Here is a 114,422-nt window from a genome sequence, read left to right as displayed (position 1 = left end):
AACTCGGTCCGGCGCCCAGCGAGCCCGGTCGCCCCGGCGCCACCACCCCGACCATCGCGGTGTCGTTCGCGCCGTTGCGGGGAACGATGATCGAAGCGCCGCTCGGCCATCCCGCCCTCAGTGTCAAGATCGACAACCACGTGGATGCGCGGCCGCAGATCGCCCTGAATCGCAGCGACATCGCCTTCGAGGAGCTCGTCGAGGGCGGCATCACGCGATATCTCGTCGTGTGGCACACGGATGTGCCCGACGAGGTCGGACCGGTGCGCTCGATCCGCCCGATGGACCCCGACATCGCCACTCCGTTCGGCGGCATCATCGCCTACTCCGGAGGGCAGGAGCACTTCGTCAACATGATGAGGTCGACGCCGCTCGTCAACGTCGTGTTCGACTACGACGACACCGGCCTGTTCCACCGCGCAGATGATCGGCCCGGGCCCCACGACGTGATCCTCGCCGGCCGTGAGGTCGTGGCGCGCAACTCGGAGCTCGCGCCGCCGCCCGTGCAGTTCGCCTACGGTTCGGCCGATCCGCTCGCCGCGCCGTCGCTCGCGGCGGGCCCCACCTCGCGCATCGACCTCGTGTTCTCCGAGGCGCGGTTCCCCGGGTGGGAGTGGGATGCCGCGGCATCCGTCTGGCTGCGCCTGCAGGAGGGCGAGCCCGACGTCGAGGCGTCGGGTGAGCGTGTGCGGACGACGAATGTGGTGACCCTGCGCGTCGGAATCGACTGGACCTTCGGCGAGGTGCCGCGCACGATCATGATCGGCTCGGGCGAGGTGTGGGTCTCGGTCGGCGGTCGCACTGCACACGGCACGTGGTCGAAGGATGCCGCGGCCTCGCCGATCGTGCTCACCGCCGACGACGGCAGCCGGCTGCGGCTCGCACCCGGAAACACGTGGGTCGAGCTCGTTCCGAACGAGGGATCGGTGACGTTCGCCCCGTAGGGCGTCCAGCTGCGTCGTTCGCGACCTTCGTGCGACGGCGTGTCTGACGGGCGCTGCCGAGGCGGCTCGAGCTCGCTTGCACTCGCGGCGGTCGAGTGCCAGAATCTTCTTAGCACTCACTCGTTTTGAGTGCTAACCCAACGAATCTTTGAAGACGTCCGGGAAAGGACGAGAAACACACATGGCAAAGATCATTGCTTTCAACGAGGAGGCCCGTCGCGGCCTCGAGCGTGGCCTCAACCAGCTCGCCGACGCGGTGAAGGTGACCCTCGGCCCGCGTGGCCGCAACGTCGTGCTCGAGAAGAAGTGGGGCGCGCCCACCATCACGAACGACGGTGTGTCGATCGCCAAGGAGATCGAGCTCGACGACCCGTACGAGAAGATCGGCGCCGAGCTCGTCAAGGAGGTCGCGAAGAAGACCGATGACGTCGCCGGCGACGGCACCACCACGTCGGTCGTCCTCGCCCAGGCACTCGTACGCGAGGGCCTTCGCAACGTCGCCGCAGGCGCCGACCCGATCTCGCTGAAGCGCGGCATCGAGAAGGCCGTCGCGGCCGTCACCGCCGAGCTGCTCTCCGCGGCCAAGGAGATCGAGACCAAGGAAGAGATCGCGGCCACCGCATCGATCTCCGCCGCCGACCCCGAGATCGGCGCGATCATCGCCGAGGCGATCGACAAGGTCGGCAAGGAGGGTGTCGTCACCGTCGAGGAGTCGAACACCTTCGGCACCGAGCTCGAGCTCACCGAGGGCATGCGCTTCGACAAGGGCTACCTCTCGGCCTACTTCGTCACCGACCCCGAGCGCCAGGAAGCGGTCTTCGAAGACCCGTACATCCTGATCGTCAACAGCAAGGTCTCGAACATCAAGGACCTGCTGCCGATCGTCGACAAGGTCATCCAGACCGGCAAGCAGCTCCTCATCATCGCTGAGGACGTCGACGGCGAAGCGCTCGCGACCCTCGTCGTGAACAAGATCCGCGGCATCTTCAAGTCGGTCGCCGTCAAGGCTCCCGGCTTCGGCGACCGTCGCAAGGCGCAGCTCCAGGACATCGCGATCCTCACCGGCGGCCAGGTCATCTCCGAAGAGGTCGGCCTCAAGCTCGAGAACGCAACCCTCGACCTGCTCGGCCAGGCCCGCAAGGTCGTCATCACCAAGGACGAGACCACGATCGTCGAGGGCGCGGGCGACCACGAGGCCATCGCCGGCCGCGTGGCGCAGATCCGTGCCGAGATCGAGAACACCGACTCGGACTACGATCGTGAGAAGCTCCAGGAGCGTCTCGCGAAGCTCGCCGGCGGCGTCGCCGTCATCAAGGCGGGCGCTGCGACCGAGGTCGAGCTCAAGGAGCGCAAGCACCGCATCGAAGACGCCGTCCGCAATGCGAAGGCCGCCGTCGAAGAGGGCATCGTCGCCGGTGGTGGCGTCGCCCTGATCCAGGCCGGTGCACGTGCGTTCGCGACGCTCGAGCTCACGGGCGACGAGGCGACCGGTGCGAACATCGTGCGCGTCGCGATCGAGGCTCCGCTCAAGCAGATCGCCCTGAACGCAGGCCTCGAGCCGGGCGTCGTCGCGAACCGGGTCGCGGGCCTGCCCGCGGGTCACGGCCTCAACGCCGCGACCGGCGAGTACGGCGACCTCATCGCGCAGGGCATCATCGACCCCGCCAAGGTGACCCGTTCGGCGCTGCAGAACGCCGCGTCGATCGCCGGCCTCTTCCTCACGACCGAGGCCGTCGTCGCCGAGAAGCCCGAGCGGAACCCGGTTCCGGCCGGCGACCCCACGGGTGGCATGGACTTCTAGTCCGAACCGATCTCCGGCCCTCGGGCCCCGATCGACACGAAGGGCGTCTTCCTCCGGGAGGCGCCCTTCGGCGTGTTCGGGGCGAGCTCACCGATGAGGGCGCAAGGCGTAGTGAAACCGTTATCCGCAGAGACCTCTCGAATGCGTGAGGGATCGTTACCGTCAGCACATGATCCTTCACCGCTTCGCGGCCCACCTCACCGTCGGCCTCGTCGCGCTCTCGCTCGCCGGATGCGTCGCGTCAGAGCCGAAACCGACGCCCACCGGGGCGGCGACGCCCGCCCCGACGCCGACGTCTGATCCGGTGGCGGCAGGGCCGACTCCTCGCATCGACGCCACGTGCGGGGACCTCCTCGACGCGAGCGCGCTGCAGGCCTTCGTCGGGGTGAGCGGGCAACCGCTCTCGGCCGTCACCGCAGCCGACCGGTTGACGCCGGATGCCGCAGCGGTCGAACAGCTCGGCGCGCTCACGTGTCGATGGACCAACGGGCTCGAGGGCGACCCCTTCACGGCGCCGGAACTCAGCATCCAGGAGATCGAGCTGAGCATCCTTCCCGAAGGACTCGACGCGGCGATCGAGTACGTCGACCTCTACCAGATCGCGGATCCCACCTACGGAGAACACGTGCAGGGACCTCGATGCGTCGACCCCGTCGGCAGTGCGACGTTCGGGAACTGCGAGCTCTTCGGGGTGATCGGGCAGACGTGGATCGAGTTCCACGTGAGCGGAATCGTCGCCGCCGAGGGACCGGGCGAGGACGAGCTCGTCGCCGGCTTCAGGGGCATCGTCGACCCGATGGTCGCGGCGGTCGCTGCGATGACGCCGCGTGAGCGCTGGGTGCCGGAGACGAGCAGCATGATCGGCGACTCCGAGTGCGACGCCCTCGCGCCGACCGATGAGATCATCGGCATCACGGCGATCCCGAACCTCCGTGTGGGATTGCAGTGGGACGGACCGCATGTCGGGCAGTACTGGTACGGCACGCAACAGGTCGGCGCGATGCGCTGCTCACTCGGGCTGTCCGACAGTGACGCGGCGGTCGGGCAGATCGGCATCCTGCCGAGCGGAATCTGGGGGTTCGACCGCTACCGCGATGCATGGATCGATGCGGGCGGCACGCCCGTCGAGCTCACAGGGGTCGAGGCCGGGCACGCGATCGCCCGCTGCGCCGACCCGGCACGTGCGTGTCTTCTCGACTTCACCGTCGCCGGAGACTGGGTGCGCGTGCTGGTCTACCCGGCGCCGAGTTCCGGGAGCGATGGTGGGCCACCGGCGGGCTACTTCGTGTCGGCGCGGGCAGCGGTCAGCGAGATCGCGTCCCTCGTCGCGGGCCGGATCGCCTCGCACTGACTCGGCGACACCATCGGGCATCGAGCACGTCGGACTCGCGGTCGACCCTCGTCGAGGGCTTACTCCTCGCGCGGCCGGCCCAGGTGGCCGAGCACCGCCACGACGATCGTGATGGCCGCCGAGAGTGCGATGCCGAAGGCGATGTGCACGTTGAGCACGAGCGCGCCGACCGCGGCTCCGGCGCCGATGAGGGCGATAGCGCCGGCGCGTCGCCGCCACGGGTGCTTGTCGACGCGGGAGCCGAAGACCGAGTCGGCAGCGAGGCCGGTGATGGTCGAGGTGACGACGACCGTCGTGACATCCTTCACCGCGATGTGGCGTGCCGCGCCCGCCTGCGCTCCCATGGCGAGGCCGAGCGCGGTCGTGACGCCGAGCAGCACCGGTTCGGCGGGATCTTCGAGCACGATCATCGTGACGCCCGCCGCGACGAGCACGAGTGCGACCAGGGAGAACACCACGGTCGTGCTCCTGCTCCACCCGGCGACGAGGTCGCGGAGCAGGCGGCCGGCGACTGCGGCACCGACCATGAAGCCCGCGAGGGCGAGCACCGGGCCGATGATCGGCAGGTCGTCGGCGCCGGTGAGGGCCATGCCCAGGATGACGATGTTGCCCGTCATGTTGCCCGTGAACACGCGGTCGAGGCCGAGGTAGCCGACGGCGTCGATGACGCCGGTCGAGAAGGTGAGGGCGAGCATGAGGCCGAGGTGTGTTCCGGCGGGATGGCGACGCATGGTCGAGATCACGGGGTCTCCTTGCAGGTCGGCCCCGTGTCGACGCCGTCGGCGAGCACCGGGCGGGCGGGACGGTACTCTCGACCAAGGATGCCACACGGCAGTCGTGGCGACACACGGATGGGATGCTGAATGGGCGGGTTTCACGGAGTGCTGCAGGCCGGATCCGGCGTCGAAGGGGGAACCTACCTCCCGGCCGAACCGGGTGCACTCGGGTGGGGCCGCCTGCCGGCGCGCGGCGACTCGCCCGTGCTCACCGTCGACGCCGGCGACGAGGTCGTCATCGACACGGTGAGCCATGAGGGCATCCTCGAAGACCAGGGCCGCGATCCCGCTGCGTTCTTCGGGGCGCACGGTGTCGAGCGCGAGCAGGTGCTCGACGAGGCCGTGGCGCTCGCGGCATCCGATCATCCGCGTGACCCCGCGACCGACGGCCCGCACGTCGTCACCGGCCCGATCGGGGTGCGCGGCGCGCGGCCCGGCGACCTGCTGAAGCTCACCGTCGTCGACACGACCCCGCGCGTGCCCTACGGCGTGATCTCGAATCGCCACGGCCGCGGCGCGCTGCCGGGGGAGTACCCGCAGGGGCAGGGCAACGTCAGCGTCTTCACCCCCATCGAGCGCGACGAGCACGGCGCCTGGTTCGGCGCCCTGCCGCTCGTCGAGGGCGGGGAGCGGAGCATCCGGTTCCCGCTCGCGCCGTTCCTCGGCATCATGGGCGTCGCGGTCGATGCCGACGAGCGGCCGCACTCCGTGCCGCCCGGCGCGCACGGCGGCAACCTCGACATCAATCTCCTCACCGAGGGCGCCTCGCTCTACCTGCCCGTGCAGGTCGACGGGGCGCTCGCCTACGTCGGCGACCCGCACTTCGCGCAAGGCGGCGGCGAGGTCGCGCTGACCGCGCTCGAGGCGTCGCTGCGCGCCACGATCCGGTTCGAGGTCGTGCCGGCCGAGACGGCGGTGCGCGACTTCGGCGAGATAGCCGGGCCGCTCGCCGAGACGAGCGACTACCTCGTGCCGACGGGCCTCGACGCCGACCTCGACCTCGCCATGCAGAACTGCGTGCGCCAGGCGATCGGTCTCCTCGGCGCGCGCTACGGCATGGCGCCCCACCTCGCCTACGCGTACCTCAGCGCGGCGACCGACTTCGACATCTCGCAGGTCGTCGATCTCGTGAAGGGCGTGCACGCTCGCATTCGCACCTCCGACTTCCGGGCGGTGAAGCGTGGCTGAGCGGACGCCGCAGCACGGCGCCGACGGCGCGCCCGTGCACGACGGCGTGCCCGTGCACCTCCCCGACGGCGCCCAAGCGCCCGACGGTCTCGTCGAGGCGGCGCTCGGGTACGAGGCCGCGCTCATGTCCGATGACCTCACGAGGCTCGAGGGGTACTTCGCGCCGGGCGCCGCGACCATCCGCGGCGACGACGGCGGGCTCCTCGTCGGCCGCGACACGATCACCCGGTTCCGCGGCCGCCGCGGGGGAGCGCCGAAGCGCGTGATCGAGGCGCTGCACGTGCGGCCCATCGATGCCGACCACGCGTGGCTCGCCGCGGTCACCGCGCCGCTCGCGGGTGGTCGAGGGCTCGTCACCCAGCTCTGGGAGCGGCAGGACGGCGCGTGGCGCATCGCGGCGGCGCACGTGTCGGCTCCGCCCCGGGCACTCGATCCGCGCGTCTGGCGCGTGGTCGGCGAGCCCCTCCTCCCGGCGTTGGCACAGGGCCCGCTCGACGGGGTCACGGTCGCCGTCAAGGACGTGTTCGCGGTCGAGGGGTTCCCGCTCGGGGCCGGAGTGCCCGTATACCTCGAGGGTGCCGGGCCCGAGCCGCGCTCGGCGGCGAGCCTGCGCGCGCTGCAGGCGGCAGGGGCATCCGTTCGCGGCATCGCACAGACCGACCAGTTCGCCTACAGCATCGCCGGACGGAACGCGGCCTACGGCACCCCGCCGAACCCGGCCGTGCCCGGCGCGATCTCGGGCGGCTCGTCGAGTGGCCCGGCGGCGGCGGTCGCGATGGGGCACGCGACGATCGGCCTCGCGACCGACACGGCCGGCTCGATCCGCATCCCGGCCTCGTACCAGGGGCTGTGGGGACTGCGCACGACGCATGGTGCGGTGAGCACCGAGGGCGTGCTGCCCCTCGCGCCGAGCTTCGACACGGTCGGCTGGATCACGCGCAACGGGGAGACCCTTGCAGCGGCGGCGCGGGCGAGCCTCGATCCGGCGGCGCAGCGGGGCGTCGGTACCGGATTCGTGACGGCGGCCGCGCTCGCCGAGTCGGCGACGCCCGAGGTCGCGCGCTCATTCGCGAGAGCCGTCGAGGCGTTCGCCACGGGCGGCTCGGATGTCTCTGAACTCGACGACCCGGCGATCGGCGGCGACGCCCTCGACGCGCTGTACGCCGCATTCCGAACGGTGCAGGCGTCGGAGGCCTGGGCGGCGCACGGCGCGTGGATCCAGGCGCATCCGGGAGCGCTGGGCGCGGATGTCGCGGCCCGATTCGAATGGGCGGCGGCGATCACGCCCGAAGCAGCGTCCGATGCCCGCGCTCGGCTCGAGGCCGCTCGCCGGGCACTCGATGCCGCGCTCGGCGACGCCGTGCTCGTGCTGCCGTCGGCGGCATCCGCGGCTCCCGCCGTCGACGCCGACGGCGCAGAGATCGAGGCGATCCGGGCGGCGACGCTCAGGATGACCGCCGTCGCCGGTGCCACAGGCCGGCCGGCCGTGTCGGTGCCGGGCGTCACCGCGGATGGCGCACCGATCGGCATCTGCTTCGTGGGGCCCCGAGGCAGCGATCTCGCGCTCGTCGAGGCGGCGATCGGCTGGTCGCAGCACCTGAAACACGTCTGAAACGGGCGTTGCGTAGAATGGTGGCCTGAAACACGAGATTCAGGGAGTCATCATCGCCGTCGCACCGATCAACCCGCCCCCTCGCCTGCTCATGGGTCCCGGCCCCGTGAACGCCGACCCGCGCGTGCTCCGCGCGATGTCGGCCCAGCTCATCGGCCAGTACGACCCGGCGATGACGTCGTACATGAACGAGACGATGGAGCTCTATCGCGGGGTGTTCCGCACCGGCAACGCGGCGACGCTCCTCGTCGACGGCACCTCGCGAGCGGGCATCGAGGCCGCGATCGTCTCCCTCGTCGCTCCCGGCGACCGTGTGCTCGTGCTGATCTTCGGCCGCTTCGGCCACCTCCTCGCCGAGATCGCGAGCCGCGCCGGCGCCGAGGTGCACACTCGTGAGGTCGAGTGGGGCGGCGTCTTCACGTCGGCGGCGATCGAGCAGGCGATCGTCGAGGTGAAGCCCGCGCTCCTCGCGGTCGTGCACGGCGACACGTCGACGACCGTGGCGCAGCCGCTCGATGAGCTCGGCGAGATCTGCGAACGCCACGGCGTGATCTTCTACACGGATGTCACCGCCTCGCTCGGCGGCAACGCCTTCGAGATGGACGCCTGGGGCCTCGACGCCGCGACGGCCGGCCTGCAGAAGTGCCTCGGCGGCCCCTCGGGAAGCTCGCCGATCAGCCTCTCCCCGAAGGCCGTCGCGCGCATCGAGGCGCGCAAGAGCGTCGAGGCCGGCATCCGTGCCGAGGGCGACGCCGTGCGCGACGACCCGATCCGCTCGAACTACTTCGACCTCGCGATGATCCTCGACTATTGGGGCGAGAAGCGGCTCAACCACCACACCGAGGCGACCTCGATGCTCTACGGCGCGCGGGAGTGCGCGCGACTTCTCGTCGACGAGGGCATGGATGCCGCGATCGAACGTCACCGGCTCCACGGCGCGGCGATGGCGGAGGGGGTCGCAGCGCTCGGCCTTCGGATCTTCGGCGATCGCGCCCACCGCATGAACAACGTCGTCGGGGTCTTCATCCCCGACGGCGTCGACGGCGACCGGGTGCGCACGGCGCTGCTCGAGGACTTCGCGATCGAGATCGGCACGTCGTTCGGCCCGCTGCACGGAAAGATCTGGCGCATCGGCACCATGGGCTACAACGCCCGCAAGGATGCGGTGCTCACGACGCTCGCCGCGCTCGAGCACGTGCTCCGCGCCGAAGGACACCGTCTCACCGCGGGCGCCGGTGTCGGCGCTGCGCGTGACGTCTACGCGGAGTCGGTGGCGTGACCCCGCAGCTCGCTCCCGACTCGCTCACGATCGCGGAGCGAGTGCTCGACCGCTGCGACGAGCTCGCCGCGATCTCATCGAGCCCCGACCTGCTCGAGCGCGTGCATCTCTCGCCAGAGCACCGCAAGGCGAACGACCTCGCGGCGGGGTGGATGGAGGAGGCCGGACTCACCGCATGGCAGGATGCCGGCGGCAACCAGTGCGCCCGGCTCGAGGGCGCCGATCCCGACCTGCCGGCGCTCCTGCTCGGCTCGCACCTCGACACCGTGCGTGACGCGGGCAGGTACGACGGCATGCTCGGCGTGCTGCTCGCGATCGAGGTCGCGGCGCGCATCGCCCGGCGCGGCGAACGGTTGCCGTTCGCGCTCGAGGTCGTGGGCTTCACCGACGAGGAGGGCACGCGCTTCGGCAACGCGCTGCTCGGCAGCCGGGCGCTTGCCGGCGAGTTCGATCCCGGGTGGTGGGAGTCGCGCGACCGCGACGGACTCACCCTCCGCGAGGCGCTCATCGACTTCGGCCTCGACCCGTCGCGCATCCGGAGCGCCGCACGACGCCCCGAGTCGCTCGTCGGCTACCTCGAGGTGCACATCGAGCAGGGCCCCTCCCTTGAAGACGCCGACCGGGCGCTCGCCGTGGTCTCCTCGATCGCGGGGGCCCGCCGATTCGAGTTCACGATGACCGGCGTCGCCGGCCACGCCGGCGGCACACCGTACGATCGGCGCCGCGACGCACTCGTCGGCGCGAGCGAACTCGTCGTCGGCATCGAGGAGATCGGCCGCGAATCCGGCGTGATCGCGACCGTCGGCCGCCTGCAGGCCTTCCCGGGCGGCGTCAACGTGATTCCGGGCCGGGTCGACTTCAGCCTCGACCTCCGTGCCGAGTTCGACGACGATCGCGATCGCGCGCTCGCCGAGATCCGGCGCCGCGCGCGCGAGATCGCGGAGCGCCGTGGGCTGCGCTTCGAGTCACGGGAGATCTACCGCGCCGACTCCACGCCGTGCGCGGAGTGGCTCCGCGATGCGGTGGAGCGCGGCATCCGTCAAACCGGCGACGCGGAGCCCATGACCCTCTGGAGTCGCGCCGGGCACGACGGCATGGCCGTGAGCGCGGTCACCGACATCGCGATGCTGTTCCTGCGCTGCGGCAACGGCGGCATCAGCCACCATCCCGACGAGACGGTGACGCTGCAGGATGTCGCGCTCGCCCTCGACGCGTTCGAAGCCGCGGTGCTCGCGGTGGCCGATCGCGTGCGGGCCGAGCCCGAACGACTCGCGGGCGCGCGATGACCACCCCGCCGGCGCCGGCTGCAGTGCCCGCCGCAGTCGGCGGCATCGAGCACCGGATCGAGGCGGCGATGCCGCAGCTCACCCCGCAGGAGCAGCGCATCGCCGAGTTCATCCTCGATCACGTGAGCGAGCTCGCCGTGTACAACTCGAGCGAACTGGCCGCCATGAGCGGCGTCTCGAAGGCGACCGTGAGCCGCCTGTATCGACGGCTCGGGTTCGCGAACTCGCAAGAGGTGCGCGAGCACGTGCTGGCCCGGCGGAGCGCCGGAACGCCGCTCGGCGCAGCCGGCGCACCCGCCGCCTCGCCCGAGGGCGTCGCCGCACTGCTCGCATCGGAGCGGGAGAACCTCTCCCGCTTGCTCGACGCGCTCGCCGGCGGAACCCTGCACGCCGTCGTCACCGCCCTCGTCGAGGCACGCGAGGTGCTCGTCGTCGGCTATCGCAACAGCTATCCCGTCGCCCTGCACCTGCGTGAACAACTCGTGCAGTGCCGGGGCCGCGTGCGGATCGCCCCGCAACCGGGGCAGTCCCTCGGTGAAGACCTCGCCGACCTCGGCGAGGGCGACGTTGTGGTGCTCGTCGGGTTCCGGCGCCGCCCGGCGCGGTTCGCCGAGATCCTCGACGCGGTCGTGGCGACCGGGGCACGGTGCATCCTCATCACCGATCCGAGCGGGCGTGCCCTCGCCGCGCGCGCCGACCTCGCCATCGAGTGCCCGCTCGAGAGCCCGGCGGCGTTCGACAGCTATGCGAGCGCGATGAGCCTCGTGAGCCTCGTCGCGAGCGCCGTGCTCGGCGCCGACATCCGGCGCGGTCGTTCCCGCATCGCCGGCATCGACGCCACCTACCGCGGCCTCGCCGAGATCGAGGGCGTGTGATGGAGCGGTCGCTGCGTGAGGCGATCATCGTCGACGACGCGAAGCGCGGGCGGGCTACGGATTCGACGGGGTCGGCGACGACGCCGGCGGACGGGAAGGCGGGGGCGACGCGCTCGATCCCGTCAACGGTCCCGGTCGAGCCCCGCGCTGAGGTCGGCGCACTCGACGCGCACGGCATCGTGCCGGGCGAGGTACGCGCCCGCGCCCGTGTCGCCCGAGACCTCGGTCGCCACGGCCGTCCAGTGGTCGCGGCCGATGAGCACCGGATGCCCCGGGCGACCGACGAAGACGGCGCGGGTGAGCGCCCCGCGGCGCTCGGCGCCGGTGCCGGCCTGGTCGATGACCCGCCGGCCGACCGCCGGGGGGAGCCCGGCCAAGTCGACGAGGCTCACGAGCACCGCCTCGGCGTCGGTTTCCGCGGCGAACGCGAGCCCGGCTCGGAGTGAAGCGGACAGTCCCCGCTCCCAGTCCGCGGCCACGACCACGTCGGCCCCGGCGGGAACGAGGGCGCGAGCGGCGTCGGCCTCCGCGCCGAGCACGACGACCACCTGGTCGCACCCGGCCGCACGAAGCATCCGGAAGCCGTCGACGACCCACGGCACCCCCGATGCATCACGCACGAGCGCCTTCGGGCGCCCCATGCGCGTGCCCGCACCCGCGGCGAGGAGCACTCCGAGCAGCGAGGCGGTCATGGCTACAGTTAACCCGAGCCGCGCGTGCGGCGCGGGAGGAGTCACCGTGAACGTGTCGAGCGACGCCCGAGAACGATTCCGAGACGAGCTGCGAGCGTGCCTGCACGTCGCTCGCTGGGTCGACGAGGTGGCGGATGCCGCACCGTTCGACTCCCTCGATGCACTGCTCGCCGCGGCATCCGACGCCGCCTCACCGCTCTCGCCGGCCGAGATCGACGAGGCCCTCGCGAGCCACCCGCGCATCGGCGAGAAGCCCGCCGGCAACGGCACTGCCGAGCGGTTCTCCCGCTCCGAGCAGTCGTCGGCCGACGCCGAGGATCCCGAGCTCGCAGTAGCGATCGCCGCCGGCAATCGCGCGTACGAGGAGCGCTTCGGCCGGGTCTTCCTCATCCGCGCCGCGGGTCGCTCTCGGGCCGAGATCCTCGCCGAGCTCTCGAGGCGCATGCGGCTCGTCGACGACGCCGAGCTCGCCGTCGTGGGCGAGCAGCTGCGCGAGATCACGCTGCTTCGCCTCGAACGCATGTACGCGGATGCCGCGTGGCCGATCGGGGTGGCGGCATGACGGGCCGCAGCCACGTCACGACTCACGTGCTCGACGCCGCGGCCGGTCGGCCGGCCGAGGGCGTCGACGTGCGACTCGAAGCCCGTACCGATGTCGGTGCCGCCTGGGCGCCGATCGCCGCCGCCGTCACCGATGCCGACGGCCGTGTCTCCGAGCTCGGCCCGGCGGAGTTGCCCGAGGGCGTCTACCGCGTCGTCTTCGACACGGCCGCGTACTTCGGCGACCGACCGACGTTCTACCCCGAGGTCTCGATCGTGTTCGAGATCGCCGTGGCATCCGAGCACTACCACGTGCCGTTGCTGCTCAGCCCGTTCGCCTACTCGACGTATCGCGGCAGCTGACGCGATACCCGGTGGTCGAGTAGCGACGCGAAGCGCCGCGTATCGAGGCCGCCCTTGGGTAATCTCGAGACGCGTCGTGCTGCGCCCGGCGCTACTCGATCACCGGACGCACCACTCGATCACCGGGCGAGCAGCCGCCCGCGAGGCTCACCACTGATGGGGACGCCGCGAAGCCACGTGCTCGTGACGACGCCCCGCAGCCGCGCGCCCGCGAACGCGGAGACCGGGTTCTTGTGGGCGAGCGCCGAGGGCACGACGGTGAATCGGGTGTCGGGGGCGAATGCCGCGATGTCGGCGTCGGCGCCGAGCGCGATGCGGCCCTTGCCCGAGAGCCCGGCGAACTCTGCCGGCGCTTGCGCCATCCAGCCGAGCACGCTTTCGAGGCCGATGTCGCGGCGCGCCGCCTCGGTCCACACATTCGCGAGGCCGAGCTGCAGCCCGGCGATGCCGCCCCAGGCCCGGCCGAAGTCGCCGTCGAAGCCGAGCTTCAGCTCGGCGGTCGCGGGGGAGTGGTCGGAGACGATCAGGTCGATCACGCCATCGAGGAGGCCGTGCCAGAGCCGATCGCGGTTGCCCTCGTCACGGATCGGCGGGCAGCACTTGAACTCGGTGGCGCCGTCGGGGATGTGCTCGGCGTCGAGCGTGAGGTAGTGCGGGCACGTCTCGGCGGTGAGCCGGAGGCCCTCCGCCTTCGCCTCGGCGATGAGCGGGAGCGCCGCCGCCGAGGAGAGGTGCAGGATGTGCGCCCGGCCGCCCGTTTCGCGGATGCCGTCGATGACGCCCCGGATGGCCACGAGCTCCGCCTCGGGCGGGCGCGAGTCGACGAATCGCGGATAGCTCGGCCCGCCGTCGTTCTCGTGCGCAGTGAGCACCGACGGATCTTCAGCGTGCACGATGAGCAGTCCGTCGAACTCGGCGAGCTCGCGGAGCGCCGCGAGCAGTCCTGCGTGATCGAGGTGGGGGAACTCGTCGACGCCCGACGGTGCCAGGAAGCACTTGAAGCCGAACACGCCGGCGTCGTGCAACTCACGCAGGGTGCCGAGGTTGCCCGGCACCGCGCCGCCCCAGAATCCGACGTCGACGACGGCTTGCGGTGCCGCCGAGGCACGCTTGATCGCGAGGGCGGCGGGATCGATCGTGGGCGGGATGCTGTTCAGCGGCATGTCGACGATCGTCGTGACGCCGCCCGCGGCGGCGGCGCGCGTCGCGCTCGCGAACCCCTCCCACTCGGTGCGTCCGGGCTCGTTGACGTGCACGTGGGTGTCGACGAGACCCGGGATCAGGCGCTCACCGGGAGCGAGGGTCACTTCCGACCGTGCCTCGACCCCGGCGGGCCCGAGTGGCTCGATCGCGGCGATCAGGCCGTCGCGGACCGCGATCGTCGCGGCGCGGAACGCCCCGTCGATGAACGCCGACTCGGCGTGCACGACGAGGTCGTATGGATCGTCGATTGCCGTCATGTTTCCTCCGCACGGACCCTAACAGCGCTCCGTTTCCAGCTCGTTGCACGCACATCATCTCGCAGGGAGCCGTGCAGACGTAGGATCGACGGACCGGAACGTGGAGGCATCGTGCTGGAGCTGTCGGCGGAGATCAGCGCGCGACTCGCGCGCGGCGAGCGGTTCGCGCTCGCGACGGTGACGGCCGTCACGGGCTCGGCGCCGCGTGACCCGGGTGCGTCGATGATCGTCGATCCCGACGGCCGGATCACCGGGAGCGTGTCGGGCGGCTGCGTCGAAGGCGCCGTCTACGAGCTCTGCGAACGCGTGCTCGACGGCGAGGGTGTCGAGCACGGCCGATTCGGCATCGACGACGAGAGCGCCTTCGCGGTCGGGCTCGGTTGCGGCGGCGAGATCGACGTGTTCGTGCAGCCGGCCGCGCCCGGCCTCCTCGATCGTGAGCCGTTCGACCGGGTGCTCGAGGGCGAGTCGAGCGGGATCGCCACGCTCGTGGCCGGCCCGGCCGCCCTGCTCGGTCGCGTCGTCGTTCCGGGCCGGAACGGCAATGACCCCCGAGACGCCGGCTCGTCCGGCCGCCTCCCCGGGCTCGACGACGGCGAACTCGCCGCGGCGGGTGTTCACGGCATCTCCGCCGCGCGAATCGACGCCGAACTCGATCGGAACGTCCGCTCCGGGCGATCGGGTCTCGTGCGCCTCGAGTGCGACGGCGACGACCTCGTGTTCTTCTGCGAGAGCCGGCTCACGCCGCCGCGCATGGTCATCTTCGGGGCCGTCGCCTTCGCCGAGGCGCTCTCCTCGGCGGCGGCGCTCCTCGGCTACCGGGTGAGCGTGTGCGACCACCGGCCGGCGTTCGCGACGGCTGAGCGGTTCCCGGCCGCGCACGAGGTGGTCGCGCAGCGGCCGGTCGCCTACCTCGCCCGTCTCGATGTCGACGAGCGCACGGTCGTCTGCGTGCTGAGCCACGACGCGCGCACCGAGGTTCCACTGCTGCGTCTCGCACTCTCGCTGCCGGTCGCCTACGTCGGCGCGCTCGGCTCCCGGCGCACGCACGAGGAGCGCGTCGAACTGCTTCGCGCGGCCGGCGCCACCGCGGCGGAGCTCGCGCGCCTCAGGTCTCCGATCGGTCTCGACCTCGGCGCGGTGACGCCCGAAGAGACCGCCGTGTCGATCCTCGCCGAGGTGATCGCCGTGCGGTCGGGGCGCGATGCGCGACCGCTCAGCGCGACGATCGGACCGATCCACGCGACCGCCGATCGGGAGGCGGTGGTCGGAGTGTCGTAGTCCCGCCGCGCGAGATCGCCGGCCCGGCGATCGACGTGTCGCGCGTGAGTCGAGATTGTTCATCTGGGAAACATTCCCGTCATGTCGTTTCGATTCACTGGTGCCGAAGGGAATCGCCATGGACCTCAACACGATCACGGGCTATCGCTACGCGCGCTCGCGGGGCGACCTCGTGCTCGACCCCACCGAACGGTTCGTGGCCGGCGGCACCTGGATGTTCTCCGAGCCGCAGCTCGAGGTCACCGGACTCGTCGACCTCTCGACCATGGGCTGGCCCGCCCTCGAGGTGAGCGACGACGGGCTCCGCATCGCCGCGACGTGCACGATCGCCGAGCTCGCCGCGATTCCCGAGCACGAGGGCTGGACCGCGCATCCGTTGTTCTTCCAGTGCGCCACCGCGCTCCTCGCCTCGTTCAAGGTCTGGAACGTCGCCACCGTGGGTGGAAACGTCTGCCGATCGTTCGCCGCCGGGTCGATGGTGTCGCTCGCGGCCGCCCTCGACGGCGTCGCGCTCGTGTGGACGCCCGACGGCGGCGAGTACCGGATGCCGGTCGAGCGTCTCGTGACCGGCAACGGCACCAACTCGCTCGCGCCCGGCGAGGTGCTGCGCGCCGTCGAGATCCCGGCCCACGCGCTGCGGGCCCGCACCGGATACCGCAAGATCGCGCTCGCCGAGCTCGGCCGCTCGGGCGCCGTGCTCACCGGCCGGGTCGACGAAGACGGCTGCGCGGTGTTCGGCATCACGGCGGCGACCTGGCGTCCCACGGTGCTGCGGTACCCCGAGCTGCCGGATGCCGCGACGCTGCGTTCCGACGTGGCATCCGCCGACGGCTACTACACCGACCCGCTCGGCACCGAAGACTGGCGGCGCGAGGTGAGCTGCGTGCTCCTCGAGGAGATCCGGCAGGAGCTCGCCGCATGAGGTTCGCCGTCAACGGCAGCGAGCGCGACGGCGAGCCGCGCGCCGGCCAGTGCCTTCGCACTTTCCTGCGCGATCACGAGCACCTCGAGGTGAAGAAGGGCTGCGACGCCGGCGATTGCGGCGCGTGCTCGGTGCTCGTCGACGGCGTGCCCGTGCACTCGTGCATCTACCCGGCACAGCGCATCGAGGGGCACTCCGTCACGACGGTCGCGGGGCTCGGCACGCCCGACGAGCTCCATCCCATGCAAGCGGCGTTCGTCGACCACTTCGGCTTCCAGTGCGGGTACTGCACGGCCGGCATGATCGTCACCGCGTCGACGCTCCACGAGGAGCAACTGGGCGATCTGCCACGGCTCATGAAAGGCAGCCTGTGCCGTTGCACGGGGTATCGCAGCATCCGCGAGTCGATCACGGCGGGTGTCGCGGCCGCAGGCGAGACGGCGTCGAGCGAGCCCGGCCCGGCTCCGACGACCGAGAGCGGGCAGACGGATGCCGCGCACCCACGCGGCGCCCGCAACCTCGGCTCGACCGGTGCCGACGAACGCCCGGCGTCGCTCATCGGCCGCTCCGTCGCACCGCCCGCGGCACGGCGCGTGGTCACCGGCACCGAGCCGTTCACGTTCGACACGGCGACGCCCGGCGCCCTGCACATCAAGGTGCTCGGCTCGCCGCATGCGCACGCGCGCATCCGCTCGATCGACACGAGCGCGGCACTCGCCCTCGACGGCGTCGAACTCGTGCTCACTCACCACGACGTGCCGGCGATGCGCTTCTCGACCGGTCGGCACGAGCACCGCACCGACGATCCCGACGACACCCGCGTGCTCGACGATGTCGTGCGCTTCGTGGGGCAGCGCGTGGCGGCCGTCGCCGCGATCACCGCGGCAGCGGCCGAAGAGGCGTGCCGGCGCATCGTCGTCGACTACGAGGTGCTGCCCGCGGTCTTCGACCCCGAAGCGGCCCGCACTCCCGGTGCGCCCCTCCTCCACCCCGATCGCACGCCCGCAGACCGCGTCGACGAGGCCGGCCGCAATGTCGTCGCGGCGCTGCACGCCGGGTACGGCGGCGACCTCGACGAGGCGCTCGCGGCATCCGATGTCACCGTCGCGGGCACCTGGCAGACGCAGCGCCTCAGCCATGCCCAGCTCGAGACGCACGGGTCGATCGGATGGCTCGACGACGACGGCCGGCTCGTGGTGCGCACGAGTTCGCAAGTGCCGTTCCTCACCCGCGACGAGCTGTGCCGGCTGCTCGACCTGCCGCAGGATCGCGTGCGCGTCTTCACGGCCCGGGTCGGCGGCGGCTTCGGCGGCAAGCAGGAGCTGTTCACCGAGGACCTCGTCGCGCTCACCGTGCTGCGCACCGGCAAGCCCGCCGTCTACGAGCTCAGTCGTACCGACGAGTTCGTGCGCACGTCGGTGCGGCACCCGATGCGAGTGGCCGTAGCGCTCGGCGCCTCCAGCGACGGCCGGCTCGCGGCGATGCGCGTCGACGTGCTGAGCGATACCGGCGCCTACGGCAACCACTCGCGCGGCGTGATGTTCCACGGATGCGCCGAATCGATCAGCCTCTACACGAGCCCCGTGAAGCGCATCGACGCCGAGGCCGTCTACACGAACAACACCCCGTCGGGCGCGTTCCGCGGCTACGGGCTCGGCCAGGTCATCCTCGCGGTCGAGTCCGCGATGGACGAGCTCGCGATCGAACTCGGCATCGACCCGTTCGAGCTGCGCCGCATCAACGCGATCCGAGAGGGCGAAGTGCCGCTCGGGTTCTTCGGCGAACCCGAGCACGACATCGTCCCGGGCAGCTACGGCCTCGACCAGTGCCTCGACCTCGCCGAGCAGGCCCTCCTGCGCGGCAACGGCGTCGAGGCGCCCGCGGGCGAGCACTGGCGCATCGGCGAGGGCATGGCGGCGTCGATGATCGCCACGATGGCGCCGCGCGGGCATGTCTCGAAGACCACCGTCACCCTGCTCCCCGACGGCGGCTACGTGCTCGGCGTCGGCACGAGCGAGTTCGGCAACGGCACCACGACCGTGCACGCCCAGATCGTCGCGACCGATCTCGGCACGTCCATCGACCGGGTCCAGTTGCGCAACTCCGACACCGACGGGGCCGACTACGACACCGGGGCATTCGCCTCGGCCGGCACGACGGTCGCCGGCAAGGCGCTGCACGCCGCGGCGCTCGCGTTGCGCGACATCCTCCTGGGCACTGCGGCGACCCTCACTGCCACGGATGCCGCGACCTGCACGCTCGGCCCCGACGGCGTCAGCGCAGGCGGGCGGCTCGTCGGCTTCGCCGAGCTCATCGCCGCGACTCCGGCCGAGCACCGCGTGGGCGACGGGATCGCCGCCTCGGCCGCGGAGTACGGCGAGCACCGGTCGCTCGCCTTCAACGTGCAGGCGTTCCGCGTGGCGGTCGACGTGCGCACCGGCGTCGTGCGGATCCTGCAGTCGGTGCAGAGCGCGGATGCCGGAACCGTCATGAACCCCGCGCAGTGCCGCGGCCAGGTGGAGGGCGGTGTTGCGCACGCGATCGGCGGTGCACTCTACGAAGAGGTCATGGTCGAGGAGGGCCGCATCCAGACGCCCGTGTTCCGCATGTACCGGGTGCCGCAGATGGCCGACATCCCCGGCACCGAGGTGCTCTTCGCCGAGACGAGCGACGACCTCGGGCCGTTCGGAGCGAAGTCCATGAGCGAGAGTCCGTACAACCCCGTCGCCGCCGCGCTCGGCAACGCGATCCGGCGCGCCATCGGCGCTCGTCCGTACGAGACCCCGTTCTCCCGCGACCGCGTGTGGCGCCTCGCACGCGACGCCGCGGCATCCGCCCCACCGATCTCGACCGCGTGAACGGCAGGCACCGCCCCGCCCGGGCATGCCCCACGACCCCGACGACCAACGACTAGGAGCAGCAGATGGCCATCGTCCTCGGAGACCACCAGTACGGCAAGGCGGAGAACCGTGTCGTGCGGATCTACCGTGACTCGCCCCGCCACGAGATCCACGACGTGAACGTCTCGACCGCGCTGCGCGGCGACTTCGCGGCGGCTCATCTCACCGGCGACCAGTCGAACGTGCTGCCGACCGACACGCAGAAGCAGACCGCCTACTCCTTCGCGAAGGAGAAGGGACTCGTCTCGATCGAGGAGTACGGGCTCGAGCTCGCCCGCCATTTCGTCGACGACGTGCCGCCGGTCGACGCCGCGCGCATCGAGATCGAGGAGTACGCGTGGGAGCGCGTGCTCGTCGACGGCGCCGAGCACGACCACACGTGGGTGCGAAAGGGGCAGGAGGTGCGCACGGCCTCCGTCACGGTCGAGGGCACCGGTGGCGAGCAGCGCACGTGGATCACGGGCGGACTCAAGGACCTCGTGATCCTGAAGTCGACGGGCTCGGAGTTCCACGGCTTCTACGAGGACGAGTACACGGTGCTCCAACCCACGACCGACCGGGTCATGGCCACGTCGCTCGTCGCGAAGTGGCGGTTCACGACGACGGAGGCCGACTGGAACGAGCTGTATGCGGGCGTCAAGGCGATCCTCGTGAAGCAGTTCGCCATCGTGCACTCGCTCGCCCTGCAGCAGACCCTCTTCGAGATGGGCAAGGCCGTGCTCGAGGCCTACGACATCATCGCCGAGGTGCGCCTCTCGGCCCCCAACAGGCACCACTTCCTCTACGACCTCTCGCGATTCGGCGTTGAGAACGACAACGAGGTGTTCCACGCCGACGACCGCCCCTACGGGCTCATCCAGGCGAGCGTCATCCGCGACGACGCGCCCGACGCCGGCCCCGCGTGGCACCAGTACAGCGGGCTCGTGTGACGAACGCACGAATGGATCGCGAGTGACCCGGGGAGCCGGTCGCACCGTCATCGAGGGAGCGTACGTCGCGACGGTCGACGCGCACGACGCCGAGCACGCTGTCGGCCATGTCGTCATCGACGGCGGCCGCATCACCTCCGTCGGGGCCGGCGCGGCGCCGGCGCAGGCGCTCGAGCAGGCCGACGTGCGGATCGACGGCCGGGGGCACCTGCTCACCCCCGGTCTCGTGAACACACACCACCACCTGTACCAGTGGCTCACAAGGGGCGTCGCGCAGGACTCGATCCTCTTCGACTGGCTCGTCGCCCTCTACCCGTCGTGGTCGCGAATCGACGCCGGGCTCGTCGGTGCCGGCGCGGCGGGCGCGCTCGCCGTACTCGCCCGTTCGGGCTGCACGACCGTCGGCGACCACCACTACGTCTTCCCACGCGGGTCGGGCGACCTCGTCGGCGCGATCGTCGAGGCAGCGGCACACGTCGGCGTGCGATTGCACGCGACGCGCGGCTCGATGGACCTCGGCGCAAGCCAGGGCGGGCTGCCTCCCGACTTCGCGGTCGAGACGACGGATGCCGCGCTCGCCGCGAGCCAGGCGGCCGTCGAGGCCTATCACGACGCGTCCTTCGACGCGATGGTGCGCGTGGCCGTCGCGCCCTGCTCACCGTTCTCGGTGACGGCGGACCTCCTCCGAGAGTCGGCGCTGCTCGCGCGCGACCTCGGCGTGCGGCTGCACACGCATGGCGCTGAGACCGTGGAGGAGGAGGCGTTCTGCCTCGAGCGGTTCGGCGCCACCCCCACTCGCTATCTGGAGGGGCTCGGCTGGCTCGGCGACGACGTGTGGATGGCGCACTGCGTGCACCTCGACGACGACGCGATCGACCGGTTCGCCCGCACCGGCACGGGTGTGGCGCATTGCCCGTCGTCGAACGCCCGGCTCGCGGCCGGGATCGCCCCGGTCGCCGATCTCCTGCGCGCGGGCGTGCCGGTGGGCCTCGGCGTCGACGGTGCGGCCTCGAACGAGTCGGGCCAGCTCGGCACGGAGATCCGGCAAGCGGTGCTGCTCGCACGGCTGCGCACGGGCGCCGACTCCATGAGCGTGCGGCAGGCGCTCCGGATGGCGACGATCGGGGGTGCCCGGGTCCTCGGCCGGGAGCGGGAGCTCGGATCGATCGAGCCCGGGAAGCTCGCCGACCTCGCGCTCTGGCGGATCGACGGCGTCGAGCACGCCGGGATCGCCGACCCTGTCGCGTCACTCGGACTCGCGGCCCTGCCGCCGCTCAGCCGGCTCATCGTGGGCGGCCGCACGGTCGTCGAGGACGGCCGGCTCACCCTCGCCGACGAGCAACTGGTCGCCCGGAGGGCAGCGCACGCCAGTCTCGAACTCGCCCAGCGGAACTGAGCGCCCGCGGCATGCGCCGGGAACGGGGCGGAGCGGTCAGGCGCCGCGCTTCGCCGCCGTTCGCGGAGCTGCCGCGGAACGTGGCCGCTCCTTGACCACGACGAGCCGGAAGGTGCCGGCCTCCGACCACCAGCGATGGCGCACGCCGCCGGCGTAGTAGATCGCGTCGCCCGTGTCGAGCATCATGATCTCGCCGTCGAGGTCGACCATGACCTGGCCCGCGGTGACGTAGAGGAACTCGTCTTCGGCGTGCACGTAGTAGTCGCCAGGCGCGCCGTTCCGGCCCTCGTACTCGAGGGGATGGAACGGACGGTCGCTGTGCGCGAGCATCCGGGCCGTGCCCTCGGCGAATCCCGGTCCGTCAGGCACGGCATCGCCCGCCCGGCGCACCTCGACCATCGGCGGCTCGGGTGCGCTGTCCGCCGTATCCTCGGCTGCAGCGACGAGCTCGATCGGGCTCGTGTCGAGCGCCACGGCGATGCGGCGCAGGGACGAGAGGCTGGGCTGTGCGAGACCCCGTTCGAGCTGGCTGAGGAACGGGTGCGAGAGGTCGGTGAGTTCCGCGAGCTGCACGAGCGTGTCGCCGCGGCTGCGGCGGAGACGACGGATGTGCGCGCCGAGACGCAGCGCAGCGGCATCCGTCTCGGCTGACCCACGCCCGGTCGTCGCCATGCGTCAGACGCGCCTGTCGGGGTGCATGCCCATGCGAGTGAGCACCACGTTCTCGGCGATCTGGACGACGTTGTAGAGCACGAGCGACACGGCGGTGACGACGACGACCGAAGCCCAGAGGCCCGAGAACTGCGCCTGTGCGATGTAGCCGCCGACCGAACCGCCGATGCCCTCACCTGTTGCGAGCCACTCTGCGAGCAGGGCGCCGGTGATCGCACCGGGTACTGAGATGCGCACCGCCGCGAAGAACGACGGGAGCGAGGACGGGAGGGCGACCTTGCGAAGTGCGGTCACCGGGGTGCCGCCGTACACGGTGATGACGTCGTTCATCTGGGGCGAGGCCGATTTGAGGCCGAACGCGATGCTGACGAGCGCGGGGAACAGCACGACGATGCCGCCCATCACGGCGACGGTCCAGTAGTCGCGGCCGAAGATCATGATGATGACGGGCGCCATCGCGATGAGCGGTACCGAGCGCAGCAGCATCGCGACGGGCATGAGGGCATGCTCGACGCCCCTCGAGAGCTGGAAGACGATCGCGCCGAGGAGCGCCACGGCGAGACCTGCCGCGAAGCCGATGAGCGCGTCGCCGAGCGTGACCGCAAGGTTGTCGCCGACTTCGGCACGGTTCGCCGCGGCTTCGGGCACGGTGAACAGGAAGTTCCAGACGTCGGCGGGGCCCTTGGCGATGTACGGCGAGATGTCGAGGGCCCAGAGCACCCCGACCCACAGCACGAGCACCGTCACGATCGTGACGAGGAACGTGACGGTGCTCGTGCCGAGCGCGCGGAGCACCGCGCGCATCGACTCGGCACGAACCTCCTTGCGCAGCGCGACGACGGCGTTCAGCTGCGTCGTGGTGGAGACCGCCATGTCAGTTGCTCCTTCCGCGCGACCACGGGGCGACCGCGCGGGCGACGAGGCCGACGAGCGCGAAGCCGAGCAGCGCCACGGCGCCGCAGACGAGCGCGATGCCCCACACTCGCGGCGCGTCGAGTCCCTGCTGGGCGGCGATCATCGCGGGACCCACGCCGAGCTCCACCTTGCCGAGGAACTCCCCGAGCACGGCGCCGAGGAACGCAGCGGGCACCGCGATCTGCAGTGCGGTCAGGATGTGGGGGAGCGCTGCGATGAGGCGCACCTTCACGAGCTGCGTGAGCCGAGTGCCCCCGTAGACGGTGACGACGTCGAGGCTCGCCGCGTCGGCCGCCTTCAGGCCGAGCAGCGAGCCGACCACCGTCGTGAAGAACACGCTCAGCGCGGCGAGGAAGACCGCGGTGCCCGAGGGCTCACCCGCCGAGGGAGCGCCGATGATGATGAGTGCCAGCGGGCCGATCGCGACGATCGGCACGCAATACGTGATGATTGCGAGTTGCATCACGGCGCCCTCGAGCCGAGGCACGACCAGCACCAGGGCCGCGAGGAGCAGTGCCAGGCCGTTGCCCCAGAGGTACCCCTGGGCCGCTTCGACGAGCGTGACCGAGAAGTTGCGCCAGTAGAACTCGAACCCGCTCTCGGCGAAGCCCGTGATCACCTCGGGCGGTGTCGGTATCGCACGGTTGGCACCAGCTCCGGTGTTCGAGAACACCGTGAGGGCGCTGACCCACCAGAACGCGATGAGGGCCGTACCGCCGATGAGCCCGGTCGCCCACGGCGGAAGTCGGAACGTCTTCACCGTGGCTCCTCAGTGGTCGTCGACCGCCGCGCCGCCCTGCCCGAAGAGCAGTTCGGAGGCGTGGTCGACGTAGGCGTGGAACTCGGGCGTGCGTTGCATCTCGGGCGTGCGCGGGCGAGGCAGGTCGATGTCGATGACCTCCTTCACCCGGCCGGGTCGCGGACTCATGACCGCGACGTGGTCGGAGAGGAAGATCGCCTCTGAGATGCCATGCGTGACGAGCAGAGTCGTCGCGGGCTTCTCGGTCCAGATGCGGAGCAACTCGAGGTTGAGCTTCTGGCGCGTCATGTCGTCGAGCGCGCCGAACGGCTCGTCGAACAGCAGGACCGAGGGCTTGAGGATGAGGGAACGGGCGATCGAGGTGCGCTGACGCATGCCGCCCGACAGCTGCGCCGGCTTCGCCTTCTCGAACCCCTTGAGACCGACGAGGTCGATCATCTCCCGCACGTAGTCGTGGTCGACCGGCACGCCGGCGACCTCGAACGGCAGGCGGATGTTCGCGAGCACACTTCGCCACGGCAGCAGCGCGGAGTCCTGGAACGCGATGCCGAGCTCGTTCGCCGCCCGCAACTCCTTGGGGTTCTTGCCGTCGACGCGGGTCGTGCCGCTCGACGGCTCTTCAAGCCCGGCGAGGATCCGCAGGATCGTCGACTTGCCGCAACCCGAAGGACCGAGCAGGGAGAGGAAGCTCCCCTGGTCGGTGTGCAGGTTCGCGTCCTGGAGCGCGACGACGTTGCGCCGTCCCATGGTGAACACCTTGTTCAGGCCGGTGATCTGCAGGCCGGTGCCCAAGGACTGCTCCTGGACACCGGCCACTTGCTCGTACGTCACGTTCCCGTGTTCCTCACGTGTGGTGGTGCGGTTACTTCAGGTACTTCACGAGCTCGGGGTGCTCCTTGTAGACCTCGGCCAGCAGGCTGAGGTCGAAGAGGTCGTCGGCCTTCACGTCGATGCCCGCGCCGGCGAGGCTCTTGATGGTCTCGGCCTGCAGCTCGTCGGAGATGGTGAACAGGCCGTTCTCTGCGGTCTCATCGGAGACGACGAGCTCCTCGGCGGCCTTGATGGAGCCGGCCTTCGAGTTCTCGGGGTTGAGGTCGAGGTCCTTGCCGTACTCTTCAACGGCCAGGCGCGCGCCCTCCTCTGGGTCGTTCACCGCGTCGGTCCAGCCGAGGATCTCGGCGTAGAGGAACGCCTTGAGCTTCTCGCGGTCGTTCGCGATCGCGTCGTCGGTGACGGTGAAGGTCTCGGCCACGAACGGCAGGCCGTTGTCTGCGAACGGAAGGTCGACCGTGGCGTTGCCCGCGGCCGCGACTGTGATCGACTCGTTCGTGAGGTAGGCCACGAATCCGTCGACCTCGCCATTGGTGAGCGGCGCGGGGTCGTACTGCACGGGGACGATGGTGAGCTCGGACTCGTCGATGCCGTTCGCCGCGAGCAGCGCCTTGAACAGGCTCGTGTTGGAGTCCTGCACGCCGATCTTCTTGCCCTTGAGGTCGTCGGGCGTCGCGATGTTGCCGCCGTCTTTCAGCGAGAGGATCGTGAACGGGTTCTTCTGGTAGGTCGTGGCGATGATCTTCACGGGGGCCTGCTCGTTGGCGACGGCGGCACCCGTTGAGACGGCGTCGCTCAGCGCGACGTCGACGCTGCCCGAGACGAGCTCGGCGACACCCGTCGACGGGCCGGGGACCAGGTTCACCGACGAGAATCCGGCGTCGGTGTAGTAGCCCTTGGAGTCGGAGAAGAATTCGCCCGCGAACTCCTCGTTCTTGATCCACGACAACTGCACCGTGAGCTCGCCGAGGTCGGCGCTCGCGCCGTCGCCGGTGCTGGACGATGCGCCTGACGCGCAGGCGGCGAGGGTCATGGCCGAGACCGCGGCGAGGGCGGCGACGGCGATGCTGCGGACGCGTCGGGCGCCGTTGGGGGACCGGAATGTCATGTGTGGATCTCCACTCTTCGATACAGGGGGCTGGGCATCGTCGAGCAGACCGGTGCGGAGCCGGCTCGCGCGATGCAGCGCAGGAACTGGTGCTTCCCCGTGAGGATAGGAGATGTAGATTTCACGAACATACGCAGCCGTGTTTCGCCCGCGTGAACACGACCGCGGAGCGCCGGCGGCGGCTCAGCGGAGGAAGAGTCGCGCGTTCGACTGCTCGGCCTCGGCGTACTGCACGGCGGCGGTGCCGAGGGCCCGGTTGAGGCCGGCGAGGCTCTGCTCGACCTGCACCTGGGTGGCGCGCCAGTCGGCGACGGCGGCCTGGAAGGCGGCCGACGCCTGGCCGCTCCACGACGACTGGAGGCCAGTGAGCTGGCCGAGGAGCGACGACACCTCGGACTGGATGCGGCCGATCGTGCCCTGCACCGTCTGGTTCGCGGCGGACACCTGGTCGCTGTCGACGTGGTAGCTGGTCATCTGGATTCTCCCGTTCGTTCGGTGTACCGCCGACGCTACGCGGGGCGCGGGCAGCGGGGGCCGAGCGAGTGCAGGACGGTGAGCGGCATCCGTCGACGAACGCCTGTCGAGGAGGAGTGTCAGCCCTCGACGATGCGCTGCGGCGCGGACGCCGAGCTCGCAAGCGGAAGCGAGACCCGGAACGTCGCACCGCCGCCGGGCGTCTCGACCACGTCGACGACGCCGTTGTGCGCGGCCACGATCGACGACACGATCGCGAGGCCGAGCCCCGATCCGCCGGTCTCCCGCGTGCGCGAGGTGTCGGCACGCCAGAACCGCTGGAAGATCTTCTCGCGGATCTGCAACGGGATGCCCTCGCCGTGGTCGATGACCTCGACCATGGCGCGCTCGGCGGAGTCGTCGATCGAGATGCGGATCTCGAGCGGGCTGTCGTCGGAGGTGAAGCGGATCGCGTTGGCCATCAGATTCGTGATGACCTGCCGGATCTTGTTCTCCTCGGCCAGCACGATCGCATGGCGCACCGGCACGGCAACCGACTGCGTGACGGGCGCCGGCGCCGTGGCCGTTGCGGTCTTCTTCGAGGCCGCGGATGCCGCAGCAGCGGCCTTCGTCGACGAGCCGCTGCGGCGCGGCGCGGTCGCCGTGCTGTGCGCGTCGGCGCGAGGGCGGCGTCCGCGGAGCCGCGCGAGCGTGGCGCCCGCGAACGAGATCGGTCCGGTGAGCGTGCGGCCGTCGTCGGGTTCGAGCTCGACCTCGACCTCGAGGTCGGGTGCAGGCTCGCCCGCGGCATCCGTTCCGCCCGTCTCCTCGGGGGCGATCACGGTGATCGTGCGAGCGGGATTGGCCGCCCTCGCGTCGAGAGCCGCGTCGCGCGCGAGGGGCACGAGGTCGACTTCGCCGAGCTCGAGCGGCTTCGCCTCGTCGAGTCGCGCGAGGGCGAGCAGGTCTTCGACGAGGCCGCCCATGCGGATGGCCTCCTTCTCGATGCGGTCCATTGCCTGGGCGACCTCGTCGCCGCTCTGGAGGGCGCCCATGCGGTAGAGCTCGGCGTAGCCGCGCACCGACACGAGCGGGGTGCGCAGCTCGTGGCTCGCGTCGCCGACGAATCGCCGCATCTGGTCGATCGTTCGGGCGCGGTCGCGGAACGCCCGATCGATGCGGTTGAGCATGGTGTTGAGCGAGCGGGTGAGGCGGCCGACCTCGGTGTTCGGCATCGCCCCGCCGAGGCGCTGGCTGAAGTCGCCGTCGGCAATGGCCGCGGCGGTGCGCTCGACTTCGCGGAGCGGGCCGAAGGTGCTCGTCACGAGCATGCGGGTGAGCAGGGCACCGATGAGCACGACGCCGAAGCCGAAGCCCAGGAAGATCGTGAGGTACACGGCGAGCAGCTGCTCGGTCTCCTTCGAGGAGATCGCGATGATGACCGGTGCCAGGGAGCCGTGCTCATCGGCGATCATGAGGGCCGTGACGGCACGGAAGGTCGGCGCATTCTGCACGTCGCGGAGCTGGAGCACGGTGTAGCCCGACGGGTTCAGCTGGGTGACCTTGGCTTGCGTCAGGGTGCGCGGGAATTGCGGCCACGTGCTCTCGTCGCGCTCTTCCCAGTTGTTCTGCCGATACGCGCCCGAAGGGCTGTAGACCGCGACGAACACGTCGTCGGCCGGCTTCAGGCGGAGGCTGCCGAGATCGGGCTTGCTGCCGCCGTTGTCGTCGAAGTACTCCATGAGATCGCCCGACGCGAGCGCGGTGAGCTTCGACGACATCTGCTCCTCGACGTAGGAGCGCAGCATCGCCGCAGTGCCGATGCCCGAGACGAGGAGCCCGAGGGTCAGCATGAGCACCGTCACACCCGTGATCTTGGTGCGCAGTGAGATGCGGTTCCACCGCTCGAGGATCTTCGACTGTTGCATGGCGGGCCGAGTCTAGGCGGCGAAGCCTGAGTCAGGGCTTGGAGGACTTCAGCATGTAGCCGAATCCGCGCTTGGTCTGGATCAGCGGCTCGATCGAGTGCTGGTCGAGCTTTCGGCGGAGGTAGGAGATGTAGCTCTCCACGATGCCGGCGTCGCCGTTGAAGTCGTACTCCCACACGTGGTCGAGGATCTGCGCCTTCGAGAGCACTCGGTTCGGGTTCAGCATGAGGTAGCGCAGCAGCTTGAACTCGGTGGGGGAGAGCTCGACGGGCACGTCGCCGACGAGCACCTCGTGCGTGTCTTGATCCATCGTGAGCTCACCCGTGCGGATGACGGCGTCTTCCTCGGCGTGCATCGTGCGGCGCAGGATCGCCTTGATCCGCGCGACGATCTCGTCGAGGCTGAACGGCTTCGTCACGTAGTCGTCGCCGCCCACGGTGAGGCCGGTGATCTTGTCTTCGGTGTCGTCTTTCGCCGTGAGGAAGAGGATCGGCGCCGTGTAGCCCGCCGAACGGAGTCGCTTCGTCACTCCGAACCCGTTCATGTCGGGCAGCATGACGTCGAGGATGATGAGGTCGGGCTCCTCCTCGAGCACGGCGGAGATGGTCTGTGCACCGTTGCCGACCGCGCGCACGGCGAATCCGGCGAAGCGAAGGCTGGTGGTCAGAAGGTCGCGGATGTTGGGCTCGTCGTCGACGATGAGAATGCGGGGTCCGTCGCTCATATCTCGATTCTCTGCGCATCGGCTGAAACTTTGCTGAACGTTGTTCGAGGGGCGGATCACGCCCGCCCGCATGCCGGGCGATCTCGCTGGCTCGCTCGCGCCACGCGTGACAGACTCGGCAACATGACGCATGAACGAGTGATCGTCGTGGGCGGCGGGCTGACCGCGGCGAGGGCCGTCGAGAGCCTGCGCGAGTCGGGTTTCGAGGGCGAGGTCGTCGTGTTCGGCGATGAGCCGCGGCTGCCCTACGAGCGTCCGCCGCTCTCCAAGGCCTACCTGCTGGGAACGGATGCCGCGAGCGTCGTCTACCCGCACGACGCCGCGTGGTACCGCGAGCATCGGATCGACGTGCGCAGCGGCATCCGCGTGCGCTCCATCGATCCCGCCGCGCACACCGTCTCGATCGCCGACGCCGCCGCCGGCAGCGCCACCAGCAGCAGCAACGGCGACGTCGTCGGCTACGACCGATTGCTCCTCGCAACGGGCGCCTCGCCACGCGCGTTCGCAGGGCCTGGCGCCTCCCTTCGCGGAGTCCACATTCTGCGGCGCCTGCCCCATGCGGCGCGCTTGCGCACCGCCTTCCGCGAAGGAGGCAAGCGAGTGGTCGTCGTCGGCGCCGGCTGGATCGGCATGGAGGCCGCAGCGGCGGCACGCGGCTACGGCAACGACGTCACCGTGCTCGGCCGTGGCGACGTGCCGCTCGAGTCCGCGATCGGCGCCGAGCTCGGGGGCATGTTCGCCGATCTCCACGAGGCGAACGGCGTGCGCCTCCGCATGGGTTCCGGCGTCAGCGCGCTGCAGGGCGGGCGCGGCACCGGCACGCGCGAGCAGGTCACGGGCGTCGTGCTCGACTCGGGCGAGGTGGTCGACGCCGACGTCGTGCTGTTCGGCATCGGTGCGACACCGAACGTGGAGCTCGCGGCATCCGCGGGCCTGCAGGTCGACGACGGCGTCGTGACCGACGAGGGCTTCGGCACGAGCGCCGCCGACGTGTTCGCCGCGGGCGACGTGGCGAGCACCTGGAACGCGCGGCTCGGGCACCACCTGCGCGTGGAGCACTGGGCGAACGCCGAGCACGGCGGGCGGGTCGTCGGTCGCGCACTCGCGGGCGAATCGGTGCGCTATGACGAGATCCCGTACTTCTACACCGACCAGTTCGACCTCGGCATGGAGTACTCGGGCTACGGCGAGCTCGCCGAGGGCGCACGCCTCGTGGTGCGCGGCGATCTCGCCGAACGCGAGTGCATCGCATTCTGGGTGCGCGACGGGCGCGTCATCGCGGGCATGAACGTGAACGTCTGGGACGTGAACGACGAGGTGGCGCGCATCATCCGCTCCGAGTCCGTCGTCGACGAGGCGGCGCTCGCCGACCCCGCGGTGCCGCTCGGCACGCTCGCGGGCGGCGCGACGTGACGCCCGGTGCGATGACCCGACGCATCGGGCCGCGGGAGTTCGACTTCGCCCGCGAGGTGGCCGTGATGGCCATCGTGAACCGCACGCCCGACTCGTTCTACGACCGAGGCCGCACCGATGCCCTCGACGCGGCCGTCGACGCGGCACACCGCGCGATCGCCGAGGGCGCCGACTGGATCGACGTCGGCGGCGCGAAGTTCGCGCCCGGCCCCGAGATCCCCGTCGACGAGGAGATCGATCGCGTCGTCCCCGTCGTGGCCGCGCTCGCCGACTCCGGCGCCGTGATCTCGGTCGACACGTTCCACCCCGAGGTCGCACGTGCGGCGATCGCCGCCGGAGCCCACGTGGTCAACGACACGACAGGCCTGCACGATCCGGCGATGGCCGACGTGGTCGCGGCGACCGGGGCGGCGATCGTCATCACCCACAGCCTCGCCCGGCCCCGCACCCCGTACCCCTCGCCGCAGTACGGCGACGTGGTCGCCGAAGTGGTGGCGTTCCTCACCGAGCGGGTCGCGCTCGCGGAGGCGCGGGGCGTGGCATCCGACCGCATCATCGTCGACCCGGGCCACGACCTCAACAAGCACACGCTGCATTCGCTCGAGCTCACCCGCCGGCTCGGCGAGATCGCCGCGCTCGGCTACCCCACCCTCGTCGCGCTCTCGAACAAGGACTTCGTCGGCGAGACCCTCGGTCGCGCTCGCGACCAGCGAATCGAGGGGTCGATCGCCGCCGCCGTCTATTGCGTCATGCAGGGCGCCCGCATCGTGCGCGTGCACAACGTGCGCGAGACCGTCGATGCGATGCACATGATCGAGGCGATCGAGGGGTGGCGCAAGCCCGCCTTCCTGGAGCACAACCGATGAGCGATGAGGAGATGACGATCGACCGAGCATCGCTGCTCGAGGCGTATGCCCTGCCCGAGGGGGCGGCGCGCCACGTGCGCATGAACTTCGTGGCGAGTCTCGATGGAGCCGTCAGCATCGACGGCCGAAGCGGCGGGCTCGGCAACGAGGCCGACCGGCTCGCGATGCAGGTGATGCGCACGCTCGCCGACGTCGTGCTCGTGGGCGCCGGCACCGTGCGTGTCGAGGGCTACGGCGGCGTGCGGGTCGGCGAGGCGGATGCCGCGTGGCGGCTCGAGCACGGGCGCGCCCCGCAACCCCGACTGGCCGTGGTGTCGTCGGCGCTCGACCTCGACCCCCACCATCCGTTCTTCGCCAAGGCGGTGGAACGTCCGATCGTCGTGACGCACGCAGCGGCGCCGGCTGAGCGCCGTGACGCGCTCTCGGCCGTCGCCGACGTGCTCGTCTGCGGCGGCGGTGACGGCGGTGGCGCAGGCGACAGTGCCGCGGGCGACGGTTCCGTCGACCTCGAGGCGATGCTCGACTCCCTCGCACACATGGGCATCGGGCGCGTGCTCTGCGAAGGCGGACCGCGGCTGTTCGGCGCGCTGATGAACGCCGACCTCGTCGACGAGCTGTGTCTCAGCCTGAGTCCGCTGCTCGTCGGCGGAACCGCAGGCCGCATCTCCCGTGGCGCAGCCGAGATGGAGCGGAGCATGCACCTCGTGCACGCCATTCCGGCGGGCGACCTGCTGCTGTTGCGGTACTCGCGGGCTGATCGGCGTCAGCGATCGCCCGCCGCGTAGGCGAGCACCCGGCTCGTCGTCGACACCGTGACGCGAGTTCCGATCGGGAGGAGTCCGGCCGCGGTCACGCGAGCGTCGATGCGGGTCTCATCATCGAGCACGAGGGAGAGCATCGCGTCGTGCCCGGTGTAGCTCACCGCGGTGACGGTCGCGGCAAGGCCCGCCTCCGCCACCACGCCGCCCCCGGCCGGAACTGAAGCTCGCAGCGCCTCGAGCGGACGGAGCAGGAGCTCCTCGGGGCGAACGAGCACGTCGACGGATGCCCCGTCGACGGGTGCCTCGAGCGGGGACGCCGTGGCCGCGTCATCCGACACCCAATCGGCGGGCAATCGTCCGAGAGCGCACGCCACCTCGTCGCCGTGCCACGTGCCCGGCAGGAACACGGCGTCGCCCACGAATCCGGCCACCCATGGTGTCGCCGGCCGCCGGTAGACCTGCTCGGGGGTGTCGAGCTGCAGCAGCTCGCCGCCGCGCATGACGCCGACGAGGTCGGCGATCGAGAGCGCCTCGGCCTGGTCGTGAGTGACGAGGATGCCGGTGACCCCCTCTTCGCGGAGGAGCTCTCGCACCGAAGCGCGCAGCTCCGCGCGGAGGATCGGGTCGAGCGCGCCGAACGGCTCGTCGAGGAGCACCACGTCGGGGCCCGAGGCGAGCGCACGGGCGAGTGCGACACGTTGCGTCTGCCCGCCTGACAGCTGCGTCGGCACTCGATCGCCGAGGGCGCCGAGACCCACGAGGTCGAGCAGTCGCCGCACATCATCACGATTGGCCGCGCGCCGGGCGCTCCTCGCCGAACCCCGCGCGGTCGGCAGTCCGAAGGCGATGTTCTCGGCGACGGTGAGGTGGGGGAAGAGTGCGGCGTCCTGCGGAACCCAGCCGATGCGGCGCTTCTCGGGTGCGAGGTGGATGCCGTGCGTCGTGGCCATCCGATGCCCGATGCGGATCTCCCCGGAGCGGGCGCGCACGAGTCCGGCGATCGTGCGCAGCAACGTGGTCTTGCCGCATCCGCTCGGCCCCACGATCGCGAGGAGGGAGCCGTCGGGCACGTCGAGGCTGACGGAGCGCAGCACGTCGGCGGCGTCGTAGCCGACGACCAGGTCGCGTACCTCGAGCCGGCTCATGCCGCGGCCTCGTCGAGCTCGCCGGCGCCGGCGCGGGCACGGGACAGGAGGAACGCGGGCACCGCCGCCACAAGAAGGAGGGTGACCGCGTAGGGTGCGGCGGCACCGTACGCCGAGACGTCGGTGCGCGACCACAGCTCGGTGGCGAGCGTGTCGGTTCCAGTGGGGCGCAGGAGCAGCGTGGCGGGCAGTTCCTTCATCGCGGTGACGGCCACGAGCAGCGCTGCGGCCGCGATGCCCGGTCGAGCGAGCCGGGCGGTCACGAGCCACCACGTACGGAGGCGCCCGTTGCCCAGGGTGCGCGAGACGTCTTCGAGCGACGTGGGCACTTGCGCCGTGGCGCTGCGGATGCCGCCGATGGCCTTGGGCATGAACAGCACCCCATAGGCGAAGGCGAGCACGAACGCGGTCTGGTAGAGCGCAGGCACCGCGGCGAGTGAGAAGAACACGAGCGAGAGGCCGACGACGATGCCGGGAAGTCCGAGCGCGAGGTATCCCGTCGTCTCGATGGCGCGGATGATGCGGCCGCGGTACCGGGCTGCGAGGATGCCGATCGGAAGCGCGAGCGCGATGGCGACGACCGCGCCGCCGGCCGACAGGAGCACGGTATTCCCGGCGGCGGCGATGAGCTCTGCCGGATCGAACTCCCGCAACGTCTGCGCCTCGAACAGGCGAAGAATGAGCACCGTGACGGGCACGACGACCGCGAGCCCCGGCGGCACGGCGAGCAGCACGAGCGCAGGTGCCGACCACGCTCCGAGGCGCACGCGCCGGTGACGCGCGGGTCCGGTGACGGCACCGAACTGCCGGACGGCCCTGCCGCGCGCGAACTGCTCGGCGATGACGACCGCGACGGCGAGGAGCACGAGGAGGGTCGCGAGGATCGCCGCGTAGTCACGATTGAAGCTCGCGCCGTATGCCTGCTGGATCGCCGTGGTCAGCACCTGGTACCGGAAGAGCGCGACCCCGCCGAAGTCGCTCAGCGTGTACAGGCACACGAGGAGCGCGCCGGCGAGCACCGCCGGCCGGATCTGCGGCCACGTGCCGAGCCGGAACGCGGCGAAGGGACCCCGCCCGAGGGTTCGGGCGACATCGTCGAGCCCCGTCGTGCCGGCCCGCAGCGCGGCCGCGACCGGGAGGGTGACATACGGCACCGCGACGAGGGTGAGCACGAACCAGGCGGCCCAGTACCCCTGCATCCACGGCAGCGCGGCGAGCCATCCGTAGGCCGCGAGATACGAGGGCACCGCGAGCGGCAGGGCGGCGAGCACGGTCCACACTGCCCGGCCGCGCAGTCGCGCCCGGGCGAGCAGGAATGCACTGGGCACGCCGATCGCCACGGTTGCGAGGGTCACGGATGCCGCGAGCAGCACCGTGTGGCCGATGAGCACGGGCACCCGGGGCCGCCCGAACACGGCGAAGACGTCTTCGAGCCCCGCGGTGCCGACGCGCACGAGCAGGTACACGAGGGGGATCGCTGCGAGCGCACACGCGACGACGGCCGCCGCGAGCAACGCTCGAGGCGGCCGTGCGGCGCGCGTGGGAGACATCCGTCCCAGCCTAGGGGGAAGCCCGCTACAGCAGGCCGGCGTCGGCGAGGAGCTGCTGCGTCTGCTCCAGCGACTCGAGGTCGGCGAGGTCGAGCTCGGGGTTGACGAGGCTGTCGAGCGTCGGCAGGCCCTCGGGCGCGTCGATGCCGGGGAGCAACGGGTACTCGTACAGCTCGTCGGCGAAGTACTGCTGCGCCTTCTCGGAGATGAGGTACTCGACGAACGCACGTGCGTCGGCGTCGCCCTCCGCGCCCTTCAGAATCGCTGCACCGCTCACGTTCACGATGCCGCCGGGGTCGCCGGGGAGGAACTCGAGCTGGGCGCGCATGTTCTCCTCGCCGAGTTCGGCGGCGCGCTCGAACCAGTAGTAGTGGTTGATCAGTCCGACGTCGGCCTGCCCGGCGTTCACGAGGTCGAGCGTCGCGAGATTGTTCTCGGTGAGGATCGGGTCGTTCGCGGCGATCGCCTCGACCCAATCGGCGGCGGCGTCCTCGCCCTCGAGCACGCGAAGTGCCGTGACGAAGGACTGGAAGCTCGCGTTGCCGGGGGCGAAGGCCACGCGGCCGCTCCACTCGGACGCCGTGAGCGCATCGATGGTGTCGGGCACGGTCTCACTCGTGAGGTGCTCGCCGTCGTAGGCGATGACCCGCGCGCGGCCCGTGACGCCGATCCAGCTGTCGTCGTCGGAGGTGAAGCCGGCCGGGATGAGGTCGGCGAGCTCGGCGGGGATGGGCGACGTGAGTCCGGCGTTCGCGATGGAGCCGAGCGCGCCCGCGTCCTGCGAGAGGAACACCTCGGCGGGTGTGCGTTCGCCCTCCTCGAGGAGCAGCGCGTTGAGCTCGGGGCTGGTCGCGTAGCGCACGTCGACCTCGATGCCCGTGTCCTCGGTGAACTGCTCGATGAGCGGGCCGACGAGCGACTCGTTGCGGCCGGCATAGATCGTGAGGGTGTCCTCGTCGGCGGCAGACGAATCGGGGGTCTCGGCGCCCGCGCTGCACGCCGTGAGGGTCAGGGTGACGGCGATGACAGCGCCGAGGGCGAAGGCAGGGCGGGATGAACGCATGAAGGTGCTGCTCCGTGAGTCGGGGGAGGGCGCCCTCGATCGAAGGCTTAGGTAAGCCTAAGCTAGCTGCCGTCTGCGGCCAAGGTGCGGCGTCACAGACCGTTGCACATCAGGCCGCGGCGAGCGAGTGCGAGTCGAGGATGGTGTACGAGTACCCCTGCTCGGCGAGGAACCGCTGGCGGTTCTGCGCGAAGTCCTGGTCGACGGTGTCGCGGGCGACGAGCGTGTAGAAGTTCGCGGAGAGACCCGACTCCTTGGGCCGCAGCAGCCGGCCGAGACGCTGGGCCTCCTCCTGGCGCGAGCCGAACGACCCCGAGACCTGGATCGCGACGGTCGCCTCGGGCAGGTCGACCGAGAAGTTCGCGACCTTCGAGACGACGAGCACCGTCGTGGTGCCCTCGCGGAACTCCTGGAAGAGCCGCTCGCGCTCGTCGACGGGTGTGGCGCCCGTGAGCTTCGGCGCCCGCAGCGCGTCGGCGAGCTCGTCGATCTGGTCGAGGTACTGCCCGATCACGAGAATGCGCTCGCCTGCGTGCTTGGCCACGAGCTCCTTCACGACGCCGAGCTTCGCGGGGGCGGTCGCGGCGAGCCGGTAGCGCTCGTCGTCGGCGGATGCCGCGTACACGAGCCGCTCCGACTGCGGCAGGTCGATGCGCACCTCGTAGCACGCGGCGGGGGAGATGAAGCCCTGGGCCTCGATCTCCTTCCACGGCGCGTCGAACCGCTTCGGGCCGATGAGTGAGAAGACGTCGCCCTCGCGGCCGTCTTCGCGCACGAGCGTCGCGGTGAGGCCGAGGCGGCGGCGGGCCTGCAGCTCGGCGGTGAGCTTGAACACCGGTGCGGGCAGCAGGTGCACCTCGTCGTACACGACGAGGCCCCAGTCGAGCGCGTCGAGCAGTGCGAGGTGGGCGTACTCGCCCTTCCGCTTCGCGGTGAGGATCTGGTACGTCGCGATCGTGACTGGCTTGACCTCCTTCACCTGCCCCGAGTACTCGCCGATCTCCTCGGCGGTGAGCGAGGTGCGGCGCAACAGCTCGTCGCGCCACTGGCGCGCCGAGACGGTGTTCGTCACGAGGATGAGCGTCGTGGTCTTCGCGGTCGCCATCGCGCCCGCGCCGACGAGGGTCTTGCCCGCGCCGCACGGCAGCACGACGACGCCCGAGCCGCCACCGAAGAAGTTGTCGATCGCCTGCTGCTGGTAGCCGCGCAAGTGCCATTCCGACTGGTCGAGCTCGATCGGATGCGGCGTGCCCGGCGTATACCCGGCGAGGTCTTCGGCAGGCCAGCCGAGCTTCACGAGCTCTTGCTTCAGCTGCCCGCGCGCCCACGCCGCGACGAGGAAGCTCTCGCCGTCGATCCGATCGGTGAGCAGCGGCGCGATGCGCTTCGCGCCCGCCACCTCGGTGAGCACCGCCATGTCGTCGCTGCGCAGGCGCAATGCTCCGTCATCCGTGCGGTCGACGACGAGCCGGCCATATCGGCCGACCGTCTCGCGCATGTCGACGGCGACGGTCTGCGGCACGGGGAACTTCGCATAGCGCTCGAGGGTGCCGAGCATGTCGTCGGCGTCGTGGCCGGCGGCACGGGCGTTCCAGAGGCCGAGCCTCGTGATGCGGTAGGTGTGCACGTGTTCGGGTGCGCGCTCGAGCTCTGCGAAGACCGCGAGATCGTGCCGGGCATCTTCAGCGAGCGGATGCGCAACCTCGAGGAGCACGGTGCGGTCGCTCTGCACGATGAGGGGGCCGTCTGACATAACGATCGAGTCTACGCCCGTCTGGTTGGACCGTCGGCCGGGTGGCCCCGAAGACGGGGTGGTGCTCAGGCGTCGACGGGGCCGGGGGTGACGGCGGCGATCGCCGAGAGCGGCAGTGTGCGCTCGATGTCGGCCTTGCGGTCGCGCGCGCGCAATCTTCCGTTCGCGACGCTCGCGGGAGCGAGCAGGTAGTCGGCCGTCTGTCCGCCCGGCATGCGCACGGTGACGGTGAGCGTCTCCTTCGCGCGTGCGGCGGCCTCGAGCTGCCGGGCGAGCCACGCGAGCTCGGTGGCACCCTCGTCGCCCTGCTCGAGCACGCGATCGAGGAGCGCCGCGATCGGGTCGGTCTTCGGCGCAGGGGCCGGCGCGTGCGCGAGCCGGTGCCGGCGCAGGCGCACGATGCGACCGTCCGCATCTTCGGCGGCGACGGGATAGCGCGCGTCGGAGAGGGCCCAGAACACGACGTCGGGCGTGAATCGCGAGAGCAGGCGGTTCGGGCCGGCCTGTCGCAGGCCGATCGACGCGAGCGACTGGTCGACCGAGAGCGTGCGGATGATCTGTTCGTCGTCGGAGCGGATCGATGCGCGGGCCGGGCCCTCCGACTCATCGGCTGCGGCGACCCGAACGGAGCCGAATCTCGCCGCCGCCTCGGCGACGAGGTACTCGAGGGGTTGCGGGATGCCCGTGAGCGAGAGCGCACCGAGGAACGAGAGGATCGATTCGGCCGACTCGCCGGCGGCGAGGCCTCGATTCACGGATGCCGCGCTGACGCGATACGTCGAGGCGAGGTCGCGTCCCTCGACGTCGGCGAAGGTGCGCAGCCTCGCGTCGAGTGCCGGCTCGAGCGGACCGGGCGAGACGATCGACAGGTCGTGCTGCACGTAGACCCGGTCGACCTGCTTCGGGAAGTGCGCGGCCAATTGCGCAGCGGCGCGGTCGAGTTCGCCGGCGAGCACGAGCCGGCCGGCTTCGACGGGTTCGCCGGCGACCGCGAGGCCGAGGGCTTCGGCATCGTCGACGAGCCGTTCGACTCCATCGGAGAGCCATCGCCCGCCTGCCGGGTAGAACCAGCGCACGTCGTCGCGGAACGTCGATGCGGAGAGGGTCTCGCTGCGTCGGGCGACGAGATCGCGCAACGCCGGTGGAATGCGGTCGCGCCAGCACTCGGCGAGCCTGCGCCAGCGGCCGGCGGCCGTCTCGAGCGCCCAGGCGGCTCCGAGGTCGGACTCCAGCCAGAAGGCGCCGTCGCGCACCACGAGACCGGCCTCGTCGGCGCGGTGGAACAACCTCGGCAACGCGTCGAGCTCGGTGCCGCTCGCCTCGGCGAGGCGCTTCGAGTCGGGCAGCGCGAGTCCGCCCTTCGCGAGCTCACGCGCGGGCTGAGTGCCGAGCTCGGCGATGAGTTCGGCGGTGGCGGCGACCGTGGCGTAGGCGGTCTCGGCTGCCCGGCGTTCGAGGATGCTGCGGTCGATCTCGTCGAACGCCACGAGCACCGGGGGAGCGGGGGCGGCCAGCTCGGCGGCCGAGGGTATCTCATGGCCCGACCTCGACGTGAGCCGGGAGGCGACGGCCGACGGCACGTGCACGCGATCGCCCGCCTCGACGACGAGCAGGTTGTTCGAGAGCGCATCGAGCAGGTCGCCCGCGGCATCCGAGAGCTCACCGGATGCCCCGAGGCGCACGAGCTCGGTTCGCACCTCGTCGACCGTGGTGCCGGCATCGGCGCCGACGATGCCCGCGGCAGCGGCGAGCACCGCGAGCCGGGGACGGTCGAGGCGACTGATGGCCTGGTCGACGGAATCCGATGAGAGCAGCGCCTCGGCGAGGTCGAAGAGGTCGCGGATGCCGACCGGGTCGAAATCGCGCGTCTGAAGCGCTGCGGCGAGTTGCTCTCGCGGCAGCCCCCGAAGTCGTGCGGCGAGCTCGAGCATCGTCTCCGGGTCAGCTCGATCCGGCGCGCGAGGTGCGGGCCCGGCGGATGCCGTTGACGATGAGGAGCGTGATGAGCAGGAGGAACGCGATCGGCAACCCGAACCACGGCAGCATGAGCACGAGCGGCCACACGCCCCGACTGAATCCGTCGTCGGCTGCGGCTCCCGCCATCGTGCCGATCATGACGGCGAAGAAGGCGAGTATCGAGAGACCGACGACGGCGGCGAACATGTACGCGAGAACTCGTTCGGCGCGATTGTCGGTGATGTTGCCGGAATCGCTCACACGTCCAGAATAGGCCCACAGGGGCAGCTCGCGCGGCCCCGGGACCCTAGACTGGGCCGAGTACGGCGCCGCGATTCGGCGCGCCTGCAGACATGAGCGAGGTTTCCATAATGCCCACCGGCAAGGTCAAGTTCTACGACGAGGAGAAGGGGTTCGGCTTCATCAGCTCCGATGACGGCCAGGAGGTCTACCTCCATGCATCCGCCCTCCCCGCCGGTGCGACCGTGCGGGCGGGCACCCGGCTCGAGTTCGGCGTGGCCGAAGGCAAGCGCGGCGCGCAGGCGCTCTCGGTGCGCGTGCTCGACGCCCCGGTCAGCCTCGCGAAGATCAATCGCAGGTCGGCCGACGACATGGCGGTCATCATCGAGGACCTCGTGAAGTCCCTCGACGGCATCGGCGCAGATCTGCGCCGCGGCCGCTACCCCGACCGGGCGAAGGCCCGCACGATCGTCGCCGTGCTGCGCAAGGTGGCTGATGAGCTGGATGCCTGAGCAACCCGACTCCGATACAGTCCCCGCCCCGGCGGAAACCGACGCCACCGAGCCCGGCGCTGCCGAGGCCGAGGCCACCGAGGCCGCGCCCGACGTCGATTCGCAGATCGCCGAGGCCGAGCCGACACCGGTCGTTGCCGACGAAGCGCTCCTGGCATCCGTCGACCTCGCCCGTCAAGCGCTGCTCGACGTGACGCCTGCGCAGACCGTGGGTTCCGTGGTGGGCCACCTCGTCGAGGGCGAGCATGTGCTCACGCTGCACTTCGCCGCGGACCTCGCCGGCTACCCCGGCTGGCACTGGAGCGTCACGATCGCCCGCGTCGGTCACGACGACGAGGCCACCGTGGTCGAGACCGAGCTCATGCCGGGCGAGTCCGCTCTGGTGGCGCCCGATTGGGTGCCCTGGTCGGAGCGGCTCGCCGACTACCAGGCCGCCCAAGAGGCCATCGCCGCTGCCGTGAGTGAAGCCGAGCTGGCCGAGGGCGACGACGAAGACGAGGAAGACGAAGTCGACGACGACGAGGAACTCGACGAGCTCGACACCGATGACGACGATCCCGACGACGGCGATGCCGACGACCAGTTCGACGGGATCGACATCGATGCACTCGACGAATCGGCCGACGCCCGCGACGAGCAGCACGACGATTCGGACGCATCCGAAGACTCTGACAGCGCAGACGACTCCGACGACGCACACGACTCCGTAGAATCTCGCGACGGAGACGACACAGACGATTCCGGGGACGCCTAGATCCGATCGGGTTCGTGGACCCCGACGATGATGACGGGCCCGTTCCCCCTGGGGGCGGGCTCGTTCAGTCGCCGGCCGAGCGGCGCACGCGCCGGCGCACGAGGAACACGACGGTGAGTCCGAGGAGCCCGGCAACGACACCCGCGATCGATGCCGCCGTGAACCAGCCGAGTCCGGCGGCATCGAGCTGCGCCTGCAGTACGACCGAGACGATCAGCGCCACGAGCCATACGGCGGTGCCGACGGCGAGCGCGGTGCGGGCGTCGGTTCGCGCCGGCGCCGGATCGGGCCGCCGCTCGCTCTCGCCCAGCCAGAGCCGCATGCTCAGCCGAGCCGCTCGAGCACGTAGTCGATCGACGCGGTGAGGGCTCGCACGTCGTCGGGCTCGATCGCGGTGAACGTCGCGACGCGAAGCTGGTTCCGGCCGAGCTTGCGGTACGGCTCGGTGTCGACGACGCCGTTCTCACGAAGCACCGAGGCAAGGCGCGCGGCATCCGTCGACTCGTCGAAGTCGATCGTGACGACGACTTGCGAGCGGTGCGCCGGGTCGGCGACGAACGGGGTCGCCACCGCGGTCTGCTCGGCCCAGTCGTAGAGCACCGACGACGACTCGCGAGTGCGCGCATCGGCCCACGCGAGGCCTCCGGAGCCGTTCATCCAGTCGAGCTGGTTCTCGAGCAGCAGCAGCGTCGAGAGGGCCGGGGTGTTGAGGGTCTGGTTGAGGCGCGAGTTGTCGACGGCGTTCTTCAGCGACAGGAACTCGGGGATGTAGCGGTCGCTCGCCGCGAGGCGCTCGATGCGCTCGATCGCGGCGGGCGACATGAGGGCGAACCAGATGCCGCCGTCGGAGGCGAAGTTCTTCTGCGGGGCGAAGTAGTAGACGTCGAACTCGGCAGGGTCGACGAGGATGCCGCCCGCGGCACTCGTGGCGTCGATGACGGTGAGGGCGCCGTCGTCGCCGGCGATGCGCGAAACCGGCGCCATGACGCCGGTGGACGTCTCGTTCTGCGGCCAGGCGTACACGTCGACGCCCTCGGTGGGCTCGGCGCTCGAGCGCGATCCGGGATCGGCCTTGCGCACGTCAGGGGCCTCGAGCCACGGTGCACCGGCCGCGGCCGCGAACTTCGCGCCGAACTCGCCGAACGAGAGCAATTGCGCACGACGGTCGATGAGGCCGGATGCCGCGGCATCCCAGAACGCGGTCGACCCGCCGTTGCCGAGCACGACCTCGTAGCCGTCGGGCAGGTCGAAGAGCGATGCGAATCCGCTGCGCACGCGGCCGACGAGGTCTTTCACGGGGGCCTGGCGGTGCGAGGTGCCGAGGATCGAGGGGCCGAACTCGGCGAGGTGGGCGAGCTGCTCGGGCCGTACCTTGGAGGGGCCGCAGCCGAAGCGTCCGTCGGCGGGCAGCAGGTCACGAGGGATCACGAGGCTCGGCATGCGTCGATTCTAGCGAGGGGGTGGAGGCCGGTAGGCTTGGTGACGGACTGCGGCAGGAGGAATCACGGGTGACCGATCTCATCGACACGACGGAGATGTACCTCCGCACCATCCTCGATCTCGAAGAGGAGAACATCGTCCCGCTGCGGGCTCGCATCTCCGAGCGACTCGGCCACTCCGGTCCCACCGTCTCGCAGACGGTCGCCCGCATGGAGCGCGACGGACTCGTCATCGTCTCCGGCGACCGGCACCTCGAACTCACCCCCGCGGGTCGCAGCAAGGCCGTGCACGTCATGCGCAAGCATCGCCTCGCCGAGCGGCTGCTCGCCGACGTGATCGGCCTCGAGTGGGAGTACGTGCACGACGAGGCATGCCGGTGGGAGCATGTGATGAGCGAGCAGGTCGAGCGGCGCCTCATCGAGATCCTCGGAAGCCCGCGCGAGTCGCCCTACGGCAACCCCATCCCCGGGCTCGAAGAGCTCGGTCTCCCCCCGGCAGACAAGTTCATGACGGGCGTGGTCCGCGTGCTCGACGCCGTCTCGGCGAGCGACGAGCCCGTGCGCGGCGTCGTGCGCCGTCTCGGCGAGCCCGTGCAGTTCGACCCCGAGCTGCTCGGCCAGATGAGGCAGGCCGGCATCATGCCGGGCGCCATGGCGTCATTCAGCAAGGCCGGCGGGTACGTGCTCGTGCAGGTCGACGGCGTCGACGGCGCGCTCGAGCTGCCGACCGAGGTCGCGAGCCACATCTTCGTCAGCGAGTAAAAGGCCTGATCACGGCCGCGCCGTGATCAGAATGTGACATTCGGGTGAGCCTCGCGTATCCTCGGTCAAGTCCGCTGACGAGAAGCCCGTCGGCGGAACAGGATCGAGAGCCTCCCATTGCCCGCCGCTCGATCCGGAACCCGTGAAGCGCCATCGCGCGCATCCGGTGGGGCGACACTCGGTGTCGTGGGGCGACGGAGGTAAAGTTTTGGCTCGATTCTCCCGGCGTCGTCTCACCAGGAACCCCGCTCGCGGGGCCGCAACGAAGGCGATCGTCGCCGCGAAGGCATCCGCTTCCCCCAGTCCAGACCTCGCACACAAGGTCGCAACCAAGCCGCTTCCGTCGACCACGCGCAGGCTCCGCCGCGGCGGTCTCGCGAACGTCGTCGTCATGACGGTCGCCGCCGGCATCGTGGGCACGCTCGCGATTCCGGCCTACGCGTTCGCGCCAGGTTCGGAAGGGCCGCAGTTCGCCGCCACCGACGCGACCAAGCTCACGAAGGCCCAGGCCCAGTCCGTCGACGTCGCCGACGATGTCATCGCCGCACCGGTCACGAAAGACGGCTACGCCGCCGTCAGCGGGGCCGAGATCAAGGCCGCAGCAGAAGCCGCGGCTGCCGCCGAAGCGGCGCGCGTCGCAGCCGAGACGGCGATGACCTCGTATGCCGCCTCCTACAGCGGCCCCTCGGTCGGCGACTTCCTCGCCAGCCCGCCGTACCCGAACTTCGACCTCGCCAGCGTCTACAACGTCGCGACCCAGTACATCGGCGTCCCGTACGTCTACGGCGGCGCCACCCCTGCGGGCTTCGACTGCTCGGGCCTCGTCATGTACGTCTACGCGCAGTTCGGCGTCAGCATGCCGCACTCCTCCACCGGGCAGGGCGCCATGGGCACGCGCATCTCCGAAGCCGACGCGCAGCCGGGCGACCTCGTGATCATGCCCGGCCACGACGGGTTCTACGCGGGCAACGGCATGATCCTGCACGCGCCCTACGAAGGGGCATCCGTTCGGGTCCAGCCCATCTGGACGAGCGACTACTACATCGTGCGCATCGGCATCTGAGTGTGAACATCGCGTGACAGGAAGCGGGAATTGCGCGCCGGAGGTCTCCGGCGCGCAATTCGTGCTTTACCCTAGAACCCTGACGATCCGAGAGCCGGGCAGGGGAAAGCCGATGGTCGAGACGCGCAGCATCCATTCCACGGACGCGCGCGCGCAATTCCACCAACGGCGCAGCAGTCAGCCGAACACGAACCGGGCGAACGCGCCGACGGGCACTGTCTTCATGACGGTGCCCGTTCTTTGTTTTCCGGGCGATTCGCGTGCTTCGGCTTCGACCGCTCACACCGCCCCGCCAGCACACCGCAGCGTCCTCGGAGCGCAGAACCGTTCACGCGGCTGGAAGCCATCCAGCCCCGATCGAAAGGCACTCCATGCGCACTCTCGTGCTCAACGCGGGGTATGAGCCCCTTGCCGTCGTGTCGTTCAAGCGCGCCCTGTTGCTCGTGATGAACCAGAAGGCCACCGTGATCCTCCATGAGGAGGGAAATCCGGTGTGCGCTGCGAGCGGCTCATGGGAGAGACCGAGCGTGATCGTGCTGACCCGGTACGTACGCACGCCGCGGGCGCACTCCGTGCCGGTGAGCCGGCGCGGTGTGCTCCGCCGCGACGAGCACCGGTGCGCATACTGCGGCAGGTCGGCCGCCACGATCGATCACGTGCTGCCGAGGTCGCGCGGCGGCCGGGACACGTGGGAGAACCTCGTCGCATGCTGCTTGCGCTGCAACAACATCAAGAGCGATCACACCCCCGCAGAGATGGGCTGGGAGTTGCGTTTCACGCCGCGGATGCCGCATGGTCGCAGCTGGATCGTGCGCGGCTTCGAGCGCCCGCTGCCGCAGTGGCACGAGTACCTCGCCACGGCCGCGTGACCGTGACAAACCGACGAAGCGTGCCCTATGGTGGTGGGAGTCCGGAGGGCCCCATGCCCCTCCATGACCAACCAAGCCACTCCGCACCGGGCTGCATCGCGGCCTTGTGCGGCATCCGGAGGTTCAGCTGTTGAGCGGTGACGACACGAGCGAGGCCCACCAGCACCCGCGCTCCGGGCATCGAGCGGCCGATCGAGGTCGCGTTCGCGCTACCGCAGCCCGCCCCATTCGCTCCCTGAGTGCAGCCCCTCGCCCCCCTCGCCGGCGCAACGGCCCGGCCCGGGTGTTCGCCACGTTGCTCGTCGTGCCGGCGATCGTCGGCACCGTGGCATTGCCCGCGTACGCGTTCATGCCGGGCGGCGAGAGCTTCGGCGCATCCGGCTCGTTCAGCCTCTCGGTCGCCGAGGCCCAAGACGTGGAGGTGTCATCGCTCGCGAGCGGTGCGCCGGTCTCGAATGAGGGATTCGCAGTGACCACGAAGGCCGAGATCGAACAGGCCAAGGCCGAGGCCGAGGCCAACGAGCGCGCCGCATGGGCCGCGAATCTCGCATCGCGCGGCACCGGCAGCTATGCCATCTACACCGTGAAGGCCGAGGGTGACGACTACCCGTGGTGGGATCAGGTGCCCGACGACTACGGCGGAGGCCTCTCACCCCTGCGGTACTACTTCCGGGAATGCGTCGACTTCGCCGCGTGGCGCTTGAACCGCGACGCCGGCGTCACGAGTGCGCCGTGGAAGTGGGACTGGGCCTCGCTCGGCGCCGGAAGCGCGTACTCCTGGGCCGACGCGTGGGAGCGCAACGGCTGGCCGACGAGCAGCGAGCCCGTGGTCGGTGCGATCGCCTGGTTCCCCTACAACCACGTGGCCTATGTGCAGTCGATCAACGGCGACGGCAGCGTGAACCTCGAGGAGTACAACCAGAACTCCGACCACTCGTACCACCGGCGCACGATCGCCGCCGGGTCGGCGCTGTACCTCTACCCTCCCGGCTGACGCCCGCCACCCCGGCGGTTGAGGAGCGGCGAAGCCGCGTATCGAAACCCGCCCCGCCTACGGCATCCGTGCAAGGCACGCCGGCGCGGGCGTGGAAACCGTGCCGACGACGCCGGTCGGCACACCGCGCTCGAGCGCGACGATCGCGATCGAGTCCGAGCCCTGGTCGGCGACGAGCGCGAACCGCTCGTCGTGCGTCACCTGGAGGTCTCGCGGATGCCGCCCGCCCGTCGGCACCGATACCACGTGTTCGAGGGTCTGCGCCTCCGCGTCGAAGCGCAGCGCGCTGAGCGCGTCGGCGTCACGGTCGCCGACGAGCACGATGCCGTCGCGCGTGAGCCGGATCGCGGAGAGCCCGAGACTGCGCGGCTCGACGGTCTCGTCGACCGGCACCCACGCGAGCTCGCGCCCTGCGGCGAGATCGACGATGCTCACCGTGCGGTCGAGCTCGTTCGCGATGATGGCGAGGTCACCGTCGATCACGAGGTGACGGGGGCCGGCGCCGGCGTGCACGACGATGTCGTCGGCGTCGTAGTGCTCGAGTGCGACGGGCAGGTCGCGGAGGCTGAGCACGCGAATGCGATCGGCGCCGAGGTCGGGCACGAGCACATGATCACGTCCGGTATCGAGCACGGCCTGGTGCGGGTGGGGCGCCTCCTGCCGCTCGCGGTTCGGGCCCGAACCCTCGAAGTCGACGATGAGCACGGCCTCGGCCGCGGCATCCGGACCCACCGGGTGCACCGAGAGCCGGCTGCCCGAGTAGTTCGCGGCGAAGGCGAGGTCGCCCGCCTCGTTGAAGGTGAGATGGCACGGATCAGCCGCGCCGGTCGCGCCCGCCTCGCCGAACGGGAGGGCGGCGTCGCCCTCGATCGTCCATGCCGAGACGAGCCCGCTGCTCAATTCGTGCACGATGCCGAGCACGCCGGTTGCCGCGGAGAATACGAGGTACATCGGGTTGGGGCCGACGTCGACGAACGCGCCGAGGGTGGCAGTTCCGTCGGCCGTGACATCGAGCGGTCGGATGCCGCGAGCCGCCGAACCGATCCGTCCCATCGTCGACGCGCCAACCCAGAACCTCGTCGCGCCCACTGTGCGGCTCACGCTCGCCTCTTCTCCCGCGGCCCCGCCGCGCTCGCATCCGTGCCGATCGGCATCGCTGAACACGCTACCGTCAGCCGGTAGACTCGTGCGGTCAGCCTCTGTAGCTCAATGGAAGAGCAGTTCCGTCCTAAGGAAAGGGTTGGGGGTTCGAGTCCCTCCAGGGGCACCATCGTCATCGTGGCTTTCCCGCCGTGATTACACGCGGATAGAGTGCGGGCATGAACGCCACCCCAGACTCTGCACGAACCCACGTCGAGAGCGCACTGAGCGCGGTTTCCGCGATCTACCGGAACACGGGCCCCGACGTCAAGGACGCCAATGACCGGCACGACTTTGCGTCCGCCGCGATCGCCCAGTCGAACATCGCGATCGCGGCTGCGCTCCTGGAGATCGCCGAGGCGATGCGCGAAGCACGCGCTTGATCACACATGGGCGTTCGAAGCCGGGCCGATGCAGTCGAGGCCGCTGACATCTACCGCTGGGAGAAGTTCGACCCCGCCATGCCCGTCGCCGATTCGTGCGGCTCACCAGCCGCACGGGCTTCGTCGCAGTGAACGCCGGGTCAACGATGGGGAAGGCGTTAGCGCGCGCTCTCGCTGCCAAGGGTCTCCGGAGAACCGCGCGTCTTCATGAGGGCTCTGATTAGTATTCTTGACTCCACCCCATGAAAGGAGATGGCTTGTACGTCTCCAACGTAATCGACCAACTCACGGACGAGTTAGAAGAGCGCATCTCGGGTGTCGCTGAGCACCTTTCTCGGTCGCTTCGAAAGGCCGAGCAGTTCCGCGACTGGGCACCTCGCAAGCGATTTGACCCGAAGGACGTAGGTAACCGCCCGACGCCGATCAGCATGCCCGCGTTCCCAGTAGCGCAGCATCTGTCGGCGTGGCAGCGTTTCGCGTGGGGCTTTTATGGTGAGGCCAAACGTCGAGCGGTCGCGGAGAGGAGCTCGACCTATCAGGCTGCATTGGCGAAGTTCAGCGGTCAGTGGCAGGCCGCGATTGCGGAACGACAACGCGAGATAGAGCAGTTCGAGTTGAAGCTGCGTGGCGAGGAACGGGCTGCCGCTGACTACAACGAGAGCGTGAGGCAACTCGAAGAGTCATCCGCACGGGGCGACATTGAAGCTCAATGGCAACTGTTCGAGACGCGATTTGCCGCGTTTATGCGAACGCTCGACCCGCTTACGGGCAGCCATCGCATCACGTACAGCGCGGACTCACATCGAGTCGTTGTGGAATTTGACGTACCTCCAAAGTCCGTCGTCCCCGCAGAGAAGAGCGTCCGATTTCTGAAGACCACGGGCGAGCATCGCTACTCCTACCGCACAGACGCTGACGTCAAGCGGATGTACGCAGTATTCGTTGCTCAGGCCGTTCTGGGCGTCGTCAACGGAGCGATTCGGCTCTCGCCATCTTCACTTGTTGAGACTGTCGGAGTGAACGCCGTCGTTGACGCGCCAGATCCTGCTACGGGGGTGATGACGACAATTCCAATCGTGAGCGTCGTCTCAAGTCGCAGCATCTTGGAGCAGATCCAATTCGCCGAAGTCGATCCTGTGGCGTGCTTAAAGCACCTATCGGCTGTCGTGTCCCGTAGTCCAGCGGAAGTTGCGCCGATTCGTCCGATCGTGCGACTCGACATGACCGACCCACGTTTCGTGGCCGACAGCGACGTTCTCGCTGACCTCGACGCTCGGCCAAACCTGATGGAGCTAACTCCGAACGAGTTCGAGACCTTAGTGCAGAACCTCTTCTCGAAGATGGGCCTCGACACTAAGCAAACTCGTCCCTCAAGAGACGGCGGTGTGGATGCGATCGCGTATGACCCTCGCCCGATTCTTGGAGGCAAGATCGTAATCCAGGCGAAGCGCTACAAGGGCACTGTTGGCGTTTCAGCGGTTCGCGACTTGTTCGGGACTCTTCAGAACGAGGGCGGCAGCAAAGGCATCCTGGTCACAACGAGCGGCTACGGCTCAGCGAGCTTCGAGTTTGCGAAGAACAAGCCGCTCGAACTGATCGACGGAGGTAATCTTCTGTTCTTGCTTCAGGAGCACGCGGGTATCGACGCGAAGATCGTTATGCCAGAAGACTGGGAAGACCCGCGACCTGACGGCGAGTGAGAACAATGGCACCCGATCGGGTACCGAGTCAGTAGTAGTCCTCGGGGTCGGGTAACGCTGCATCCATTTCGGTGATTCAGTCCTCTACTGCCCCGGGCAATCTGAGCTCCGAGTAGCGCTACCAGGTTGGGGAAGTCCGCATCTTCCTGTGTGTCAGTTAGCCCGCCTGCATAGCGAAACACGGTGCCGCCTTTCTCGGCATCGTGAAGCAACTCGATGAGCTTCCTCATGCTGTCCGGCCATTCTTGCTCAAGCTCCAGCGCGTCGTAGTGCTTCAGTAGCTCGTTGAGAAGCCTGTACAGATTGTGGCCCAGATCATCCCTCAGGCGCTTCTCGACCGTGTCGTACGCAAGGCCGGGGTTCCCGCCCTCCTCGTGACGACGCCTGATGAACGAGAGTGCGCTCTCGCTCAGCTGCGAGCCGAGCACGCAGCGGCGCAGTTCGCGAGCGCGCTCGAGGTGGGCGACCAGTCCGTGCGGGCGCGTGAGGGGGTGCCAAGCCCGAAGCCCGCGGCTCACGATCACGACGTGGGCGTGAGCTCCATTCGCTCTTCGAGCGGCAGCAGCGGTTCGAGCACCACGAGACGGTGCCGAGCCAACATCTCGTCGGTGATGATGATGCCGCCGTTGGTGTTCGACTCGTTCATGAGCTCTTCGAGCCAACGCCGGTCGAGGTGCTGGCGTTCATGGGAGTCGAATGTCGCCCAGAGTTCCATCGCCGGATGCAGCCAGAAGCTGTCTTGGCCGTGCTCGGCCTCCATGTGCTCCCACGAGAGGATGAACTTCTCGTGCACGCGGAACTTCGCGACGATCACCGCATGCACGTGCGCGAGCGTGTAATCGTCGATCTCGACTTCCTGTCGGAGCTTGCCGAGATACAGCGTGCCCATGCACATCAGGATATTGGGGGCAAGCGGCTCGGCATAGAGAGAATCGGACGAGCGGTACGGATGTCGGTGCCCTTGAGACCGCGGATTCCGCCAGCCTGCCCATTGACCTCTCCGGAAGATTCTTCTACTGTTTATTTAGTCCTGAACTAAGCAGAGGGAATCAATGGCGATCAGCTCGACCGAGCGCACCGACGTGAACCGGTCGGCCATCCTCGCGCATCTCGGTGCGAGCGGGCCAGCCTCTCGTGCGGAGCTGGCGCGCACCCTCTCCGTCTCGCCGGCACTCATGACGCAACTCACGCGCGAGCTCATCACCGACGGCCTCGTCGTCGAGCTGGAATCGGCTCCGTCGAGCGGTGGCCGGCCGGCGCGCATGCTCGGGCTCGTGGCCGGCGGCGGGCGGGCGATCGGCATCAAGGTCGTCGCCGACCACATCGCCTTCGTCGAGGTGGGAATCGACGGGCGAGTGCTGCGCTCGCAGAGCGAGCCATTCGATGCCGCTGCGGCCACCGCCCTCGCCGAGCTCTCCGACCGCATCCGCAGCTTCATCGACGGAGGCGCCGACGCTCCGCTTCTCGGCGTGGGCGTGGGCGTTCCCGGCTCCGTCGACCTCCCGGGCAGCGGCGTCGTCGACGCGCCCCAGCTCGATTGGGTTCAGGTGCCGATCGGCGAGTCATTGCGCCGATCGCTCGGGCTCCCGGTCATCGTCGAGAACAACGTCAACGCGCTCGCCGCTGCCGAGCGTCTCTTCGGTCTCGGGCGCACGACCGCGAACTTCCTCATCGTGACGATCGGCACCGGCGTCGGCGCGGCCATCGTCGCGGATGGCAGGATCATGCGCGGCGCGTCGGGTGGAGCCGGCGAGCTGGGACACTTCCCGGTCGCCGACGAGGGCCCGTCATGCCGATGCGGCAACCTCGGATGCCTCGAGGCGCACATCAGCGAAGACGCCCTCGTCTCCGCGGCACTCGAGCGCGGTGTCCTCCCCGCAGGGGCCGGCATCTCCGAGCTGCTCGCTGCCGCCGATCGAGGGGACTCCAGTGCGATCGGCGTCTTCGAGGACGCCGGCCGGCTCCTCGGTCGAACCCTCGCCGGTGTCGTACAGGTCGTCGACCCTGCCCTCGTGATCGTGCTCGGCGAAGGCACGGCGGCCTGGGCGCACTGGTCCGGAGGGTTCGAGCCCGCGTTCCGCGCGCACCTCATGGCGCGCCGCCGGAGCATTCCGGTCGAAGTCGAACGATGGCAGGACGACAGCTGGGCGCAGGGCGCCGCCGCGCTCGTGCTCGCCACCCCGTTCGAGTCCGAAGGGCTCACCGGCGACCAGGGGCGGCTCATCCGTGCCCGGCTCGTGGAACAGGCGGCCCGCCAGTGAGCGTCATCACGACCCCGCCGGCGGCGATCCCGATCGTCGCGGAGTCTCCCGCCACGCGCCGAGCGCTCCGGCCGCGGCGTCGTCGGGGCATCCGTCACACTCTCGTCGTCGTTGCATTCCTGCTCCCGAGTGCCCTGCCACTGGTGTTCTTCGTGCTCGGCCCGATGGTGGCCGCGGCCGTGATCAGCCTCACCGAGTGGAATCTGCTCGCTCCCGCCGAATGGGTCGGCCTCGACAACTACGCGAACCTGCTCGGTGATCCCGCGACCTGGGCGGTGTTCGCGCACACCCTGTACTACATCGCGGGATACCTCCCGCTCGTGTACTTCGGAGGACTCGCCCTCGCGCTCGCGCTCAACACCGCGTTGAAGGGACGGTCCCTGCTGCGGGGCGTGTACTTCCTGCCGGTGGTCACGAGCTGGATCGTCGTCGCGATCGTGTGGCGGTGGCTGCTGAACCCGAGCAACGGCATCGTGAACGCCACCCTTGCGACCTTCGGCATCGACGGGCCGGGGTGGTGGACCGACCCGGCGTGGGCGATGCCCTCGATCATCCTCGCGTCGGCGTGGAAGGACCTCGGGTTCGTGATGGTCATCCTGCTCGCCGGACTCCAGGCCATCGACCCCGAACTCGTCGACGCGGCGAAGGTCGACGGTGCCGGATGGTGGCGCCGCCTCGTGTCGGTCGTGATGCCGCTGCTCTCGCCCTCGACGTTCTTCGTCGTCGTCATCTCGCTCATCAACGGGTTCCAGGTGTTCGACCAGGTCTATGCGATGACCGGCGGGGGACCCGGTGGCGCGACCCAGGTCGTGGTGCAGCAGGTGTACGACCTCACATTCAGGTACGGCAGCGCTGGCGAGGCATCCGCCCTCTCCTGGCTGCTCTTCCTCGTGATCCTCGCCGTCACGGTCATGCAGGTGCGCGGTCAGCGCAAGTGGGTGAACTATGCGTGAGACCACCCGTGGTCGCTCCATCGTGCTGCACGCCGTGGTCATCGCCGGCGCCCTCGTGATGTTCTTCCCCTTCTATTGGACGGTCGTGACGTCCCTCAGCCCCGGAGCCGGCCTCAGTGCGACGCCGTCGCTCTGGCCGGCCGATTCCGGGCTCGACGCCTATCGCGAGCTCTTCACCGAGTTGCCCTTCGCCCGGGTCATCGGCAACAGCATCGGCCTCGCGATCGTCACGACGCTCGTGCAGCTCATCACGAGCGCGACCGCCGCGTATGCATTCAGCAGGCTCGCATTCCGCGGTCGAACGGTGGTCTTCGGCGTCTACCTCGCGACGATGATGATCCCGCTGCAGGTACTCATCGTGCCGTTGTTCGCCGAGCTCAAGGCCTTCGGCCTCATCGACACGTACCTCGGCGCGCTGCTGCCGACGTTCGCCTCGGCGTTCGGCATCTTCCTGCTGCGGCAGGCGATGAACCAGGTGCCGTTCGAGCTCGACGAGGCGGCCACGCTCGACGGCGCCGGCCACTTCCGAATCTTCTGGACCGTGGTGCTGCCGAACATCCGGCCCGCCCTCGCCACCTTGGCCGTGTTCGCATTCATGGGCAGCTGGAACAGCTTCCTGTGGCCCCTCGTCGTCTTGCGCTCGCCCGAGCTGCAGACGCTGCCGATCGCCCTCGCCGGGCTGCAGGGCCAGTACACGACCCAATGGGACGTGATCATGGCCGGCTCGGTCGTGAGCATCCTGCCGATGCTCGCCCTTTACGTGTTCGCCCAGAAATACGTCATCCAGGGCGTGGCGAACGCCGGACTCAAGTGACCCCCGCACCGCATATCGAAGGAGATACCAGCATCATGCGAACCACACCCCTCACTGCGATCGGGCTCGCCGGCGTCGCCGTGCTCGCCCTCACCTCCTGCTCAGCCGGGGGCGGTGGCGACGACGGACCCGTCACCATCACCTACACGAACTTCATCTCGAACGGCGGCAACGAGGAGAACCTGCAGGCCATCGTCGATGCGTTCGAGGCCGAGAACCCCGACATCACCGTCGACGTGACGACGCTGCCATACGGCGACTACGGCACGGCGCTGCAGACCGATCTCGCCGCCGGCACGGCGTCGGACGTGTTCGACATCGAGTACACGAACTTCGCGCAGTACCAGGCGAACGGCGTGCTCGCCGAGCTCGAGGTCGACGACCCCGGCGTCTATCGCGGCTCGGTGCTCGAGGCCTACCAGACGGATGGCGCGCAATTCGCCCTGCCGAGCTCGTTCTCGACCGTGGTGCTGTACTTCAACCGCGACCTCTTCGATGCAGCCGGACTCGAGTACCCGTCCTCCGATTGGACGTGGGCCGAGGAACAGGCCGCAGCCGAGGCGCTCACCGACCAGGCGGCCGGCGTCTGGGGAGATCACCAGCCCGTGAGCTTCTACGAGTACTACAAGGTGCTCGCCCAGAACGGCGGTGACTTCCTCGATGAGTCGGGCACCAACGTCGCGTTCAACAGCCCCGAAGGCATCGAGGCTGCGAAGTGGCTCGTCGAGAAGAGCGGTACCGTCATGCCGACGATCGAGGAGGGCCAGGGCACGCCGGACTTCGACACGAACCTCTTCACCGAGGGGAAGCTCGCAATGCTGCACTCCGGCATCTGGGTTTTCGGCACCGTCGCGGACGTGCCGTTCGGTTGGGACATCGCCGTCGAGCCCGGCAACACCGAGCAGGCGAGCGCCCTCTTCTCGAACGCCGTCGGGGTCTCGGCGGACTCCGAGCACATCGCGGAGGCGACGAAGTTCGCCGAGTTCCTCACGTCGAGCGAGATCATGGTCGACACGCGGCTCGAATCCGGCTGGGAGCTCCCGGCGATCTCCGATGAGGCCGAGCTCTCGGGCTACCTCGAGCTCGGAGACCCCGAGAACCGTCAGGCCGTGTTCGACTCGCTCGACGGCGTCGCGCTGCCGCCGGTCGTCGCCGAGGGCCAGCAGGAGATGCAGGACATCATGACCGAAGAGCTCGTCGAAGCCCAAGCCGGCCGCAAGTCGGTCGAAGACGCCCTCGCCTCGGCCGAGGAGCGCATCAACGCCGCGATCGGCGGCTGATCACGGGTCCGGGGCGGCGATCGCCCCGGACCTGCCCTCCATTCGACCCAGAACACAGAGAGCTGACGGATGACCCTCCAGGCCACCCCGCCGTCGACGCCGCGCGTCGACCTCATCGAACCGGCACGACTCGGCGTACAGCTCATCGAGCGCCTGCAGGACGCTGGCGGCGCCTATCCTGCGAGCCCGTCGTTCTCGGCCTACGCCGGGTACAGCTGGTTCCGCGACGGCGCGTTCATCGCCGACGCGATGTCCGCCGCCGGATCAGCCGAATCCGCCGAGCGGTTCTTCTCGTGGTGTGCGGCCGTGCTCGAGGCACGGGAACCGCGCATCGAGGCGATCGTCGCCGCCGCCCGGGCAGGAGCGCCCGTCGCCGACCACGAGATGCTGGGCACACGCTTCACCTTCGCCGGTGAAGAGGGCTCCGATGACTGGTGGGACTTCCAGCTCGACGGATACGGCACCTGGCTCTGGGCCGCCGGCCAGCATGTGCGGCGTCATGGCGGCGATCCTGCTCCGTGGCGCCGCGCCATCGAACTGACCGTCGACTACCTCATCGCATCGTGGGAGCGGCCGTGCTTCGATTGGTGGGAGGAGCACGCCGAGCACGTGCACGTCTCAACGCTTGGATGCATCGCCGCAGGCCTGCGGGAAGCGGCCTCGATCGGCGTGCTCGACGCCGACCGGATCGAACTCGCCCGATCGGCGGAGGCGGCGATCCTCGAACGGATCCACCGCGACGGCGTCGTCGACGGCCACCTCTCGAAGTGGATCGGCAGCCGCGAGGTCGACGCCAGCCTGGCCGCCGTCGTGGGACTGCTGGATGTCGTCCCTGCGACATCCGAATTGGGCTTGGCAACGATTGCCGCCGTTCGGCGCCAGTTGGCCGTCGACGATGGCGTGCACCGCTACCTCGCCGACACGTTCTTCGGCGGCGGGCAATGGCCGCTGCTCTCCTGCTTCCTCGGCATCGCCGAATCGAGGGCCGGCAATGCCGCCGGTGCCGAGTCGCTCTTCAGATGGGCCGCGTCCGCCGCCACCGAGTCGGGCGACCTGCCCGAGCAGGTCCGGGCGCACCTGCTCGCTCCCGATCGATTCGACGAGTGGGTGAAGCGTTGGGGAACCGTGGCCACGCCGCTGCTGTGGAGCCATGCCATGCTCGTGCGGCTCGCCGTCGAACTCGGTGCCGAGGTCGGTCGATGATCCGGCACCGCCCGTTCGGATCGGGGCATCCGTACTCCGTCGACACCGAGCAGCGTTCGCCCGTCGATCCGGTAGCGGGCGAGCATCTCACGCTGGGAGTGCGGGCGACGCCCGACATCGGTGCGGTCGACCTCGAGCTCGAGGTGACGTCGCCCGACCGTGTCGTCGAGACCTCACGGGTTCCGCTCACCCGCACGAGCCGCCGGTCGCGCGGCCAGACGCTCGACGGCGGCCACCTCGCCTCCGCGCAGGCCCGGCTCGCGCGGGCGGCGGGCGGCTGGACGGTGGTGACCGAGGCTCCGGCTGCGGGCAGCGGCATCCGCTACCGCTTCGCCGGCTCGACCGACGACGGTGCGCACGTGCGCACTCGTTGGTTCGAGACGACGACGTCGATGTGGACCAGCGCGCCCGATGCGACGGTGACGCAGCACGGTGCCAGCCGGGTGCTGCCCGGCACGGTCGAGGTGCTGAGCGACGGGGTACACGTGCGGCGGGTTCGATTCGCGCTGCCGCTCGCACCATCCGAGCACGTGACCGGCTTCGGCGAGCGCTTCGACGCCCTCGACCATCGCGGCGACCGCCTCGACTCCGTCGTGTTCGAGCAGTACAAGAGCCAGGGCGCCGAGCGCAAGACCTACCTCCCCATGCCGTTCGCGCACGTCGTGGGCGGCAGCGGCTGGGGCTTCCACGTGCGCACGAGCCGGCGCGTCTGGTTCGACGTGGGCGCCGCGCAACCCGATCGCCTCGTGGTCGAGTTGGAGACGGATGCTGCGAACGGCGAGCCGGCCGTCGACCTCGCCATCTACGACGGCACGCCGCACGCCGTGCTCGACGCCTTCCTCGATGAGACGGGCCGCCCCGAGGAGTTGCCCGACTGGGTGTTCCGGCTCTGGGCGAGCGGAAACGAATGGAACACGCAAGAGCGTGTCATGCGCGAGCTCGACGCACACGTCGAGCACGACATCCCCGTCGGTTCGCTCGTGATCGAGGCCTGGAGCGACGAACAGACGTTCACGGCGTTCCGTGACGCGCGCTACGACGTGCGAGAGCACGGCGAACCTGCGCGGCTCGGCGACTTCACGTTCCCGGCCGATGGTGCGTGGCCCGACCCCAAGGGCATGGTCGACGAGTTGCACGATCGGGGTGTGCGCGTGCATCTCTGGCAGATCCCGCTCATGAAGATGCGGCCGCACCCGAAGGGACAGGCGGCCGCCGACGCGCGGGCCGCGGTCGATGCGAATGTGCTCATCCGGGAACCGGGCGCGCGCGGCGGTCTTCGTCCGTATCGGAATCGCGGCTGGTGGTTTCCGCTCGCGCTCATGCCCGATCTCACCGACCCTCGTGCAGCACGCTGGTGGACCGCGCAGCGCCGCTACCTCGTCGAGGAGGTCGGCATCGACGGCTTCAAGACCGATGGCGGCGAGCACGCGTGGGGCCGCGAGCTGGAGTACCTCGACGGCACGCGTGGTGACGAGGGCAACAACAGGTTCCCCGTCGCGTATGCGAAGGCGTATGGCGACCTGCTGCGTTCAGCCGGCAAGGCGCCGGTCACGTTCAGCCGTGCCGGCTTCACGGGTTCCGCAGCGCACGGAGCGTTCTGGGCCGGCGACGAGAACTCGACGTGGGAGGCCTTCCGCTGGTCGCTGTTCGCCGGTCTGTCGGCGTCTGCGAGCGGAATCCTCTACTGGGGCTGGGACATCGCCGGTTTCTCGGGCGATGTGCCGTCGGCCGAGCTCTACCTGCGTGCCAGTGCGGCCGCGGTGTTCGTGCCGATCATGCAGTACCACTCCGAGTTCAATCACCACCGGCGGCCGTCACACGACCGCACGCCGTGGAACATCGCCGAGCGAACCGGTGACGATCGGGTCCTCCCGGTCTTCCGTTCGTTCGCCCACCTGCGTGAGCGGCTCGTCCCGTATCTCGCGGCCGAGGCGCGTGAGGCCATACGGGTCGGTGCACCGTTGATGCGGCCCGTGTACTTCGATCATCCGGCCGAGGATGCCGCGTGGTCGCATCCGGTGCAATGGATGCTCGGTCGCGGTCTGCTCGTCTCACCGGTCGTCGTCGAGGGTGAGATCGAGCACGAGGTCGCCTTGCCGCCCGGGGCGTGGGTGGACGTGTGGACGGGTGACGTGCACGAGGGGCCGAGCCTCGTGCTCCGCTCGACGGAGATCGACGAGGTGCCGGTGTATGCAAGATCCGACGCGTGGCCGGAGCTTGCACCGATCTTCCGGGGTGATCGCTGAGCGCTCGGCCGGTTCGGTACGGCGTTACGCCTCGGCGCGGATCCGGGCGACGCGTCGGGACGCCCAGGTCCCGCTCAGCGGTCCGATGACGACGAGCAGCAGCCAGGTCAAGCGCCCCCAGTCGGCGCCGAACGCATACGCGATGGGGATCGATGCGAGGAAGACCAGCGGCGTCGTCATCGAATCGAGGAAGTTCACGAAGTCGGCACGTCGGGGAAGGGGATCGGCGAGGACCCCGTCATGTCTGGCGACGTAGAACATCGCCGACTGGGCGAAGATCGCCGCCGAGATGTTCACGGCGTAGACGGCGACGGCGAGCGGCGCCTCGCTACTGCCCTCGTCGCTGATGCCCTGCGTGGTGAACGGGATGAGCACGACGAACGCGATCGCCACGAGGTTGGCGACGATCACTCCTGGGGTCAGGGCACGGAACCCCGCGACGAGTCGGTGGTTCACGCGCCAGAACACCGCGATCACGATGAAACTGATGGCGAAGCCCATGAGCTGGATGCCGAGCCCGCTGCCGAGCAACGTGCCGGGGTCCACCCAGGCGGCGGCGTCCGTCGGGTCGATGTTCACCGCCAGCAGTGTCAGCGCGAACGCGTAGACGGCGTCGAAGAAGGTGAACGCACGAGCGAACTCGACGCTGTCGCGGCGATAGTGTCTCTCGGCCGATTCCCTTGTGGTGCCCACGAGAGGAGTGTGCCGCGTGGCGGCGCCACGCGGCATCCGACTCGCCGGTCAGTTCCAGTCGACGGCGTGCGCCCAGCCGGCGATGTAGGCGCGCTCGTTCTCGCCGAGACGCACACCGAGACGCGGCATCGGACCGGCGTCGAGCTCGCAGAGCTCATAGATGCGGCGCACGACGAACCACCGCAAGGGGGCGTTCAGGTTCTCGAGTACTTCGAGTTGGAGGGTGCGTTCGAGCATCGGCCACCAGACGCCGATGGGCGGCAGGCCATGAGCGCCGCGCCGGCGCTCGTCGTGCTCGGGGTGGTCGATGATCGAACTCATTGTGCCGGCTCCTCGGAAATCTCGCCGGTCTCCGGGTCGCGCACGACCACTCGCTCTTCGGGGTCAGCGTCTTCCTCAGCCCGGTGGTGCTGCTCGACGGCGTGGACCGCCGCGTCGAGTTCCTCCGCCGCGTTCGGATCTTCTGGACCATCCGGAATCAGTGGGCCAGGATCGGACATCGGTGGCTCCCTCTCTCATGGGTGGCCGGTGCTCCCCATCGAGCCCGGCCGCACCCGACGCTACGCGTCGGCCCACCGCCGCGGCAGGGGATTGACCCGGCGAGAGCCGCGTGCTACTCCTGACTCGAGTCAGGCCAGTACGGCGATCAGGCCAGCACGTCGCCGAGGTCGTACGCGACGGGGCGGTCGAGCTGGTCGAACGTGCACGAGCGCTGCTCCCGGTCAGGGCGCCAGCGCGCGAATTGCGCGGTGTGCCGCAACCTCGCCCCCTCGAGCTGGTCGTAGCGCACCTCCGCCACGAGTTCGGGCCGAAGTCGAACGAACGAGACGTCGCGGCTCGAGGAGAAGCGGCTGCGATCGGTCTCGCCGCGGACCGCCTCGCCGTTCGGGTCGCGGACCACGTAGGGCTCGAGCTCGTCGATGAGCTCGAGCCGCCGGGCGTCGCTGAACGCGGAGGCGCCGCCGACATTGCGCAACTCGCCGGTGTCGTCGTAGAGGCCGAGCAGCAGCGAGCCGACACCTCTGCCGGAGGTGTGCACCCGGTAGCCGACCACGACGACGTCGGCGGTGCGGTGGTGCTTGGCCTTCAGCATCACTCGCTTGCCGGGCGCATAGGGCGCGGCGAGCGGCTTGGCCACGACGCCGTCGAGACCGGCGCCCTCGAACTCCTCGAACCAGCGGCGAGCGAGTTCGACGTCGGTGGTGATGCGCGTCAGGTGGATCGGGTGACCGATGCCGCCCACCAGACGCTCGAGCGCCGCCCGTCGCTCCGAGAACGGCTGCTCGATCAGCGACCGGCCGCCGACCTCCAGCAGGTCGAACGCGACGAACATGGCCGGCGTCTCTCGTGCCAGCATCTCGACGCGGCTCGCCGCCGGGTGGATGCGCTGCGAGAGCCGCTCCCAGTCGAGCCGTTGCCCGCCGGTCGCGCCGGCGCTGATCACGATCTCGCCGTCGAGCACGCACGGCTCGGGCAGCAGCCGCGTGAACGCCTCGACGAGCTCGGGGAAGTACCGGGTCAGGGGCTTGGCCCCGCGACTGCCGATCTCGACCTGCTCACCGTCGAATGCCACGATGCCGCGGAATCCGTCCCACTTCGGCTCGTAGACCAGACCGCCCGCGACCGAATCGGGCTCGGGCACCGACGGCACGGCCTTCGCGAGCATCGGCGCGACGTTGAGGTTGATCGCCATCCGTCAACGATAGGCCCCGGATGTCGCGCCCGGCGAGTACTCGTCCCCGCGCCCAGGGCGCCGACCGAGAGCTCGCGCTCAGAGCACGGTGCGAAGCCCTGCCGACAGGGCGGTGTGGTGCTCGAAGACGAGCTTCGTCTCGGTGAGGGCGACGGCGGGGTTCGCCGAGAGGTTGTTCAGCACGAACTGACGCACGTGCTCGCTGTCGCGAACGCGCACGTGGATCAGGAAGTCCTCTGCGCCGCCGAGGAAGAAGAGCTGCGCCACCTCGGGCTGCGTGCGCAGCTCGTCGGAGATCTGCTCCATGAGGTGGCGGGCGCCCGGCCGGATTCGCACGCTCACGAGCGCCTGCAGGGTGAAGCCGAGGGCAGCGGGGTTGATCTCGGCGGTGTAGCGCGTGATGACGCCGCGCTCGCGGAGGGAGCGCACCCGGGCGAGGCACGTCGACGGCGAGACGCCGACGGCGCGCGCGAGGTCGATGTTGGGGATGCGGGCGTTCTCGTGGAGGCGAGTGATGATCGCGCGGTCGATCGCATCGAGCACGATCGGCGCGGTGCCCGAAGGGGCCGGTTCGCTCATCTGCGGCAGATCGACCACGAGAGGGTGTCCTTCCGAACAATTGCAACGGATGCCGCCACTCTACCGAATTCTGTACGGCGAGACTTCACAGATGACGAACAAGCAGCGAACATGGAGGTACTCATCCACACAGCATTCGGAGTGACCATGCGCATCGGCGTGCCCGCAGAGATCAAGAACAACGAGTTCCGCGTCGCGATGACGCCCGCCGGCGCGCACGCCCTGTCGCAGCGCGGTCACGAGGTCGCGATCGAGGCGGGTGCCGGCATCGGCGCCGGATACCTCGACGCGGAGTACCTCGCGGCCGGCGCCACGATCGTCGGCACGGCTGCCGAGGCGTGGTCGGCCGAGCTCGTGCTGAAGGTCAAGGAGCCGATCGCGTCGGAGTACGGCTTCCTGCGCCCCGACCTCACCCTCTTCACCTACCTGCACCTCGCGGCCGACCTGCCGCTCACGCGAGCGATCCTCGACTCGGGTGCCACGGCGATCGCCTATGAGACGGTGCAGCTCGCCGACCGCACACTGCCGCTGCTCACGCCGATGAGCGAGGTCGCCGGCCGACTCGCGCCGCAAGAGGGTGCAGCGCACCTGCACGCCTCGCGCGGCGGGCGCGGCGTGCTGCTCGCGGGCGTGCCCGGCACGGCGAAGGCCAAGGTGGTCGTGATCGGCGGCGGCGTCGCGGGGGAGCAGGCCGCGGCATCCGCTCACGGCATGGGTGCCGACGTGACCGTGCTCGACATCTCCCTGCCCCGACTGCGCGAGATCGACGTCCGGTACGGCGGCGGCATCCGCACGCTCGCCTCGTCTCCCTACGAGATCGCCCGCCAGGTGCAGGACGCCGACCTCGTGATCGGCGCAGTGCTCGTGCCGGGTGCCGCCGCGCCGAAGGTCGTCACCGACGAGATGGTCGCCGCGATGCGGCCGGGCGCCGTGCTCGTCGACATCGCCATCGACCAGGGCGGATGCTTCGAGGGCTCGCGCCCCACGACCCACGCCGAGCCGACGTTCCGGGTGCACGACGCGATCTTCTACTGCGTCGCGAACATGCCGGGCGCGGTGCCAGCCACGTCGACGCCGGCGCTCACCAACGCGACGCTGCCCTACACGCTGAAGATCGCCGACCTCGGCTGGAAGGCCGCCCTCGACGCCGACCCGGCGCTCGCGAAGGGCCTGAACGCCACCGGCGGGCGACTCACGAACGCGGGCGTCGCGCTCGCACACGGCCTCGAGTTCGCGAGCGCGTAACCGGTCGAGGCAGGCGCGTGGCCCGCGCGCCTCAGGAAAGTGTGAGGAAGAGCTTCTCGAGCTCGGCCACGGTGAGGCGGTCCTTGCCATCGGGTGCCAGGGCGGCATCGTCGCTGAGGCATTCGCGCATCGCGCTCGAGATGATCGTGAAGCCCGCCTTGTCGAGCGCGCTCGAGACCGCCGCCAGCTGCGTTACGACGGTGCGGCAGTCGCTGCCCGACTCGACGGCATCGATGACCGCGTTCAATTGGCCCCGCGCGCGCTTCAGCCGGTTGGCGACGCGGCGTTGCGCGTCGCCGGGCGTCGGATGCGTCGGGCTCACTCGGCGCCGCCGAGGGTCAGGGGCAGGCCGGCGCGATACCACCCGAGGATGCCGCCCGAGATGTTGACGACGTCGAACCCCTGCGCCTCGAGGAACTGCGCGGCTTGCGCGCTGCGGCCGCCGACATGGCACATCACGTAGACCGTGCGGTCACGCGGTACCTCATCGAGCCGCTCGACGAGGTCGCCGAGCGGGATGTGGAGCGCGCCGTCGATGCGCGCCTGGGCGAGCTCGTCGGGCTCGCGCACGTCGAGGATGAACGCGTCGTCGATCGCGTGGGCGTCGGCGGGGGAGATCGAATGCATCGTGGTGGCCTCCTGGTGAGTGCGGCGGTGGCGACCGTATCACGATACCCACGGGGTATCGAAACGAGGCCGAGCGCGGCGATGCTCCATTGATTCCGCCGGATTCGCCGTATGGTGTCGGTGTGTGGCGGCTCGATCGGAACGATGACGAGGGGGAGATCCTCCGTTCCGAGACGGATGCCGCAGCCGACCAACTGACACCGGATCCCATGCGACAGGACATCACGAGCCCCAACGGCCTCAGCCTCGGCGACCCAGAGCTCGTCGCAGGCAATGTCGCCGAGCCCGTGTGGCGCCGCTGGCAGGGCGAGCTCGCGGCCGTCGGCGGTCGCTCGCCCCTCGTGCGCTTCGCGGACTCGCCGCGCACCCGCATCGAGCTCTCGACGACGCATCCGGGCGGCCTCCCGCAGTTCATCACGGGCAAGTCGACCCTGCTGTCGAGCCTCATCCGCGATGAGCTCGCGCTACGGAACGCCCGCTTGGCCGCAGCCGAGATCACCCAGAAGGGCATCGAGCTGCGCTCCGTGCGCGGCATCGAGTCGGTGCACCTCGCGATCGGCCTCGCCTCGTGGCGCAACGCCGGCGAGGAGTACCTCGCGCCGGTGCTCCTGCGACCGCTCGCGATCCGCCGCTACGGTCGGGACTTCGAGCTCAAGCTCAAGGGCCAGCCCTACCTGAACCCGGCGCTCGCGCGTGAGCTGCGCGAGCAGTTCCAGATCACGCTCGACGCCGAGGCGTTCGTCGCGCTCGCGATCACGAACGGCGTGTTCAAGCCGCAGCCGGTCATCGACCGCTTGCGCGGCCTGACGTCGCACCTGCCGTGGTTCCACGTCGCGCCGCGGCTCGTCGTCTCGTCATTCGCCGAGGTGGGCCCGGCGATGGCGGCGGATGCCACGCATCTCGACCATCCCGTCATCGACGCGATCGCGGGCAATCCTGCAGCGCGTGCCGCCCTCTCGGTCGAAACCGAGCGCGCGCGTCCGGTCGCGCAAGACGAGCGCCCGCCCTCGACCGACACCCTCCTGCTCGATGCCGACCCCGAACAGGAGCAGGCGGTCGCCGAGATCGAGTCGGGCGCCTCCCTCGTGGTCAAGACCCTGCCCGGCACGGGCGGCACCCAGACGATCGTCAACGCGATCGGCGCCCTCGTGGCGAAGGACAAGCGCGTGCTCGTCGTCGGCTCACGACGGGCGAGCCTCGACGGCATCGCGCACCGGCTCGGCCAAGTGGGCCTCGGAGGTGCCGCGGTCACGACGGCCGGGCTCCGCCGCGAGCTCATCCAGTCGATCTCTCGCAACGAGAAGGCCGATCGGCCGCGCGTCGCCGACGTCGACGACGCCCTCGTGCGACTGCGGAAGGTCTTGCTCGACTATCGCTCGTCGCTCACGCGGCGCGACCCCGAGTTGCGCGTCTCGGTGCTCGACGCGCTCAGCGAGCTCGCCCGCCTCGCCCTCGTGCCCGGTGCGCCGTCGACGACGGCACGCCTCGACCACGCCTCGCTCGTGGCGCTCGCCGAAGGCCGCGACACCGTCGCGCGCGACCTCGTGCGCGCCGCCGCGCTCGGCGAGTTCAGGTACGGGCCGAGCGACTCGCCCTGGTACGGCGCCTCATTCACCTCGACGCTCGAGGCGACCACGGCACACGAGCTCGCGAAGCGACTCAGCAACATCGAGCTGCCCCGGCTCCTCGAACGCGGCCGGGCCCTGATCGCCCAGACGCGGCTCCGCCCCTTCGAGTCGGTCGCCGAGCTCGGGGTGTTCCTCCGTCTCCTCCTCGATGTGCGCGAGACGCTCGATCGCTTCCAGCCCTCGGTCTACGACCGACCGCTCGGCGAGCTCATCGCCGCCACCTCCTCGCGACGCGACTCGCCCGGCATGTCCGGTGCGAACCGACGCCGGCTGCGCCGCCTCGCGCTCGAGTACGTTCGGCCCGGCGTGCACGTCACCGACCTCAACGGCGCACTCCGCGGCATTCAGCAGCAGCGCACGCTCTGGCAGCGGTACTCCGAGGCGGGCGCGATCCCGGGCGTGCCGGTCGGCATCGACGACGTGCATGTCGCGTTCCAGACGGTGGCGAGCGACCTGCAGGTGCTCGACGGACCCCTCGGCGTCGTCGCGACGCCGCGGCAGCTCGCGGCGCGACCCGTGCGCGAACTCGTCACGGCGCTCGCGGGGCTCGCCGCCGAGTCCGAGGTGCTCACGAACCTGCAGGAGCGCACCGCCGTGCTCTCGCGCCTGCGCGACCTCGGCCTCGACCCGCTGCTCCTCGACCTCGCGAAGCGGCACGTGCCAGAGGGTGCCGTCGCCGCGGAGCTCGAGCTCGCGTGGTGGCAATCGGTGCTCGAGTCGATGCTCGCAAGCGACAAGGCACTCCTCGGGGCGAACACCACGGTGCTCGACCGGCTCGAGGCCGACTTCCGGCTCGTCGACGAGGCGCACGCCTCGGCAGCCGGTCCGCAGCTTGCCTGGCGGCTCGCCGAGAACTGGAAGGTCGCCCTCCTCGATCATCCCGAAGAGGCCGATCGGCTGAAGCGGATGCTGCGCGGTGACCGCGTGCGGCCGGCCGCCCTGCACGCCGAGACCCCGCACCTGTTCCGCGCCCTCGCTCCGGTCTGGCTCGCCTCCCCATACGACGTCGCGGCGATCGACGACTCGATCTCGTTCGACACCGTGATCCTCGTCGACGCGGGCGCGACGACGATCGCCGAGAACCTCGGCGCCATCCGCAGGGCGAAGCAGGTCGTGGCGTTCGGCGATCCCGTGACGCAGACCCCCACCCTCTTCGAGACGGCCATCGCCGACTTCGAGCGCCCAGACGGCGCCGCCACCGAGCACCGCGTGGACGCGCTGCACGCCGACTCCGCGCTCGCTCGCCTCGGCGAGCTGCTCCCGACGCTCACCCTCACGCGCAGTTATCGAGCCGGCGGCGAAGACCTCGCCGAGCTCGTGAACAACCGCTTCTATGCCGGGCGCATCGTCTCGCTGCCGTGGGCGGGCAGCTTCCTCGGGCACGGCAGCCTCGGCCTGCACTACGTGCAGGGCAACGGTCTGCCCGATCCGACGACCGGCACCGTCGAGAGCATCGACTCCGAGGTGGCGAAGGTCGTCGAGCTCGTCATGGAGCACGCCGTGAAGCGCCCCCGCGAGTCGCTCATGGTGATCACGGCGAGCGCCAGGCATGCCGCGCGAGTGCACCAGGCCGTGCTCGCCGCGTTCGCCAAGCGCACGGATCTCTCCGACTTCATCCTGAAAGACCGGGCGGAGCCGTTCACCGTGCTCACGCTCGAGCAGGCCGTGGCGCAGAGCCGCGACCGTGTCATCTTCTCGGTCGGCTACGGCCGCACCCCGCACGGCCGCCTGCTCTCGAGCTTCGGCTCGCTCGGCGAACCCGGCGGCGACCGCTTGCTCGCGGTCGGCGTGACCCGCGCCCGCCGCTCGATGGACCTCGTCTCGGCGTTCCGCCCGGAAGACATCGACGAGGATCGCCAGAGCCACGGCGTGCTCGCGCTCGCCAACGTGCTCTCGCAGACCGAGGAACGCGCAGCTGAGCAACCGGCGCCCGCTCCGAGCTCGTCGATGCTGCATGATCTGGCGGCCAGGCTCGAGCGACGTGGCATCCGGGTCAGCGTCGGCCACCGTGGCCGCCTCGCGCTCGCGGCGGCGCACGCGGGCAAGGCGGTCGTCGTCGAGACGGATGACGCCCTCGCGGGCCTCAGCCTGCGGGAGTCGCTACGACTCCGTCCCGACGTGCTGCGCCGGCTCGGCTGGCACTACCTGCGGGTGCACAGCTTCGAGCTCTTCGGCAACCCCGACGCGGTCGCCACGCGGGTCGCGGCGCTCCTCGGCAAGCCCGAGGTCGAGCGTCCCGCGGATGCCGCGACCGCACGCGGATGACCGAGAAGCCGCGCCAGCGGGTCGAGCGTGCGCCGGGGGGCGCGCGTCGTGCCAAGCTCACGCCCGCACCCGGATCGGACCCCTCGCCCGAAACGCCGGTGCCGGGCGCCGAGGGCACCGAGGGCGCTGAGCGCGCGCCGAAGCGCAAGCGCGCGGCATCCGCCGACGACGACCGCATCAACCGCGAACGGCCGCCGCACTGGGGCTGAGGGGCGCAGGCTCAGTACTGCTGGTGCTTGCCCGCCGCACTGGATTCGACGAGCGCACCGCTGCGCTGCTCGACGAGCAGGTCGCGGATCTGGCCCAGGAGCACGAGCTCGGTCTCTGCTTCGGGCTGGGTGGAATCGGGTGTCGCGCCCCTTTTCAGCCGCTCTTCGGCGTGCTTCTTCACGGTGTTGATCGGCAGCACGAAGACGAAGTAGACGACGGCGGCGACGATCACGAACGTGAGGATCGCGCCGATGACCGCGCCGAATTTGACGTCGGCGGTGGCCCCATCGACGGTCGGAAGCCTGAGCACCAATGCGCTGTCGAGGCTGTCGGCCCGGAAGATCGCAGCGATCAGGGGGTTGAAGATGTTCGTCACGAGCGAGTTCACGACGGCGGTGAATGCCGCGCCGATGACGACGGCGACCGCGAGGTCGATGACGTTGCCCCGCATGATGAAATCCCGGAAGCCCTTGAGCACTGCCCCTCCTCGATTCGAGTCGCCGACCGGCGACCTATGCCACGCTAGCCGAGGATCCGGCTCCGCCCGAAGCGCCGCCTGAGGCGCCCGAACCGGACGAGCCCGACGAGCCCGACGAGGTGCTCGACTTCTCGGAGCTGCCCGACTTCTCGGAGCTGCCCGACTTCTCGGAGCTGCCCGACTTCTCGGAGCCGCCGGAGCCGCCGTTGTTGCGAGAGTCGGTGCGGTAGAAGCCCGACCCGTTGAACGTCACGCCGATGGTGTTGAAGAGTTTGCGGAGCCGGCCGCCGCAGACCTCGCACACCGTGAGGGTGTCGTCGCTGAAGGCCTGGTGGATGTCGAAGGCGTTGTCGCACGAGGTGCAACGGTAGGAATACGTGGGCATGGGGAATCTTCCGGTTTCGGGCGGTGCAAGTTCAGAACGCGATGATGCGGGTGGGGGTCACGATGCCGTTCACGGGCTGGTCGTGTACCTCGCGCGGCACCGATTCGACGAATTCGCTGTCGAAGACGACGGCGTACACCGGAGGACATTTTCCCATCGAACCGAGGGTCTTGTCGAAATAGCCCCTGCCCCAGCCGAGGCGCATGCCGGTGGCGTCGATCGCCGCGGCCGGAACGAGGATGAGATCGACGTCGTTGATCGCCATGGGGCCGAGCAATTCGCCGCCCGGTTCGGGCACGCCGTGGAGCCCGAAGGACTCGGTCTCGTCTTCGCCGACCGTCCAGTCGAGCAGGCCGTCTTCACGCGTGACCGGGAAGAGCACGCGGATGCCGCGCGCCTCCGCCCAGTTCACAAACGGGCGCGTGTTCGGCTCGGTGGGCATCGACAGGTAGCAGGAGATCGACTCGGCGCCGGTCGAACCCACGAGCTCCTCGAGCCGTGCGGTGAATCCCTCGGTCGCGAGCTCGCGTTCGTGCTCGGGCATGTTCTGGCGGCGCTCGCGGAGCTCGGCGCGCAGCACGCGCTTCTGAACGTCCGGATCGTCGGGCATGGCACACATCCTAAGCTGATCGGCGAGGAATCCGGGGCGGCGGCGGGTTGGCGACATCCGCTTCCCGGTACGCTGAATTGCATGACTGATCGGATCACGAAGGCCGTCATCCCGGCAGCCGGACTCGGCACGCGCTTCCTGCCTGCCACGAAGGCGATGCCGAAAGAGATGCTGCCCGTCGTCGACAAGCCCGCGATCCAGTACGTCGTGGAAGAAGCGGTCGCCGCGGGGCTCGACGACGTGCTCATGATCATCGGGCGCAATAAGAACGCCCTCGCGAATCACTTCGACCGGGTGACCGAGCTCGAACTGAGCCTCGCGTCGAAGGGCGACGAGAAGAAGCTCGAGCGAGTGAAGGAGTCGAGCGATCTCGCCGACGTGCACTTCGTGCGTCAGGGCGATCCGAAGGGACTCGGCCACGCGGTGCTCCGCGCCCGCAAGCACGTCGGCAATCAGTCGTTCGCGGTGCTCCTCGGCGACGACCTCATCGACGCCCGTGACCCGCTGCTCACGCGCATGCTCGACGAGCACGACAAGCGCGGGGCCACCATCGTCGCCCTGCTCGAGGTCGACCCCGCGTCGATCCAGATGTACGGCGCCGCAGCGGTCGAGGCCACCGACGACCCCGACGTCGTGCGCGTCACCGGCCTCGTCGAGAAGCCGGCGCCCGAGCTGGCGCCGTCGAACCTCGCCGTCATCGGCCGCTACGTGCTGAAACCCGCGGTGTTCGACATCCTCGAGCGCACGCCTCCCGGCAAGGGCGGCGAGATCCAGCTCACCGACGCCCTCATGGAGATGGCGGGCGACGTCGAGGGCACGGGCGGTGTCTACGGCGTCGTGTTCCGCGGCCGCAGGTACGACACGGGCGACAAGCTCGACTACATCAAGGCCGTCATCCAGCTCGCGTCCGACCGCGAGGATCTCGGACCCGACCTCCGGCCCTGGCTCGCCGAGTACGTCGAGTCCTTCGACAGGCCCTGACAGTGCCCACCGCGGTGCTTCCGACACTGCGCGACGGCGACGTCACGCTGCGCCCGATCCGTGCTCGCGACGCGAAACCCCTCGAAAAGGTGCTGCTCGCCAACCGCGGCTGGCTGCGGCAGTGGGAGGCGACGTACCCGGGCGGGGGATCCGTGGTCGACGCGCGGGCCAGCATCCGCAATCTCCTGGCGCACGCTCGATCGGGCAACGCGTTGCCGTTCGTGATCGAGCACGATGGCCAGCTGGTCGGGCAGCTGAACGTCTCATCGATCACGTTCGGCTCGCTCTCGTCGGCCACGATCGGGTACTGGGTCGCGCAAGAGGTCGCGGGGCGCGGTATCACTCCGGTGTCGGTCGCCCTCGCCACCGACTACTGCTTCTCGTCACTTCACCTGCATCGCATGGAGATCTGCATCCGGCCCGAGAACGCTCCGTCGCTGCGCGTGGTCGAAAAGCTCGGCTTCCGGTACGAAGGCCTCAGGCGCCGCTTCATCCACATCAACGGCGACTGGCGCGATCACTTCGCGTTCGCCCTCGTCGCCGAGGAGGTGCCCCGCGGCGTGCTCCGCAGGTGGCGGGAAGGGCGCGTCCCCGAAGACGCCGCACGGGTCACCGCCGAAGACCGGGCGGCCTCCGCGTACCCGCTGCCGATCGCCGATCGCTGACACGCCCGCGGCGAGAGGGGCCTTCCGCTCGCGGTGACCTAGCGTTGTCCCATGGACGTGATCGGTGGGGGTGTTCTCGTGGCCGCGGCCGCTGCGCTCTGGATCACGTACCTGCTGCCGAGCTGGTTGCGCCGGCGGCAGTACCTCGCCACCGAGCGCAACGCGGTGCGGCTCCAGCAGACGCTGCGCATCCTCGCCGAGACGGCCGAGATGCCCGAGCCGGTGCGCCTCGAGGCGACCGCGCGAGAAGTGGCGACGCAGCAGCGCATCCTGCACGAGCACGAGACGACCGCCCGGCTCGAGGCCGAGGCCGCCGAGCACCTCGCGATCGCCGAACGGCGCGCCGCAGAGGGGGCAGCGGATGCCGCGCGCGAGCTCGCCGCAGAGGCGATCGCCGCGCATCCTGTGACCGAACCCATCGCGGTGATCACGCCCGCCAGCGCCGCCGCGGCGCGTCGAGCCCTGCGCCGCAAGCGCGCCCTCTGTTCGCTCACGTTCCTCGCCTCACTCGTGGTCGCCGTCGCGGGTCTCATCGCCGCCGCATTCGGCGGCTCGCTCCTCGTGCCTGCTGCCGGCGGCCTCGGCATGGTGCTCGGTTTCTCTGGCATCGTGCGCCTCGCGAAGCGCCGGGTGCCCCGCGCCGTCGTCCCGGTCTCCGTCGAGCGCGAGGCGGTCTCGTTCGAGCCGATCGAGCTGCCCGAAGAGCCGGCCGCCACCGAGGGATGGACGCCGCAGCCGCTGCCGCGTCCGCTGCACCTGTCTCGAGGCACGATCGCCGCGACGGCGATGGCGTCGATCGAAGCCGCCGCCGAGCTGAAGCGGTCGGCGTCTGAGGCCGAGATCACCCGCCGCACGGCACAGCTCGAGCCCGACGTGCCCGACATCACGCCGACGGCCGCGCCGGCGCCGGCCGCGGCATCCGTCGCCCAGCGCTCAGTGAGCGCGGCAGGGCAGGGTGCTCACCGAGCGCTCGAATCCGCGAATCCCTATGCCGGCATGGGCATCGTCGGCGACGCGAAGCCGGCCTTCGACGACCTCGACGCGGTGCTCCGCCGTCGTCGGCAGGCCGGGTGAGCCGGCGGGTCACCACGACCAGCACTGGTGCGAACCAGCCGCCGGGAAATGATAGGCTCTTTCTCGCTCGGGCCCATGGCGCAGTTGGTAGCGCGTCTCGTTCGCAATGAGAAGGTCGGGGGTTCGAATCCCCCTGGGTCCACCAAACGCCGCTTACTCCAACCATTGACATGGTAGGTGGGGCTTCCCTCCGGGAGCGGATTGAAATCATAATCAGAAGAGGCTGCCGCGGAAGCGTCGGCCTCTTCTATTTGTGCCATCAGACCCCCTGCGGCTGTCCAGGCCATCTGAGCCTCCACAAGCGCGCGGGCGGGTTCGCTGAGCTCGGACTGCACGCGTCCACCCTCGAGGACGAAGATGCGCTTGAAGATCGCTTGGTTCAGGCGTCGGCGCAATTCGTTGCTGGCGTTCTTGTAGAGCTCGTAGGGGTTGCTCAGGAGTTCGAGCCAGCCGCGAATGTAGTCGGCCCCGATGGTGAGGTCGACGTGGACGCGGGACAGCGAAGCCGGGCACGCCGATGAACCCGCGCCTGTTCACCCTGATCGCGCTGGCACAGGCGCTACGAATTGACGTTCGCGACTTGTTGCCGGATGAGATCCCTGACTTGACGGCCGGAAGCACTCACTGATGCGTTGAGGTATGGCACCGAAGCCTGCCACAGCAAGGTTGATGAGCTCGTAGCCGAGCCGAGCCGATGCGGACGGCAGGCCTGCCGCTGCTTCACGACGAGCCGATTCCTTTCCCGATAGGGAACTGGCGAGCCGCCTTCGTTGAAGGGGTTCGACGCGCTATTGAAGGCCACCAGTGAACGCCTGCCAGACATTCTGGGGCGTGGCCTTGCGCTGCGTCCAGATCCAGTCTTGATAGTCGCCGAGAACCGGCTCTCCGTTCGGGAGGTTCATCGCGGTCAGAGGGTGATCGATCTCGAGGTGCACTTCGGCCCAAGCTAGGAACTGCGTCAGCGATTCGCGCCGTGCTTCGTCCTCGACCGTTCGGAGCTCGGAGCGCGCGTCAACGAGGAGCTGTCGCAGGCTGGCATAGCGTTGCCAGGCCGCGTGGAGCTCATCGAGCGAATTCACCCAGGTGCCGTAAGCCTGCCCGCGGGCGCTCCGCTCGGCGGCAATCTGCTGGGCCTGTGCCTGCTCGAGCTGGCGACGTCGCCACTCCGTTTCCCGCTTTCGTTGATCGTCGGACGCCTTCTGGATCAGTGCGAAGACTTGATCGAGTTTTCGCTCGACCTGGGTACGAATGCTGTCCTCCACGTTTGTGCCCGAATAATTGCCTGGGCGGAGCTCGAGCCTGAGCCTGTCTGTCGGGAGGTAGTCGTACCGCGGCGCCCACGAGTGCGACCAACGCTTGTCGTCGGCGATCTCTTTCGCGGTCTTCACGTGCGGGACTCGTTTCTGCGGCCCTTTGAGGCGGATACCGACCGGCTGGTGCCCGGCGTTGATTGTCGCGAGGTCGCTGCTCGGACGGGTCGCCGACTCGACCGTCCAACCGCGACGGATTGCTTCGCGCACGATGCTATGCAGCAGCAGGAGCGCACGGCGCCGCAGCTCTTTCGGGACGTCCAGCCGACCTTGATCGTCAATGATCGCTTTGACGGCCGGGTGTGGGGATCGAAGTTCGGTTGCCAGCGCGACCTCGCCTGGTGACGCGTCACGCGCTGGCGGACTACCGACTGGAGGTGGTGTCGGCGCATCGTTGATTGGATGGGAGGGCGTATCGCGTCTGTCCGGTGCCGGGTCCTGAAGGTGGCTTGGCGCCTTCGTTGCCTTTCGGCCGATCGTGCTCGGGTCCGGTGGATAGGCGCCGTGCTCGAGACAGTAGCGGCCGTCGTCAACGATCTCGGCGCGCCATCGACCGCGCCTACGGTCGAGCTCGATGAGCCCGCGATCACGAAGCGTATTCGCCGACTGCTTGTAGGTCGGGACTGGGATGCTCTCAGGTGGGCAGCCGTCCCTGATCCAGCCAAGAACGGCGAGCTGCGATGCATTGAGAGGTAAGCGCATGCCTCATTCTCAACGCACGCAACGAGCGCAGTCAGCACTCAGTTCGTCATCGCTTCTAGGAGTCATGCCCGAAGGATGGCGGGCGCGCGCTGCCGAATCTCCCGTCGCGTGAGCTACTAACCACCCGCGACTTCTATCGAAGCTTCGGGTTGGAGGAGCACTACCGGGACGATAGCTGGATTATCCTGTACCGCGGACCGCTGGAGCTCGAGTTCTTCCAGTACACCGAGGTTGACCCAGCGACCAGCGCGTTCCGGTGCACGCTGCGCGTCGGTGAACTTGACGAGCTGTTGCGGGCCATCCGCGCGGCCGGAGTGCCCGTGCCCGTGCGCGAGACGGGCTTTCCGCGCTTGCACGAGGCTCAGATGCAGGACTGGCGGCTTCGCGCAAGCTTTCTTGGCCGGCCCAGATGGCATACAGCTCACGCTTATCGAGGAAGCTGGCTGACCCAGCGAACTTGCGGAGACCCTTGGCTGCGGTGCAGTCGCGAATCGGGGAACGTTCGGTGCGTGTGAACCGTCCCAGTCAGGGGAGGTCGGGTCCGCCTGCATCTGCGAGTTCGCGGAGCACGCTGATCGCCTCGTCGGTGTCCTCTGGGACATCCGGGCTGACTTCAGGAAGCGGCCCGGCTGCTTCCTCGTCACCGAGATGTGGGTACTTCTCAAGGAGGAACCGCCGCCGGTACGCGATGTCCGCGGCATCAACGATTGCCTCCAGTGTGGCCCAGTTGAAGGCGCCGCCAAGGGCGATCCCGGCGACGGGGACGACCTTGCCGAGCGATTGCTTGGTAAAGCGAACACTGAATGCCGCCGCGAACCGCTTGGAGACCTGAGTAACAACTGACTTGTCCAGGATCGCCCAGGCCTTGCCGCGGACGAGCGCCTGGGTGAGCCGCGAAATGTCGGCCATCGCAGCGGTCTTCGCGGTGGCTGTCATTGCTGTCCCGGCGTTGACGACGGACATCACGAAGAGCTTCTCGGCAGGCTCTTCGGGGTCGTAGCCGTAGAGCAGCGAGACATGGCCCACGGAGCGAGAGGCGAGTCCGAGAACGACGGCAGCGTCGCCGGCGACCGCGCCGACGATTACTGCTCCTGAGGGCGCTGCCGAGACTCCGCCGGAGACGGGGATGGCGAGTTCTCCTCCGGAGATAAGTAGCCCTGCACCAGCTCCCGAGATCGCCGCGGCGGCCGGGTAGTACCAACTCGCGCCTCGTCCACGGACAACGTCGATCTGCTGAAGGTCGAGGCGACGCAGATCAGAAAGCGACGCGACGTCGTGCCCGCGCCTCTGGTGGCTCGCCACCACCCGTTTGGCAGAGAGTCCCGCTCGCGAGACCCGTCCCAACGCCTGCCGCATCGATGCAATAGCCGCTCCGCTCCAGTCGGCCACGACGTCGGGGAGGGTGTCGGCGACACTGCGAGCGCCGGTGCCGACTGTGCGAGCGCCCTTGGCGACGGCGTCCTGCCCACGCGAAATGGCCGATTGGGCATGGGGACGGTTCTCCAGATAGGTCGTGGCACGCTTGCCGAGTCCCGCGGCGCCGATGGCAACTTGCTCGCCGACGTTTCTCATCGCCCGTGACAGTGGGCGGCCCTTGAACCGTTGGATGCCACGCCATGCCGCGAGCTCGTAGTCCGACGGTTCTATCATGCCGCGAGTGTAGCGGCCCAGACCGACGCGCAGAGAATGACTCGGGTGACTGCTGGAGTCGGCGAGCCTAGCGCATCTGCTGCCGGGTTTTGGCAGGATCTGTCGGTGTCAGTGGTGCCGCTTAGCCTCGTGTTGTGGATCAGATCAATTTCATCGCGATCGTCCTTGCAGCTTGCGACAGGGCGATTCAGTCGTTCGTGCACGCGGTAGCCGAGGAACCGGCAACGTGGCTGGGCATCGGGGCAGCAATCGTCGGCATCGCTCTGCTACCCACTGCGCGTCGTCGGAATTCGGCGAGTCGCCGGTAGCGTTTGTTGAGGTCGCCGGATTGCGGCGCATTGGATGGACTGAGGGGAACGATGAGTCTGCTGAACCGCCAGACGTTGACGATCATCAAGGACTATGGAACCGACGTGGAAGAGCGTGTGACTGTGCGCGGCTTCGTTTCCGGCAACTCGGCAAAGTTTCCATTCGACACGAAGGTCTACGACGGCGATGTACTCGAGCGCCCTGATCCGCGCGGCGGTGTCCTGCTGGCGCGCGTTCAGGGCGTGACGGTCTACGACGCCGGTTCGTCCGCCGTCAATCACATCGCTGCCCGGCTCAAGCCACTTTGACCCAGACGGTGCGTTGGGACAGCTTGTAGTGGTTTTCACAACGCTCACGATCGGAAGATTGACGCACGCGCGGACCGGTTCATAATCGTCCTCGTTCCTCACCGGCCTGCGGCTTATCACAAGAGGAATCCACCAGGGATTCGTCGGCCGCTTCCGATGAGGAGGCTCACCATGAGTGAGAACAACCCCGCTGCCGGGCTTCCGGCGGCACCAAGTCCGGTGCGGACGCTCGCCGTGCGCATGACGGACGACCTGCGAGCGCAATTGGACGTCATCGCCCAGCTCAACGACCGCAGCGTCACCGAAGAGATCCGTCTCGCCCTCGAGGCCTGGGTCGAGACCAGCAAGTCCGACCCGAAGGTCCTCGCACGGGCCGAGACGGTGCGGGCCGAGATCGAGCGCGAAGCGAAGACCAAGCAGAGCGCGATCGAGGCCATCTTCGGAGGCAGCGCACCCGCTCCCAAGGGCGCGCGCGCCAAGCCGTCCAACGCCTGACTGGACGCGGTGACCGATCCGGGACGACGAGCCACGATGCGCTCGCTCCCGGATCGGCCGCCGAACACCCCCGCTCCACCGCACGCCTCCTACCCTTAGGACACTGGTTGCCCGCTGCTATGAGCAGCATTTGCGTCGAGCACCTGCTCGGCTTCGTTTGTGCTTCTTAAAAAGACCTGATCAAGGTATAATTACGAGCAGATATTGCACATCGGTTGAGCCTCGCTCCCGAACGCGAATCACCCACAGTTTCGCCCAGCCCGTGTCGGCCTACGCCGGTACGCTGTGGGCAAGCCTGTGAGTAACCATTACAACCACCTCTGCGTGGAGGAGTAGACGCAACGACATGATCAGACCCACAACTCAAGATGCAGCGGCAACGAAGTCGCCGAAGGTGGTGACGTGGTAGTGGCGCTCAAGAAGTCGGATCTGTATAGCTCCCTCTGGAAGGGGGCTGACGAACTACGCGGCTCAATGGATGCCTCGCAGTACAAGGACTACGTCCTGACCTTGCTCTTCGTGAAGTACGTCTCGGATAAGGCGAAGGTGAGCAAGAACAGCTTGATCGTCGTTCCGAAGGGCAGCTCATTCGACGACCTGCTCTTGCTCAAGCACAAGCCCGACATCGGCGAGCGGATAAACGTCGCAATTCGTGCGCTCGCTGACGAGAACGAACTCGTCGGAGTCATTAACAACGCCAACTTCAACGACCCGAACAAGCTCGGCGACGGTAAAGACATGGTCGCTCGCCTCAGCAACCTGCTAGGCATCTTCCAAGACCTCGATTTCTCCGGTTCGCGCGCCGAGGGCGACGACCTATTGGGCGATGCGTATGAGTACCTCATGCGTCACTTCGCGACCGAGTCTGGCAAGTCGAAGGGTCAGTTCTACACGCCCGCCGAAGTCTCGCGCGTCATGGCGCAGCTCATCGGCATCACGTCGAGCACACCTAAGTCGGCGACCGTCTATGACCCAACCTGCGGCTCCGGCTCGCTCCTGCTGAAGGTTGCCGCCGCCGCACCCAATGGCCTAACGGTGTACGGCCAAGAGATGGACAACGCCACGTGGGCGCTTGCCGTCATGAACATGATCCTGCACGGCAACGCGACCGCGGAGATCGAGCCGGGCAACACCATCGCGAGGCCGAGGTTCCTCAAGGATCCCAAGACGATTCAGACCTTCGACTTCGTCGTCGCCAATCCGCCTTTCTCCGTGAAGACCTGGACGAATGGACTTGAGGAGGGTTATGGCCGCTTCGAGTTCGGTCGCCCACCGGAAAAGAATGGCGACTACGCCTTCCTTCTACACATCCTCAAGTCGCTGAAGTCGACCGGCAAGGGCGCGGTCATCCTGCCGCACGGCGTGCTGTTCCGTGGCAACACCGAGGCAACTATTCGCCGCGAGATCGTCAAGCGCGGTTACATCAAGGCCATCATCGGGTTGCCAGCCAACCTCTTCTATGGCACCGGCATCCCGGCATGCATCGTCGTTCTCGACAAGGAGAACGCCGCCGACCGCACTGACATTTTCATGATCGATGCCTCAAAAGGTTTCGAAAAGGACGGCCCGAAGAACCGCCTCCGACCGCGCGACATGCACAAGATCGTGGACGTCTTCACTAGGGAGCTCGAAGTGCCGCGTTATTCGCGCAAGGTGCCGCTCAACGAGATCGCCGACGCGAAGAACGACTACAACCTGAACATCCCACGCTATGTCGATTCGTCGGAACCCGAGGACATCCAAGACCTGCACGCCCACCTCCAGGGCGGCATTCCCGATCGTGACCTCGACGCTCTGCAGGCCTACTGGGATGCGTTTCCATCTCAGCCGATGACACTCTTCAAGCCTCTGCGACCCGGCTACTCCGAGCTCGCCATTGACAAAGGCGCGATTCAGGCCACGATCACCGGCTCAGCCGAATATCGCGCCTTCCACGACGAGGTGAAAGGCCAGTTGGCGCAGTGGTGGACGGGTCATCGAGCTGAGCTCGAGGGCATCACAGCAACAACGCTACCGAACGAACTCATCGAGTCCCTCGGTGAGGAACTGCTGATCCGCTTCCGTACCCGCCCGTTGATCGACGAGTACGGCGTCTATGAGCAGCTCATGCGCTACTGGCATGCGGTGATGCACGACGACGTCGCTCTGATCATGAGCGAGGGCTGGCTCGATGCATCGAAACCCCGCCCCGCTCGGATCCTCGGCGAGGACAAGAACAAGAAGCCTATTTATGAGGACGCGCACCTGATCTTCGGCACGGGTGCTAGAGCAGCGCGTTGGGTCGCCGACCTCGTGCCCCCGGAACTGATCGTCGAGCGCTATTTCAAGACTGAAAGGGCCCAACTCGACCTATTCCAGGCTGACGTTGAAGCGGCCACTCTGGCCATTGTCGAGTACGTCGAAGAGCACGCCGTTGAAGAGGGATTGCTGTTCGATGCTGCCGATGACGAGGGCAAGGTAACAAGCAAGCTGGCAACAGACCGGCTTAAGGCGGCGAAGGCCGAAGGCGCCGAGGCCGACGAGATCGCGGCACTTGATCACGTCGTCACACTCTTCAAGGCGGAGACCGTCGCAAAGAGGGCAGCGAAGGACGCGAATCTAGCTCTGGAGCAGGCGACGCTTGCTCAATATGGGCGATTGAATGAATCCGACGTGCGGGAGCTCGTCATCAATTACAAGTGGGGTGCCACTATCGACAATGGCGTTTCTGGAGAGGTCGCGTCACTTCTGCGGCTCCTCATCGAACGATTGCGTGTGCTGGTGAGTCGGTACGGAACTACCCTCGGCGAAATTGACAGTCACGTGAACGAACTAAGTGCAAAGGTGGCGCGGAACCTAGCTGCAATCGGGGTTAGCGCATGACGGTTCCGCTTCGGACACTACTGAAGAGTCCGCCGCGATATGGCATCGGTGCCGCATCGGTGCCCCACAAGTGGGACCTCCCGACATATATACGGATCACTGACATAGATGAAGACGGCCGGTTCTCACCCAGCCCACGAGTCTCGGTTTCGTCGTCGCAAAGCTCGATGTACATGCTGCGCTCGGGCGACATCGTAGTGGCGAGGACTGGGGCGAGTGTGGGGAAGTCGTATCGATATCGGCCCGACGATGGCCCACTTGTCTTCGCTGGATTTCTTATGGCGATCTCGCCCGACCCTGCAAAGCTCCTTCCGGAGTACCTTGGCTTCTTCCTTCAGACAAAGGCCTACTGGGACTGGGTCGAAGTCGAGTCAACGCGAAGTGGGCAGCCTGGCATTAACGCACAGCAGCTAGGCAACCTACCCGTGCCCATCCTTCCGGTGGATCACCAACGGATGATTGCGCGACAGTTGCAGGCGGCGGAGCAGTTGGTCGATGTGCTCGAACAGCTCATTGCCAAGAAACGAGACGTAAAGCAAGGCATGGTGCAGGAACTACTGACCGGGCGAACCCGTCTCGCGGGCTATGCCGAGCCATGGCAGCGCGTGGTCCTCGGGTCGCTCGGCGTATTTTCGAAGGGACGCGGCATCAAGAGGGACGAAGTGCGCCCATCGGGTATTCCATGCATTCGATACGGCGAGCTTTACACTACGTACCGCGATTACACAGCCAAGACGGTGTCGTTTGTTGGTTCCGACGTCGCATCGACGTCTCAGCCGATTCGATCGGGTGACCTCCTGTTCGCTGCGTCGGGCGAAACGAAAGAGGAGATTGGCACGTGCGTTGCCTATGTTGGCGAGCAGGACGCGGTGGCAGGTGGAGACACAATTATCCTGCGCGGCGGGGGCTACGATCCAGTGTATTTGGCGACACTTCTAAACACGCCTGCGATGGTCGCGCAGAAAGCGAGCGCCGGGCAAGGCGACGCAGTCGTGCACATTAGCTCACGAGCCCTCGCCGGTATCGAGTTCGATTTGCCAGAGATTGGCGAACAGCGTGCCGTGGCGCAGATTATTCGTGACGCGGACGCGGAAATCGATTCTCTCGAGCGTCGGCTCGAGTCCACTCGGCTCATCAAGCGGGGAATGATGCAGGAGCTGCTCACGGGGCGCACGCGCCTCGCGACAACGGAGGCCGCAGCATGAGTCAGGTCGGTCAGATCGAACGCAAGACGCAGGATCGCGTCGTCAAGCTCTTCCAGGAGCGGCTCGGCTACGAATACGTCGGAAGCTGTGAGAACGACAGGGAGAATTCTCATATTGAGGAGCTCTACTTGCGACAGAACCTCACCGCGCGTAGTTATGACGACGATCTCATCAACAAGGCGGTTTACGAGCTTCAAAGGGCTGCGGCGGTCGGTGGTAGTGCCTCGCTGTACGAGGCCAACCGTAAGGTATACGAGCTGCTGCGCTACGGCATCAAAGTCAGCCCGGGCGCTGGCTTGCCTCACAAGACCGTATGGCTGATCGACTGGTCCAATCCTCATGCCAACCACTTCATGATCGCTGAAGAAGTGTCGATCAAGGGCGAACACAATAAGCGCCCTGATGTCGTGCTCTACGTCAACGGGCTTGCCCTTGGGGTCATCGAGCTCAAGCGCTCAAAGGTGAGCGTCTCTGAGGGCATTCGGCAGAACATCGGTAATCAGAAGCAGCACTTCATCCAGTCCTTCTTTACGACGGTTCAGCTGCTCTTCGCTGGCAACGACGTCGAGGGGCTGCGCTACGGCGTGATCGAGACGCCGGAGAAGTACTGGCTGGAGTGGAAGGAGCCAAGCGCTGGAGTGGAGCGCCTCGACGCTGGTCTGCTGCAGATGTGCTCGAAGGACCGCCTCCTCGAGCTCATCCACGACTTCATTCTGTTTGACGCAGGCGTGAAGAAGACCGCTCGTCACAACCAGTTCTTCGGCATCCAGGCCGCCAAAGAGCGCATCGCCCGACGCGAGGGCGGCATCATCTGGCACACCCAGGGCTCGGGCAAGAGCCTGACCATGGTTTGGCTCGCCAAATGGATCCTTGCGAACCAGCAGCACGCACGCGTGCTGATCATCACGGACCGTACCGACCTCGATGAGCAGATCGAGAAGGTGTTCCTTGGTGTCAACGAAGCCATCTACCGCACTACGAGTGGCGCCGATCTAATCAGCAAGCTCAATTCGAACAAGCCCAGCTTGATCTCGTCACTCGTGCACAAGTTCCGTGGCGGCGACGATGAAGTCGAGCGTGATGAGGCGGGCGAAGAGTTCCTACGTCAGCTCAAGGCAAGGATCCCCGCAGGATTCTCCGCGAAGGGCAATCTCTTTGTCTTCGTTGATGAGGCGCACCGTACACAGTCAGGCAAGATGCACGACGCGATGAAGGAGCTTCTGCCAGGAGCGATGTTCATCGGCTTCACCGGTACACCGCTCTTACATGCCGACAAGATGACCAGCATTAAGCAGTTCGGGACATTCATCCATACATACAAGTTCGACGAGGCCGTTGCCGACGGCGTCGTGCTCGACCTGCGCTACGAGGCGCGCAACATCGATCAGGATCTGATGAGCGCGGGCAAGGTCGACCAGTGGTTTGAGACCAAGACCAAGGGCATGACCGACCTCACTAAAGCGGAGCTCAAGAAGCGCTGGGGGACAATGCAGAAGGTTGTGTCTTCGGAGCCACGTGCCAAGCAGATCGTCATGGACATCTTGAGTGACATGGATATCAAGCCACGCCTCGTGGATGGCCGCGGCAATGCCATGCTCGTCGGCGAAAGCATCTATCAGGCATGTAAGTTCTACGAGATGTTCGTCAACGCTGGCTTCGAGGGCAAGGTGGCGATCGTCACCAGCTACGTCCCCAACGCGAGCGACATCGCCAAGGAAGATGCCGGCGCGGGCAAGACCGAGAAAATCAAGCAGTACGAGACCTACCGCAAGATGCTCGCTCACTTCTTCAATGAGCCCGAGGACAAGGCTGTGCTACGCCTCGAGGAGTTCGAGAAGGAGGTGAAGCGGCGCTTCATCGAAGAGCCCGGCCAGATGCGCCTGCTCATCGTCGTCGATAAACTTCTCACCGGTTTCGACGCGCCTAGTGCCACCTACCTCTACATCGACAAGTCGATGCGCGACCACGGCCTCTTTCAGGCAATCTGCCGAGTCAACCGGCTCGACGGTGACGACAAGGAATACGGCTACATCGTCGACTATCGCGATCTCTTCAAGTCGCTCGATCGTGCCATCACCGACTACACTTCGGGTGCCTTCGATAGCTACCAGAAGGAGGACATCGACGGACTGCTCAGGGACCAGATCGAACAGGCCCGCGAGTCTCTCGATGAAGCCCTCGAGCGTATTCGAGCCTTGTTGGAACCGGTCGCCCCACCTCGGGAGACGCAGCAGTATCAGCACTACTTCGTCGCTGTCGAGCCGGGCAACGCAGCGCAAATCAAGGCTAACGAGATGCGACGCGTTGACCTCTACAAGGGAGTCTCAGCTCTCGTACGCGCATACGCGTCCATTGCTAACGACATGGCCGAGGCGGGCTACTCGGCAGTCGATGCGGCTGCTATCAAGCAAGAGGTCGCCCACTATGTCGACGTTCGTGACGAGGTGAAGATCGGTGCTGGCGAGAATGTCGACTTCAAACAGTTCGAGGCAGGTATGCGCGCGCTGCTCGACACCTACATTCACGCCAACCCGTCGGAGGTCGTCGCGACCTTCGAGGACAAGGGGCTCATCGAGCTCATCGTCGAGCGCGGCGCTGGTGCCCTCGATGACCTTCCTGAAGGCATCAAGAAGAATCAGGAAGCCGTCGCCGAGACGATCGTCAACAACGTCCGTAAGACGATCATCGACGAGCACGCGATGAACCCGAAGTACTACGACTCGATGTCGACACTTCTCGATGCGCTCATCGAACAGCGCAAGCACGATGCCATCGACTACGCTGAATACCTTCGGCAATTGCTTGAGCTAGCCGAGAAGGTCGGCCGTGGAGAGTCGGATCGCATCTATCCGGACTGGGTGCAGACGCGCGGAGTTCAGGCCATCGTGGACTACTTCGACGATGACATCGATACCGCCAAAATGGTGCATTTGACGGTGCTCCGTGAACGTCGCGCTGGATGGGTCGGCAGTTTCCGCAAGGAGCGAGAGCTCGCCAACATTCTCCGTGACGAACTCCCGGGCCTCGACGAGGCCGCCTTCGACGAACTTTTCAAGCTCATCAAGAACCAGCTCGAATACCACGGCGGAGGTCACTGATGACCACCGCCTACTTGACGGTTGCGGGGCTCGGGATCGATGTCATCTATAAGGACATCAAGAACCTCCATGTCTCCGTCTATCCGCCAATCGGTAGAGTGCGGGTCGCAGCTCCGCAGCGCCTCGACGAGGACAGCATCCGCCGCGCCATCATTCAGCGGCTCCCTTGGATCAAACAGCAGCGCACCCAGCTCCAGAACGCCGCGCGACAGACCGAGCGGACGATGCGCTCGGGGGAGACCCACTACGTATGGGGTCGCGCGCTTCTACTCGACGTTTCTCGCACGGGAAGGCCAGATGTCAAAGTCGACGGTGACTCACTCTGGGTGGTGTCGCCTGAGGGCACCGACGCCGAGCATCGCTACGCGATCCTCGACCGCTGGTATCGCCGCGAGCTGAAGGCGGCACTTCCGCCATTGCTCGAGAAGTGGCAAGCGATCATCGGCCACGAGCCGACGAAGGTCGTCGTCCGCCGTATGAAGACCAAGTGGGGCACATGTCAACCGAACTCGGGAGCCGTCTGGTTCAACCCCGAGCTCGCCAGGAAGAACCCGCGCTGCCTGGAGTACATCGTCGCTCATGAGCTAATGCATTTCCACGAGCGCACACACAATGAGCGATTCGTTGCCCTTATGGACAAGCACTTGCCCGACTGGCGCTCTAGGCGGGACGAATTAAACGAAGCGCCACTGGCGGCGGAGGAGTGGATTCATGACTGAGTTGCCCGTCGCTGCTCTGCAGTTGCTGTCGGATGAACCAGCGACAACGGACCTGCTTTCGTTTAGCGCGATTGCCGACACGGTTGTCGATGCACTCTTCGATGACACTCTCAACCCGGTAGCGCTCGGTATCTCGGGGACCTGGGGGAGCGGGAAGACCACGGTCCTCAATCTGATCGACAAACGGATCACGGGCCGCTCAACTGACGAGCGGACGATCGTCGTTGTACGAGCTGACCCCTGGCGCTATGACCCGTCACGTGGCCCCAAAGAGAGCCTGATCTCCGCCGTGCTAACGGCTCTGGCGGATGAGTTCAAGGGGTCGGACCTAGTCAAGCAGACGGCCGGTGAGGCACTCAAGAATCTCGCAAGGCGGGTCAACTGGTCCAAGGCAATCAAGATGGCAGCGACCACGGCACTTACTGCACAGCTTCCGTCACTCGATGCAGTTATGGGGCTGGTCAGTGACGAGCCGGAGACACTCGACTCAGAGAAGGGTATGGACAACTTTCGCGAGGAGTTCGAGTCGCTCCTCGAGGATGAGGCGCTATCGCACGTGCGACAGGTGGTCGTCCTCGTCGATGACCTCGACCGGTGTCTACCACAGACGGTTCTTGAGACGTTGGAAGCCATCCGTCTCTTCTTGTCGGCGGAAGGCATGTCCTTCGTCATTGCCGCAGACGAGGCTCGCGTGGCCGAAGCGATTCAGCAGAAACTCCAGACGCCAGACCCCCGCGACGGTACAGAGAGCATCGCCAGCCTCTACCTTCACAAGATCGTTCAGACAACAGTGCCGTTGCCAGCACTTAGCTATTTCGACACACGTGCATACCTCTTTCTCCTGCTCGTCCGGTCGATTGTCGAATCGAAGGTGTTCGCTCACCTCGTCGCTGACTGCGACGCGCTTCGAGTCGACGCGGGGAGTCTTGACGATCTTCAGATGCCAGAGGGCGTTGATCTCGCAGCCTCGATGGCAACCGCTTCGAGGCTCACGCCGGTGCTCTACGAGAAGTTCCAGGGCAATCCGCGCCGTATCAAGCGCTTTATGAATGACCTATACATTCGCCAGTCAGTGGCGGCGAGACGCGGCATCAAGCTCGAGCCCGACGCTATCGCCAAGCTCATGGTCATGGAGCGCCTGTTCAGGAAGGATTTCGAGGCGCTCATGGATTGGCTTGCCTCGGGGAGCTTGCGCGGCAAGCTCAACCAGCTGCAGCTCCTTGCGAGGGGTGGGCAGTCGGATGCAGACACCGAGAAGGAGAAGAAGGTCGACGGAGACCCGGCCGCCATCGAAGGCGAGTACTCAAGCACCATGGTGCGTTGGGCAAAGCTGCCGCCCGAGCTCGAGCCCACCCTCGTCTCGGGATATCTAACATTGGCCGCGGCTTTCCAAGGACGCCTCCTGGTGGACGAGTCGCTCTCTGAGACGTTGCGCGACCTAGCTGCCGCCTTGACGTCAAGCTCGCAAATCGACCGCACCGCAGTGAAAGACAATGAGATCAAAGCCTTGCCGCCGGGCGATGTCGTGGAACTGCTGGCTCACCTCGGTCGGCGCATGCGCGATGATCCTTCGATCCAACTCCCGACGGTGAACGCCATCGTCACGATCGCAACTCTGCACCCCAGCGAGATCGAGGATGCCAAGCGCGCCCTCTCATTGCTCCCGGGTGCCGAAGTGAAGTCCTCCAGCGTGCTTGTCCTGAACGGCTTGGCAGCAGACTATGCGGATGTGCTCGACGGGTGGTCGGCCGGTGCCGATGACATAACAAAGCGAGCAATCGTCTCCGTGCGAAAGCAGGGCGCCTGATGGGTACCAGCGGGGCCTTCAAAGGGAGCGGCGGCAAGGACGCCAAGAGTCTGCGCGACGCAATCAGCGACTGGCTGGGAGGCTCCGATGAGGTTCAGCAGAGTACGCCCGCCGGTCCGGAGAGCGACCAAGCGAGCGAACCGGGGCACTTGAATCCCGACGCTCTCGCTGCTGCGGCCCGTCTCTGGACGCGAGGCCCGTCGGGTGGTGGCTCCGGTGGCACGGGTAGTGGTGGCGGTGGTCGGAGCGCTGGGGGTGGGCGCGGATCGTCGGGCAGCGGTAGGTCGTCCGGCGGCGTCCAACGTACCGTCCGGCGCGTGGCTGGCCCGGCTGGTCGAGCCAGTGCCCTTGCGCGCGCATACGTCGCGGGTGACCGCCCGATGCTCGAGGAGGCCGGGCTCAGTTACGACCAGCTTCGAGCACTCGATGACCCGCTTGAAGTCGGCCGCAAGATTGCCGAGGTCGCGTTCGAGGGTCAGCCCGATGGCAGCATCGAGGACGGCGAAGCGCGCCTGATCGTGGCCCAGCTGGCCTCCTGGATTATGGATGCGGATGGCGCGCGCCCTGAGCCTGACCAGATCGTTCGGTACTCGATCGAGCTCATGATTGCACGGGCCACGCTTACCGAGGTGAGCGACACTATCCGTAAGGAGTCCGACCCTGTCAAACGGCGGGAGGCCGAGGCAGAAGTGCGCCGGGGTGCGAAGGTTCTCGCGGGCAAGCTCAATCTCGACGGTGTGGGAGCGAGCGCAGCGGACATCACGCGCGCGATCGAGACGAGCGTTCAACAGTTGGTAGATATCCACGGGGAGCCGACGTGACCCGGCTTGCCCTCGTCACCGACCGAACACGAATCCCGACCGACGTCGACGAGGTCTTCGTATGGGATGGGGCGGCGGATCAAAGCTTCAAGACGAAACTGACCCCGACCTTGTCCCAACTGGGCACTGTTCCACCGCTCAGTGCGGACGTCGTACGTATCGCACTCGCAGTCTATGCGGCCGACCACAGCGTCAAGCGGGAAGGTGGCGGGTCCAACTGGAACCGCCGTGAATTGGACGTGATCGTGCCGGTCAGCGACCCGGAGTTATGGGCGCGTCACTCGGCAGAACTTATCGTCGTGACCAACTTCCTCACCGGCGACGACTGGAGTTTCCAGTTCACCTACTACGAGGGCGAAGAGGACCAGCAGCCACTCGTGGCTCACGCGCCGGCTCGCGTGGTCTTGGCCAGCGGCGGCGCGGACTCGGGGACGGGCGCCGTCATCTCGGCCAGTTCCCTCGCAATCGGATCGTCGCATATTCTCGTGTCCCACTCGAGTTCCGGCGCAACGAGCGGATCGCAGCAAGAAGTTCACGACGCTCTCGAGGTGCTCTTCTCGGGCAAGCAAGAAGCCCATCACCGGGTGTTTCTTGCTCGTGCCAAGAAGCGCCTGGATGGGACGGAGTACTCGGACGAGCCGTCAAGCCGCTCCCGGTCTTTTCTTTTTCTTGCGCTCGGACTCGCCGTCGCTGCGCAGTCGGGGGCCACGCTGTGGATCCCGGAGAACGGGTTCGCATCACTGAACCCGCCACTTGGTCCCGAACGGCTCGGAGCACTTTCGACGAAGACCACTCACCCGTGGTTTCTCTGGCGCTTTCAGGAACTCCTCATGAAAGTCGGCGCACATGCTGCACTAGAGAACCCGTTCCAACTCGACACCAAGGGGGAGATGTTCGCGCAGGTCGCTTCGCTGCTCGGGGCCGACGAGGCATCCATGTTCCTTACCTCGACGAACTCGTGCTCGCACACCGACCAGAACTACCAAGGTGTGCCGAGCGGTACACACTGCGGGGTGTGCTTCGGGTGCATCGTGCGGCGCGCGTCCTTTACGACGTCGGGGGTGAAGGATGCAACCCGCTACCTAAGTGAAGACCATCAGTTCGATGCATACACGGCGAGCCATTCTGTCGTGGAAGCTGCACGCGACTTCGTGGACCGTGGCATTGACAATGCCACCATCATGGCGATGCCGCTGCCTCCCGGTTTGACGGCGAGAGAAGCAAAGCACCTCTGTGAGCGCGGACGAGCGGAACTGGGGGCCTACCTTTCATGAAGTTGCCGCCACTCGACGCTCACGCGCACGTGTCGCCTCAGGTGTCAGGTCGGGACCTCGAGGACCTTGGCGCCGTAGTCCTGATAGCGACAAGGAGCGCCGACGAGTTCGAGAGCGTCCGGGGTCGAAAGGACCTCGTTACTGTGTGGGGTGCTGGCTGCCATCCGTCGTTAGTCGGAGCCCAGCGGGAGTTCGACATCCAGGACTTCCGTAGCGCTCTGGAGTCGACACCATACGTCGCCGAGGTCGGGCTCGACGGTGAGTCGCGTGTGCCGATCGAAGGGCAGATCGAAGTGCTCGAGTCGATCCTCAACTGCTTGCGCGAATCGCCTCGCCTCGCGTCGCTCCACAGCTTTCGCGCGACAGGTCAATTGCTCGGCGTGCTCGGTCAACAGCTCGATCGGCGCGGCGTGATTCTACATTGGTGGCTTGGAACGACCGCCGAAACGCTCCGGGCAGTGAAGCTGGGTTGCCACTTCTCGATCAACTACTCGATGATTCGCGCAACGAACGACTGGCACGTGATTCCACTTGACCGCTTGTTGGTCGAGACGGATCATCCGTCCGGAGACAGATTCTCTAGCAAGCCGCGGCAACCTGGCCGCGTACAAGACGTGGAACGCGCAATTGCCGAGCATCACGGCATTACCACCGAAGAGTTGCGACTTCAGCTTTGGCGAAACTTTGCCGCGTTAGTTTCGTCGACCGGCACGATGCAGATGTTCCCTCCGCCAGTTCGCAAGATGCTCCAATTTGTAGCGTCTCGAACGAGTTGATGGTTTTGGCGCTGGAGCAGGATAGGAACGACACGCTCAAGCACCACGCCGCGGACGAATCGGCACCCCTGCGCGCCGCAAAGCAGTGAGTATCGTCTGGGCATCGAAGCCCAGCTGCTTGCCTATGGTTGCGGCCGATAACCCACCCACATACCGCCGTGTAGCGAGTTCAATCTGGCCGTCACTAATGCGCCGCATTGTCTCGACACCACGGGCGGCGAGATGCTGCCCCACGGTCTGCCGGCTGATGCCAAACTCCCGGGCGACGGTGTTCACGCTGCGTACTTCACGGTAGCGAACGACGAGCTGATCGATCTCATCAGGACGAAGCTGGCGTGCTCGGCCAACAGGGGTGGGCCGCTTGCTGGCTGGTCGTCGCGACCGACGCGATTGGAATACCAGTTCCAGGGGTGAGACGGCTACTACACAATGTTTTGAGTGGTATTGCAATAGCCCCACCGAGTGAAACGCCCGAGATCGCGAAGATCTCGGGCGTTTCTTCGTTGTCCTCGCCAAGAGCCGGCTCACCCTCGTCCCCGACGCGGCAGCGTTCACACGGTCCCAGGTGGAGTCATGAGCGAAGAGACATGCCCTCAGCGTCGGCTTGATGAGTCCGTCCTAGTCGGCGAGCAGGTACTTGACGCGATCTCGAGTCGCGCGGCGCTCCGGACGAATGCGGAAACTGATGGGGAGATCGCGGGGAGCCTCATCCGGAACATCGATCCGGAGGGCGTCCGGATCCCGGCGGTATGAGAGCTTCGGGCGATACGGCCCGACGAGGTCCACGCGCTCGATGCCCGTTGGCAGCAGGCTGAGTTCGCTTCCGAGTGAGCGAATCTGAATCTCGCTCCCGGTGACGGGCCCGAGTACCGTCGCGAAGAGGTCACCTCGCGCTGTCGTGAAGCGGATGTCTCGGTCGGTGAAGGCTTGGCGCTGAGTATCGGTGAACTCCCCCTCGGCGACCACGGTCGGACCCTCGCCCGGAACGATCCATGGTCGCGTGCCGTAGACAGCCTCACCGTTCACCGCGAGCCAGGAGCCGATCGTCTCCAACAGGGCGATCTCCTCCGCGGGGATGGTCCCATCCGCTTTCGGACCGATGTTGAGAAGCAACGCCCCGTTCTTCGACACGATGTCCATCAGGTCGCCGATGAGATCGAGAGGACGCTTCCAATGTTGAGGTTCGACGTGGCTCCACGAGGTGGTCGAGACTGACGTATCCGTCTGCCAGAATTCGGGTCGGATTCCTGCGAGCTGGCCGCGCTCGACGTCGAAGATCGCTGTGCCGGGCTTGAAGGCGTCGAACTTGTAGTTGATCGCGACGTGCCGGCCCCATTCCTCGGCGCGTGTGTAGTAGTAGGCGGCGAAACGGCGGAGATAGGGTTCGAAGGCCGGCTGTTCAATCCACCAGTCGAACCAGACCAGTTCTGGTCGATATCGGTCGACCAGCTCGCACGTCCGCACCAGCCAATCTTCCAGAAAGGCCGTGGTCGGTTGGGTCTCTTCCGGAGCAGCCGGGCCGTAGAGGTCGACGGTACCCGGGTCGTCGATGTCAGACGGGAAAGAGCGGCCGCCATTGAAGAAGAACCAATGCTCGGCGCGATGTGAGGAGACACCGAACGTCATCCCCTGTGCTCGCACTGCTTCGGAGAGCTCTCCAACGACATCGCGCTGAGGGCCCTGGTCTGCGGCGTTCCACCGGGACAGCTCCGTCTTGTACATTGCAAAGCCGTCGTGGTGTTCGGCGACGGGTACGACGAAACGTGCGCCAGATCGGCTGAATATGCGTGCCCATTCGTTCGGGTCGAACCGCTCGGCGCGAAACATCGGCACGAAATCCTTGTAGCCGAACACTCGCTGGTCGCCGTAGGTGGCGCGGTGATGATCGTATTCCGGTGTCCCGACGCGATACATGTTCCGCGGATACCACTCGCTCCCGAAAGCGGGAACGGAGTAGACGCCCCAATGGATGAAGATCCCGAACTTGCCATCGACGTACCAGGGCGGAGGGGTGATCAGCAGATCGTTCCAGTCAGTCGAGCGGGACCCGGCAGCGATGACGCGATCGATTCCGTCCAGTCGGTTGCGGCTCGCATCGTCCAGGGCGTCCACTGCACTCCTTCGTGACTGCGGCCGCCTCGAATCGACCGCAAACTCACCTGCAAAGTTAGAGTAAAGATCTAACCAATTCAACTCACGCGCCGTCAATATCGATTCACATTCGCCGATTCATGCCTACTGCAGCGAGGGATCCGGCGTCTTATGAGCCATATCATGCAGTATGCATCCGATGATTTGCGCAGGATCTGGTGGCAGGTTGTCATACCTATCGGGGTGGAATCGTGGACTGCGCACCTGATGTCCCGTGGGAGACCGCCAAGTAGTTCGACCGGAAACTGAGAAACAGAAACGCCGACCCCGTCGACGTGGACTCCCGAATGAAACGGAGGCATCATGCCCGAGATCCGCTGGACCGACCTTGATCGCCCGGCGCCCGAATGGTTCCGCGACGCAAAGCTCGGAATTTTCGTGCATTGGGGGCCGTATTCAGTTCCGGCTTGGGCCGAACGCGTGGGGGCGAGCGGCGAGCCGCCTGAAGGGGAGTTCTTCAAGCACAACCCCTACGCCGAGTGGTACTGGAACAGCATCAGCCTGCCCGGAACTCTGGCGCATGCTCATCACGTCGAGCGTTACAACGACGCCCCGTACGACAACTTCATCGACGCCTGGACGGCAGCGGAATACGACCCCTCCGAGTGGGTCGACGTGTTCGTGCGGGCCGGGGCGAGGTATCTGATACCCACGACCAAACACCACGACGGCGTTCCCCTTTGGAACGCGCCAGGAAGCGGCACCCGCAACACTGTGCACCGCGGGCCACGCCGCGACCTGATCGCGCCCCTCTTCGAGGCGGCCCAATCGCGCGGGCTGCGGTTGGGGGTGTACTACTCGGGCGGCCTGGATTGGGGCGTGACGGGTCTCCCGGACATCGCCGATGACGCGGCTCTCCACCGGAACCGCCCCAACGATGCGCGCTACGCCCGGCTCGCCCATGACCAGCTGGTCGACCTCATCGACAGATACAAGCCAGACGTCCTCTGGAATGACATCAATTGGCCTGATGCCGGCAAACGCGCCGGCGCCGGAGGCCTGTATTCACTCCTTGCCGACTATTACGACCGCAATCCAGACGGCATCACGAACGACCGGTGGGGTGTAGACCATCACGGGTTCCGCACGAGTGAGTATGCGATGGCGCCGGGAGCGGAGCAGGCGGAGACGTGGGAGCACTGCCGAGGACTGGGACACTCCTTCGGCTACAACCGCGACGAGCCGGCGTCTGAACACCTCGACGGAGACGCCGTGATCGCTGTGCTTGCCGATGTCGTCTCGCGCGGGGGGAACCTCTTGCTGAACGTCGGTCCAGATGAAGCGGGTCGGATTCCTGCGCCGCAACGCGCGGCGCTGGAATCGCTCGCCGAATGGATGTCGCACCACGCCGATGCCATTCACGACACCCGCCCGTACCTCGCTGGCCAGGCCGGGGAAGAACCCTGGGTGCGATGGACACGATCGTCCACATCCGTCTTCGCCATAGCCGAGCGTGGGCCGGATGCGATCGAGTTGGGGGCCGTGCCTGCGGAGCTTCAGGCAATGGAGATCATGATCGACGGACGCCCTGCACGCCTCACGCGAACAGACACGCGGTGGAAAGCTCACGCTACGACTCCCCGGTTGACGGCGCACTCCCTCGGGGTTGTGCAGTTTCTTGGTGAAGCGGGGGGCCCGCGGTGACGTCCGACCCGCGCGCGATCCTCAAGAAGATCCCCGGGTTTCACGACGCGAATTTCACGCTCACACGCGCGGCCGGGCAGAGCTTGAACAACGAATTGTGGCGTGTTTCCGTTGGCTCGCGCGTCTGGGCGTTGCGCGTCGCGCAGGCGGAGGACGCCCTCGGTATCGACCGCGGGCACGAAACTGCAGCCTCGGTGGCAGCGGCGGACGCTGGCGTATCGCCTGCCGTGGTACATGAGCACGGTGGGGTACTTCTCCTCGACTGGATCGAGGGTCGGACACTGAGCGATGCCGACTTCGCTGAAGAAGGCGTACGACGAATCGCCAGGCTCCTGCGTGCTGCTCATGTGCGGGCGCCACGGGGGCTTCCGACGCTCGCTGACAGGGTGGAAGGGATGCTCGCCCGGGCCGTGGCCCGCGGTGCGCAGTTGCCCGACGGGCTCGAATCGGCTCTCGAGCGAGTCCGCGCGGCGGAACCCGCGAGGGCCGTGCTCACCCACCACGACGTGTGGCCGAACAACGTGATGGACGACGGCGACCGGCTGTGGCTGGTCGACTGGGAGTTCGCGGGCGCCGGTGATGGAATGTTCGACCTCGCGACCGTTGCACGGACGGCGAACCTCACTGCCGAGGGTGAAGATGCCCTGCTCGAGGAGTACGGCGCGCCCGGAGCCTCGCGCCGACTCGCTGAGGCGCGTTGGAGTGTCGGACTCTTCGAGGGCGCATGGGCGCTTGCGATGCACACCGTGCGCGGATCCGACGGCCCCTTCGACTACGTAGGCCACGCTCGTCAGATGTTCGCCGAGCTGTCGAATGCGCCCGATTCAGCGCCGCACGAACCGCATTCCTCAATGATCAGATGATTGTCTTGCGAGCGCCTGCTGTTCGTGAGTCGAGTGCATCGACGGGCGCCCCCTCTGGCAGCGGCACCTCACCGATGCCGGTGATCGACGTGAGGGTCGGATACCCCCGCTCGAGCAGTGCCGCATCGCTGCCGGGCGCGTGCTCCGCGTCGGTGTCGGCGACGGTCATCCGCATCTCGCCTTCGCCGTGCTCGGTCGCGGTGGTCTGCACGATACCGAATGTCGCGAGCGACGCCGCCAGCAACGGCCGATCGCCCGCGTCGGGATCGTTCGGCACGTTGAGATTCAGCACCGTGCCCTGTGGGCTTGCGAGCAGCGACGGCAGCACCGAGCGGGCGAGTCGTGCGGCAGGTTCCCAGTGGCACATCAGCGGATGCATGCCGACATCGAGCGACACCGCGAGTCCGCGGGCTCCGTTCGCGCCGCCCGTGAGCGCCGCGCCGACGGTGCCGGAGTGGAGCACTGCGCGCCCGACGTTGGCACCCCGGTTGATCCCTGAGAGCACGGCGTCGGGCGGAGCTCCGAATGCGCCGTGCGCGGCGATCAGGGCGATGAGCGCCGGCGCTGCACGCACCGCGAAGCACTGCGCGTCGAGTCCCTCGATCTCGCGCGCCTCCATGTGAATGCGGCCGTCGGACTCGGCTCCGAGGATCGACGCGCTGCTGCCGCTCGACTGGTGAGCCGGCGCCGCCACGACGACGTCGAGTCCCTCGGCGAGCGCGCTCGCGGCGAGCGCGTGGAGTCCGGGTGAGTCGATCCCGTCGTCGTTCGTGATGAGCACCCTCATGTGCGATCGACCTCCACTCGAGCGGCGAGTTCGTCGGGTGAGAGCCGGCCGCCGTCGTCGATGGCGAGCTCCCGCACCTCGACTTCCCTGCTGAGGCGGCGGATCCCCTGGCCGTCGCCCGTGCCGAGGCCATGGCGGGTCACGTTGAGCGCCCCCGCTGCCGCACCGAGCGCCACCGCGTCGCGCAGGGACTGCCCTTGGGCGAGCGAGGCGGCGAGCGCAGCGGTGAACGAGTCGCCCGCGCCACTCGAATCGACCTCTTCCATCACCGGCACGCGCACCGCGACCGCCGTGTCGCCGTCGACGACCAGCGTGGCGTGGCCGGCGCGCGTGATGACGACACTGTGCGCTCCCTTCGACCTGAGGTGCAGCGCTGCCGCGATGAGTGCGTCCGTCGAGGTGTCGGTCACCGCGCCCGATTCGAGCAATTCGCTGTCGCTCACCTTCGCGAGCCGTACCCCGCCGGCGAGCGCCGCGGCGAGCCTCGAGCCTGCGAGGTCGACGACGACGATCCGGCCGGCCGCATGGAGGTCGGAAGCGAGGCGACGGTAGACATCGTCGGGCAGTACCTCCTCTTCGCCGGAGGGGCCGCTCAGCAGTACGAGGTCCGCGTCCATCGCCTCTCGGAGCGTGATCGCATAGAGCTCGTCGAGATCGTGGCGCGACAGCGGGTCGCCGGAGAGCTCGGCGACGGCCGTGCGTTCACCGCTCCGGCGGTCGTGCACGTAGGCGGCTCCGCGTCCCTCCCGCCGCACCGCCTGCACGGTGATGCCCTCGTCCTCGAGCAGATGCTGTACGACGCGACCGGACTCGCCGGTGAGTGCGGCGCACAGCGTGACCGTGCAGTCGAGCGTGCGCAGCATCCGCGCTTGCCAGACGCCTTGGCCTCCGGCATGGAGGTGCAGGTCGGTGCCGCTCGCGTCGCCTTCGAGCGTGACCGTCAAGAGCGGTGACGGGGCGAAGATCATGACATTGGGCATGAGAATCCTCTCGTCGTGTTCGACGCTACGACGACCGGCGGTGCTCCCGCCACGGGTATCCTCCGGAACCGGCGAGGAATATGATTCGGCTCATCCGCTGGCCTTCCGCGACGTTCAGGCCCGTCTTCCCGCGGGCATAGGGTGGAGACGATGACCGAGTCGCCGCTCACGCAGGAGATCCCGCTCACTCCCCAGAAGCGCTGGCGCGCGTACTGGGTGTGCGTCGCCGTGGCGGCACTCACGATCCTCGACCTCTCGAAGGTGAACGTCGCGCTGCCCTCGATCGAAGAGGCGTTCGGGTCGAGCTCGACCGAGCTGCAGCTCATCGTGTCGGGCTATGTGCTCACCTTCGGGCTCACCCTCGTGCCCGCCGGTCGCGTCGGCGACCAGCGTTCGCGCCGCAACCTGTTCGTGATCGGCCTCACCCTCTTCACGCTCACGAGCCTCGCGTGCGCACTCGCGCCGAACTCCGCGGTGCTGCTCGTCGCCCGGCTCCTGCAGGGCGTCGCGGCCGGCATCCAGATGCCGCAAGTGCTGGGCCTCATCCAGCAGCTGTTCCAGGGCCCCGAGCGAGGCAAGGCCTTCGGGCTCTTCGGCGCGACCATCGGCATCGCGACCGCGTTCGGCCCGACCCTCGGCGGCCTCGCGATCGCCATCGGCGGCCCCGAAGACGGATGGCGCGGCATCTTCTGGATGAACGTGCCGCTCTCGATCGTGGCCATCGCCGCCGCGCTCTGGCTGCTCCCCGAGACCCGCACGAAGTCCTCGCGGCCGCTCTCGCTCGACCCGGTGGGGGTGCTGCTCTTCGGGGTCACCGTCGTGGCGCTCATGTGGCCGTTCCTCTTCACCACGGGTTCGCCCGCCGACAACCCCGCGAGATGGTGGCTGCTCGTGGTGTTCGTGCTCGGGGTCACGGGCTTCATCGCGTGGGAGCGGCACTACGCGGCATCCGGAAGCCATCCGCTCGTTCCGCTCTCGCTGTTCAGCGTGAGTTCCTTCCGCAACGGCACCGTGCTCGCGAGCGTGTACTTCGCGGCGATGCCATCGTCGTTCCTGCTCACGACCCTCTACCTGCAGCACGGCCTCGGCCTCGCCCCGGTGTTCGCCGGCATGGTGAGCATCGGCTTCGCGCTCATGAGCGCCGTCTCGTCGTGGGTGGGCGGCAACCTCGTGAACCGGCTGGGCCGGCCGCTCGTGGTCTGGGGCCTTGCGATCCTCATGGCGGGCATGGGCCTGCTCGTGCTCGCGGCGCTCGTGACGCCACCGGCCGTGACGCCGTGGGCGATGGCTGCGGCGATGGTCGTCGGCGGCTTTGGCAGCGGGCTCGTGATCTCGCCGAACCAGACCCTCACGCTCACCGACATTCCGGTCAAGCAGGGCGGGCTCGCAGGCTCGGTCGGCCAGCTCGGCCAGCGCATCGGCACGGCGGTGGGCACCGCCGTGACGCTCTCCCTCTTCTACTCGACGATCTACCGCGAGAACGGCAGTGAGAACGGCGCCGGTCTCGGGGTCTACACCGACGCCTACGGCATCGGCATGCTGGCGGTCGCGATCTTCGTGGCGGTCGCGCTCGCGGTGGGCATCGCCGATCTCGGCGCGCGCCGCCGGCAGCGTCGCTCGCTCGCCTGATCGTTCAGTCGAGCGAATGCCGCGAGGCGCGGCGCCTCAGCGGATCGCGAGGATTCGCGCCCGCTCGTCTTTGGCGAAGTGCTCGATGGCCGCACGAAGGGCGACCCGCGGCATCGTCGCTGCGTGACGTTCGACGTACGAGGTGAGTCGTGCCTCGTCGAGGTCGCCGACCGCGCGGAGCACCCATCCCAGCGCCTTCTGCACGAACGGCTCGGGATCCTCGGCGAGCAGCTCGGCGAGCGTGTAGGCGTCGTCGAGCTCGCCTTTCTTGAGGAATGCGAAGGTCGCCACGAGCGCGGTGCGGCGTTCGGGCCAGAAGTCGGATGCCGCGAGGCGGTGGAGCGGCGATCGGTCGCGGTTCACCAGGTAGCGGCCGACGACGTCTCGCGCGGCGAGGTCGACGAGGTCCCACTGGTCGATGCGGTCGTGCCTCCGCAGGTACAACTCGAAGAGCTCGGTGCGTCGCTCCTCGACTGCTTTCGCGTGCGCGGTCGCCTTGCCCATGATGCTGCACGCCAGGGCACGCACCTCGTGGGCGGGTCGCTCGAGCAACTCCTCGAGCTCGGAGACGGGCAGGTCGAGAGCCGTCTTGGCGAGTTCGAACACCGCACCCATCCGAACGCCGAGAAACGGCGCGTCGGGATCAGGTGCGAAGTAGCGAGCGTACTTGTCACGCTCTTCGTCGTTCGCCATCGCCTCGAGCGTTGCGATCAGCGTTGCGGCATCCGTCACCGGCCCAGCGTACGACCGTGGCGCGATCGCGGGGAAGCGTGCGGGCGGATCGGCCTCGCCGCCGTCAGGCCGCGAGATGCGCGGCGGGTGCCAGCAGGCCGATGAGCTCGGTCGCCGAGAGCTCCCGCCCGAAGGCGGGGTGTCCGGGTTCGAGCGCCCGGCCGTTCGCGAGCGGCCCGCCGTCGACGGCGTCGAAGCCGATCGCATCGATGAGGCGGGCGATCACCGCGCGCGCCTCGTCGTCGTCGCCGACGACGGCGAGTGCACGGCGCAGCGGTGCGCCGGGGGCCAGGCTGTCGTCCTCCATCTCGTGGTAGCCGAGGTGGTTGAACGACTTCACGACGCGAGCACGGGGGTTGCGCGCGGCGTTCAGCTCGCTGGTGGAGCGCGGGTCGTTGTCGACCTCCGCGATGTTGCCGTCGACGGGCGGCCAGTAGTTCATGGCGTCGACCACGATGCGGCCGTCGAATTCATGCCAGGGCACCGAGGCGGCTTTGCCGAACGGCACGGAGACGATGATGACGTCGGCGTGCGCGGCGAGCTCATGAGGCGTCGCGACGACCGCGCCGGGGGCGACGACACCGACGAGCAGGTCGAGCGCAGTCTGGCGGGGTGAGCCGGCGATGAGCACCTGGTGCCCGGATGCCACGAACAATCGTGCGAGCGCGGTTCCCACCTTGCCCGCACCGATGATGCCGATGACCGGCCGGTCCGTCACGTCGAGCACTCCATTTCCCTTCGAGTCTGCCCCGATCCATGCGTTTCCGCGCCCGATCGATGCTTTGACATGGAGAACGCGCGGTGCGGTGACCGCATTCCCGTAAGGGGTGGCCGCGGCATCCGTGGCACGTCGCCGGCGCGCGGAAGGTGGTCGCCGAGCCCTGCGGGGAATAGTCTCTGCCTTGCATGGGTTCCGCTTGAACATGCGTACGTATGGAGACGCGGAGATGGAGCAGGGGATGCCGCAGCACTACGAATTCGGTCTCGACACGTTCGGCGACGTGACGGCAGGCCCGACCGGGACACACCTGCCGCACGCGCAGGTGCTCCGCAACATCGTCGAGGAGGCCGTGCTCGCCGACCGGCTCGGAATCGACTTCTTCGGCATCGGCGAGCACCACCGCGAGGACTTCGCAGTCTCGGCGCCCGAGGTCGTGCTCGGCGCGATTGCCGGCCGAACCGAGCGCATCCACCTCGGCTCGGCCGTCACGGTGCTCAGCTCCGATGATCCCGTGCGCGTCTTCCAGCGCTTCGCGACACTCGACGGGCTCTCGGGCGGCCGCGCAGAGGTGATCCTCGGGCGCGGTTCGTTCACCGAGTCGTTCCCGCTCTTCGGCTTCGCACTCAACCAGTACCAGGAGTTGTTCGAGGAGAAGCTCAACCTGTTCTCGGAGCTGCTCAGCCAGGAGCCCGTCACGTGGACGGGAGAACTGCGTCCGCCGCTCACCGGGCAGCGCATCTACCCGCCCGTGGAGCACGGAACCCTCCGCACGTGGATCGGCGTCGGCGGCAGCCCCGAGTCGGTCGTGCGCGCGGCGCACTACGGGCTGCCCCTCGTGCTCGCGATCATCGGCGGCAGCCCTGCCCGGTTCGCTCCGCTCGCCGATCTCTACCGCCGCGCGCTCGAGCAGTTCGGTCATCCGCTCCAGCCGGTCGCCGTGCACTCGCCGGGCTTCATCGCCGACACCGATCGCGAGGCGCTCGACACCCTCTGGCCGCACTACAAGGTCATCATCGATCGCATCGGCCGCGAGCGCGGTTGGGGTGCCGTCACTCGCGAGCACTTCGAAGCCGAGGCCGGGTCGAACGGAGCCCTGTACGCGGGTTCACCCGAGACGGTGGCGCAGAAGATCGCGGCGGCGATGCGTGCGATCGGCGCGAGCCGCTTCGACCTCAAGTACTCGAACGGCACGCTGCCCCACGAGGCCATGATGGGAAGCATCGAGCGCTATGCGAGCGAGGTCGTGCCACGGGTGCGCGAGCTGCTCGCAGTGGCCGACGCCGCCGATGACGAGCTCGATGCGGTCGCACGAGGCGATCGAGCGGATGCCGCGGCCGCAGCCGAGCATCCCGCCGAGTAGCCCGCCTCCTGCCGGCGTCGCCCGAACAATCACAGGAGGCCCGACCCAGTGGCCGGGCCGCCTCGGTACGCGACCCGATCAGGCCGTCGCGCGAGCCCGGCGCCGCAGCACTGCGGCGCGAAACCATGCGGCATCGGGCATGCGCGCAAGGAACGTGCCCGCGATGATCGTGATGAGCACGTAGCCCGCGGCGAGCGGGGCGAGGGCGGGCGCGACGCCGGCGCCGACCGCGAGTCCGGCGATCACGATCGAGAACTCGCCGCGCGGGGTGAGCGACAAGCCGGCGCGCCATTGGCCGAGCGTGCCGACCCCTGCCTTGCGGGCGGCGTATGCCCCCGTGATGAGCTTGGTCACGATCGTCACGGCCGCGAGGGCGAGGGCGGGCAGGAGCATGGAGATCAGCTCGGTCGAGTCGGTCGTGAGCCCGAAGAAGACGAAGAAGATGGCGGCGAAGAGGTCGCGCAACGGGGTCAGCACCTGGCTCGCATTCGTCGCCACCCGGCCCGACAGGGCGATGCCGACGAGGAAGGCACCGACCGCCGCCGAGACATTCACCTCGGCGGCGATGCCGGCCACGAGCATGGTGAGCCCCAGCACCCCGAGCAGGAGCGGTTCATGCTCATCGGCCGGGAAGGCGCGCGACACGATGTGCCCGTGCCGGAGTGCGATGTAGAGGATGAGCGTCACCACGCCGACGGCGATCGCGACCGAGACCGCTCCCTGCAGGAGGCTCACCCCCACGACGATCGCGGAGAGCACCGGCAGGTAGAAGGCCATCGCGAGGTCTTCGATCACGAGCACCGCGAGGATCGCCGGCGTCTCGCGGTTGGAGAGGCGGCCGAGATCGCGGAGGAGCTTGGCGATGACCCCCGACGACGAGACCCACGTCACGCCCGCGAGCGCGACCGCGGCGACCGGCCCCCATCCGAGCAGGAACGCGAACGCCGCTCCCGGGAGCGCATTCAGGGCGAAGTCGACGAGCCCGGCGCTGCGGGCCGAACGAAGGCTCCCGACGAGCTCGGGAGCCGTGTACTCGAGACCGAGCAGCACGAGCAGCAGGATGACGCCGATCTCGGAACCCGTCTGGAAGAACTCCCCGCTCGCGGCGAGCGGCACGAAGCCTCCGTCGCCGAAGGCGAGACCGAGCACGAGGTAGAACGGGATCGGCGAGATGCCCGTGAGCACGGCGACTCGTCCGAGAATGCTCATGCCGAGGAGCAGCGCGCCGACTTCGATGAGGAGCAGCGTGGTCTCGTGCATGACCGCCGCCTCAGCCTGGGCCGTTGGAGAGCAGTCGCGCTACTCCGTCGAGTCCTTCACGGGTCCCGACGCCAACGATGACGTCGCCCGCGCGCAGCGGCTCTGCCGGCGTGGGGGAGGGGATGATGGCGCCGTCGCGCACGATGGCGACGATCGATGCGTGGGTCCTCGTGCGCGCCTTCGTCGCGCCGAGGGTGCGATTGAGGTACGGCGAGTCGGTCGGCAGTGCGATCTGCTCGGTGTAGAGGCCCGCAGTCTCATCGCTGAGGCTCGTGAGACGGCTCAGCATGACGGACGCGCCGAGCACGTCGGCGAGGGCCGCGGCCTCATCGTCGTTCAGGGGGATGGAGTCGCGGCAGGCGTCGGGATCGTCGACGTCGAAGATGCCGAGGTCGCGCTCGCCGTCGCGATGCGAGACCACGCTGATGCGACGTCCGCGTTCGGTGACGAGATCGTGGCGAACACCGATCCCGGGCAGATCGACCTTCTCGATGTGAATACCCACGAATCCAAACTACCAGCGTTGCGAAGGTGCGACGCCGAGCGCGCTCAGCGATCCGCCGTGGCGCTCGTGCGCATCTCGAGCACCGGCGTGCCCCGGTCGTCGGAGAGCTCGAACGAGACCTGCAGCTCGCCGAGTTCGGCGAGTGAGCCGGCGTGCGTGCCCCCGCATGGGATGCGCGCCGTGCCGCCGGGGAGCTCGCACACCCACGAGCGGCGGTCGGTGAGGCCGTCGCCCGAAGCGTCGCGTTCGACGCGCACGGCGGCGCCCGATTCGGCCCACTCGGCGAGCGTCGCCTCGACGGATGCCGCGAGCTCGTCGAGCGCCGCATCGAGACCCGACGCGTCGAATCCGGCGCGTCGCACGGACTTGTTCACCCGGTAGCGGTCGACGGATCCGTTCGGCTGGATGCGGCTCGTGTCGATCGCGATGCCGTCGAAGTCGGGGTTGCCGAGCGCGTCGGTGCGGGCGGGCTTCGACCAGCGAGGGGCGAGGGCGCTGTTGAGGGCGAGCGAGGCGACGTGGCAGGCCGTGTGCCCGATCGAGAGCGAGCGACGCACCATGGCATCCGCTTCGATGCCGACCTCATCGCCCTCGGCAATGGCAGCGCCTTCGTCGAGGAGGTGGGCGACGACGAACGCCCAGCCCTCGGTGCCTTTGCGCACCGGGATGTCGATTCCGAGGAACAATTCGGTGCCGTCGCTCGCGGCGACCACGGCATCGAGAACCGGCAAGGCCGTGCCGCCCGAGCGGATGACCCCGGTGTCGGCGGGCTGGTCGGGCCACGCGGCATCGACCGGGTGGAAGCTCGTGACGTCGGTCACCACGGCGACTCGCCCTTCGCCCGCGGGTGCGACGTGCAGCACCCGGGCTCGCGCCTCGACGGCGCCATCGGGATACGTGACGCGCGTGTCACGCGTGGGCAACGTCATCGAGCGATCAGACGCCGTCGCCGCGCCCGAGGATGGTCGCAGGGATCGCCACTGCAAGCGTGACGCACATGATGCCCGCGAAGAACGCGATCGCCTGGATGCCGGGCAGCTCGGGTGCCGTTCCCATCAGCCACATGCCGAAGACGAACAGCCCCATGGCGATGAAGAATGCGACGACGTTCACAACGACCTCCAAGTGCTGATGCGACGCGTGCCGCGGCCACCAGCCTAGTGGCCGGCCTCCGAACACGGCAGGGTCAGCCGTCGACCGGTCCGAGCCATGCGTTCGCCACGGTGGAGTGCGCCGACTCGTCGTCGGAGGGGTGGAAGACGCCGGCGAGCACGTCGCGGTAGAGCCGGCCGAGTTCGGAGCCCGCGAAGTACGTCGATCCGCCCGAGGCGCGCACCGCCTGGTCGACGACGTGCTTGGCCGTCTCGGTCGCACGCACCTTGACGCCGACGAGCTTCGCGAACCACAGGGGGCCGTGGTCGACGAGCTCGTCGAGGTCGCGGGCGAGCTGGAGGAGCTGCGGTTCGATCGCGTCCTGGGCGATTGCGGCATCCGCGATGCGCCAGCGGATGTCGGGATCCTGCGAGAGCGGCCTGCCGTCGTATTTCATCGACGTGCGCCGGTGCGCCGAGTCGACAGCGAGGTCGAGCGCCCTCGCGCCGATGCCCGCGTAGACCGCGGCGAGCAGCAGCTCGAAGCTCGCGAAGATGCCGAAGACGAGCGGGTCGGCGTTCGGGCCGGGGTCGAGTCGGCGCACGATGCGATCGGATGGCGCGAACGCGCCGTCGAGCACGGTCGTGCGGCTCTGGCTCGCGCGCATTCCCATCGTGTCCCAGTCGTCGAGGATGCGCACGTCGGGGTCGTCGCGGTTGATGAACCCGTAGACGATCTTCGGCGCGTCGGCCGAGGTGGAGTCGAGCCCCATCGTGCCGAGCCGGGTCCACGCGGGCGAGAGCGAGGTGAAGATCTTGCGCCCCGAGTACCGATAGCCGCCGTCGGCCTGCGGCTCGGCCGTCGTGCGCGAGCCGAAGAGCATGAGGTCGTTGCCGGCCTCGCTGATGCCGAAGCCGAAGACCTCGCCGCGTCCAGCCTCGCGCGACAGGAAGTCGAGGGTGTCGTCGCCGCGATCGCGAAGCACCTTCGCGACCCCCGTCCACACGAGGTGCATGTTGACCGCGAGGGCGGTGGCAGGCGCAGCGCCGGCGAGCCGCATCTGCGCTCGCACCGCATCGGCGAGGCTCCACCCGAGGCCGCCGTGCTCGACCGGCACGAGGGCGGTGAGGTAGCCCGCCTCGCGGAGCTCGGCGAGGTCTTCGGTGAAGAAGGCATTCTCACGGTCGTAGCCCGCCGCGCGCTCGCGGATGCCCTCGAGCAGGTCGTCGTGCAGCAGGGTCTCGGGGGTCGCGCTCACCTCGCCAGACTACGCCCCGAGGGTGTCGCCCGCCGAGGGAGGCGCGGGCGCCTCCGGGTGGCGGCTCGAACCGCGCCGGCGGCGTGTGGAGGCGATCATCACGATGACGACGATGGCCGCCACGATGAGCAGTGCGAGCAGCCACGGCAGCATCACGCCGATCGCGACGCCGAGCCACGAGAGGAAGGCGACGAGGGCGGTCCACCCCGCGATGACCCCGCTCCAGAAGTCGTCGGGCGCGGGATCGGGTGCGACCTCCTCTGTCACGAGCTCGAGCGAGATCGTCGAGTAGTCCACCTGGTCGACGAGCCAGTCGCGCTGCTGCGTCAGGCTGTCGAGCTCGGACTGGCGCGTCGTGAGCTCCGACTCGATCGCGATGAGATCGGCGATCGACGTGGCCTCCGCCAGGAGCTGGCGCAGTCGCGAGGTCGACGCTGAGAGCGCCTCGATGCGTGCATCGAGGTCTTGACGCTGCTGTGTGACATCCGATGCATTGAGCGACACCGAGTTCACCCTGCCGAGCTCGCGCAGGTCGTCGAGCACGGCTTCGAGCTTGTCGGAGGGCACGCGCAGGACGAGCGAGGCGCTCGCCGGCTGGGTGTCGGTGCCGGGCGTCTCGGTGCGACTGTCGACCCGTCCGCCCGCCTGCTCGACGAGGTCGGCCGCCTCCTCGGCGGACTCGACCGGCTCGTCGACCGTGATCGCCACGTTGCCGGTGGTGATGACGCTGCGGTCGGTCGCCTGGGCGTCGAACTCGGACGTGGCGACGCCGTCTTTGGACTCCGGCGCGGGCGCCACTTCGCCCGACGGCGCGTCGTCGACGGCGGGTTCGCCTGATTGGGATCCCTGTCCCTGCGCCGAGCAGCCGGCAAGGAGCGCAACGAGGAGCGCGGCCGCGGCCGCTGCAGGTGCAAGTCGTCTCATGGGCTCACTGTATTCCCGGGCGGGAATCGGATGTCTGGACCCACGCTGGGAGTCCGGTCACGATCGGATTGCGCTTCGCTGTGAGTCGTCGAACGGCCCCAACGTTCCACTCGAGCCATGCGTTCAGCCGGGTCGTTCGCGCCGGATGCGGCGCGGTCGATCAGTCGTCGTCGGGGTCCCGGCCCGTGCGCTCACCGGTCTCGAGCGTCGCGATCGCGGCGAGATCCTCGGCGTCGAGCGCGAAGCCGAACACGTCGAGGTTCTCGCGGATGCGAGCGGCCGACGATGCCTTCGGAATCACCACGTTGCCGAGCTGCACGTGCCACCGCAGCACGATCTGCGCCGGCGTGCGGCGATGCTTCGCGGCGAGCTCGTCGAGCAGCGGCGTGCCGAGCACGCGACCGCGGGCGAGCGGCGACCACGCTTCGGTGCGGATGCCGTGCGCCGCGTCGAACGCACGCAGCTGCGACTGCGGCAGCCACGGATGCAGCTCCACCTGGTTCACGACCGGAGCGACTCCCGTCTCGGCGACGATCCGCTCGAGGTGGTGAGGATGGAAGTTCGCGACGCCGATCGATCGCACGCGGCCCTCCCGCTGCAAGCGGATGAGCGCGCGCCACGTCTCGACGTAGCGGTCGGTGGAGGGCACGGGCCAGTGGATGAGTAGAGGTCGAGCGACTCGAGCCCGAGCCGGGCGATCGAGCCGTCGAAGGCCCGCAGGGTCTCGTCGAAACCGTTGTCGTCCTTCCACACCTTGCTCGTCACGAAGAGCTCCTCGCGCGCCACGGGCGCGGCACGCACCGCCTCGCCGACCTCGCGCTCGTTGCCGTAGAACGCGGCGGTATCGAGGTGGCGGTATCCCAGTGTGATCGCGGCGAGGCTGAGGCGGGCGGCATCCGGCGGCGGCACCTTGTAGAGGCCGTAGCCGAGCTGTGGGATGCTGCGGCCGTCGGCGAGCGGCAGGAAGGGGGCGGCGGGAAGGGAAGGCTGCGACATCCGTGCTCCTCGGTCAGCTGGGGGTGACCGGCACCGGTTCGGTGTCGGGGATGGGGCTCGCGTCACGGCCTCGGAGGTCGGGATGCCAACGCCGGGCGAGCGCGGGCACGACGAAGCCGAGGAGCGCAAGCACCCCAGCGGCCCAGAAGGCGCCCACCGCGCCGTAGCCGTCGATGAGGAAGCCCGCGAGGGCCGAGCCCAGTGCCGCGCCGATGAGCTGGCCGGTGCCGACCCATCCGTAGGCCTCGGCCGTGTCGGAGAACTTCACGCTCGCCGAGACGATCCCGAAGAGCACCGCGAGCGCGGGTGCGAGGCCGATGCCGGCGATGAAGAGGGTGACGGCGAGCCACCAGAAGTCCATCGAGAACGCCGCGAGCGCGGTGCCGGCGAACACGATGAACATGCGCCGGGCCGTCGACCACGGGCCGATCGGCACATGACCGAGGAAGAGACCGCCGGCGAGGCTGCCGATAGAGAAGATCGCGAGCACGATCCCGGCGTTCGCGCCGTCGTGCCCGAAGACGGCCACGACGCCCGCCTCGATCGCCGCAGCCGCGCCGATGAGGAGGAAGCCGACGACCGTGGCGAGCAGCACGGGCGGTCGCGTCAGCACGACGCCGAGGCGACGCTTCGAGCGTGGGATGCGCACCCGACCGAGTTCGGGGGAGGCGATGAACCAGGCGCCGCCCCCGATCATGAGCGCGGCGGCGAGCAGGATTCCCCACTCGGTGCCGATCTGCGTCGAGACGAACGTGGTCACGACCGGCCCGACGACCCAGATGATCTCCTGCGCCGAGGCGTCGAGTGAGAAGAGCGGGGTGAGTTGCCGGGAGTTCACCATCTTCGGGTAGATCGTGCGCACCGCTGGCTGCACGGGAGGGGTCGAGAGCCCTGCAACGAATCCGATCGCCATGTAGAGCGGCACCGTGAGCGGCAGTACCGCGATGGCGACCACGGCCGCGACGCACACGACGAGCGTGGAGACCAGCACCGGTCGCATTCCGAGCTGACCCATGAGTCGGCTCGTGAGCGGGCCGGCGATGGCCTGGCCGATCGAGGTCGCCGCGAGCACGAGGCCGGCTGCCCCGTACGAGCCGGTCTGCTGCTCGACGTGCAGGAGGAACGCGAGCGAGAGCATGCCCGATGGGAACCGTGCTGCGAGCTGGGCGGCGATGATGCGTGCAACGCCCGAGGTCTTGAGCAGTTCGGAGTAGCTTCCCACAGTCCGACCACTCTATCGATGCGGATGCGGCGGCCCCGACGGCGCCGAATTGCTCATCTGACCGCCGACGCGGAAGAGGGCGGGATGATGCCCGCCCTCTTCGTGTTGGATCTCCTTCCTCAGATCAGGGATCGGTGAAGATCCAGAGGCCGCTGTCACGGTCGCTGGCGAGGATGTATGTGAGTCCGTCCTCTCCGATGAACGTCTCGACGCCCCAGAAGTCGTTTCCGGCCGGGTCGAGGTAACCGCCCACTTCCACGAGCTCGCACGTGGCCCTGTCGATGGTGGGGTCCTCCGCGTTGTACGGCGTGCCGGCGCACACGATCTGGATTGCCCGCAGGCCGCCCGAGTAGTACGACAGGTAGGCGAGGGATTCGTCGTTCGGGTCGACCGCCACCTCGTGCACGGTGAGGTCGCCGTAGCCGAACGCGTACGTCGGATCATGCGCCTCGGGAATCGCGTAGGTGTCCAGTTCCTCGAGCGTGGCGGTGTCGAAGAGGTGGACGTATCCCCATCCGTCGAAGATCGACCCGACTTCGATTCGCTCGCCGATGGTGCCGATGGCGAGGTTCTCCGGGTACGTCCACGGTCCCTCGACCGGCTCCAGTCCGAACAGCTTGTGGAACGCCTCGTGGGTCGTGCAGACGGCGACGATCTCGTCGACGAACGCGCCAGAACCGCAGAACGGCTCATCCACCGCAACGTGCCGCTGAACGAACACCACGGCGTCCCATCCGGCAAGTGCCGCCTCGTGGGCCTTCTCGCCGGGGAAGCACGCCTCCTCGGTCGCGCTCGGGTCGCCGGATGGCCCGCGCTGGAGCACGATGATCGTCTCATCGCCGGGCTGGAGCGAGTCGAGGTATCCGGGGATGTCCTCGGGGCTCGGCAGCGGAGCCGACGTCGGGCAACCGTAGCCGCCGTAGACGACCGGCCCGCTGAGGGTCAGATCGTCGAGAATCGCGGGAGGCTGCCCGCCGGGCACGATCACCGACGGGTACTCGCCTTGGAAGGGACCGGTCGTGATCTTGAATGCATCCGTTCGGTAGGGGGCGAAGTCCTCGTCGGTGCCGATGAAGAGCGCGCCGTCCTTCGTGAACTCCGCTTGGTGCGCGTTGCCCTCAGGGGTGAGCGCGACCCCGAGCGACTCCAGGAGTTCGGGGTCGATGTCGGCGAACTCGGTGTCGCCGAGGAAGACGGCGTTGGCGGGGTCGGTGACGTCGAGGAGCACGTAGCCACCGTCCCAGTACGACAGCAGCATGATCCAGCGATCGCCGAACTGCTTCACGACCATGTCGTGGAGGAAGGAGTCGGTGAGTCCGAGATCGGGCTGGTCGACGTTGTAGTCGTTGAGGTCGTATTCGGCGACCAGGCGGGGCCGGTTCGGCTTGGTGATGTCGAAGATGTCGACGTCGGGGAACTCCTCGTTGTCGGTCACCACGACGTAGGCGTTGTCACCCGCGTCCCAGGCGAACGCGCTGTGGATCTGGTTGGCGTCGCGGTCGCCCGGATCCCGGTCACCGAAGTTCTCGGAGAGCTTCTTCGGGTTGCTCGGATCGCTGACGTCGAAGAGGGAGACGCCGCCCTTGCCGTTCTTCCCGCACTGCTCGTTGTTCATGACGAGCACGTCACCGCTGAAGTATGCGGTGGTGATCTCCACGACCTGCATCCCCTCGCCCGGGCGGGTGTCCTGGTGCGACGGGATGAAGCCGATCAACTCCGCGGATTCAGGATCGGTTTCGATATCCGAGATGTCGACGATGTACGCGCCTGCATCCGGACTGGTCTGACCGCCCGTTTCCGGGCCGGCGCAGTCGGGCTCACCCCAGTTGGCGAGGAAGGCCGTATTGCCGTCCGGCGAGACCGTGACGTCTGCGATGAGATCCGGCGTGTCCGTGAGACGGACGACATCGAGGAGATTGATCTTCCCCCACTCGCCCGTTCCGATGAGATGGCCCTCATCGGTGCCATGCTGTCCGTCGGGGTCCGCGACCGCAGCCCCGCTGAATCCAAGTGCTGAGAGCGCCAAGGCGCCGACAGCAGCCGTAATGATTGACGTGCGTCGTTGCATCGTCCTGCTCCGGTTTCTGTGAGTCCTTTCCCAGAATTCGCGGACAGCATAGTCCTGAGATTGGCTCACGTCTAGCGGTCGACGACACTCATGCGATGTGCTGGATGGCGGCCGGCGAGCATGCTCACGAACTTGACGTACGCGTCAGCCCGCGAGCGCTTTCGCGATGCGCTGCGGTGACACGGTCTCTGCCGTCCGCAGCTCCTGCGCGAAGAGGCCGACGCGGAGCTCCTCGAGCATCCAGCGCACTCGAACGAGCTGCTCGGGCGCCTCGGGATCGATCGGGATGCGTCCGCCGGCCGCCTCGAACGCGACGATCGAGACATCGAGCTGGTTCATCGCCTGTCGGTCGCGACCGGGGTTCTCCACGAGCTTCCGCACGCGCACGCCGATCGCGTCGAGGTAGCGAGGCAAGTGGCGCAGCCGCTCGAGCCCGATCGCCGAGACGAAGCCGCTGGGCACGAGCCCCTCGAGCTGGGTGCGCAGGTCGCCGAGCGCCGCAATGAGCTGGATGCTCGAGGCGCCCGCGATCGCGCGGTCGGCCTCGCGAGCAGTGCGCAGGATCCGCGCGACGAGCGCGACGGTGTCGAACATCCGCTCCACGACGCCCGCGGCGATCGCATCGCGCACGGCCTCGAAGTCGGCGCGGGTCCATACGAGTCCGTCGGGGTGACGGGCGCGGAGTTCCGCGTCGACGCACGCCGCGAGGCAGTCGTCGAGCAGGGCCCGGGTGCCGGGGTAGGCGCTCGCCGCGAGCGAGAGCTTCTCCTCGTTCGAGAGGTGCTCCTGCACGTAGGCGACGGGCGTCGGCGTGGCGAGCACAAGTAGGCGACGGATGCCACGACGCGACGCCTTGTCGCGTTCCTCCGCCGTCGCGACGAGCCGCAGCGCCACCGAGGTCTTCTCGTCGACGAGCGCCGGGTAGGCGCGGATGACGTTCCCGGCCTGCCGCGTGTCGAGGTGCGCCGGAAGCTCGTCCCACTCCCACGACGTGATGCCCGCGCGCTCGAAGCCGCCGGCTGCACGCCCGTCAGCCGCGCCGGAGTCGGCCTCCGCGCTGCGCGCACGTGCCCCGGGTCCGCGCCCGCCCGCAGCGACGGGCTCGCCATTCGGTGCGGGCGCCGCGGCGCCGACCGCCTTCGCGACGGCGGCCCGCGTCTGCCCGGCGAGCCGTTCCTGCAGCTCGTGGAGGTCTTTCGAGCCGCCGAGAGCGCGACCGCGCTCGTCGACGGCGCGGAACGAGATGCGCAGGTGCGTCGGCACCCGATCGAGGTCGAAATCTGATGGATCGACAGGGGCGTAGGTGAGCCGGCGGATCGCCTGCGCGATCACGGCGGCGAACGGCTCCCGGGCGGTGCCCGATTCGGGCCCGTCGGGCAGCTCGGCCGCGATCTTCGCAGCCCACTCCGCTGCAGGCACGACCTGACGGCGCAGTACCTTCGGCAGCGTGCGGAGCATCGCCGTGATGAGCTCGTCGCGCAGGCCCGGCACCTGCCAGTCGAACCCGGTCGGCTCGAGGCGCGCGAGCAGCACGAGGGGCACGAGCACGGTGACGCCGTCGTCTTCTGCACCGGGTTCGAAGCGGTATCGCAGCGAGAGCGTCTGGTCGCCCTGCCGCCAGCGATCGGGGAATCCGGCGCGGTCATCGGTGGGAGTGTCCTCGCCGAGCACGTCGGCCGCCGACATCGTGAGCAGGTCGGACCGGTCGCGATGCTCGCCGCGCCACCAGCGTTCGAATGTGCGCGGGTCGGCGACATCCGCCGGCACCCTCGACTCGTAGAACGAAACGACGGCTTCGTCGCCGGCGAGGATGTCGCGGCGCCGGGTGCGCTCCTCGACCTCGCCGAGCTCGCGGCGGAGCTCGCGGTTCTTGCGCAGGAACGCGAAGAGCCGTTTGTCGAGGCTGCTCGTGTCCCAGTCCTCCTCGACGAGTGCGTGACGGATGAAGAGCTCGCGGGCGAGCTCGGGGTCGACGCGGGAGAGCTGGAGGCGCCGCTTCGCGACGATCGGCACGCCGAAGAGCGTGACCTTCTCATCGGCGACGGCTGCTCCCTGCCGCCGTTCCCAGCGCGGCTCGCTGAAGCTGCGCTTTGCGAGGGGCCCGGCGAGCTGCTCCGCCCACGCGGGGTCGATCGCCGCGTTCGTGCGGGCGAAGAGCCGGCTCGTCTCGACGAGCTCGGCGCTCATCACGGCCGCCGGCGGCTTCTTCGCGAGGGCTGACCCGGGGAACAGCATGAAGCGCGCCGACCGGGCGCCGAGGAACTCGGCAGCCGGACGCCGACCGCGCTGCTGCTGTTCTCGCGTCGAGCCCGCGCCGCCGCGGCCGCTGCCCGTGCGCGTGTCGTCGCGAAGCCCGATGTGCGAGAGCAGCCCGGCGAGCAGCGCGCGGTGGATGCCGTCGGGATTCACCTTCGGTTCACCGAGGTGCAACCCGAGCGGCTTCGCAAGCCGCACGAGCTGGCGGTAGAGGTCCTGCCACTCGCGCACGCGCAGGTAGTTCAGGAACTCGGACTTGCACATGCGCCGGAACGCGCTGCCCGAGAGCTCGCCATGCCGCTCCTCGAGGTGGTTCCAGAGGTTCAGCAGCGTGAGGAAGTCGCTCGTCGGGTCGACGAACCGCGCGTGGAAGCCGTCGGCTTGCTCGCGCTTGTCGAGCGGCCGCTCCCGAGGATCCTGGATCGTGAGGCCGGCGACGATCGCGAGCACTTCGCGACTGACGCCCTGCGCCTTCGACTCGAGCACCATGCGCGCGAATCGCGGCTCGATCGGGAGGCGAGCGAGCTGCCGGCCGATGCGAGCGAGCTGCGGCCCGTCGCCCGACGCCGTCTCGTCGAGCGCGCCGAGCTCCTTCAAGAGGTCGAGCCCGTCGCGGATGCCGCGCGAGTCGGGCGGCGTGAGGAACGGGAAGTCCTCGATCGCGCCGAGCCCGAGCGAGGCCATCTGCAGGATGACCGCGGCGAGGTTCGTGCGCAGCACCTCGGGATCGGTGAACTCGGGCCGGCGCTCGAAGTCGTCTTCGGAGTAGAGGCGGATCGCGATGCCGTCGCTTGTGCGGCCCGACCGCCCCGAGCGCTGGTTCGCCGAGGCTTGCGAGATGGCCTCGATCGGCAGTCGCTGCACCTTGGAGCGCACCGAGTACCGGCTGATGCGTGCCGTTCCCGCATCGACGACGTAGCGGATGCCGGGCACCGTGAGGCTCGTCTCGGCCACGTTCGTCGCGAGCACCACCCGCCGCCGCAAGCCGGCGATCTTCGACGGCTCGAACACCCGGTGCTGGTCGGCGGAGGAGAGCCGCCCGTAGAGCGGCAGCACCTCGGTCTCACCGCCTCTGCGAGCCGAGCCCGTCGAGCCGCCGTAGTGCGCCCGCACAGCCGCTTCGGCGTCGCGGATCTCGCTCTCACCCGAAAGGAAGACGAGCACGTCGCCGGATGACTCGCGCTCGAGCTCGTCGAGGGCCTCGAGGATGCCGCGCTGTACGTCCTTGTCCTCGGCCGCAGCGCCCTCGTCGTCGGCGTCGTCGCCCGCACCCGTCTCGGCGACGAGCGGCCGGTAGCGGATCTCGACCGGATAGGTGCGACCCGACACCTCGATAATCGGAGCGGGGGTGCCCGCGGCATCCGCGAAGTGCTTCGCGAAGCTCTCGGGGTCGATCGTCGCGCTCGTCACGATGACCTTGAGGTCGGGGCGGCGCGGAAGCAGGCGCTTCAGGTAGCCGAGGAGGAAGTCGACGTTGAGGCTGCGCTCGTGCGCCTCGTCGATGATGATCGTGTCGTAGCGGCGGAGCTCGCGGTCGCGATGGATCTCGTTGAGGAGGATCCCGTCGGTCATCACCTTGATGCGGGTCGACTCGCTCACACGATCGGTGAACCGCACCTGGTAGCCGACGAGGCCGCCGAGCTCGGTGCCGAGCTCCTCGGTGATGCGCTCGGCGATGGTACGAGCTGCGATGCGGCGCGGCTGGGTGTGCGCGATCGACTCGCGGCCCAGCTCGAGGCAGATCTTCGGCAGCTGCGTGGTCTTTCCCGAGCCCGTCGCGCCGGCGACGATCACGACCTGGTGGTCGCGCAGGGCGCGCGCGATCTCCTCTCGCTGGCCGGAGACCGGCAGCTCTGGGGGATAGGTGATCGTGGGAAGCACAGCCCTCCATCGTATGCGGTGAGTGCGTCGAGCGGACGCATGCGCTCACGATTCGCGAGGAGCGAACCGACCTGTCGGAGGGGGAGGGTTCCGTGATGGGATGACGCCATGACGCATGCCTCGGTACCTCGCATCCAGCTCAACGACGGCCACTCGATTCCGCAGCTCGGATTCGGGGTGTTCAAGGTCGATCCCGATGAGACCGAGCGCATCGTCACCGATGCGCTCGAGATCGGCTACCGCCACATCGACACCGCGCGCATCTACGGCAACGAGGCAGGCGTCGGCAAGGCGATCGCCGAATCCGGGATCCCGCGCGAGCAGCTCTTCATCACGACGAAGCTGTGGAACGACGACCAGGGCACGCAATCGGTGTTCGACGCGTTCGACGCGAGCCTCGAACGACTCGGCCTCGACTACCTCGACCTCTACCTCATCCACTGGCCGACGCCGGCGCGCGACCGGTACGTCGAGACGTGGCGCGCGTTCGAGGAGCTGAAGGCATCTGGCCGGGTGCGCTCGATCGGCGTCTCGAACTTCCTCGTGCCGCACCTCGAACGACTGCTCGGCGAGACCGGCACGGTGCCCGCGGTCGACCAGATCGAACTGCATCCGGCGCACCAGCAGCCGGCGACCGTCGAGTTCGCCGTGGAGAACGGCATCGCGATCGAGGCCTGGGGGCCGCTCGGCCAGGGCAAGTACCCGTTGCTCGAGCACCAGGAGGTGACGGATGCCGCTGCAGCCCACCGAAAGTCGCCTGCCCAGGTCGTGATCCGCTGGCACCTCCAGCGCGGCTTCATCGTCTTCCCCAAGTCCAACCGGCGTGAGCGCATCGCCGAGAACTTCGACGTGTTCGACTTCGCGCTCGACGACGGCGAGATGGAGGCCATCACGGCCCTCGAGCGCGAGGGCCGGGTGAGCTCGCATCCTGACGATGTGAACTGAGTGCTCGCGCTGGGCGGGGAGTCGTCTGATGCTGGTTCACGGGCGCCTCCCGCCGGCGGCCACCGCGGCGCTCGGGTGGTCGTTCTGGGCGGGATCGGCGGGAATCCGGGCGACACGCCCGGACTGCAAGCCCGTTTTGGCAGAGGGCCCGGGGCGTGCGTAAAGTAATCACTCGTCACCCCAAAGGTGCGGCGGAGCGGAAGAGCTCGCCGGCCTCAAGCGGGACCTTCCAATCGATCAGATCAGAACCCTTGTCGGACGCTGTCTGAACGCCTAGGATGACTACTCACTTCCACTGTGAATGCAGGCTTTCGGGCCCGTAATCCAGCTGTGAACACAGCCTGAAGCTCCGGCCGATCGGTTTGGAAACAGGTTGCGGAAGTGATATAGTAGAGAGGTTGCCCTGAGGGCAGGTCGCAAGGCTGAAACTCGGGTGCGTCCGTTTCTTGAGAACTCAACAGCGTGCACTATGTTCAATGCCAAATAACCTCGGGCATCAACTTTGGTTGGTGTTTGGGATTTCTTTGAGATTGATGGATTGTCAGTGATTGGCAGTTCTTTGGTCAGGTCAAA

General features: G+C 68.3%; 101 protein-coding genes, 2 tRNA genes and 1 pseudogene (1 of these 104 running past the window's edge). 55 read left to right on the top strand and 49 right to left on the bottom strand.

Annotation, left to right across the window (positions count from 1 at the left end):
- From J7E25_RS03475 to J7E25_RS03465, 3 genes are all read left to right on the top strand, one after another.
- Window positions 1-944 carry the 3' portion of a DUF3048 domain-containing protein gene (locus J7E25_RS03475; RefSeq protein WP_214868020.1) on the top strand. The gene continues 103 nt to the left of window position 1, outside the view, so only the last 944 of its 1,047 coding nucleotides appear in the window; the start codon falls outside the window, past its left edge; it ends in the stop codon at window positions 942-944.
- 181 nt (window positions 945-1,125) lie between these two features.
- On the top strand, window positions 1,126-2,745 hold the full coding sequence (groL, locus tag J7E25_RS03470) for a chaperonin GroEL (RefSeq protein ID WP_214868018.1): 1,620 nt from the start codon (window positions 1,126-1,128) through the stop codon (window positions 2,743-2,745).
- Window positions 2,746-2,914: 169 nt separating this feature from the next.
- Entirely contained in the window at window positions 2,915-4,096 is a 1,182-nt protein-coding gene (locus tag J7E25_RS03465) for a hypothetical protein (RefSeq protein ID WP_214868016.1), read from the top strand.
- Between the two features lie 59 nt (window positions 4,097-4,155).
- Here the strand turns inward: J7E25_RS03465 and J7E25_RS03460 are convergent, their stop codons facing one another.
- Window positions 4,156-4,839 (bottom strand): YoaK family protein, encoded by a 684-nt coding sequence (locus tag J7E25_RS03460; protein ID WP_308164340.1) that lies wholly within the window; start codon window positions 4,837-4,839, stop codon window positions 4,156-4,158.
- A 120-nt stretch (window positions 4,840-4,959) separates the two neighbouring features.
- Between J7E25_RS03460 and J7E25_RS03455 the strand changes: the two genes are divergently transcribed.
- The 5 genes from J7E25_RS03455 to J7E25_RS03435 all read left to right on the top strand — a co-directional run bounded on the left by J7E25_RS03455 (window position 4,960) and on the right by J7E25_RS03435 (window position 11,112).
- Complete coding sequence (locus tag J7E25_RS03455; protein ID WP_214868014.1) at window positions 4,960-6,060, top strand: acetamidase/formamidase family protein; 1,101 nt, start codon at window positions 4,960-4,962, stop codon at window positions 6,058-6,060.
- Complete coding sequence (locus J7E25_RS03450) at window positions 6,053-7,672, top strand: AtzH-like domain-containing protein (protein WP_308164339.1); 1,620 nt, start codon at window positions 6,053-6,055, stop codon at window positions 7,670-7,672. The genes J7E25_RS03455 and J7E25_RS03450 overlap by 8 nt, the downstream gene beginning before the upstream one ends.
- Before the next feature lie 91 nt (window positions 7,673-7,763).
- A complete protein-coding gene (locus J7E25_RS03445; RefSeq protein WP_214868012.1) occupies window positions 7,764-8,951 on the top strand; it encodes an alanine--glyoxylate aminotransferase family protein in 1,188 nt (395 codons plus the stop codon).
- Complete coding sequence (locus J7E25_RS03440; RefSeq protein WP_214868010.1) at window positions 8,948-10,237, top strand: allantoate amidohydrolase; 1,290 nt, start codon at window positions 8,948-8,950, stop codon at window positions 10,235-10,237. The genes J7E25_RS03445 and J7E25_RS03440 overlap by 4 nt, the downstream gene beginning before the upstream one ends.
- Complete coding sequence (locus J7E25_RS03435) at window positions 10,234-11,112, top strand: MurR/RpiR family transcriptional regulator (protein WP_214868007.1); 879 nt, start codon at window positions 10,234-10,236, stop codon at window positions 11,110-11,112. The genes J7E25_RS03440 and J7E25_RS03435 overlap by 4 nt, the downstream gene beginning before the upstream one ends.
- A 122-nt stretch (window positions 11,113-11,234) precedes the next feature.
- Here the strand turns inward: J7E25_RS03435 and J7E25_RS03430 are convergent, their stop codons facing one another.
- On the bottom strand, window positions 11,235-11,804 hold the full coding sequence (locus J7E25_RS03430; RefSeq protein ID WP_214868005.1) for an NTP transferase domain-containing protein: 570 nt from the start codon (window positions 11,802-11,804) through the stop codon (window positions 11,235-11,237).
- Between the two features lie 46 nt (window positions 11,805-11,850).
- On the opposite strand from J7E25_RS03430, the gene uraD reads away from it, so the two are divergent.
- Together uraD and uraH are read left to right on the top strand one after the other, a co-directional pair.
- Entirely contained in the window at window positions 11,851-12,366 is a 516-nt protein-coding gene (uraD, locus tag J7E25_RS03425; protein WP_308164338.1) for a 2-oxo-4-hydroxy-4-carboxy-5-ureidoimidazoline decarboxylase, read from the top strand.
- Window positions 12,363-12,707, top strand: a complete 345-nt coding sequence (gene uraH, locus J7E25_RS03420; protein WP_214868174.1) for a hydroxyisourate hydrolase — start codon at window positions 12,363-12,365, stop codon at window positions 12,705-12,707. Before uraD ends, uraH begins: the two co-directional genes overlap by 4 nt.
- A 119-nt stretch (window positions 12,708-12,826) precedes the next feature.
- On the opposite strand, the gene allB is transcribed toward uraH, so the two are convergent.
- Window positions 12,827-14,167, bottom strand: a complete 1,341-nt coding sequence (allB, locus tag J7E25_RS03415) for an allantoinase AllB (RefSeq protein WP_214868002.1) — start codon at window positions 14,165-14,167, stop codon at window positions 12,827-12,829.
- A gap of 111 nt (window positions 14,168-14,278) precedes the next feature.
- On the opposite strand from allB, the gene J7E25_RS03410 reads away from it, so the two are divergent.
- From J7E25_RS03410 to J7E25_RS03390, 5 genes are all read left to right on the top strand, one after another.
- Window positions 14,279-15,448, top strand: a complete 1,170-nt coding sequence (locus J7E25_RS03410) for an XdhC family protein (protein WP_214868000.1) — start codon at window positions 14,279-14,281, stop codon at window positions 15,446-15,448.
- A 100-nt stretch (window positions 15,449-15,548) separates the two neighbouring features.
- Complete coding sequence (locus J7E25_RS03405; protein WP_308164337.1) at window positions 15,549-16,370, top strand: FAD binding domain-containing protein; 822 nt, start codon at window positions 15,549-15,551, stop codon at window positions 16,368-16,370.
- Complete coding sequence (locus J7E25_RS03400) at window positions 16,367-19,228, top strand: molybdopterin-dependent oxidoreductase (RefSeq protein WP_214867998.1); 2,862 nt, start codon at window positions 16,367-16,369, stop codon at window positions 19,226-19,228. The genes J7E25_RS03405 and J7E25_RS03400 overlap by 4 nt, the downstream gene beginning before the upstream one ends.
- Window positions 19,229-19,293: 65 nt before the next feature.
- Entirely contained in the window at window positions 19,294-20,199 is a 906-nt protein-coding gene (gene pucL / locus J7E25_RS03395) for a factor-independent urate hydroxylase (protein ID WP_214867997.1), read from the top strand.
- A gap of 22 nt (window positions 20,200-20,221) precedes the next feature.
- Window positions 20,222-21,595 (top strand): 8-oxoguanine deaminase, encoded by a 1,374-nt coding sequence (locus J7E25_RS03390; protein WP_214867996.1) that lies wholly within the window; start codon window positions 20,222-20,224, stop codon window positions 21,593-21,595.
- Window positions 21,596-21,631: 36 nt separating this feature from the next.
- Here the strand turns inward: J7E25_RS03390 and J7E25_RS03385 are convergent, their stop codons facing one another.
- From J7E25_RS03385 to J7E25_RS03350, 8 genes are all read right to left on the bottom strand, one after another.
- On the bottom strand, window positions 21,632-22,267 hold the full coding sequence (locus J7E25_RS03385; protein WP_214867995.1) for a helix-turn-helix domain-containing protein: 636 nt from the start codon (window positions 22,265-22,267) through the stop codon (window positions 21,632-21,634).
- Between the two features lie 3 nt (window positions 22,268-22,270).
- On the bottom strand, window positions 22,271-23,140 hold the full coding sequence (locus J7E25_RS03380; protein WP_214867994.1) for an ABC transporter permease: 870 nt from the start codon (window positions 23,138-23,140) through the stop codon (window positions 22,271-22,273).
- A gap of 1 nt (window position 23,141) precedes the next feature.
- On the bottom strand, window positions 23,142-23,942 hold the full coding sequence (locus tag J7E25_RS03375) for an ABC transporter permease (RefSeq protein WP_214867993.1): 801 nt from the start codon (window positions 23,940-23,942) through the stop codon (window positions 23,142-23,144).
- Between the two features lie 9 nt (window positions 23,943-23,951).
- Window positions 23,952-24,689 carry an ABC transporter ATP-binding protein gene (locus J7E25_RS03370; protein ID WP_214868171.1) on the bottom strand — a complete coding sequence of 246 codons (738 nt, stop codon included), beginning with the start codon at window positions 24,687-24,689 and terminating at the stop codon, window positions 23,952-23,954.
- A gap of 115 nt (window positions 24,690-24,804) precedes the next feature.
- Window positions 24,805-25,881, bottom strand: a complete 1,077-nt coding sequence (locus J7E25_RS03365; protein WP_214867992.1) for an ABC transporter substrate-binding protein — start codon at window positions 25,879-25,881, stop codon at window positions 24,805-24,807.
- Between the two features lie 183 nt (window positions 25,882-26,064).
- Window positions 26,065-26,355: a WXG100 family type VII secretion target gene (locus tag J7E25_RS03360; protein ID WP_214867990.1), complete on the bottom strand. Its 291-nt coding sequence runs from the start codon at window positions 26,353-26,355 to the stop codon at window positions 26,065-26,067.
- Window positions 26,356-26,474: 119 nt separating this feature from the next.
- Window positions 26,475-28,262, bottom strand: a complete 1,788-nt coding sequence (locus J7E25_RS03355; RefSeq protein ID WP_214867988.1) for a cell wall metabolism sensor histidine kinase WalK — start codon at window positions 28,260-28,262, stop codon at window positions 26,475-26,477.
- A 31-nt stretch (window positions 28,263-28,293) separates the two neighbouring features.
- Window positions 28,294-28,986, bottom strand: coding sequence for a response regulator transcription factor (locus J7E25_RS03350; protein WP_214867986.1), 693 nt, complete (start codon window positions 28,984-28,986; stop codon window positions 28,294-28,296).
- Window positions 28,987-29,109: 123 nt separating this feature from the next.
- Between J7E25_RS03350 and J7E25_RS03345 the strand changes: the two genes are divergently transcribed.
- The 3 genes from J7E25_RS03345 to J7E25_RS03335 are packed head-to-tail and all read left to right on the top strand — an operon-like array spanning window position 29,110 to window position 32,050.
- A complete protein-coding gene (locus J7E25_RS03345) occupies window positions 29,110-30,399 on the top strand; it encodes an NAD(P)/FAD-dependent oxidoreductase (RefSeq protein ID WP_215009358.1) in 1,290 nt (429 codons plus the stop codon).
- A gap of 11 nt (window positions 30,400-30,410) precedes the next feature.
- Window positions 30,411-31,265: a dihydropteroate synthase gene (folP, locus tag J7E25_RS03340; RefSeq protein WP_214867984.1), complete on the top strand. Its 855-nt coding sequence runs from the start codon at window positions 30,411-30,413 to the stop codon at window positions 31,263-31,265.
- The gene (locus J7E25_RS03335) at window positions 31,262-32,050 is read left to right on the top strand and encodes a pyrimidine reductase family protein (protein WP_214867982.1); all 789 of its coding nucleotides are present in this window, start codon (window positions 31,262-31,264) and stop codon (window positions 32,048-32,050) included. Before folP ends, J7E25_RS03335 begins: the two co-directional genes overlap by 4 nt.
- Here J7E25_RS03335 and J7E25_RS03330 read toward each other — a convergent pair.
- The 6 genes from J7E25_RS03330 to J7E25_RS03305 form a co-directional block, all read right to left on the bottom strand.
- The gene (locus tag J7E25_RS03330; protein ID WP_214867980.1) at window positions 32,029-33,171 is read right to left on the bottom strand and encodes an ABC transporter ATP-binding protein; all 1,143 of its coding nucleotides are present in this window, start codon (window positions 33,169-33,171) and stop codon (window positions 32,029-32,031) included. The genes J7E25_RS03335 and J7E25_RS03330 overlap by 22 nt on opposite strands.
- On the bottom strand, window positions 33,168-34,721 hold the full coding sequence (locus tag J7E25_RS03325; protein WP_214867978.1) for an iron ABC transporter permease: 1,554 nt from the start codon (window positions 34,719-34,721) through the stop codon (window positions 33,168-33,170). The genes J7E25_RS03330 and J7E25_RS03325 overlap by 4 nt, the downstream gene beginning before the upstream one ends.
- Window positions 34,722-34,746: 25 nt before the next feature.
- Window positions 34,747-35,784 carry an iron ABC transporter substrate-binding protein gene (locus tag J7E25_RS03320; protein ID WP_214867976.1) on the bottom strand — a complete coding sequence of 346 codons (1,038 nt, stop codon included), beginning with the start codon at window positions 35,782-35,784 and terminating at the stop codon, window positions 34,747-34,749.
- A 109-nt stretch (window positions 35,785-35,893) separates the two neighbouring features.
- Window positions 35,894-37,537, bottom strand: a complete 1,644-nt coding sequence (locus J7E25_RS03315; RefSeq protein WP_214867974.1) for a DNA repair helicase XPB — start codon at window positions 37,535-37,537, stop codon at window positions 35,894-35,896.
- Window positions 37,538-37,602: 65 nt separating this feature from the next.
- Window positions 37,603-39,468 carry a helicase-associated domain-containing protein gene (locus J7E25_RS03310; RefSeq protein ID WP_214867972.1) on the bottom strand — a complete coding sequence of 622 codons (1,866 nt, stop codon included), beginning with the start codon at window positions 39,466-39,468 and terminating at the stop codon, window positions 37,603-37,605.
- A 10-nt stretch (window positions 39,469-39,478) separates the two neighbouring features.
- Window positions 39,479-39,754, bottom strand: coding sequence for a multidrug ABC transporter ATPase (locus tag J7E25_RS03305; protein ID WP_214867971.1), 276 nt, complete (start codon window positions 39,752-39,754; stop codon window positions 39,479-39,481).
- 110 nt (window positions 39,755-39,864) lie between these two features.
- Between J7E25_RS03305 and J7E25_RS03300 the strand changes: the two genes are divergently transcribed.
- Both J7E25_RS03300 and J7E25_RS03295 read left to right on the top strand, forming a co-directional pair.
- Entirely contained in the window at window positions 39,865-40,245 is a 381-nt protein-coding gene (locus J7E25_RS03300; protein WP_214867970.1) for a cold-shock protein, read from the top strand.
- A complete protein-coding gene (locus tag J7E25_RS03295; RefSeq protein ID WP_251038771.1) occupies window positions 40,238-40,999 on the top strand; it encodes a DUF3027 domain-containing protein in 762 nt (253 codons plus the stop codon). Before J7E25_RS03300 ends, J7E25_RS03295 begins: the two co-directional genes overlap by 8 nt.
- A gap of 64 nt (window positions 41,000-41,063) precedes the next feature.
- Here the strand turns inward: J7E25_RS03295 and J7E25_RS17730 are convergent, their stop codons facing one another.
- Complete coding sequence (locus tag J7E25_RS17730; protein ID WP_215009363.1) at window positions 41,064-41,321, bottom strand: DUF2530 domain-containing protein; 258 nt, start codon at window positions 41,319-41,321, stop codon at window positions 41,064-41,066.
- Window positions 41,322-41,323: 2 nt separating this feature from the next.
- Window positions 41,324-42,439: a phosphoserine transaminase gene (serC, locus tag J7E25_RS03290; RefSeq protein ID WP_214867969.1), complete on the bottom strand. Its 1,116-nt coding sequence runs from the start codon at window positions 42,437-42,439 to the stop codon at window positions 41,324-41,326.
- A gap of 68 nt (window positions 42,440-42,507) precedes the next feature.
- Here serC and J7E25_RS03285 point away from each other — a divergent pair, with 68 nt between their 5' ends.
- From J7E25_RS03285 to J7E25_RS03270, 4 genes are all read left to right on the top strand, one after another.
- Window positions 42,508-43,200 (top strand): metal-dependent transcriptional regulator, encoded by a 693-nt coding sequence (locus J7E25_RS03285; RefSeq protein WP_214867968.1) that lies wholly within the window; start codon window positions 42,508-42,510, stop codon window positions 43,198-43,200.
- A gap of 208 nt (window positions 43,201-43,408) precedes the next feature.
- The gene (locus J7E25_RS03280; protein WP_251007177.1) at window positions 43,409-44,263 is read left to right on the top strand and encodes a C40 family peptidase; all 855 of its coding nucleotides are present in this window, start codon (window positions 43,409-43,411) and stop codon (window positions 44,261-44,263) included.
- A 371-nt stretch (window positions 44,264-44,634) separates the two neighbouring features.
- Window positions 44,635-45,132, top strand: coding sequence for an HNH endonuclease (locus J7E25_RS03275; RefSeq protein WP_214867966.1), 498 nt, complete (start codon window positions 44,635-44,637; stop codon window positions 45,130-45,132).
- A gap of 283 nt (window positions 45,133-45,415) precedes the next feature.
- The gene (locus J7E25_RS03270) at window positions 45,416-46,126 is read left to right on the top strand and encodes a CHAP domain-containing protein (protein WP_214867964.1); all 711 of its coding nucleotides are present in this window, start codon (window positions 45,416-45,418) and stop codon (window positions 46,124-46,126) included.
- Between the two features lie 57 nt (window positions 46,127-46,183).
- On the opposite strand, the gene J7E25_RS03265 is transcribed toward J7E25_RS03270, so the two are convergent.
- On the bottom strand, window positions 46,184-47,227 hold the full coding sequence (locus J7E25_RS03265; RefSeq protein WP_214867962.1) for a beta-propeller fold lactonase family protein: 1,044 nt from the start codon (window positions 47,225-47,227) through the stop codon (window positions 46,184-46,186).
- A gap of 94 nt (window positions 47,228-47,321) precedes the next feature.
- Between J7E25_RS03265 and J7E25_RS03260 the strand changes: the two genes are divergently transcribed.
- The 3 genes from J7E25_RS03260 to J7E25_RS03250 all read left to right on the top strand — a co-directional run bounded on the left by J7E25_RS03260 (window position 47,322) and on the right by J7E25_RS03250 (window position 49,349).
- A tRNA-Arg gene (locus J7E25_RS03260) sits at window positions 47,322-47,396 on the top strand.
- Between the two features lie 49 nt (window positions 47,397-47,445).
- On the top strand, window positions 47,446-47,649 hold the full coding sequence (locus J7E25_RS03255; RefSeq protein WP_214867960.1) for a hypothetical protein: 204 nt from the start codon (window positions 47,446-47,448) through the stop codon (window positions 47,647-47,649).
- Between the two features lie 257 nt (window positions 47,650-47,906).
- Window positions 47,907-49,349, top strand: a complete 1,443-nt coding sequence (locus tag J7E25_RS03250; protein WP_214867958.1) for a restriction endonuclease — start codon at window positions 47,907-47,909, stop codon at window positions 49,347-49,349.
- 520 nt (window positions 49,350-49,869) lie between these two features.
- Here the strand turns inward: J7E25_RS03250 and J7E25_RS17725 are convergent.
- A complete protein-coding gene (locus J7E25_RS17725) occupies window positions 49,870-50,238 on the bottom strand; it encodes a hypothetical protein (RefSeq protein ID WP_251038770.1) in 369 nt (122 codons plus the stop codon).
- A 163-nt stretch (window positions 50,239-50,401) separates the two neighbouring features.
- Here J7E25_RS17725 and J7E25_RS03240 point away from each other — a divergent pair, with 163 nt between their 5' ends.
- From J7E25_RS03240 to J7E25_RS03215, 6 genes are all read left to right on the top strand, one after another.
- Window positions 50,402-51,610 carry an ROK family transcriptional regulator gene (locus J7E25_RS03240; protein WP_214867956.1) on the top strand — a complete coding sequence of 403 codons (1,209 nt, stop codon included), beginning with the start codon at window positions 50,402-50,404 and terminating at the stop codon, window positions 51,608-51,610.
- Window positions 51,607-52,563 (top strand): carbohydrate ABC transporter permease, encoded by a 957-nt coding sequence (locus tag J7E25_RS03235; protein WP_214867954.1) that lies wholly within the window; start codon window positions 51,607-51,609, stop codon window positions 52,561-52,563. Before J7E25_RS03240 ends, J7E25_RS03235 begins: the two co-directional genes overlap by 4 nt.
- Window positions 52,556-53,377, top strand: coding sequence for a carbohydrate ABC transporter permease (locus J7E25_RS03230; RefSeq protein ID WP_214867952.1), 822 nt, complete (start codon window positions 52,556-52,558; stop codon window positions 53,375-53,377). The genes J7E25_RS03235 and J7E25_RS03230 overlap by 8 nt, the downstream gene beginning before the upstream one ends.
- A gap of 35 nt (window positions 53,378-53,412) precedes the next feature.
- Window positions 53,413-54,657 (top strand): sugar ABC transporter substrate-binding protein, encoded by a 1,245-nt coding sequence (locus J7E25_RS03225; RefSeq protein WP_214867950.1) that lies wholly within the window; start codon window positions 53,413-53,415, stop codon window positions 54,655-54,657.
- 69 nt (window positions 54,658-54,726) lie between these two features.
- Entirely contained in the window at window positions 54,727-55,860 is a 1,134-nt protein-coding gene (locus tag J7E25_RS03220; RefSeq protein ID WP_214867948.1) for a glycoside hydrolase family 15 protein, read from the top strand.
- On the top strand, window positions 55,857-58,106 hold the full coding sequence (locus tag J7E25_RS03215; protein WP_214867946.1) for a TIM-barrel domain-containing protein: 2,250 nt from the start codon (window positions 55,857-55,859) through the stop codon (window positions 58,104-58,106). The genes J7E25_RS03220 and J7E25_RS03215 overlap by 4 nt, the downstream gene beginning before the upstream one ends.
- 24 nt (window positions 58,107-58,130) lie before the next feature.
- Here J7E25_RS03215 and J7E25_RS03210 read toward each other — a convergent pair whose 3' ends face one another.
- The 5 genes from J7E25_RS03210 to J7E25_RS03190 form a co-directional block, all read right to left on the bottom strand.
- Window positions 58,131-58,799 (bottom strand): TMEM175 family protein, encoded by a 669-nt coding sequence (locus tag J7E25_RS03210; RefSeq protein WP_214867944.1) that lies wholly within the window; start codon window positions 58,797-58,799, stop codon window positions 58,131-58,133.
- Between the two features lie 48 nt (window positions 58,800-58,847).
- Window positions 58,848-59,120 (bottom strand): hypothetical protein, encoded by a 273-nt coding sequence (locus tag J7E25_RS03205; RefSeq protein WP_214867942.1) that lies wholly within the window; start codon window positions 59,118-59,120, stop codon window positions 58,848-58,850.
- Entirely contained in the window at window positions 59,117-59,299 is a 183-nt protein-coding gene (locus tag J7E25_RS03200) for a hypothetical protein (protein ID WP_214867940.1), read from the bottom strand. Before J7E25_RS03200 ends, J7E25_RS03205 begins: the two co-directional genes overlap by 4 nt.
- Before the next feature lie 146 nt (window positions 59,300-59,445).
- The gene (locus J7E25_RS03195; RefSeq protein ID WP_214867938.1) at window positions 59,446-60,492 is read right to left on the bottom strand and encodes an ATP-dependent DNA ligase; all 1,047 of its coding nucleotides are present in this window, start codon (window positions 60,490-60,492) and stop codon (window positions 59,446-59,448) included.
- A gap of 78 nt (window positions 60,493-60,570) precedes the next feature.
- Window positions 60,571-61,089: an Lrp/AsnC family transcriptional regulator gene (locus J7E25_RS03190; RefSeq protein ID WP_215009731.1), complete on the bottom strand. Its 519-nt coding sequence runs from the start codon at window positions 61,087-61,089 to the stop codon at window positions 60,571-60,573.
- A 129-nt stretch (window positions 61,090-61,218) separates the two neighbouring features.
- Here J7E25_RS03190 and ald point away from each other — a divergent pair, with 129 nt between their 5' ends.
- Window positions 61,219-62,316: an alanine dehydrogenase gene (gene ald, locus J7E25_RS03185; RefSeq protein ID WP_214868166.1), complete on the top strand. Its 1,098-nt coding sequence runs from the start codon at window positions 61,219-61,221 to the stop codon at window positions 62,314-62,316.
- 31 nt (window positions 62,317-62,347) lie between these two features.
- On the opposite strand, the gene J7E25_RS03180 is transcribed toward ald, so the two are convergent.
- Window positions 62,348-62,638 carry a metal-sensitive transcriptional regulator gene (locus J7E25_RS03180; RefSeq protein ID WP_214867936.1) on the bottom strand — a complete coding sequence of 97 codons (291 nt, stop codon included), beginning with the start codon at window positions 62,636-62,638 and terminating at the stop codon, window positions 62,348-62,350.
- Complete coding sequence (locus tag J7E25_RS03175; RefSeq protein WP_214867933.1) at window positions 62,635-62,943, bottom strand: rhodanese-like domain-containing protein; 309 nt, start codon at window positions 62,941-62,943, stop codon at window positions 62,635-62,637. Before J7E25_RS03175 ends, J7E25_RS03180 begins: the two co-directional genes overlap by 4 nt.
- 122 nt (window positions 62,944-63,065) lie before the next feature.
- On the opposite strand from J7E25_RS03175, the gene J7E25_RS03170 reads away from it, so the two are divergent.
- Together J7E25_RS03170 and J7E25_RS03165 are read left to right on the top strand one after the other, a co-directional pair.
- Complete coding sequence (locus J7E25_RS03170; RefSeq protein ID WP_374196188.1) at window positions 63,066-66,836, top strand: AAA family ATPase; 3,771 nt, start codon at window positions 63,066-63,068, stop codon at window positions 66,834-66,836.
- Window positions 66,833-67,045 carry a hypothetical protein gene (locus tag J7E25_RS03165; RefSeq protein ID WP_214867931.1) on the top strand — a complete coding sequence of 71 codons (213 nt, stop codon included), beginning with the start codon at window positions 66,833-66,835 and terminating at the stop codon, window positions 67,043-67,045. The genes J7E25_RS03170 and J7E25_RS03165 overlap by 4 nt, the downstream gene beginning before the upstream one ends.
- 11 nt (window positions 67,046-67,056) lie before the next feature.
- Here the strand turns inward: J7E25_RS03165 and mscL are convergent, their stop codons facing one another.
- The 3 genes from mscL to J7E25_RS03150 are packed head-to-tail and all read right to left on the bottom strand — an operon-like array spanning window position 67,057 to window position 68,519.
- A complete protein-coding gene (gene mscL, locus J7E25_RS03160; RefSeq protein ID WP_214867930.1) occupies window positions 67,057-67,524 on the bottom strand; it encodes a large conductance mechanosensitive channel protein MscL in 468 nt (155 codons plus the stop codon).
- Window positions 67,525-67,558: 34 nt separating this feature from the next.
- Window positions 67,559-67,909: an FmdB family zinc ribbon protein gene (locus J7E25_RS03155; protein ID WP_214867929.1), complete on the bottom strand. Its 351-nt coding sequence runs from the start codon at window positions 67,907-67,909 to the stop codon at window positions 67,559-67,561.
- Between the two features lie 31 nt (window positions 67,910-67,940).
- Window positions 67,941-68,519 (bottom strand): 5-formyltetrahydrofolate cyclo-ligase, encoded by a 579-nt coding sequence (locus tag J7E25_RS03150; RefSeq protein ID WP_214867928.1) that lies wholly within the window; start codon window positions 68,517-68,519, stop codon window positions 67,941-67,943.
- Between the two features lie 81 nt (window positions 68,520-68,600).
- Here J7E25_RS03150 and galU point away from each other — a divergent pair, with 81 nt between their 5' ends.
- From galU to J7E25_RS03130, 4 genes are all read left to right on the top strand, one after another.
- Window positions 68,601-69,500 (top strand): UTP--glucose-1-phosphate uridylyltransferase GalU, encoded by a 900-nt coding sequence (gene galU, locus J7E25_RS03145; RefSeq protein ID WP_214867927.1) that lies wholly within the window; start codon window positions 68,601-68,603, stop codon window positions 69,498-69,500.
- Complete coding sequence (locus J7E25_RS03140; RefSeq protein ID WP_214868165.1) at window positions 69,497-70,165, top strand: GNAT family N-acetyltransferase; 669 nt, start codon at window positions 69,497-69,499, stop codon at window positions 70,163-70,165. The genes galU and J7E25_RS03140 overlap by 4 nt, the downstream gene beginning before the upstream one ends.
- Before the next feature lie 51 nt (window positions 70,166-70,216).
- The gene (locus J7E25_RS03135; protein ID WP_214867926.1) at window positions 70,217-71,239 is read left to right on the top strand and encodes a hypothetical protein; all 1,023 of its coding nucleotides are present in this window, start codon (window positions 70,217-70,219) and stop codon (window positions 71,237-71,239) included.
- A 69-nt stretch (window positions 71,240-71,308) separates the two neighbouring features.
- A tRNA-Ala gene (locus J7E25_RS03130) sits at window positions 71,309-71,384 on the top strand.
- A gap of 643 nt (window positions 71,385-72,027) precedes the next feature.
- On the opposite strand, the gene J7E25_RS03125 is transcribed toward J7E25_RS03130, so the two are convergent.
- Together J7E25_RS03125 and J7E25_RS03120 are read right to left on the bottom strand one after the other, a co-directional pair.
- Window positions 72,028-73,251: a hypothetical protein gene (locus J7E25_RS03125; protein WP_214867925.1), complete on the bottom strand. Its 1,224-nt coding sequence runs from the start codon at window positions 73,249-73,251 to the stop codon at window positions 72,028-72,030.
- Between the two features lie 525 nt (window positions 73,252-73,776).
- Complete coding sequence (locus J7E25_RS03120; RefSeq protein WP_251038769.1) at window positions 73,777-74,823, bottom strand: EcsC family protein; 1,047 nt, start codon at window positions 74,821-74,823, stop codon at window positions 73,777-73,779.
- A 437-nt stretch (window positions 74,824-75,260) separates the two neighbouring features.
- Between J7E25_RS03120 and J7E25_RS03115 the strand changes: the two genes are divergently transcribed.
- From J7E25_RS03115 to J7E25_RS03070, 10 genes are all read left to right on the top strand, one after another.
- Window positions 75,261-75,518, top strand: coding sequence for a hypothetical protein (locus tag J7E25_RS03115; RefSeq protein ID WP_214867924.1), 258 nt, complete (start codon window positions 75,261-75,263; stop codon window positions 75,516-75,518).
- Window positions 75,519-75,689: 171 nt separating this feature from the next.
- Window positions 75,690-76,013, top strand: coding sequence for a ribbon-helix-helix domain-containing protein (locus J7E25_RS03110; protein ID WP_214867923.1), 324 nt, complete (start codon window positions 75,690-75,692; stop codon window positions 76,011-76,013).
- 408 nt (window positions 76,014-76,421) lie between these two features.
- Complete coding sequence (locus J7E25_RS03105) at window positions 76,422-78,875, top strand: class I SAM-dependent DNA methyltransferase (RefSeq protein WP_214867922.1); 2,454 nt, start codon at window positions 76,422-76,424, stop codon at window positions 78,873-78,875.
- On the top strand, window positions 78,872-80,080 hold the full coding sequence (locus J7E25_RS03100; RefSeq protein ID WP_308164335.1) for a restriction endonuclease subunit S: 1,209 nt from the start codon (window positions 78,872-78,874) through the stop codon (window positions 80,078-80,080). The genes J7E25_RS03105 and J7E25_RS03100 overlap by 4 nt, the downstream gene beginning before the upstream one ends.
- On the top strand, window positions 80,077-83,178 hold the full coding sequence (locus tag J7E25_RS03095) for a type I restriction endonuclease subunit R (protein WP_214867920.1): 3,102 nt from the start codon (window positions 80,077-80,079) through the stop codon (window positions 83,176-83,178). The genes J7E25_RS03100 and J7E25_RS03095 overlap by 4 nt, the downstream gene beginning before the upstream one ends.
- Entirely contained in the window at window positions 83,178-83,897 is a 720-nt protein-coding gene (locus J7E25_RS03090; RefSeq protein WP_214867919.1) for a M48 family metallopeptidase, read from the top strand. Before J7E25_RS03095 ends, J7E25_RS03090 begins: the two co-directional genes overlap by 1 nt.
- Window positions 83,890-85,704: a P-loop NTPase fold protein gene (locus J7E25_RS03085; protein ID WP_214867918.1), complete on the top strand. Its 1,815-nt coding sequence runs from the start codon at window positions 83,890-83,892 to the stop codon at window positions 85,702-85,704. Before J7E25_RS03090 ends, J7E25_RS03085 begins: the two co-directional genes overlap by 8 nt.
- 380 nt (window positions 85,705-86,084) lie before the next feature.
- Window positions 86,085-86,525, top strand: coding sequence for a hypothetical protein (locus tag J7E25_RS03080; protein WP_214867916.1), 441 nt, complete (start codon window positions 86,085-86,087; stop codon window positions 86,523-86,525).
- Entirely contained in the window at window positions 86,522-87,799 is a 1,278-nt protein-coding gene (locus J7E25_RS03075) for a hypothetical protein (protein ID WP_214867914.1), read from the top strand. The genes J7E25_RS03080 and J7E25_RS03075 overlap by 4 nt, the downstream gene beginning before the upstream one ends.
- Entirely contained in the window at window positions 87,796-88,575 is a 780-nt protein-coding gene (locus tag J7E25_RS03070) for a TatD family hydrolase (protein WP_214867912.1), read from the top strand. The genes J7E25_RS03075 and J7E25_RS03070 overlap by 4 nt, the downstream gene beginning before the upstream one ends.
- A 36-nt stretch (window positions 88,576-88,611) precedes the next feature.
- Here the strand turns inward: J7E25_RS03070 and J7E25_RS18120 are convergent, their stop codons facing one another.
- Complete coding sequence (locus tag J7E25_RS18120; protein WP_308164349.1) at window positions 88,612-89,034, bottom strand: helix-turn-helix domain-containing protein; 423 nt, start codon at window positions 89,032-89,034, stop codon at window positions 88,612-88,614.
- Window positions 89,035-89,193: 159 nt separating this feature from the next.
- A complete protein-coding gene (locus J7E25_RS03060) occupies window positions 89,194-90,687 on the bottom strand; it encodes an alpha-L-fucosidase (protein WP_214867908.1) in 1,494 nt (497 codons plus the stop codon).
- Window positions 90,688-91,029: 342 nt separating this feature from the next.
- On the opposite strand from J7E25_RS03060, the gene J7E25_RS03055 reads away from it, so the two are divergent.
- Together J7E25_RS03055 and J7E25_RS03050 are read left to right on the top strand one after the other, a co-directional pair.
- Complete coding sequence (locus tag J7E25_RS03055; RefSeq protein WP_214867907.1) at window positions 91,030-92,370, top strand: alpha-L-fucosidase; 1,341 nt, start codon at window positions 91,030-91,032, stop codon at window positions 92,368-92,370.
- The gene (locus J7E25_RS03050) at window positions 92,367-93,233 is read left to right on the top strand and encodes a choline/ethanolamine kinase family protein (RefSeq protein ID WP_214867905.1); all 867 of its coding nucleotides are present in this window, start codon (window positions 92,367-92,369) and stop codon (window positions 93,231-93,233) included. The genes J7E25_RS03055 and J7E25_RS03050 overlap by 4 nt, the downstream gene beginning before the upstream one ends.
- Here the strand turns inward: J7E25_RS03050 and surE are convergent.
- Together surE and J7E25_RS03040 are read right to left on the bottom strand one after the other, a co-directional pair.
- Window positions 93,226-94,020 carry a 5'/3'-nucleotidase SurE gene (surE, locus tag J7E25_RS03045; protein ID WP_214867903.1) on the bottom strand — a complete coding sequence of 265 codons (795 nt, stop codon included), beginning with the start codon at window positions 94,018-94,020 and terminating at the stop codon, window positions 93,226-93,228. The genes J7E25_RS03050 and surE overlap by 8 nt on opposite strands.
- On the bottom strand, window positions 94,017-95,000 hold the full coding sequence (locus tag J7E25_RS03040) for a PfkB family carbohydrate kinase (RefSeq protein WP_214867901.1): 984 nt from the start codon (window positions 94,998-95,000) through the stop codon (window positions 94,017-94,019). Before J7E25_RS03040 ends, surE begins: the two co-directional genes overlap by 4 nt.
- Window positions 95,001-95,150: 150 nt before the next feature.
- Between J7E25_RS03040 and J7E25_RS03035 the strand changes: the two genes are divergently transcribed.
- On the top strand, window positions 95,151-96,629 hold the full coding sequence (locus J7E25_RS03035) for an MFS transporter (protein ID WP_214867899.1): 1,479 nt from the start codon (window positions 95,151-95,153) through the stop codon (window positions 96,627-96,629).
- 36 nt (window positions 96,630-96,665) lie between these two features.
- On the opposite strand, the gene J7E25_RS03030 is transcribed toward J7E25_RS03035, so the two are convergent.
- Together J7E25_RS03030 and J7E25_RS03025 are read right to left on the bottom strand one after the other, a co-directional pair.
- The gene (locus tag J7E25_RS03030; protein ID WP_214867897.1) at window positions 96,666-97,361 is read right to left on the bottom strand and encodes a DNA alkylation repair protein; all 696 of its coding nucleotides are present in this window, start codon (window positions 97,359-97,361) and stop codon (window positions 96,666-96,668) included.
- A 64-nt stretch (window positions 97,362-97,425) separates the two neighbouring features.
- Complete coding sequence (locus J7E25_RS03025) at window positions 97,426-98,088, bottom strand: NADPH-dependent F420 reductase (RefSeq protein WP_215009740.1); 663 nt, start codon at window positions 98,086-98,088, stop codon at window positions 97,426-97,428.
- A 232-nt stretch (window positions 98,089-98,320) separates the two neighbouring features.
- On the opposite strand from J7E25_RS03025, the gene J7E25_RS03020 reads away from it, so the two are divergent.
- Window positions 98,321-99,442 carry an LLM class flavin-dependent oxidoreductase gene (locus J7E25_RS03020; protein ID WP_214867894.1) on the top strand — a complete coding sequence of 374 codons (1,122 nt, stop codon included), beginning with the start codon at window positions 98,321-98,323 and terminating at the stop codon, window positions 99,440-99,442.
- A gap of 78 nt (window positions 99,443-99,520) precedes the next feature.
- Here J7E25_RS03020 and J7E25_RS03015 read toward each other — a convergent pair whose 3' ends face one another.
- The 10 genes and pseudogenes from J7E25_RS03015 to hrpA all read right to left on the bottom strand — a co-directional run bounded on the left by J7E25_RS03015 (window position 99,521) and on the right by hrpA (window position 112,904).
- On the bottom strand, window positions 99,521-100,702 hold the full coding sequence (locus tag J7E25_RS03015) for a cation:proton antiporter (RefSeq protein WP_214867891.1): 1,182 nt from the start codon (window positions 100,700-100,702) through the stop codon (window positions 99,521-99,523).
- Between the two features lie 10 nt (window positions 100,703-100,712).
- Window positions 100,713-101,207: a cation:proton antiporter regulatory subunit gene (locus J7E25_RS03010; protein WP_129522477.1), complete on the bottom strand. Its 495-nt coding sequence runs from the start codon at window positions 101,205-101,207 to the stop codon at window positions 100,713-100,715.
- A gap of 44 nt (window positions 101,208-101,251) precedes the next feature.
- Entirely contained in the window at window positions 101,252-102,136 is an 885-nt protein-coding gene (locus J7E25_RS03005; protein ID WP_214867889.1) for a metal-dependent hydrolase, read from the bottom strand.
- Window positions 102,137-102,143: 7 nt separating this feature from the next.
- Window positions 102,144-102,320: a hypothetical protein gene (locus tag J7E25_RS03000; protein ID WP_214867887.1), complete on the bottom strand. Its 177-nt coding sequence runs from the start codon at window positions 102,318-102,320 to the stop codon at window positions 102,144-102,146.
- A 73-nt stretch (window positions 102,321-102,393) separates the two neighbouring features.
- The gene (locus tag J7E25_RS02995; RefSeq protein WP_214867885.1) at window positions 102,394-103,557 is read right to left on the bottom strand and encodes an acyl-CoA dehydrogenase family protein; all 1,164 of its coding nucleotides are present in this window, start codon (window positions 103,555-103,557) and stop codon (window positions 102,394-102,396) included.
- 9 nt (window positions 103,558-103,566) lie between these two features.
- Window positions 103,567-104,481 (bottom strand): DUF4349 domain-containing protein, encoded by a 915-nt coding sequence (locus tag J7E25_RS02990; protein ID WP_214867883.1) that lies wholly within the window; start codon window positions 104,479-104,481, stop codon window positions 103,567-103,569.
- A gap of 160 nt (window positions 104,482-104,641) precedes the next feature.
- Window positions 104,642-105,477, bottom strand: a pseudogene (locus J7E25_RS02985) (aldo/keto reductase).
- Between the two features lie 13 nt (window positions 105,478-105,490).
- Window positions 105,491-106,699: an MFS transporter gene (locus J7E25_RS02980; RefSeq protein ID WP_214867881.1), complete on the bottom strand. Its 1,209-nt coding sequence runs from the start codon at window positions 106,697-106,699 to the stop codon at window positions 105,491-105,493.
- A 124-nt stretch (window positions 106,700-106,823) separates the two neighbouring features.
- Complete coding sequence (locus J7E25_RS02975) at window positions 106,824-108,725, bottom strand: LVIVD repeat-containing protein (protein ID WP_214867879.1); 1,902 nt, start codon at window positions 108,723-108,725, stop codon at window positions 106,824-106,826.
- Between the two features lie 186 nt (window positions 108,726-108,911).
- Window positions 108,912-112,904: an ATP-dependent RNA helicase HrpA gene (hrpA, locus tag J7E25_RS02970; protein ID WP_214867878.1), complete on the bottom strand. Its 3,993-nt coding sequence runs from the start codon at window positions 112,902-112,904 to the stop codon at window positions 108,912-108,914.
- 108 nt (window positions 112,905-113,012) lie between these two features.
- Between hrpA and J7E25_RS02965 the strand changes: the two genes are divergently transcribed.
- Window positions 113,013-113,849, top strand: a complete 837-nt coding sequence (locus tag J7E25_RS02965) for an aldo/keto reductase (protein ID WP_214867876.1) — start codon at window positions 113,013-113,015, stop codon at window positions 113,847-113,849.
- Window positions 113,850-114,422 lie beyond the last annotated feature (573 nt).

It is taken from the genome of Agromyces sp. ISL-38 (assembly GCF_018613935.1).
Lineage (GTDB): Bacteria > Actinomycetota > Actinomycetes > Actinomycetales > Microbacteriaceae > Agromyces.
Note: the sequence above shows the minus strand (reverse complement) of the source record. Positions and strands in the feature narration are given on the sequence as shown.

What these genes read in the sequence shown, in the direction of transcription:
- J7E25_RS03325 (WP_214867978.1), bottom strand. Translation starts at nt 34,721, where the DNA reads ATGTCTCCCACGCGCGCCGCACGGCCGCCTCGAGCGTTGCTCGCGGCG.
- J7E25_RS03360 (WP_214867990.1), bottom strand. Translation starts at nt 26,355, where the DNA reads ATGACCAGCTACCACGTCGACAGCGACCAGGTGTCCGCCGCGAACCAG.
- J7E25_RS03350 (WP_214867986.1), bottom strand. Translation starts at nt 28,986, where the DNA reads ATGAGCGACGGACCCCGCATTCTCATCGTCGACGACGAGCCCAACATC.
- J7E25_RS03115 (WP_214867924.1), top strand. Translation starts at nt 75,261, where the DNA reads ATGAGTCTGCTGAACCGCCAGACGTTGACGATCATCAAGGACTATGGA.
- J7E25_RS03200 (WP_214867940.1), bottom strand. Translation starts at nt 59,299, where the DNA reads ATGTCCGATCCTGGCCCACTGATTCCGGATGGTCCAGAAGATCCGAAC.
- J7E25_RS03220 (WP_214867948.1), top strand. Translation starts at nt 54,727, where the DNA reads ATGACCCTCCAGGCCACCCCGCCGTCGACGCCGCGCGTCGACCTCATC.
- J7E25_RS03400 (WP_214867998.1), top strand. Translation starts at nt 16,367, where the DNA reads ATGAGGTTCGCCGTCAACGGCAGCGAGCGCGACGGCGAGCCGCGCGCC.
- J7E25_RS02965 (WP_214867876.1), top strand. Translation starts at nt 113,013, where the DNA reads ATGACGCATGCCTCGGTACCTCGCATCCAGCTCAACGACGGCCACTCG.
- uraH (WP_214868174.1), top strand. Translation starts at nt 12,363, where the DNA reads ATGACGGGCCGCAGCCACGTCACGACTCACGTGCTCGACGCCGCGGCC.
- J7E25_RS03345 (WP_215009358.1), top strand. Translation starts at nt 29,110, where the DNA reads ATGACGCATGAACGAGTGATCGTCGTGGGCGGCGGGCTGACCGCGGCG.
- J7E25_RS03090 (WP_214867919.1), top strand. Translation starts at nt 83,178, where the DNA reads ATGACCACCGCCTACTTGACGGTTGCGGGGCTCGGGATCGATGTCATC.
- J7E25_RS03120 (WP_251038769.1), bottom strand. Translation starts at nt 74,823, where the DNA reads ATGAGAAACGTCGGCGAGCAAGTTGCCATCGGCGCCGCGGGACTCGGC.
- J7E25_RS03205 (WP_214867942.1), bottom strand. Translation starts at nt 59,120, where the DNA reads ATGAGTTCGATCATCGACCACCCCGAGCACGACGAGCGCCGGCGCGGC.
- J7E25_RS03295 (WP_251038771.1), top strand. Translation starts at nt 40,238, where the DNA reads ATGCCTGAGCAACCCGACTCCGATACAGTCCCCGCCCCGGCGGAAACC.
- J7E25_RS03020 (WP_214867894.1), top strand. Translation starts at nt 98,321, where the DNA reads ATGCCGCAGCACTACGAATTCGGTCTCGACACGTTCGGCGACGTGACG.
- J7E25_RS03135 (WP_214867926.1), top strand. Translation starts at nt 70,217, where the DNA reads ATGGACGTGATCGGTGGGGGTGTTCTCGTGGCCGCGGCCGCTGCGCTC.
- J7E25_RS03370 (WP_214868171.1), bottom strand. Translation starts at nt 24,689, where the DNA reads ATGGGACGGCGCAACGTCGTCGCGCTCCAGGACGCGAACCTGCACACC.
- J7E25_RS03335 (WP_214867982.1), top strand. Translation starts at nt 31,262, where the DNA reads ATGAGCGATGAGGAGATGACGATCGACCGAGCATCGCTGCTCGAGGCG.
- J7E25_RS03275 (WP_214867966.1), top strand. Translation starts at nt 44,635, where the DNA reads ATGCGCACTCTCGTGCTCAACGCGGGGTATGAGCCCCTTGCCGTCGTG.
- J7E25_RS17730 (WP_215009363.1), bottom strand. Translation starts at nt 41,321, where the DNA reads ATGCGGCTCTGGCTGGGCGAGAGCGAGCGGCGGCCCGATCCGGCGCCG.
- J7E25_RS03005 (WP_214867889.1), bottom strand. Translation starts at nt 102,136, where the DNA reads ATGACGTTGCCCACGCGTGACACGCGCGTCACGTATCCCGATGGCGCC.
- J7E25_RS03240 (WP_214867956.1), top strand. Translation starts at nt 50,402, where the DNA reads ATGGCGATCAGCTCGACCGAGCGCACCGACGTGAACCGGTCGGCCATC.
- J7E25_RS02990 (WP_214867883.1), bottom strand. Translation starts at nt 104,481, where the DNA reads ATGAGACGACTTGCACCTGCAGCGGCCGCGGCCGCGCTCCTCGTTGCG.
- J7E25_RS03085 (WP_214867918.1), top strand. Translation starts at nt 83,890, where the DNA reads ATGACTGAGTTGCCCGTCGCTGCTCTGCAGTTGCTGTCGGATGAACCA.
- J7E25_RS03365 (WP_214867992.1), bottom strand. Translation starts at nt 25,881, where the DNA reads ATGACATTCCGGTCCCCCAACGGCGCCCGACGCGTCCGCAGCATCGCC.
- J7E25_RS03195 (WP_214867938.1), bottom strand. Translation starts at nt 60,492, where the DNA reads ATGGCGATCAACCTCAACGTCGCGCCGATGCTCGCGAAGGCCGTGCCG.
- J7E25_RS03385 (WP_214867995.1), bottom strand. Translation starts at nt 22,267, where the DNA reads ATGGCGACGACCGGGCGTGGGTCAGCCGAGACGGATGCCGCTGCGCTG.
- J7E25_RS03015 (WP_214867891.1), bottom strand. Translation starts at nt 100,702, where the DNA reads ATGCACGAGACCACGCTGCTCCTCATCGAAGTCGGCGCGCTGCTCCTC.
- galU (WP_214867927.1), top strand. Translation starts at nt 68,601, where the DNA reads ATGACTGATCGGATCACGAAGGCCGTCATCCCGGCAGCCGGACTCGGC.
- ald (WP_214868166.1), top strand. Translation starts at nt 61,219, where the DNA reads ATGCGCATCGGCGTGCCCGCAGAGATCAAGAACAACGAGTTCCGCGTC.
- J7E25_RS03055 (WP_214867907.1), top strand. Translation starts at nt 91,030, where the DNA reads ATGCCCGAGATCCGCTGGACCGACCTTGATCGCCCGGCGCCCGAATGG.
- J7E25_RS03070 (WP_214867912.1), top strand. Translation starts at nt 87,796, where the DNA reads ATGAAGTTGCCGCCACTCGACGCTCACGCGCACGTGTCGCCTCAGGTG.
- J7E25_RS03040 (WP_214867901.1), bottom strand. Translation starts at nt 95,000, where the DNA reads ATGCCCAATGTCATGATCTTCGCCCCGTCACCGCTCTTGACGGTCACG.
- J7E25_RS03100 (WP_308164335.1), top strand. Translation starts at nt 78,872, where the DNA reads ATGACGGTTCCGCTTCGGACACTACTGAAGAGTCCGCCGCGATATGGC.
- folP (WP_214867984.1), top strand. Translation starts at nt 30,411, where the DNA reads ATGACCCGACGCATCGGGCCGCGGGAGTTCGACTTCGCCCGCGAGGTG.
- J7E25_RS03230 (WP_214867952.1), top strand. Translation starts at nt 52,556, where the DNA reads ATGCGTGAGACCACCCGTGGTCGCTCCATCGTGCTGCACGCCGTGGTC.
- surE (WP_214867903.1), bottom strand. Translation starts at nt 94,020, where the DNA reads ATGAGGGTGCTCATCACGAACGACGACGGGATCGACTCACCCGGACTC.
- groL (WP_214868018.1), top strand. Translation starts at nt 1,126, where the DNA reads ATGGCAAAGATCATTGCTTTCAACGAGGAGGCCCGTCGCGGCCTCGAG.
- J7E25_RS03125 (WP_214867925.1), bottom strand. Translation starts at nt 73,251, where the DNA reads ATGCGCTTACCTCTCAATGCATCGCAGCTCGCCGTTCTTGGCTGGATC.
- J7E25_RS03445 (WP_214868012.1), top strand. Translation starts at nt 7,764, where the DNA reads ATGGGTCCCGGCCCCGTGAACGCCGACCCGCGCGTGCTCCGCGCGATG.
- J7E25_RS03225 (WP_214867950.1), top strand. Translation starts at nt 53,413, where the DNA reads ATGCGAACCACACCCCTCACTGCGATCGGGCTCGCCGGCGTCGCCGTG.
- J7E25_RS03095 (WP_214867920.1), top strand. Translation starts at nt 80,077, where the DNA reads ATGAGTCAGGTCGGTCAGATCGAACGCAAGACGCAGGATCGCGTCGTC.
- J7E25_RS03330 (WP_214867980.1), bottom strand. Translation starts at nt 33,171, where the DNA reads ATGAGCCGGCTCGAGGTACGCGACCTGGTCGTCGGCTACGACGCCGCC.
- serC (WP_214867969.1), bottom strand. Translation starts at nt 42,439, where the DNA reads ATGCCGAGCCTCGTGATCCCTCGTGACCTGCTGCCCGCCGACGGACGC.
- J7E25_RS03165 (WP_214867931.1), top strand. Translation starts at nt 66,833, where the DNA reads ATGACCGAGAAGCCGCGCCAGCGGGTCGAGCGTGCGCCGGGGGGCGCG.
- J7E25_RS03255 (WP_214867960.1), top strand. Translation starts at nt 47,446, where the DNA reads ATGAACGCCACCCCAGACTCTGCACGAACCCACGTCGAGAGCGCACTG.
- J7E25_RS17725 (WP_251038770.1), bottom strand. Translation starts at nt 50,238, where the DNA reads ATGGGCACGCTGTATCTCGGCAAGCTCCGACAGGAAGTCGAGATCGAC.
- J7E25_RS03355 (WP_214867988.1), bottom strand. Translation starts at nt 28,262, where the DNA reads ATGCAACAGTCGAAGATCCTCGAGCGGTGGAACCGCATCTCACTGCGC.
- J7E25_RS03215 (WP_214867946.1), top strand. Translation starts at nt 55,857, where the DNA reads ATGATCCGGCACCGCCCGTTCGGATCGGGGCATCCGTACTCCGTCGAC.
- J7E25_RS03110 (WP_214867923.1), top strand. Translation starts at nt 75,690, where the DNA reads ATGAGTGAGAACAACCCCGCTGCCGGGCTTCCGGCGGCACCAAGTCCG.
- J7E25_RS03455 (WP_214868014.1), top strand. Translation starts at nt 4,960, where the DNA reads ATGGGCGGGTTTCACGGAGTGCTGCAGGCCGGATCCGGCGTCGAAGGG.
- J7E25_RS03300 (WP_214867970.1), top strand. Translation starts at nt 39,865, where the DNA reads ATGCCCACCGGCAAGGTCAAGTTCTACGACGAGGAGAAGGGGTTCGGC.
- J7E25_RS03315 (WP_214867974.1), bottom strand. Translation starts at nt 37,537, where the DNA reads ATGTCAGACGGCCCCCTCATCGTGCAGAGCGACCGCACCGTGCTCCTC.
- J7E25_RS03320 (WP_214867976.1), bottom strand. Translation starts at nt 35,784, where the DNA reads ATGCGTTCATCCCGCCCTGCCTTCGCCCTCGGCGCTGTCATCGCCGTC.
- J7E25_RS03465 (WP_214868016.1), top strand. Translation starts at nt 2,915, where the DNA reads ATGATCCTTCACCGCTTCGCGGCCCACCTCACCGTCGGCCTCGTCGCG.
- J7E25_RS03310 (WP_214867972.1), bottom strand. Translation starts at nt 39,468, where the DNA reads ATGCTCGAGCTCGCCGCACGACTTCGGGGGCTGCCGCGAGAGCAACTC.
- J7E25_RS03175 (WP_214867933.1), bottom strand. Translation starts at nt 62,943, where the DNA reads ATGCATTCGATCTCCCCCGCCGACGCCCACGCGATCGACGACGCGTTC.
- J7E25_RS03155 (WP_214867929.1), bottom strand. Translation starts at nt 67,909, where the DNA reads ATGCCCACGTATTCCTACCGTTGCACCTCGTGCGACAACGCCTTCGAC.
- J7E25_RS03380 (WP_214867994.1), bottom strand. Translation starts at nt 23,140, where the DNA reads ATGGCGGTCTCCACCACGACGCAGCTGAACGCCGTCGTCGCGCTGCGC.
- J7E25_RS03035 (WP_214867899.1), top strand. Translation starts at nt 95,151, where the DNA reads ATGACCGAGTCGCCGCTCACGCAGGAGATCCCGCTCACTCCCCAGAAG.
- J7E25_RS03080 (WP_214867916.1), top strand. Translation starts at nt 86,085, where the DNA reads ATGCTCGAGGAGGCCGGGCTCAGTTACGACCAGCTTCGAGCACTCGAT.
- J7E25_RS03430 (WP_214868005.1), bottom strand. Translation starts at nt 11,804, where the DNA reads ATGACCGCCTCGCTGCTCGGAGTGCTCCTCGCCGCGGGTGCGGGCACG.
- allB (WP_214868002.1), bottom strand. Translation starts at nt 14,167, where the DNA reads ATGACGGCAATCGACGATCCATACGACCTCGTCGTGCACGCCGAGTCG.
- pucL (WP_214867997.1), top strand. Translation starts at nt 19,294, where the DNA reads ATGGCCATCGTCCTCGGAGACCACCAGTACGGCAAGGCGGAGAACCGT.
- J7E25_RS03150 (WP_214867928.1), bottom strand. Translation starts at nt 68,519, where the DNA reads ATGCCCGACGATCCGGACGTTCAGAAGCGCGTGCTGCGCGCCGAGCTC.
- J7E25_RS03435 (WP_214868007.1), top strand. Translation starts at nt 10,234, where the DNA reads ATGACCACCCCGCCGGCGCCGGCTGCAGTGCCCGCCGCAGTCGGCGGC.